The following is a 112,121-nucleotide window of genomic DNA, read 5'->3' as shown; positions in this document are numbered from 1 at the left end:
GACCTCCCCATGCTCGGTGTAACCGACTACGGCGCCTTCGTCATCGCCTTCATCGTCCTGCTGGCGATCCCCGGCCCCGGCAACTTCGCGCTGATCACCGCCACCGGCAAGGGCGGTATCAAGGGCGGGCTGGCGGCAACGCTGGGGGTGATCCTCGGCGACCAGGTGCTGATGTGGCTGGCGGTGGCCGGCGTGGCGACCCTGCTGGCGGCCTACCCGGCGGCCTTCCACGTGGTGCAGTGGGCCGGTGCGGCCTACCTGGCCTGGCTGGGCCTGCGCATGGTGCTGAGCAAGCCAGGCGCTGCGCCGCGCGAAAGCCGCATGGACAGCGGCCACTACCTGCGCCAGACGATGATGATCACCCTGCTCAACCCCAAGGCGATCATGTTCTACATGGCGTTCTTCCCGCTGTTCATCGACCCGGTCAACCACCAGGGCATGGTCACCTTCGCCTTCATGGCCTTCACCGTGGCGGCGCTGACCTTCCTCTATGGCTTGATCGCGGTGCTGCTGACCCACCGCCTGGCCGAGCGCATGCGCGCCAACCCGCGCATCACCAACCTCCTGGAGCGCGTGGCCGGGGCCTGCCTGGTGGGCTTTGGCATCAAGCTGGCGGCGATGCGCTGAGGCTCAGGCGTCGCGCAGCAGGTCGTGGGCATCGAGGAGGCGGAACGCCACCTGCGGGTTGCGCTCCAGCCCACGGCGGATGGCTGCCGGGATCGACTGGCGGGTCTTGCGGCACAGGCCGGTCTGCTGCTCCAGCTCGATGACGATGCCGCGCATGGTGCGCACTTCGTTGTAGCCGGGTGTGATGTGCACGCGGATGCCCAGTTGTTCGTAGAGCCGTGATTGCAAGCGTTGCAGGTCTTCCAGGTCGCGCAGGTTTTCCAGGCGTTCGAGCAGGCGTTTTTCTTCCTGCCGGGTGAGCAGCAGGATGCGCTGGGCGACCGGCGACGCGTCGGCCAGCTGTTCGCGTCCGCAATCGCAGGCGCCCGGGGGGCATGGGTGGCGCTGGGGAGGTGGGCTGCTCATGGGGCCAAGAATAGCGGTTTCCGTGGCGGGTGAAAGACATCTATGGGACCGGTCGCGGGGCAGGCCCGCGCTCACAGGCACCCCGCAGTACTCAAATCATGCGGGGTGCCTGTGGGCGCGGGCCTGCCCCGCGACAGGGCCGGAGCTGGCGAAACATTTCTCTTCGACGCTCGTTGCCACGCCATTTTGACGGTATGGTGTTGTCAAAGAAGGATGTTTTACCCGCACAGGAAAGACTTAGATGCTCCAACGCAATGTCATCGACGCATCCGTCAGCCCCAAGGGCAGCCTCGAAACCCTCTCCCAGCGTGAAGTGCAGCAGCTGAGCGAAGTCGGTACCGGCAGCCTCTACAACCTCTTCCGCCAGTGCGCCCTGGCGATCCTCAATACCGGCGCCCATGTCGACAACGCCAAGACCATCCTCGAGGCCTACCGCGACTTCGAGGTACGCATCCACCAGCAGGACCGTGGCGTGCGCCTGGAACTGCTCAACGCCCCGGCCGACGCCTTCGTCGATGGCGAAATGATCGCCAGCACCCGGGAAATGCTGTTCAGCGCCCTGCGCGACATCGTCTACACCGAAAGCGAGCTGGCCAGCCAGCGCATCGACCTGGAAAGCTCCCAGGGCATCACCGACTACGTCTTCCACCTGCTGCGCAACGCCCGCACCCTGCGCCCTGGCGTGGAGCCGAAGATGGTGGTGTGCTGGGGCGGCCACTCGATCAGCAGCGAGGAATACCAGTACACCAAGAAGGTCGGCCACGAGCTGGGCCTGCGCAAGCTGGATGTGTGCACCGGCTGCGGGCCGGGTGTGATGAAGGGCCCGATGAAGGGCGCCACCATCGCCCATGCCAAGCAGCGCATGCACGGCAGCCGCTACCTGGGCTTGACCGAGCCCGGCATCATCGCCGCCGAGGCACCGAACCCGATCGTCAACGAGCTGGTGATCCTGCCGGACATCGAGAAGCGCCTGGAAGCCTTCGTGCGCGTCGGTCACGGCATCATCATCTTCCCAGGCGGCGCTGGCACCGCCGAGGAATTCCTGTACCTGCTCGGCATCCTCATGCACCCGGACAACCAGGACCTGCCCTTCCCGGTCATCCTCACCGGCCCGCGCAGCGCCGAGCCGTACCTGCAACAATTGCACGCGTTCGTCGGCGCGACCCTGGGCGAGGCGGCACACCGTCACTACCAGATCATCATCGACGACCCGGCCGAAGTGGCACGGCACATGGTCGAGGGGCTCAAGGCGGTCAAGCAGTTCCGCCGCGAGCGTAACGATGCGTTCCACTTCAACTGGCTGCTGAAGATCGAAGAGAGCTTCCAGCGCCCGTTCGACCCCACCCACGAGGCCATGGCCAACCTGGCCCTGCGCCAGACGTTGCCGCCCCACGAGCTGGCCGCCAACCTGCGCAGGGCGTTTTCCGGGATCGTCGCAGGCAACGTCAAGGACAAGGGCATCCGCCTGATCGAGGAGCATGGGCCGTACCAGATTCACGGCGACAGCGCGATCCTCGACCCGCTGGGGCGGTTGCTGCAGGCGTTCGTCGACCAGCACCGCATGAAGTTGCCGGGTGGGGCGGCGTATGTGCCGTGTTATCAGGTGGTGAGTTAACGACACGGGGCCGCTAGGCGGCCTGATCGCGGGGCCAGCCCGCTTCCACAGGCACGGCGCCGCTCTCCAAGGTAGCGCCGTGCCTGCGGGAGCGGGCTGGCCCCGCGATTGCCCCACAGCAACATCTTGCAGACATTTCCTACCCTAGGCAGTGAACCTGCCTACAAAAAAACGGTCTTTCGCTGACGGTCAATCCACCGACCGGCTCACCGGCCCAGTCACCGGGCCTTCAATTGTCCTGTTTCAGCGAAGACGACCATGCCCGATTTCCGCCTACCCGCCCTGTGCGCCGCCCTCCTCTGCACCACCACCGCAGCCCACGCCGAAGAACCGGCCAGCGATGCGCGCTGGGTCAGCGACAGCCTCAGCACCTACGTCCGCAGCGGCCCGACCGACGGGCACCGTATCGTCGGCTCGGTCAAGTCCGGGCAGAAAGTCGCGCTGGTCACCAGCCAAGGGAACTACAGCCAGGTGCGCGGGCAGAACGGCGACCTGGTGTGGATCCTCACCAGCGACCTGCAGAGCGTACCCGGGCAGAACGAGCGCCTGCCGCAGCTCGATGCCCAGGTGGCGGACCTCTCCGGCCAGCTCAAGACCATCGACGACAGTTGGAAGGCCCGCGTGCAGGGCATGCAGGAAACCCTCGACTCACGCAAGGCGCTGGTCGACGACCTGCAAACCCGCAACAAGGCGCTCAACGAACAGCTCGAACAGGCCCAGTCGACCCTGCGCGACACCCAGGCGCGCCTGGGCGACGAGAACAAGCAGGTGATGATGCGCTACATGGTCTACGGCGGCAGCATCGCCGGCGCCGGCCTGCTCGCGGGGCTGATCCTTCCAGCGCTGACCCGCGGGCGCAAACGCAACGACCGCTGGTTCTGAAGGCTAAACGCGCGTCTCAGGCCAGCGGCACGGCCTGGCGGCCCACCAGGAAATCGATGAACACCCGCACCCGCAGCGGCATGTGCCGGGCCTGGGGGTAGATCAGCATGAACGGCCGCGAGGTGCCGCCGAAGTCGGCCAGCACCTCCACCAACTCGCCACTGGCCAGGGCGTCCTGCACGGTGAAGCGGTAGGCCTGCATCAGGCCGGCACCGTGCCGGGCCAAGGTGGCGGTGGCCAGGAAATCGCCCTGGCAGGTCCAATTGCCGTGGGTGTCTATTTCAACGCGCTCTCCGTCGCGGGTGAAGCTCCACGGCGCCCGGCGCCCGCTGCTGGGCACTTCGAACTGGATGCAATCGTGACCGCGCAGGTCTTCGGGCACCTGCGGCGTGCCGGCCCGGGCGAGGTAGCCTGGGGTGGCCACCACGACCAGCTCGGCATCCTCCAGGCGTCGGGCTACCAGCCGCGAGTCAGCCGGTTCACGGCCGCGGATGGCCAGGTCGAAGGGTTCCTCGGCGAAATCGACGTTGCGGTTACTGACATGCACGTCCACCTGCACCTCGGGGTAGCGCTGGCGAAAAGCCGGCAGCAAGGGTAGCAGCCGATAGTGGGCGTAGGGTGTCGGCGCGCTGATGCGCAGGCGCCCGCTGGGCGCAAGCTGCCCGCCAGCCACCTGGCGCTCTGCCTCGACCAACTGCCCGAGGGCTTGGCGACATTGCTGGTAATAGGTCTGGCCCGCTTCGCTCAGGCGCATCTGCCGGGTGGTGCGCACGAACAGGCGCACGCCCAAGCGCTCTTCCAGGCGCGCCACCGAGCGGCTTACGGCAGCGGGCGTCACCCCCGCCTCGGTGGCGGCGGCGGTGAAGCTGCCGGTGTCGGCAGCAAGGCAGAACAGCTCCAGACTGCCCAATTGCAGGTCATCGAAATGGCGGCTCATGGCGGGCCCTATAAATTACATGGCGTATTAATTGAAATGCTATATGCGCCATTTTTCAACCTTAGCGCAAGGCCTAGAGTGGCTTCCACACCGAGCAACCCGCTCGCCCCACTCTGGAGATCAACCCATGAGCAAAACCATCATCATCACCGGCGCTTCCAGCGGTCTGGGCTTCGCCCTGGCCCAGGCCTTCCTCGAGCGCGGCGACAACGTGGTCGGCAACGCCCGCACCCAAGCCCGCCTGGACGAAGCCGCCGCCCGGCTCGGCCACCCTGCCCGCTTCGTCGGCGTGGCCGGCGACATCGCCGAGGCCGGCACCGCCCAGCGCCTGGTCGACACCGCCAAGGAGGTGTTCGGCGGCCTGGACATCCTGGTCAACAACGCCGGGATCTTCATTCCCAAGCCATTCACCGAATACAGCGAAGCCGATGTCGACGCGCTGATCGGCACCAACCTCAAGGGCTTCTTCTACCCCTCCCAGGCGGCGGCGCGGATCATGACCGCCCAGGGTCATGGGCAGATCATCGCCATTACCGCATCGATCGCGCTGCAACCGAACACCCGCGTGCCGGCGCTGCTGCCGGTGCTGGTCAAGGGCGGGTTGAACCAGGCGGTCAAGGGCCTGGCGCTGGAGCTGGCGGGTAGCGGCGTGCAGGTCAATGCCGTGGCGCCGGGGATCATCGATACGCCACTGCACAGCGGTAGCGTCGAGGGGATGGGCTTGCTGTCGCCGAGCGGGCGTACCGGCACGCCGCAGGACGTGGTGGATGCGGTGCTGTATTTGACCGCTGCGCGGTTCGTCAGCGGGGTGGTATTGCCCGTGGACGGCGGCGGCACGGCAGGGACCTGGCACTAATCGCCACGGGGGCTGACGGCCCGCCCGCGATGGAGCCGTCAGCCGCGCAGTTGCTCCAACGCTTCCAACACATAACCGGTAGCCCGCTCAACCTCCCCCTCCCGGCAAGCGATCCCCAGCGCTCGCCACAACCCCGGCCGCAACGGCCGACGGGCGATCCGCGGATCGCGCTCCGGCCCTTCCCCTTCCTGCGGCAACAAGGTCGCGCCATACCCCGCCGCCACCAGGCTCTTGATCGCATCGTTGTAGTTCAGCTCGATGCGCGCCTCGGGGTACAGCCCCGCCGCCGCGAACCACTCGGCGGTCACCCGTGATAACTGGGTACTGTCGTCGTTGAGGATCAGCGCGCGCCGGCCCAGCCACGCCGGGCTCACACGCGCCGGCGGCTGCCAGTCGGCGGGCAGGTAGGCCATGATCGGGTCGCGCCGCCAGGGCGTGACCTTCAGCCCCTTGCCCGCCACCTGCGGCAGCGCCACCAGGCCGATGTCCAGGCTGCCTTCACGCAACCGCGCCAAGGACGCCTGGGAAGTGAGTACTTGGACCTGCACATCGATGCCGGGGTGCGCCACGCGCAAGTGCGCGAGGGCCTTGGGCAACAGGTGGGCGATGGCGCCGGTGGAGGCGCCCAGGCGCACGCGCCCGGTAAGGCCCGCGACCTGGCGACGGACTTCGTCCAGGGCCTGGTCGGCGTCGACGAGCAGGCGCCGGGCACGGGCCAGCAGGGTTTCGCCGATCACCGTGGCGCGCACCTGGCCGCGGGTGCGCGAGAGCAGCGGCGCGCCGACCCTGGCCTCCAGTTCGGCGATGTGCAGGCTGATGGTGGGGGGTGCCAGGTTGAGCTGGCGCGCAGCCTCGGCGAACGAGCCGAGGTCGGCGATCGTCACCAAGGTGCGCAGGCGGTCGAGGCTGATTTCTCGCATAGGAACCCATGGCTGTAGAAGCGGACTCGCCCCACGACAGGGCCGTCAGGTTCATTAAAACTGAACCTCACCATCATGATATTCAAATTTTCTTCAGTCCAGCGACACGGGAACATACCGCCACTCCCCTTCATCGAACGGACACCACCATGCACCAGCCCCTCGTCTTCATCGACGGCGACCAAGGCACCACTGGCCTGCAAATCCACGCCCGCCTGCAAGGCCGCCAAGACCTGCGCCTGCTCACCCTCCCCGACAGCGAGCGCAAGGACCCCAAGCGCCGCGCCGAGGCCATCAACAGCGCCGACATCGCCCTGCTGTGCCTGCCCGACCCCGCCGCCCGAGACGCCGTGGCAACCCTCAGCAACCCAGCGGTGCGGGTCATCGACGCCAGCTCCGCGCACCGCACCACGCCAGGCTGGGTCTATGGCCTGCCCGAACTGGACGAACGACAAGCCGAGCGCATCGCCCAGGCCACACGGGTCAGCAACCCCGGCTGCTACCCGACCGGCGCCATCGCCCTGCTGCGCCCGCTGGTCAAGGCCGGGCTGCTACCGGCGGACTACCCACTGAGCATCCATGCCATATCCGGCTATTCGGGCGGTGGTCGCGCGGCGGTCGAGCGCCATGAGCAGACGGGCGGCGACCGCGCCCCTGCCCTGCAACTGTATGGCCTGGAGCTGGCGCACAAGCACGTGCCGGAAATCCAGGCGCATGCCGGGCTGAGCGCGCGGCCGGTGTTCCTGCCTGGCTATGGCGATTACCGCCAGGGCATCGCCCTGAGCATCCCCCTGCAACTGCGCCTGCTGCCGCAAGGGGTGGACGCCGGGCGTTTGCAGACGTGCCTGGCGCAGCATTACCAAGGCGCCCGTCACGTGCGGTTGATGCCGCTGCACCAGCACGGCCCGGCCACGCCGCTCGACCCCGAGGCGCTGAACGACACCAATGACCTGCGCTTGGCGCTGTACGCCAACCCCGAGCATGGCCAGGTGCTGCTGACCGCGGTGTTCGACAACCTGGGCAAAGGTGCATCGGGCGCTGCGGTGCAGAACCTCGACCTGATGCTCGCGGCGTTGCGCTGACCCCGGCGCAAAACCGGGTAGACTGATTACCCCGCGCCTCGAGGCGCGGGGTGATTTCCTTCAGCCGGAGCCTGCCCCCCGATGTTCATCCTCAGCCGCCCCAATGGCGCGCTACCCGAATCCTTCCAGCACCAGATCCGCCAGCTGGTGATCGAGCATGTCGGCGAGCTCAGCAGCGTCGCCATTGCCCGCGACAACCCGCTGTACCCGCTGTACCAGTACGGTGTCGGCCTGGAGGTGCACCAATACCTGCAAGCGCTGGACGGCACCCGTGGCCTGGCCGTGGACCTGGTCATCGCCCTCGACGCCGAGGCGCCGGAGCAACTGCTCGGTTTCGCCCTGGCCCTGCCCGCCCAGGATGACGTGCAAGCCTGCGCCCTGGCGTTTCTCGCCGTCTCGCCCACCCACCGGCGCCAAGGCATCGCCCGCGCGTTGCTCGACGACCTGCGCAAGCGCTTTGCCTGCATCGAGCTCAATGCCTTCGCCAGCCAGGTGCCGTGGTTCGAGGCGATGGGCTTGCAAGCGGTATCGGCCAGTGGGCCGCAGGTGCTGATGAGCAGCACCGGGAAGGCCAGCGGGGCGCTGGTCGGGCGACTGGATGTCGCGCCGATCTACCAGACGCTGGAGGTGCGGCAGATCCATGCGTACCTGCTCAAGCAGCATGGCGAGGAGGCGATGGTTGCTGCGGAGCAGCAGCGGGATGAGCGGCTGGATGCGCTGGCGGAGGAAGCCCAGGGGTGTGTGACGGTGCGCAAGAGGGTGCATTGAGCCCACCGTCATCGCGGTAAGCCCACAGGTACCCCGCCAAATCCGAACTCAGCGGGGCACCTGTGAGAGCGGGCTTGCCCCGCGATGGCGTCAGTCAGGCATGCACCCAGCGCCGATGCAACCCACGCGCCAGGGCATCGAGCATGAACCCCAGCACCCCGATCAGCAGCACCATGGCCATCAGCTCCGAATACGCCAGCCGATCACGGGTATCGAGGATGAAATACCCAAGCCCGGCACTGACCCCAAGCATCTCGCATGGCACCAGCACGATCCACAGAATGCCGATGGCCAGCCGCACGCCCGTCAGCACATGGCCGATCACCCCAGGGATGATCACCTTGCACAGCGTCTCCCAGCGCGTGGCGCTGAGGCTGCGCGACAGCTGCAGCCAACGCGGATCGAGCTGGCGCACGCCGGCGGCGGTGTTGAGCAGGATCGGCCACAGCGCGGCGAAGGCCAGCAGGAAGTAGATCGGCTGGTCGCCCACGCCCATCAGCATCACCACCACCGGCATCCACGACAGCGGCGAGATCATCCGCAGGAACTGGAACGCCGGGGTGGTCGCCGCCTCCAGGTGCCGGTAGCTGCCCACCAGCAGGCCCAGGGGCACGCCGATCAGCAGCGCCAGCAGCAGACCGATCAGGATGCGCTTGAGGCTCACCCAGATGTGCCCGTAGACCTCGCCATGGCCGAGCAGCTCGACCAGGCTCGCCAGCGTCGCTTCAGGGGCGAAGCGCGCCGACAGGCCGTCGGCCTCGCCGAACAGGCGCACGCCCGCCCACCACACCAGCAACAACGCCGCGAGCCCGGCCAGGCCCAGGGCGCCATGTACGACATGCTTGCGCATCAGACCACGAACTCCTCGCTGCGCTCGAAGTTGTCGGCGATGCCGAACACCGACGGGCCACCCACGGCGGCAATGGCGTTGCGCACGAAGCGGTCGTCAACCAGGTCGCGGGCGGTCTGTGCCGGGTCGAGGCTGGCGAGGAAGCTGCTGTCACCCTCGATCAGGGTGTTCTTCAGGCGCTTGACCAGTTCCTCGGTGTAGCTGGGGAACGGGTAAGGCTGGAAGTCGATGCGCTTCTCATCCCATTGCTGGTGCTGGATGGCACCGCTGGCCAGGTAGCCGGCGCGGTCTTCAGCAGCGGGAGCCAGCACCTTGGCCAGCACCGCCGGCTCGTGCGGGGTGTACTTGTTGGGCCCGGCCTTGGACAACAGCGCGGCGGCTTCGGCGCGGTGCTCGCGGGTCCATTGCTGGGCCTTGACGATGGCGTTGACCACCTTCTGCGACCACTCGGGGCGGTTGTTCAGGTCGTGCTCGTGCATGAACACCACGCAGCAGGCGTGGTTGCGCCACACATCGCCGGTGAAGCGTTGCACGCGGCCAACCTTGAGGTTCTCGGCCAGGGCATTGAACGGCTCGGCGACGATGTACCCGGCGATGCGCTTGCTGGCCAGGGCCGGTGGCATGTCCGACGGCGGCAGCACCAGCAGGTTGACCTCGTTGGCTGCCAGCGGCGCGGTGGCCGGCTTGGAAACCGGCTCCAGGCCTGCGTCGCGGAACAATTGCTGCACCACCACGTTGTGGATCGAGTACCAGAACGGAATGGCCACGGTCTTGCCGGCCAGTTGCTTGATGTCGGTGATGTCCGGGGCGACGGTCAGGCCCGAGCCGCCGACGTGGTTCCAGGCCACGACCTTGGCCGGCACCTTGCTGCCGTAGCGGGCCCACACGGTCATCGGCGACAGCAAGTGAATGACGTTGACCTGCCCTGAGATGAACGCCTCGATCACCTGCGCCCAGCTGCGCAGCAATACCGGGCGCTCGGCCTTGATGCCCTCGGCCTCGAACAGGCCGTTGTTGTGCGCCACCAGCAGCGGCGTGGCGTCGGTGATCGGCAGGTAGCCGATACGCACCGGCGCATCCGGCTCGGCGGCGGCGCGCGCTTGCAGGCTCGACAGCAGCGGCAAGGCGCCGGCGGCGGTGAGCATGGCGCTCAGCTTGATGAAATCGCGGCGGGAAGTAGAAGAACAGCAGTCATCCATGCACATGGGCGGTCTCCGACGGCAGGGGTTGGGAAGTGGGTTCAGGAGCGCGGCTTGCCCGCCGTAGGGTTTTGAGGATCTCGATGCGCAGTGCGCCCAGTTCCTCGACCCGCTGCGTCCTAGGTTGCGGCAGGTCGATGTGCCATTGCCCGAGGACCCGCGCCGGGTGGTTGCCCAGTAGCAGGACACGGTCGGACAGCAGCAAGGCTTCGTCGATGTCGTGGGTGATCAACACCGCAGCGGTGTTGTGGGTGGCGATCAGTTGCAGCAGCAGTTGCTGCATGTCGGCGCGGGTGACTTCGTCCAGCGCACCGAACGGCTCGTCGAGCAGCAGCACCTCGGGCTGGCGCGCCAGGCAGCGGGCCAGCGCGGTGCGCTGGGCCATGCCGCCGGAGAGCTGCGCCGGATACTGGTTGCGGGCATGGGCCAGGCCCACCGCCGCGATGGCGTGGTCGATCCGCGCCCGACGCTCACTGGCGGCGAGCTTGGGTTGGCGGGCGAAATCCAGGCCGAAGGCGACGTTCTTCTCAAGGCTCAGCCAGGGCAGCAGGCTTGAGTCCTGGAAGGCCACGGCCAGGCGCGGGTGCGGGCCCTGCAACGGCTCGCCGTGCAGCGTCACGCCACCGGCGCTGGCCTGTTGCAGCCCGGCCAGCACGCGCAACAGGCTGGATTTACCGACCCCGCTGGGGCCGAGGATGCTCACCACCTCGCCAGGCGCCAGGTCCAGGTCGAACTGCTCCAGCACCGTCTGCCAGCCACCGTCGCGCGGGTAGCCCAGGCCAATGCCCCGGGCTTGCAGTAACACGTCGGTCATATGGCAGCCGCTTGGCGCTGCAGCTCGGCGCGCAATTGCACCAGGCTCGGGGTGACGATCGGCACGAATGCCGACTCGCGCCAGCGACGCGCGAAGCCTTCGCCGTAGGCGGTCAGGTAGGCCTTGCCGCCACTGGCCTGAAGCTCCATCTGCACGGCATCGGCAGCGCTTTCGGCCAAGGTGATGCGCAGTTTGAACAGCGCCGCCGGCTGCTTGAGGAAGCGCCCGTCGAGCAGGCCCTGCTTGAGCTCGCCGACGGTGTTCTGCAAGCGCTCGCGCAGCACCTGTTCGGCTTCCTCGAGGAACGAGCCACGCCCTTGCAGGTGCTCGCGCACCTCGTCCAGGGCACGGCGGGCCAGGCCGATCGACATGCCGCACTGCAACGCCAGGAACGCCGGGCGCACCTTGGGCAGGAATTCGCGGGCGTTGTCGTGCAGCAACCACTCGCGGCCCAGCCCCACCTGGTGGAAGGCCAGGGCCGCGGTGCTGCTCGATTGCAGGCCCATCAGTTGCAGGTCTTCGGAGCGCTCAAGGCCCGCAGCGTCGGACGGGATCGCCACGACGAAGGGCGCCTGGCCCTCCTCGCCTTCGATGGCAGCCGCCACCACGAAGCCACTCTTGCGCAGGTTGGTCACCCAATGCAGGCGGCCCTCGAGGGTCCAGCCCTCGTCCAGGGCACGCGCCTGCACTTGCAGCGACTCGATGCCCGACAGGTACTTCATGGCGTTGGAAAGCCCGGTGGCACCGGCCAGTTCGCCGGTCAGCAAACGCGGCAGCAGGCGCTCGCGCAGTGCCTGGTTGGGGCTTTGCAGCAAGTATTCGATGAACGCGCGCTGGCCCCAGCACACGAAGGCCGAGGCCAGCGAACGGCTGGCGATGGCGGCGATGGCTTCGACCGCGTCGGTGACGTCACCGCCCGCGCCGCCCAGCGTCTTGTCGACACCGAGGCGCAGCAACTGCGATTCGGCGATCTGTGCCAGCACCCGGTGCGGGTCGCACTGGCCCTGGTCGATGGCTTCGGCATTGGCATCCAGCCACTGTCGAAATGCGCTATCAAGCATGTCCCTTCTCCTTTTAAAACGCCGGCTTGGCCGGCAGTACGCGCGGCTTACGCCGAAGGTTGCCAGCGGTACTTGCCGAGCTCTTCGTTGAGCGGCGTCTGGGCGAACACATTAGCAAAGTTGCACAGGGTTGCGAGGCTCACGCCGAGAATCACTTCCAGGGCGTTGCCCTCGCTGAAACCGGCTTCGCGCAAGGCTTGGTAAGTGGCGTCGCTGACGTTGCCACGGGTGGCGATCACTTCTCGGGTGAAGGCGGCCAGGGTTTCGTAGCGGGCGTCCGGCAGTTCGCCACGGGCGCGCAGGGCGTCGACGACCTCCTGGGGCAGCTTGGCCTTGTTCAGGGCCACGGCGGTGTGGCCGGCGACGCAGAAGTCGCAACCATGGTGGGTGGCGGCGATCAATTGCACCACTTCGCGCTCGGCCAGGGTCAGTTCGGCCTTGCCATTGAGGGCCGAGACAGTGACGTAGGTTTCCAGCGCGGCCGGGGCGTTGGCCAGGATACCCAGCAGGTTGGGAATGAAGCCGGAGGCCTTCTGGGCGTTCTCGAGGAAGGGACGCGCGGCTTCCGGGGCGCTCTGCAGAGTGTGTAGAGTAATGCGCGAGGACATGGAGTGGTCTCCTTTGAGGGGTGTCGCTACAGTCTGTTGGTTATAAGAATTACCCTCCATATTCATCAGTCGCCTTTCCTTGCTCCTGAGTCTTTGAATTAGATGATTTCATCCAGCCATCTCGTCGATTGGTTATTAGAGGGCCTCGAGCTCGATGCCAGCCTGTTCCATGTCGGCCGCTACTGCGGCGGCTGGCACGCCAGCACGCAAGGCATGGGCCGGGCCAGCTTCCACCTGGTGGTGCAGGGACATTGCTGGCTGCATATCGACGGCCAGCCGGAGCCGGTGCGCCTGGAAAGCGGCGATGCGGTGTTCCTGCTGCGCGACCTGGCGTATCGCTTGTCCAGCGACGCCGACCCGCAGGGGGCCTGCGCGCAGCCGCGCAAGGCGATGCAGGCGCTGGATTTCGGTGCGGGGGATGGGGTTGGGCTGGTGTGCGGGTTCTTCCACTTCCAGTCAGGGTTGTCGTCGCTGATCGTCGAGGGGCTGGCGGACTGGATCCTGCTGCGCGCCGACGACCCGGCGGGCAGCGCGGCGCGGGCGCTGTTCGAGCTGATCCTGGCCGAGTGCCGGCGGGAACCGGCGCCATCGCAGACCCTGCTCGAACGCCTGACGCACCTGTTGTTCCTCTATGTGCTGCGCCAGCAGGTGCATGCCGACCCGGCGCTGGGCGGGTTGATCGCCCTGGCGCGGCAGCCGGCGTTCGCCGGGTTGCTGGAGCGCTTGATCGAAGACCCCGGGCAACCCTGGCCACTGGAGAGCATGGCGGCGTGCACGGGGCTGTCACGCTCGGCGTTCTTCAAGCGCTTCAACGAACTGGCCGGGCAGTCGCCCGGGCAGGTGCTGCTGGCGCTGCGCATGCGCCATGCCAGCCAGTTGTTGAGGGCGGGCAACACGGTGGAGCAAGTGGGGGCCCAGGTGGGGTATCAGTCGGTGGCGGCGTTCACCCGAGCGTTCGCCAAGGCCATGGGGGTGCAGCCGGGGGCGTATCGCAAACAGCATGAGGGGCGGGTTGGGTGATGGGGTGCCTGGGAGGGCCCTATCGCGGGGCAAGCCCGCGATGAGGCCAACCCATCAAACCTGCGTGACAGCAATATCCCCGCCTCCCCCCTTCCCGTCCCGCCGCCCACTCATCCAGTCATTGACCTTCTGCCCGAACTCAGCCGGCGCCTTGCGCCCGAAGCGACGGCTCAGGTCGAGGATGGTCTGCTGCGCCAGCGCCTCTTCCATGCGCTTCTGCGCCCCGATCATCACCGCATGAATGGCGCAGGTGCCCTCGGTCGCCCACCCCGGCGCGTGGCCTTCGAACAACGAGCAGCGCTCGCGGATCTCGCGGCAGTCGAAGATCTTCTTCGGCCCATCGATGGCCGTGACGATGTCCAGCACGGTGATCTCGTCGGAAGGCCGCGCCAGGCGGAAGCCGCCGCGCACGCCTTCGGTGGCCACCACCAGCCCGGCGCGGGCCAGCTTGGTGAAGACCTTCGCCAGGTACTCCTGGGGCACCCCCTGCAACTCGGCGAGGTCGCGCACGCTGGAGTCGCGGCTGTCGCCACGCTCGTCGACCAGGTACAGCAGGCAGTGGATGCCGTATTCGACGCCAGCGCTGTAGAGGGACATCTCAATCTCCGACCAAATTTGTCGCAAATATTACGCCGATCCGTGGCGAGTGGCAAAGCCAGCCTGCACCGCCCATCGCCTTGCCAACCTCGTATGAACGGCCTGAACCCCAGAAGTAAAGCATTCCAGCGCGGAATCGGAGCGTCCTGGCGGCGTCGCCTCTGAAAAAAACGCTTGCCGAACATAACTACGACAAATAGAGTCGTAGTTATTCGGCGAACACCTGCCACTGCGCCGAAACCTCACATCACCCCTGACCTGAACCCCGCGGAGCCTCCTCATGACCCCACACATCCTGATCATCGGTGCCGGTTTCGCCGGCGTCTGGAGCGCCCTGAGCGCCGCGCGCCTGCTCGACCAGGCACAACGCGGCGACGTCAGCATCAGCGTGCTGGCGCCGCAACCGGAACTGCGCATCCGCCCGCGCTTCTACGAGCCCCAGGTGCAGGGCATGAAGGCGCCGCTGGCTGAGCTGTTCGACGCGGTCGGCGTCAACTTCATCGCAGGCCACGCCGTGCGCATCGATGCCGACGCCCGTACCGTCGACATGACCGATGCCACCGGCCAGCCGCGCACGCTGGGTTACGATCGCCTGGTCCTCGCCGCTGGCAGCCAGGTCGCGCGCCCACCGGTGCCGGGCCTGGCCGAGCACAGCTTCGACGTCGACCAGATGGAGTCCGCCGTGCAACTGGAACGCCACCTGGGCAACCTCGCCACGCAACCGAACACCCCGGCACGCAACACCGTGGTGGTCTGCGGCGGTGGTTTCACCGGTATCGAGACCGCCACCGAAATGCCCGAGCGCCTGCGCGCCGTACTGGGCCGCGAGGCGGCGGTGCGGGTGATCGTCGTCGACCGTGGCGCACGCATCGGCGAAGCGCTGGGTGCCGGCATCACCCCGGCGATCGTCGCGGCTTGTGAGCATGCGGGCGTGGAATGGCTGCCAGGCACCTCGGTGGCAGCGGTGGATGCCGGTGGCGTGACACTGGCCGACGGCGAGTACATCGCCAGCAAGACCGTGATCTGGACCGCTGGCGTGAAGGCCAGCCCGCTGACCGCCCAGGTTGCCGGCGAGCGTGACGCCCAGGGTCGCCTGCGCGTGGACGACCACCTCAAGGTGATCGGCCAGCCGTACATCTACGCCACCGGCGACGTCGCCTGGGCGGCGGTAGACGAGTTGGGCAACCACGCCCTGATGACCTGCCAGCACGCCATCCCCATGGGCCGGCACTCAGGCAACAACGCCATGGCCGACCTGCTGGGCGTGGCCCCGGTGATCTATCGCCAACCCAAGTACGTCACCTGCCTGGACCTCGGCGACTGGGGCGCGGCGTACAGCGAAGGCTGGGAGCGCGAACTGCACCTGCAGGGCCAGGAAGGCAAGAACCTCAAGCGCCAGATCAACTCGGTGTGGATCTATCCGCCGGCGGCCGACCGTGAGAAGGCGCTGGCGGCGGCCGACCCGCTGATCCCGATTGTGTGAGGGTATGAGAACGAGCGCGGCGCATCGCGGTGCAAGCACGCCGTGCGGGTGCCCCCGCTGCGCTCAGGCTGGGTGCGCTGCCTGAGCGGGCTTGCCCCGCGACAGGGCAGTATCTGACCGAACCGTCAATTTTCGACGAAACGGCTTAGACCTGTGGTTGCATTGAACAACTGGTCGACAATAGTGGCCATGTGTCATTATCTGCACCAAAAATGTGCGGTTAGGACAACACACCATTCCTGCGCAGTGTTTCGAGCGCCTGATCTTCCTTGCCGGCCTTGACGCCTGCCAGCCACAACGTCAAGGAGCAGTGCCATGCAACTAAGGAATATGAAGATCGGCGCCCGCGCGGCCAGCGTGTTCGCGCTGCTGGGCGTGCTGATCCTGGCCATGGGCCTGGTTTCCCTCTACGAAACCCGGCGCATGGACAGCGCCACCGATGAGATCCGCGCCAGCTGGATACCGGCGATCATCGCGCTGGGAGATGTCGGCACCAACCTGGGCCGAGCTCGCGCACTGACCCTGCGCAGCATCCTCGAGGACACGCCCGAAGCCCGTCAGCAGACCCTGGCCAGGGTCGTCGAGCTCAACAAGACGCTGGACAAGGCGATCAAGGAATACGAGGCCACCGTCACCGATGCCGACGACCGCGCCCTGTTCACCACCTTCGCCACTGCCGCCGAGCGCTACCACGCCTTGCAGGACAAGGTCCGCGAAGCAGTGGCGCAAGGCCGTATGGACGAGGCCGAAACCCAGGTCACCGGCCCGCTGGCCGATTACGCCGACAGCATGATGAAAGCGCTTGCCGCGTTGATCCAATACAACGTCAACGGTGCGGACAAAGCCTCCGAGCTCAGCAGCGACGCCTCCGACGAGGCGTTGACGCTGATCGTCGCCGCCCTGGTGGTGATCATGCTCGCCCTGGCCGTCATCGCCACCCTGCTGACACGCAGCATCGTCGTGCCATTGGCCGACGCCGTGGCGGTGGCCGAGCGCGTAGCCACCGGCGACCTGACCCACGACATCCGGGTCGTCGGCCGCGACGAACCGGCCCTGTTGCTGGGTGCGCTGGCGCGCATGCAGCAGAGCCTGCGCGAGACCATTCGCAAGATCGCCGGCTCTTCCGACCAGTTGGCCTCGGCCTCCGAGGAGCTGCATACGGTCACCGAGGACACCAGCCGCGGCCTGCACCAGCAAAGCGCCGAGATCGACCAGGCGGCCACGGCGGTCAACCAGATGACCGCCGCGGTCGAGGAAGTGGCCAACAACGCAGTCAGCACCGCCGACGCCTCCAAGGGCGCCGACCAGACCACCCGCGACGGCCGCGACCAGGTGAATCAGGCGCTGGAGTCGATCCAGCAACTGGTTGAAGACGTCACCGGCACCTCCACGCAGATCCAGGAGCTGGCCGACAGCGCCAACCAGATCAGCCGCGTGCTCGACGTGATCGGCGAGATCGCCGGGCAGACCAACCTGCTGGCATTGAACGCCGCGATCGAAGCGGCGCGTGCCGGCGAGGCCGGGCGTGGTTTCGCCGTGGTCGCCGATGAAGTGCGCGCCCTGGCGCACCGTACCCAGCAGTCCACGGCGGAGATCGAGCAGATGATCGGTGGCATCCAGACCGGCACCGAGCGTGCGGTCGGCGCCATGCACAGCAGCCAGGACCGCGCCAGCGGCACCTTGCAGGTGGCCCAGGCGGCGGGCCAGGCGCTGGAGGTGATCGCCGAGGCCATCGCCTCGATCAACCAGCGCAACCTGGTGATCGCCAGCGCCTCGGAACAGCAGGCCCAGGTGGCCCGCGAGGTGGACCGCAACCTGGTGAACATCCGCGACCTGGCCATGCAGACCTCGGCCGGGGCCAACCAGACCAGCGCGGCAGCCCAGGACCTGTCGCGCCTGGCGGTGGAGTTGAACACCATGGTGGCGCAGTTCAAGGTCTGAACAGCATCGCGGGGCAAGCCCGCTCCTGCACAGGAGCGGGCTTGCCCCGCGAGGGGGCCATGACCTGCGCTACAAATCCCTCGCCAACCTGAAGTTCTCGGTGCACCCTATCCTTCTCACGCAACGGATCGGCACAGCACATGGCGAAATGGCTCGAAGGCGGCGGACAGATGGCCGAACGCATCCGCAACCTCGACTGGGCGTCCACTCCACTGGGCCCCTTGGATACCTGGCCAGACGCGCTCAAGACCACCGTGGCCCTGTGCCTGGCCTCGCGCTTTCCACAGGCGATTCTCTGGGGCCGCGAGCTGATCACCCTGCACAACGACGCCTTCACCCCCATTCTCGGCGACAAGCCCTCGGCCCTGGGCCGGCCATTCAGCGAGGTGTGGCAGGAAGCCTGGAGCGACATCCGCCACATGGCCAACCGCGCCCTGGCCGGCGAGGCCGTGTACATCCAGGACTTCCCGCTGATGATCGAGCGCAGCGGCGCCCCGGAGCGGGCCTACTTCACCTTCTGCTACAGCCCCATCCGCGACCAGGACGGTCAGATCGTCGGCATGCTCGACACGGTCACCGAAACCACTGCCACCGTGGTCACCAACCAGCGCCTGGCCTTTCTCGACAACCTCGGCCGCGCCGTGACCGAGGCCATCGAGCCCGAACGGATCATGGCCACCACCACCCGCCTGCTCGGCGAGTACCTGGGCATCTCCAGCTGCGCCTACGCGATAATGGACGACGACCAAGATGGCTTCACCATCTGCGGCGACTGGGTCAGGCCCGGCTTGCCCCGCCTGGTCGGCCAGTACCGCCTAGCCGACTTCGGCCAACTGGCGGTCAAGCGCTTGCGCGCCGGCCTGCCGCTGGTGCTCAACGACAACCTTGCTGAGCTGGCCCCCAAGGAAGCCGCGACCTTCCAGGCCATCGGCATCACTGCGACCATCTGCATGCCGCTGATCAAGCGCGGTCGCTTGACTGCGCTGATGGCCATCCACGACCAATCGCCGCGCACCTGGACCGTCTACGAACAAACCCTGATCGGCGAGGTTACCGAACGCTGCTGGGCGCACATCCAGCGCGTGCAGGCCCACGCCGAAACGCGCGAGGCGATGGCCGCCATGGCCGCGCTCAACGCCACCCTGGAACAGCGTGTGGAGGAACGCACCCGGCAGCTGCAGCACACCGAAGCCGTGCTGCGCCAGACCCAGAAGCTCGAAGCCATCGGCCAGTTGACCGGCGGTGTGGCCCACGACTTCAACAACCTGCTGACCATCCTGCGCGCCTCACTGCACTTTCTCGAACGCCCGGGCCTGGACGACACCCGTCGCCAGCGCTACCTGCGCACCATGGCCGAAACCGTCGACCGCGGCGCCAAGCTGACCGGCCAGTTGCTGGCCTTCGCCCGGCGCCAGGCCCTCAGCCCACAGGTGTTCGACGCGGGGGCACGGCTGCAAGCGATCGCCGAGATGCTCGACACTGCCACCGGCGCGCACATCCAAGTGCACCTGGAGCTGCCCGACACGCCCTGCCACATCCACGCCGACCTCGCCCAGCTGGAAACCGCGGTGATCAACCTGATGATCAACGGCCGCGATGCCATGGCGGGCGGGGGAACCCTGCGCCTGTGCCTGCAACCCGACCAGCACATGGCCCAGCTAAGCGGCGAGTCAGGTCGATCGGGCACCTTCGCGGCGATTTCGGTGGTCGACGCCGGGGTAGGCATACCGGCGCACTTGCTCGAACGCATCTTCGACCCGTTCTTCACCACCAAGGCCCCCGGCCAAGGCACCGGGCTGGGGCTGTCCCAGGTGTTCGGTTTCGCCCAGCAGTCCGGTGGCGACGTGCAAGTCATCAGCACGCCGGGCCAAGGCACTACCTTCACCCTCTACCTGCCGCAGGTGGAGGCCGGCGAGGCACAAGTGCCCGCCGTCCACGCCCCTGCGGCCACCCTCGGCGAGGCGAGCAAACGGCGCATCCTGGTGGTGGAAGACAACCTAGACGTGGGCAGCTTCACCACGCAGATCCTCCAGGAGCACGGCTACCAGACCTGCTGGGCGACCAGCGGCGAGCAGGCCCTGACACGCTTGCAGGGCAACGATGGCGCGTTCGATGCGGTGTTTTCCGATGTGGTGATGCCCGGCATGGGTGGCCTGGCGCTGGCGCGCGAACTGCGCCAGGCGCGCCCCGGGCTGCCGGTGATCCTCACCTCCGGGTACAGCGAGGCGATCGCCGAGGGCGGCTACCAGGGCTTCACCTTCCTGCCCAAGCCCTATTCGGCCGAGCAGTTGTGCCAATTGCTGGGCACGGTGCTGGGGCACGCCTGACGGTCAGCGCCGCCCCTCGGCCAGCATCCGCACCGCCAGCCCCGCCAGCACCGTGCCCATCAACCAGCGCTGCACCTGCTGCCACAATGGCCGCCCCGCCAAAAACACCGCAATCGACCCCGCCATCAACGCGATCAGCGCATTGACCGTGACGCTGATGAGAATCTGCGTGGTCCCCAGCACCAGCGACTGCAGCAACACGCTGCCATGCCCCGGCTCGATGAACTGCGGCATCAACGACAGGTACATGACCGCGATCTTCGGGTTCAGCAGGTTGGTCAGAAAGCCCATGGCGAACAACCGCCGCGGGCTGTCCGCCGGCAAATCGCGCAGTTGGAACGGCGAGCGCCCACCCGGCTTGACCGCCTGCCAGGCCAGGTACAACAGGTACAGCGCACCGCCGATGCGCAGCGCGTCGTAGGCATGCGGCACGGCCATCAGCAAGGCGGTGATGCCCAGGGCCGCGCACAGCATGTAGAACACGAACCCCAGCGCCACCCCGCCCAGCGAGATCAACCCCGCCTTGCGGCCCTGGCAGATCGAGCGGGAGATCAGGTAGATCATGTTCGGGCCGGGGGTCAGGACCATCCCCAGGGCGATCAGGCCGAAGGCCAGCAGGTGAGAGAATTCGGGCATCGGGCACATCCTTGTCGTGCGATAGGAAGGCGAAGTGTATCCGCAGTTGAACGCGCCTTGAAACGCTTCCCTGGGGCCGGTAACCTTGGCGCGCTGCTGTAAGTCCAGCAGTCGGGTTTGGTAGCCCGCGATCAATCAAGGCGCACAAGCGCCGCACTGCGTTTCAGCTGGCGCTTTTTTGTGCCCGGCTGTCTCGTTTCATGGCGGCTGTGCGTAGGGCGCCTCCGTGCGCGCCGGTTTCCTTGATTCCCGGTCTACCAACCTGCGTACAGCCGCCACCCATTCGTTTGGTAGCGATAGGTGACGGCTCCATTGAATCAAGGAGCGAAACAATGACGAAAGGCTTACCGGACCCACCTACCCGCCCCACTACGGCCGCGTCCACCTTCGGCAACTGCGAATGCAGCCACCCTTCCCTGTTCACCGTGCGTGACGGCGTCGACCTCGAAGATGCGCTGGTGCACCTCTCGACCCTGCTCAAGGGCGCCTTCGCCACCAATCTCAAGGCCATGGAACTGGCGACGGGCACCTGCTACGACCTGTTGCTGGCCAATGACCACGGGCTGGATACGGCCAAGGCGGTGGTCGAAGCGGTGCTCGACGGGCTGGAGCGGCGCGCGACCTGAGGCCCGATCGCGGGGCAAGCCCGCTCCCCACTACAACGGCGCATCCTCGGCCAACCCCTGCAACCTGCGGTATTCACGCAGCACATTGGGCACGTACCGCCGGGTCTCGGCGAACGGCGGCACCACCCGCCCCCGGCTGAGCACGGCGTCGGGCCCAGCGTTGTAGGCGGCCACCGCCAGGGTGATGTCGTTGTCGAACAGCTTCAGCATGCGCTTGAGGTAGCGCGCCCCACCCTGCACGTTGTCCTTGGGGTCGAGCACGTCGCGCACACCCATGGCCTTGGCGGTATCCGGCATCAGTTGCATCAACCCCAAGGCGCCCTTGGCTGAGCGCGCCTTGGGGTTGTAGCCGGACTCGGCCTTGATCAGCGCGTGCAGCAACGCCTGCGGCACCTGGTGGGCACGGGCGGCCTCCGCCACCAGCTCGGCGTAGGGCCGACCGGTCAGCATCTGGGCGCCCACCGCCCCCGTCGGGGCGCTCGCCTCGCTGATGACCCGCTCATACTGCCGCCCCGGACGGTGCACGTTGGACAGCACATAGGTGCCGTCGGCGCCGAGGGAGATGTACACGTCGGCCTGGGCCGCGCCCGCCAGCAGCCCGATCACTCCCAGGATGAGTCCACGCATGTCGCTCGCCTCCCCGCCGTGGCCCCCGATGTGGGGGATATGCCCCGGAAAACCCAGGCACTACCTCTTCAACGCAAGCACCGTGCCGCCCGCCAACGCCCATGGCGCAAGGCCCCGGGCCAGACGTGCATGGCTGTTGCATGAGGCCCTGCACACGTACCGGAGGGTCTCCCCATGCCACGCAAAGCCTTGCCCCAACGCGGCTTCACCCTGCTCGAACTCCTTGTGGTGCTGGTGGTGCTGGGCCTGTTGGCCGGCATCGTCGCGCCCAAATACTTCAGCCAGCTCGGCCGTTCCGAGGCCAAGGTGGCGCGGGCGCAGATCGAGGGGCTGAGCAAGGCCCTGGACCTCTATCGCCTGGAGGTCGGCCACTACCCCAGCAGCGAACAGGGCCTGCAAGCCCTGGTGACGGCGCCCAGCGGCGAGGCGCGTTGGTCCGGCCCCTACCTGCAGAAGGCCGTGCCCCAGGACCCGTGGGGCCGCGCCTACCTCTACCGACAGCCCGGCGAGAACGGCGGCGAGTACGACCTGCTGTCGATGGGCAAGGACGGCCAGCCTGGCGGTGATGGGGAGAATGCCGAGATCACCAGTTGGCAGTGAGGAGTACGGCCATGCGCTATCACCTCAAGGCCCTGGGCAGGCAGGGCATCGTGCAAGTGCAACTCGAGGCCGAGGATGCCGAGCACGCGCGGCGCCAGGCCGAAGCCCAGGGCCTGCGGGTGGTCAGCCTGCGCGCCCGGGGCGTGGGTCTGGGCCCGATGGCCTGGCGCCGTGCGCCGGCGTTCGACCTGGTGCTGTTCAGCCAGGAACTGGGCACCCTGCTCGACGCCGGCCTGCCGCTGATCGACGCCTTGGAGAGCCTGGCCGAGAAGGCGCCCAACGCGGCCATGCGCAAGGTCCTGGAACAACTGGTGGCACAACTCTATGAGGGGCGCTCGTTGTCCCAGGCGCTGGGCCAGCAGCCCCGGGTGTTCCCCGCGTTATACGTGGCGCTGGTGCAGTCCAGCGAGCGCACCGGCGCCCTGGGCGAGGCGCTGGGGCGCTACATCAGCTACCGCCAGCGCCTGGAGCTGGTGCGCCAGAAGCTGGTGGGCGCCTCGGTCTACCCCCTGTTGCTGTTGCTGGTGGGCGGCGGCGTGGTGCTGTTCCTGCTGGGCTACGTGGTGCCGCGCTTCAGCCTGGTGTTCGAGGGCATGGGCAGCGAGTTGCCGTGGCTGTCGCGGCTGTTGATGCAGTTGGGACTGTTTCTGCATGCCCAGCAGTGGCCACTGGGTCTGGGGTCACTGGCAGCTACCGTCGCGTTGGCCGTGCTGCGCCGCCAACCGCCCGTGCGGCGCTGGATGGGGCGGCAGGTGCGGCGGTTGCCGGTGTTGCACCAGCGCCTGGTGATGTACGAGCTGGCGCGTTTCTACCGGTCGCTGGGCATCCTGCTGCAAGGGGGGATTCCGATCCTCACGGCGATGGGCATGGCCCGGGGGCTGCTGGGCAGTTCGACCGGCGAGGGCCTGGCGCAGGCCTGCCGGCATGTCGGCGAGGGCCTGGCGCTGTCGGATGCGCTGGAGGCTGGTGGCCTGGTGACGCCGGTGTCGCTGCGGCTGCTGCGCGCTGGCGAACAGTCGGGGAACCTCGGGGAGATGCTGGAGCGCTGTGCGGACTTCCATGACCAGGAGATCGGGCGCTGGGTGGAGTGGTTCGTGAAGCTGTTCGAGCCGTTGCTGATGACCTTCATCGGGCTGCTGATCGGCGGGATCGTGATCTTGATGTACATGCCGATTTTCGATTTGGCGTCGAGTATTCATTGAGGGGTTGGAGCTTGACCCGCGATGGCCGCTGGCGCAGACCTTACGCAAACCCGCCTATGCTGATAGGCATCTCCCCCCAGCGTCTCACCCCGCCATGCTCTACCGCCTCAGCGCCGACACCTTGGTCCTCCTGCACCTGGCCTTCATCCTGCTGGTGCTGTTCGGCGGCCTGCTGGTGCTGCGCTGGCATGGCGCTCTGCTCCTGCACCTGCCCGCCCTGGCCTGGGGCCTGGCGGTGGAATGCCTGCACCTGGAATGCCCGCTGACCGACTGGGAGAACCGCATGCGCCAGGCCGCCGGCCAGGCTGGCTACCAGGGCGGTTTCGTCGAGCACTACATCTGGCCGTTGATCTACCCGGCCGGGTTGACGCCGCAGGTCCAGGTGCTGCTGGGCAGCGTGGCCCTGGCCCTGAACCTCGGCGTCTACGGCTACGTGCTGTGGCGCCTAGCGCGTCGCTACCACGAATAGCCGCGGGAACGGCAACAGCACCTTGCCGTCGCTGGCGGTCGGGTAGTCCTGTTGCATGGCCTGCAGGTACAGCTGCAGGAAGTCCTCGCGCTCCTGCTCATCCAGGCGTGCCAGGTACGGCCGCAACCCCGAGCCCTTGAACCACTCCACCACGGCCTCGGCACCGCCAGCCAATGGGTGGTGGTAGGTGGTACGCCACACGTCCACCCGCGCGCACAGTGGGCTGAGCAGGTCGTAGTAGAACGCGCCGTTGTGCCGCGGCGGCAGGGAGAAACCGGCGAACTTGTCGGCCCATGGGCCTTGGCTGGCGATCTCGCGCATGCGCCGATGGGCGGGCTCGTCGAGGTTGTCCGGGGTCTGCACCGCCAGGCTGCCGCCCTGGGCCAACTGGCGGATCAGGTGCGGGTAGAGAGCACGGTGGTCCGGTACCCACTGCAAGGATGCGTTGGCGAGGATCAGGTCCTGGGGCTGGTCGGCTTCCCAGGTGGAAATGTCGGCGATTTCGCTGCGCACCAGCGGCATCCGCAGCTTGGCTTTTTCGATCATGTCCGGGTCGCTGTCCAGGGCACTGACCAGGGCGTCGGGGAAGCGCTCGATCAGCACTTCGGTGGAGTTGCCCGGGCCGCAGCCCAGGTCGGTGGCGTGGTGCACCGGACGGCTCGGCACGGCGGCGAGCAGGTCGCGCACAGCGCGGGTACGTTCGTGTTCGAAGAGGGAATACTGGGTGGCGGACCAAGCCATGAGAAGGGCTCCGTTGGCGAGTGGAGCCTCTAGCATAAGCGTTTTGTGGTGTTCGTGGCGCTCCGATTGCGGGGCTGGCGCGCGCCTACTGGTACAGCACCGCTTTCATGGACGGCGGGCCAGCTGTGAGCGGGCTCGCCCCGCGAAGGGTCGGAACCGACCACCTATGCTTACGGTCAGTCCACCAACACCCCACACATCAGCACGCCCATGAAACCACTGCCTCTGCGACACCTCGCCCTGCCCTTGGCGATCCTCGCCCTGATCGGCGCCAGCGCCTTGCTCGCCTCGCCCTGGATGGGCCAGGGTTTCGAGCTGGCCGACCTGTCCACCGACAGCCAGAACCGCGTCACCCGGCAGTTGGAGGACGGCAGCCTGCTGACCCTGGACGCCAGCTCCGCCGTGGACCTGACCTTCGACACCGCGCAACGCCACCTGCGACTGCTCAAAGGCCAGGTGCTGCTGGAAGTGGCCCACGGCGACACCCGCCCGTTCCGCATCGAGACGCCCCAGGGCAACCTGCGGCCGCTGGATGCGCAGGTGATCGTCGAGCGCCTGGAAGAGGTCACCGAGGTCAGCGTGCTGCAAGGCCGGGTCGAGCTGGAGGGCGATGGCCGGCATGTCTCGCTCGAACGCGGCCAGCAGTTGCGTTTCAAGGCGCGCTCGCCAGGGACGGTGAGCCGCTTCGACGTCGGCACCCGTCAGGCCGAGTGGTACCTGCAACGGCTGCCCGGCGACGGGCAACCGCTGACCCAAGCCTTGGAGCGCCTGGCACGGCATCGTCAGGGCTTGCTGCTGTTCGATCGCCAGGCCCTGGAGGGGCTGCGGGTCAGCGAGGACCTGCCGCTGGATGACAGCGACCAGGCGTTGGGCCTGTTGCAGGCCGGGCTGCCGATCGAGGTGAGCCATTACACCGGGTGGCTCACCTGGGTGACGCGAAAGTGATACAGGGGCCTGTGGGAGCGGCCTTGTGTCGAGCAAGGGCCGCATAGCAGCCCCCTCCACTCAATGGCGCTTGCTGGTACGCAGTTGGTGCACCACGCCCATCACCACCACGATCGCCGCCGCGATGCCAGTGGAGATGGAGGAAAAACATGGAACGACACGCATACCGCTACGCTGGAAGATTACCAAACACCGGTCGATGTGATCCTGTTCCTCGTACAAGGAGCCGGCATTTCCCACCCACGCCTCGATGGCCTCTACAACCGAAACCAGTGGGTGTTTGTACTGGATAACCACGGTTTGATGAGCCTCGTCAGCGACATGAGTACGCAAGGCCTCATCAAGCAGGAAAACGGTGCGTACGTGAAAGGTCCGAAGTGGTACTCCCCGGCATTCGTCCTCGAAAACAAGTGTGTGTTCGAGTAGGGCCGAGTCCCCTTACGCCTGCTATTGGGTGCACCCTCATGAAGAACCTGGCCATTGGACCCCTCATTCAGCCTTCAGCGCCAGTCGCCTTTCTGCCCAAAGAACGCCGCCGCATTGGCCTCCAAGCTCTCCAGGTGATACCCCCCCTCCTGCACGATCAGGCACGGCAGGCGCAACCCGCGAATCCGCTCGCCCAACTCGGCGAACCCCGCAGTCGTCACCGCCACTTTGCTCTGTGGGTCGAGCTCATAGATATCGAACCCCAGCGACAACACCAGCACCTGCGCGCCGAAATCCTGGATGGCATCCAGCGCGACCTCCAACTGCCCCATGAAGTCAGCCTCGCTGGCCCCGTGCGCCATGGGCAGGTTGAGGTTGTACCCCGCCCCCTCGCCCGCCCCACGCTCATCGGCGAAGCCCGCCACGCCAGGGTAGAAATTGGTCGGGTCGCCATGCACCGACACGTACAGCACATCGCTGCGCTCGTAGAAGATTTCCTGAATCCCCTGACCGTGGTGCATGTCGGTGTCCAGCACCGCCACCCGTGCATAGCGCCCACGCAGGGCCTGGGCGGCGATCGCGGCGTTGTTCAGGTAGCAGAAGCCTCCTGCGGCATCGAAACGCGCATGGTGCCCCGGTGGGCGGCACAACGCGTAGGCCGCCGGCTCGCCATCGACGATCGCTTGGGCGCCGGCCAGCGCGCTCTGCGCCGACCAGTAGGCTGAGCGCCAAGTCTGTTCGCCCACCGGGCAACTGCCGTCAGCCAGGTAGCGCCCGGCCTGGGCCAGGATGCCGCGCAGGGCGTTGGGCTCACGCACGAAGATGTTCGACATCACCTCTTCGCCCCAATCCTCGGGCACCTCCTTCCAGCGCGCATGGGCCTCTGCCAGGAAGGTCAGGTACGCCTCGCCGTGCACGGCCTTGAGCGGCGCCAGGCCGGCATCGCCCGGCTGGCGGATGTCGAAGCCCAGGTCCTTGGCGGCTTGCAACAGGCGCTGGGCGCGCTCGGGCACTTCCTGGGGCGTGCGCATGGCGCCCCGGGAGTAGTAGCTGCGCGGGTGGTGCAACAGTTGCTCGGGGTGGAAATAGCAACGCATCAGGCGTCTCCTTCGACACGGCCGGCGCGGGCCAGCACGGCATTGAGCAGCACATCGGCGCCCTGGCGGGCATCCTCCGGCAGCACGTCTTCGGCTTCGTTGTGGCTCAAGCCGCCGACACAGGGGATGAACACCATCGCCGTCGGGCAGTAGCGCGCCAGCAGGATGGCGTCGTGACCCGCGCCGCTGACGATCCGCTGCTGGCTGTAGCCCAGGCCGTCCACTGCCTGTTGCACGGCGGCGACGCAGTCGGCATCGAACGGCGTGGCCGGGCTGATCCAATGCCGCTCGATGTTCACCTTCAGGCCGCGCTGGGCGGCGATGGCCTGGAACAGGCGACCAAGGTCGCGCTCCATGGCCTCGATGGCTTCGTCGCGGTGGTGGCGCAGGTCGACGGTGAAGCGCAGCAGGCCGGGAATGGTATTGCGCGAAGATTTGGCGATGCTCAGTTCGCCCACCGTGGTCAGCCCCTCGGGGGCGAAGCCGGCGGCCAGTTGCTCGACCGCCTGGATCATCCGCGCGGCGCCGTACAGGGCGTCCTTGCGCAGCGCCATGGGCGTGGTGCCGGCGTGGGCGGCCTGGCCTTCGAGCGTGACGTCGAGCCAGCGGATCGCCTGGCCGCCACTGACCACGCCGATGCATGTGCGGTTGTCTTCGAGGATGGGCCCTTGTTCGATATGCGCCTCGAAATAGGCGTCCACCTCGCCGCCCAGCGGGCGCTGGCCGGCATAGCCGAGGCGTTGCAGTTCGGCGGCGACGCTGATGCCCTCGGCATCGCGAATCGCCAGCGCCTCGTCCAGCGCCAGGGTACCGGTGAACACCGCCGAGCCGAACATCGCCGGGGTGAAGCGGGCGCCTTCCTCGTTGGTCCACACGGCGATCTCCAACGGCTTGCGGGTGTGGATGCCGAGGTCGTTCAGACGGCGCACCACCTCGAGGCCCGCCAACACGCCGTAGACGCCGTCGAAGCGGCCGCCTTCGGGCTGCGTGTCGAGGTGGCTGCCCATCATCACCGGGGCGGCGTCGGGGTCGAGGCCGGCGCGACGGGCGAACAGGTTGCCGATGGCGTCCACCGACAGCGCAAGGCCGGCCTCGCGGCACCACTGGGCGAACAGCTCGCGGCCCGCCTTGTCCTCGTCGCTCAAGGCCAGGCGGCAACTGCCGCCACGGGCGGTGGCACCGACCTCGGCCATGGCCATCAGGCTCGCCCACAGGCGTTCGCCGTTACTTTTCAACATTGCGGGTACTCCAGTCGAATCGGTTGAATCAAGCCAGCTCGAGCTGCTGGCTGCGGGCGTACTGGCGCGCCAGGGCGAGTACGCAGACCAGCGAAATGCTGGCGATCACGCTGTAGAACAGGGCCATCGGCCACCACTGGCCAGTGAATTGGTGGGCCAGCCAGGTGCCGATCAACGGCGTCAGCCCGCCGGCGATGGCGCCGCACACCTGATAGGCCATGGAGATCGCGGTGTAGCGCACGCGGGTGTCGAACAGGCCGCTGACGTAGCCGGCGATCACCGCGTAGAACGACGCCATGCAGATCGCCGCCAGGGCGATGCCAAGCACGATCAGCGGCCCCTGGCCGCTGCCGACCAGCACGAACATCGGGTACGGCGAGGCCATCGCCAGCAGTGCCACCAAGGCCAGGAAGCGCGTGGCGCCGATTTTTTCCGCGAGCCAGGCGGCCAGCGGCTGCACGCAGAACTGGATGATCGCCACGAAGAACAGGCATTCGAGAATCAGCGAGCGCTCCAGATGCAACTGGGTGGTGGTGTAGCTGATCATGAAGGTGTTGGTGAAATAGACCCCGGCGATGCCCAAGGTGTTGGCACCGATGCACAACAGCAGCGGGCGCCAGGCGGTGCGCAACACCTCGAGCACGGGGGCCTGTTCCTTGCGCCGGGTCTTCTCGGCCTGCTCGCGGCTGGCGAGGAACTCCGGCGATTCGTTGACCCCCAGGCGAATCGCCAGGCCCACCACCAGCAGCAAGGCGCTGGCCAGGAACGGCACGCGCCAGCCCCAGCTCATCAGCTCTTCTTCAGGCAGACGGGTGACCAGGCCGAAGGCCAGCAGCGAGAGGATCAGGCCCGCCGGGCTGCCCAGTTGGGCGAACGAGGCAAAGAAGGTGCGCCGCCCCTTGGGCGCATGCTCGCCAGCCATCAGCACCGCGCCGCCCCACTCGCCGCCCACGGCGATGCCTTGGACGATGCGCAGCAGGATCAGCAGCACCGGCGCGGTGGCGCCGATCTGCGCATAGGTCGGCAGCAGGCCGATGCACACGGTGACCACGCCCATCATCACCAGGGTAATGACCAGCGACTTCTTGCGCCCGATGCGGTCACCCACATGACCGAACACCAGCCCGCCCAGGGGGCGGGCGAAGAAGCCCACGGCGAAGGTGCCGAACGCGGCCATGGTGCTGAACAGGCTGTTGTCGGAGGGGAAGAACAAGGCACCGAACACCAGCGCGGCGGCGGTGGCATAGATGTAGAAGTCGTACCACTCGATCATGGTGCCGATGAACGCGGCGGTCGCAGCGCGGCGTGGCTGGGGCGAAGCGGATGGCTTCATGGGGCTGGCTCCTTTGGTTGTTTTTCTGGCAGGAGGTCGTTGGGATCACGGGGGGCGCTCTTCGACGCCTCGGTTGGTGTTGGCGATGAATCCACCGCTGCTGGAACAGATTTATCGACCCGGGGCTATGATTAGTCAATTTTCTATTTATTATTCGAACTATTAGCCCTGGTTATTATTAGAGCCCGCCATGCCCGACCGCCTGCTCAACGACCGCCTCGACTGGAACCTGCTGCGCACCTTCCGGGTGATTGGCCAGGAACTGTCCATCAGCCGCGCCGCCGCGCGTCTGCACCTGACCCAGCCGGCGGTGAGCCAGGCGCTCAAGCGCCTGGAAGAACAACTCGGGCGCCAGCTCATCGCCCGCCGCGGCCCACGCTTCGTACTCACCGAGATGGGCGAGCAACTGTTCCAACTGGCCGGTGAGGTGTATGGGCAGATGTCGCAGATCAGCGGCCTGCTGGAGCACCCGGCCGACGAAGTGGTGGGCAAGGTGCGCCTGCTGACCATCAGCCGCGTGGTCTGCGCGCGCTTCGACGAATTCCTCGCCGGTTTTCACCGCCAGCACCCGCGGGTGGAACTGGAGATCGACGTGATGCGCAGCTCCGACATCGTCGCCGCCCTGCAGGAAAAGACCGCCACGGCCGGCCTGAGCCTCAGCCGTCGGCCGCAGCCGCGCCTGGAGCAACGCCTGTTCCTGCGTCAGCGCTATGCGTTCTTCTGCGGCCGCCACCATGCGCTGTTCGGCCAGTTGGAGGGCGACCTGCAAAAGGAAAATTTCGTCAGTTTCACCAGCGACCAGATCGGCGGGATGCTCTCGCCGTTGACCATCTTCCGTGACCAGCAGGGCTTCTCGGGGCGGATCGTCGCCTCGTCGCCAAGCCTGGAGGAAGTGCGCCGGCTGGTGATCGCCGGGTTCGGCATCGGCTGCCTGCCGGAGCACGTGGTGGCGCCGGACGTGCAGGCCGGGCTGCTGTGGAAACTGCCGCCGCACGAGGGCATCGCCGATGTGGACATCCATCTGCTGTGGAACCGCGAACAGCGGCTCAGCCGGGCGGAGGGGGTGTTCGTCGAGGCGCTGCAGGCGAGCCTGGGCTGAAGGGGGTTCGGTGGTCTGCCCCGCGACAGGGCCGAGCGCCACACCCAAACCTAGCGGAAGTACCGCGTGTCCAACCGCTCCACCAGAAAGTCGATGAACACCCTCACCCGCTGCGGCAACTGCCGCCCCGGCCCGATGAACACCGCATGCAGCACGTCCTCTTCGCCCTCGTCGGCAAACGCATCGAGCAACGGCACCAGCCGCCCTGCGTCGATGTCCGCCCCCACGTGGAAATTCGCCAAGCGCGCCACCCCCGCCCCACCGATGCACAACTGGCGCATGCTCTCGCCATCATGCAGTTGCAGGTTGCCCTGTGGCGCGACTTCCACCCGCTGCCCCTGCTCGTCGCGGTAAACCCACGCCTGCGAATGCCGGTGGAAACCGAAATCCAGGCGGTTATGCGCCAGCAGCTCAGTCGGCGTGCGCGGCGTGCCATGCCGCGCGAGGTAGCCAGGCGCTGCCACCGTGCGCAAGCGGCTGCGCCCCAGGTGGCGCTGCACCAGGCGCGAAGCCTTGAGCGGGCCGGAGCGAATGGCGACGTCGGCGCGCCGTTCGAGCAGGTCGACCACGGTGTCGGTCAGCTCCAGGTTCAGGCTGATCTGCGGGTAAGCGTCGAGAAACGCCGGTACCAGCGGCGCCAGGCAGTGCAGGCCGAACGGCAGGTTGCTGCTGACGTGGATCACCCCGCTGGGGCAGGCGGCGTTGGCCACGTCGCGCTCGGCGTTGTCGATCTGCTCCAGAATACGCAGGCTCTCGGCATGGAAGCGCTCACCCTCGGCGGTCAGTTCCAGGCGTCGCGTGGAGCGGTGCAGCAGGCGTGCGCCCAGGCGCTGCTCCAAGCGCGCGACCAGCTTGCTCACCGCCGAGGGCGTCATGTCCAGGCGCCGTGCTGCCTCGGAAAACGTGCCAGCGGCCACCACTTCGGTGAACACTTCCATCTCGCCAGAGCGGTTGATGTCCTTGATGCGGGTTTGCATGACCTGATTTCACAAATGATTTGAATTGCGCGAGTCTACATCACAGCGCGGCCCTCCCGTAGGCTGGGCGGCATTTCTCGCTATGAGCCTCAGCCATGAATTCCACCTTGCAGAAACTGGTGTCGGGCGGCCTGAGCGTCGGCCTCGAACTGCCCCTGGACAACGACTGGAACAGCGTGCGCGAACAGGCCCGGCAACGCGCCGGCATGCCGTTCGGCGTGCCCGACCTGGCCCAGCACGCACGCCTGGCCACCCTCGCCGACCGCGTCGGCTTTCGCGCCCTGTGGGTGCGTGACGTGCCGCTGTACGACCCACAGTTCGGCGACGCCGCCCAGGTGTTCGAGGTGTTCACCTACCTCGGCTACCTCGCCGGGGTGACCCGCGACATCCTGCTGGGTACCGCCGCCGTGGTGTTGCCGATCCGCGAGCCGCTGCTGACGATGAAAGCCGCCGCCAGCGTCGACCTGCTCAGCGGCGGGCGCCTGCTGCTGGGTGTGGCCAGCGGCGACCGCCCGGTGGAGTACCCGCTGTTCGGCCGTGACTTCGACAGCCGCGGCGAAGCCTTCCGCGCGCAGGTGGCGTTGCTGCGTGAATGGCGCAGCGCCGAGCTGCCGCCGGGCGTGGAGGTGCTGCCCAGGCCCGTGCAGCCGCTGCCGCTGCTGGTCGCGGGCCTGGCGCAGCAGAGCCCGGCGTGGGTCGGTGAGCACCTGGACGGTTGGCTGGCCTACCCTGGCACGCCACAAGAGCATGTGCGCCGCGCCGGGTTGTGGCGCGAGGTGGCGGGCGAAAAGCCCTATGTGTCGTTCATTCACCTGGACCTGGACGAAAACCCCGATGCGCCGCTGGAACGTCATCGGTTTGGCTGCAAGGTCGGGCGCAACGGCCTGATCGCCGAGCTGCAGGCCATGCGTGCGGCGGGGGTAGCGCACATCGGGCTGCACCTGCGGCGCAACCGACGGCCGCTCGATGAGACGCTGGAAGAGCTAGGGGCGTTCGTTTTGCCGACTTTCCACGGCAAGGGTTGAAGGTGCCATCGACACAAGCGCCCATGAAGTGCCTGGATCCGCGTCAGCCGGTGACGCCAGGTCGCCCTATCGCGGGCTTGTCCCGCGATAGGGCCTGCACTGAAAAAATAATTCCCGAATAAAAACAATAAATAGAAAAAAACCCTTAAACACCCGAACTCCTTAGGCAAAAGGGCAAAAACCATCCGCACCACCTGGGTAGCATGACGCCTATGCCCCAGCCCCTTGCACGGACCCGCCCCATGGCCCAACAGCCGCTCTACCTCGACTACGCCGCCACCACCCCGGTCGACGACCGGGTCATCGAAACCATGCTCGCCTGCCTGGGCCGCCAGGCCCACTTCGGCAACCCCGCCTCCCGGGGCCACGCCTTCGGCCAGGCTGCCCGCGACCTGGTGGAACAAGCCCGGCAACAGGTCGCCACCCAGGTCGGCGCACAGCCCCAGGACCTGGTCTGGACCTCCGGCGCCACCGAATCCAACAACCTCGCCCTCAAGGGCATCGCCCAAGGCACGCCCGGCCACTTGCTCACCAGCCAGTTGGAACACAAGGCCGTGCTCGACACCGCCGCCGAACTGGAGCGCCAGGGTTGGGCCGTCACCCGCCTGGCCCCGGACCACAACGGCCTGATCCAACCCGAGGCGGTGCGCGCGGCCCTGCGCCCAGATACCCGCCTGGTCTCGCTGATGGCGGTGAACAACGAACTGGGCACCGTCACCGACTTCGCCCGCATCGGCCTGCTGGTGCGCGAGCACGGCGCACTGCTGCACGTGGACGCCGCCCAGGCCGTGGGCAAGGTGCACATCGACCTGGCCAGCCAGGCGGTCGACCTGATGTCGTTCTCCGCGCACAAGGCCTACGGCCCCAAGGGCATCGGCGCCCTCTATGTCGGCAGCCGCGCCCGCCCTGCCCTGCGCGCGCAGATGCACGGCGGCGGCCATGAAGGCGGCCTGCGCTCGGGCACCCTGGCCACCCACCAGATCGTCGGCATGGGCAGCGCCTTCGCCCTGGCCGGTACGCCGGGCGACAGCGAACACCAGCGCATCGAAGCCCTGGCCCGGCGCCTGCGCGAAGGCCTGCTGGCCCTGCCGGGTGTCAGCCTCAACGGCTGCGCCGAACAACGCGTGCCGCATACCCTGAACCTGTGCATCGACGCCAACGGCTTCAACAGCAACGCCTTGGCCAGCGAACTGGCACTGTCCTCGACCTCGGCGTGCAACTCGGCAAGCAACGCCGCCTCGCACGTGCTGCTGGCGCTGGGCCTGGACGAACGCCGGGCGCGCAACAGCGTGCGCATCAGCCTCGGGCGCTACAGCACCGATACTGAAGTGGACGCCGCCATCGCGGTGTTCGCCCGCACGATCACCGCCGCCTCGACGGCCCTCTGGTAAAACACAACGGCCCCGCACTCGTGGGGCCGATGGCAAGTTGAGCGGTTTACTGGCATGGTGGCGTTTTCCCCCGAGCAGGACCGCTCCATGGCAATGCACCTCTGGCTGACTTTCTCCCTGGCCTACCTCATCACCTCCCTTTCCCCCGGCCCCAATGTCCTGCTCACCGTGCGCAATGCCTTGCGCTATGGGCCGTCCGGCATGGGCGTGACGTTATTCGGCAACCTCAGCGCGCAACTGCTGCTGATCAGTGGCGTGGCGATGGGCGTGGGGGCGTTGCTGATTTCCCTGCCGGCGGCGTTCCTGGCGCTGAAACTGGTGGGCGCGGGGTACTTGATCTACCTGGGCATGCGCCAGCTGTTCAGTCGTGACAAGACCAAGCTTGCGGTCGGCCAAGTGGCCCCTGCCGCACCGCGGGCGAAGTGGCGGATCGGCATGGAGGCGTTCCTGGTGTCGGCCAGCAACCCCAAGACCCTGGTGTTCTTCTGCGCCTTCCTGCCGCAGTTCCTGGAGCCAGGGCGGCCGATCTTCGGGCAATTCGCGGCCATGTTCGTGAGCATGGCCGCGATCGTCTGCCTGGTGCATTCGTTCTACTGCTTCACCGCGTATCGCTTCGGGCAACGGCTGAAGGCGTCGCGCCTGGCAGCCTGGTTCAAGCGGGCCACCGGGGCGCTGTTCATTGGCCTGGGGGTGCGCTTGCTCAATACCCGGGCGGTGTGAGCGGCGGCCCTATCGCGGGGCAAGCCCGCGATGCAGCCAACACCGCCACATCAGTCCTCGTCCCGTCGATGCGCCCACTGGTACAGCGCCGGCAGCACCAGCAGGGTCAATGCGGTAGAGGACAAGATTCCGCCAATCACCACCGTCGCCAGCGGCCGCTGCACCTCGGCGCCGGTGCCGGTGGCCAGGGCCATCGGAATGAACCCCAGCGATGCCACCAGCGCGGTCATCAATACCGGCCGCAAGCGGGTCAAGGCGCCTTCCTCGATTGCCACGCGCAGTGGCCGGCCCTCCTCACGCAGGCTGCGGATGAAGGCGATCATCACCAGGCCGTTGAGCACCGCCACCCCCGACAGGGCGATAAAGCCCACACCCGCGGAAATCGACAGCGGGATATCCCGCAACCACAGCGCCAACACCCCACCGGTCAAGGCGAAGGGAATGCCGGTGAACACCAGCAGGCCATCCTTGAGGTTATTGAACATCATCAGCAGCAAAGCCATCACCAGCAGCAGCGCCACCGGCACCACCACCCGCAAGCGTTCTGCGGCCGACTGCAACTGCTCGAACTGCCCACCCCAGCGGGTCCAGTAACCTGGCGGCACCGGGGCCTTGTCGATGAGGGTCTGCGACGCCTCCTCGACGAACGACCCCAGGTCACGCCCGCGCACGTTGGCACTGACCACCACCACGCGCTTGCCATCCTCGCGGCTGACCTGGTTCGGCCCCAGCTGCAGGTTCAGGCTGGCCACCTGCGACAGCGGGATGAAGCCGATCTGCGCCGCGCCCCCATTGGCCGGTACCGGGATCAGCAGGCCCGACAAGCCCTCGACATCCGTGCGCAAGGCCTCGGACAGGCGCACCACCATGTCGAAGCGCCGGTCGCCCTCATACAGCGTGCCCGCGGTGCGCCCGCCCACGGCGATGGCCACCGCCTCCTGCACCTCGGCCACGTTCAGACCGTGGCGCGCAGCCTTGTCGCGGTCGATGTCGATGGTCAGCACCGGCAGGCCGGTGGTCTGTTCGACCTTCACCTCCGAGGCCCCCGGCACCTGCTGCAGGGTCGCGGCGATCTGCGCGGCGGTGCGGTTGAGCACGTCCATGTCGTCGCCGAACACCTTCACCGCCACGTCGCTGCGCACGCCGGAAATCAGCTCGTTGAAGCGCAACTGAATCGGCTGCGACAGCTCATGGTTGCTGCCCGGCACGCTGGCTGCGGCGCGCTGCACCTCGGCGATCAGTTCATCACGGGGCTTGCCCGGGTCGGCCCATTGCTCGCGCGGCTTGAGCATCACGTAGGCGTCGGAGATGTTCGGCGGCATCGGGTCGGAGGCGATCTCGGCGGTGCCGGTGCGAGCGAACACCCGCTGCACTTCCGGCACCTGGGCGATGATGGCCTTCTCCAGACGCTGCTGCATGTCCACCGACTGGCTCAGGCTGGTGCCGGGCACACGCAGCGATTGCAGGGCGAAGTCGCCCTCGCTGAGGCTGGGGATGAACTCGCTGCCCATGCGGCCGGCCAGCACCCCGGACAGCACCACCAGGGTGGCGGCGCTGGCGAACGCCAGGTTGCGCCGGCCCAGCACCCAGGCCAGCACCGGGGCGTAGCGCAGGCGCGCAGTGCGCATCACCACGCCCTCCTCCTCCTTGACCTTGCCATTGACGAACAGGGCGATGGCCGCCGGCACGAAGGTCACCGACAGGATCATCGCACCCAGCAAGGCCATCACCACGGTGAAGGCCATGGGGTGGAACATCTTGCCCTCGACCCCGGTGAGGGCAAAGATCGGCAGGTACACCACCATGATGATCAGTTGCCCGTAGATCAGCGGCCGACGCGCCTCACGGGCGGCGGCGAACACCTCATGGAAGCGTTCGGCGCGGGTCAGCATGCGGCCATGGCGCTGCTGGGCGTGGGCCAGGCGGCGGATGGCGTTCTCGACGATCACCACCGCGCCGTCGACGATGATGCCGAAGTCCAGCGCCCCGAGGCTCATCAGGTTGGCGCTGACCTTGTTGCTGAACATGCCTGTGAAGGTGAACAGCATCGACAACGGAATGACCATGGCCGTGATCAACGCCGCGCGGATGTTGCCCAGGAACAGGAACAGCACGGCGATCACCAGGATCGCCCCCTCCACCAGGTTCTTCTTCACCGTGGCGATGGCTTTCTCGACCAGGTGGGTGCGGTCGTACACGGTCACCGCCTGCACCCCCTTGGGCAGGCTGCGGTTGATCTCGGCGAGCTTGGTCGCCACCGCCTGGGACACCGCCCGGCTGTTCTCGCCGATCAGCATGAACACCGTGCCCAGCACCACCTCGCGACCGTTCTCGGTGGCCGCGCCGGAACGCAACTCCTCGCCCAGGCCGACCTGGGCCACGTGGCTGACACGGATCGGCGCGCCGTCGGTGCTGGAGATGACGATGTTGGCGATGTCCTCCACCGACGCCACTTGCCCCGGCGCGCGCACCAGCAGTTGCTCGCCGTTGCGCTCGATGTAGCCGGCACCGACGTTGGCGTTGTTGCTCTGCAGGGCGTTGATCAGGTCATTGAGGGTCAACTTGTAGGCCGCCAGGCGCTTGGGGTCCGGGGCGATCAGGTACTGCTTGGCGTGGCCGCCGATGCTGTTGACCTCGGCCACGCCCGGCACATTGCGCAGCTGCGGTTTGATGATCCAGTCCTGGATCACCCGCAGGTCGGTGGCGCTGTAAGGCGTGCCGTCTTCCTTCAACGCGCCGTCCTGGGCCTCGACCGTCCATAGGAAGATCTCGCCCAGCCCCGTGGAGATCGGCCCCAAGGCCGCCTCGATGCCCTCGGGCAGTTGCTCGCGGGCGACTTGCAGGCGCTCGTTGACCAATTGCCGGGCGAAGAAGATATCGGTGGCGTCGTCGAAGATCACCGTCACCTGCGACAACCCCGAACGCGACAGCGAGCGGGTCTGCTTCAGGCCTGGCAGGCCAGCCATGGCGGTTTCGATGGCGAAGGTGATGCGCTGCTCGGTCTCCAGCGGCGAGTAGCCGGGGGCGGCGGTGTTGATCTGCACCTGCACGTTGGTGATGTCGGGCACGGCGTCGATGGGCAGCTTCTGGTAGCTATGGATGCCCACGGCCGCCATCAGCAGCACCGCGAGCATCACGACCAGGCGCTGCTCGATGGCGAATTGAATGATGCGTTCGAACATGACGGGGTTCCCGGATCAGTGGCTGTGCTCGGCCGAGCCCTTGCCCAGCTCGGACTTGAGGACGAAGCTGCCTGCGGCGGCCACCTGGGTGCCGGCGGCCAGACCCTCGGTGATTTCCACGAAGCCGGCGTCGCGTCGGCCGGTCTTCACCGGCAGCGCTTGGAAACCTTCCGCGGTGCGGGCGAACACCACGCTGCGCTCCTCCAGGGTTTGCAAGGCGCTTTGTGGCACCACCACGGCGGCGTCACTGCGCTCGACGGTGACCGCGATGTTGACGAACAACCCCGGGCGCCAGGCGCCGTTGGGGTTGGCCAGGGTGGCGCGGGCGGTGGCGGCGCGGGTCTGCTCGCCGAGCAGGTTGCCGACGTAGTTGACGGTGCCCTCGACCTCGGCGCCCAGGTCTGGGGCGCTGACGGTCACGACGCGGCCGCTGGTGACCTTGTCCAGGTCGCGCGGGGTCACGGCGAAGGTCGCCCACACTCGGTTCAGGTCCGACAGGGTGAAGGCGTTGCTGGCCTCGCCGACCACTTCGCCGACGGTCAGGTGTTTCTCCACCACCACCGCATCGAATGGCGCGCGCAGCTCATAGCGGTTGCCAGCCCCGGCCGGGGCCACGGCAGCGACCTTCTGCCGGGCGTTGGCCAGGGCGATTTCAGCCTCTTGCAGGGCCTGGCGGGCTTGCAGGTAGTCCTGCTCGGCGCTGATGCGCTCCTGCCACAGCTGTTTCTCCCGCTCGAACGTCAGCCGCGCCAGCTCCAGCCGGCGCTGGGCGGCCTGCTGCTCGCTGCGCAGTTCGGAAATCTGCTGGCTGGCGATCACCGCCAGCACCTGGCCGCGCTTGACCGGTTGGCCGAGGTCGGCCTGCACCGACTCGACCACGCCTGGCACACGCGGCACCACGTGCGCGGTGTGGTCCTCGTCGAAGCGGATTTCGCCGGGGAAATTGATGGCCGTACCCAGGGCGCGCGGGGCGGCGGTGGCCAGTTGCACGCCTGCGGCTTCGATCTGCGCGGGCGTCAAGTGCAGCTTGCCTTCTTCGTCGTGGTTCTCGCCGGCCTGTTCGCCGTGGTCGTGGCCTGACTGATCTTCATGGCCGCGGCCCGCCTCGCCATGGTCGTCGTGGGCGGCCTTGCCGGGGGCCAGGCTGGCGGTCCAGGCCAGGCCGCCGACGCCGAGCACGGCGAGGGTAGCGACCAGGATGGCGATCTTGCGTGGTTTGTTCATCATTGCTCCTGCGGGTCGTGCGCAAAAAGGACAATCGGTGGGGCTCAGCGTCCAAGCGCGCCGTAGATTCGCTCGACCTGGGCACGGGCGTCGGTGGCCGAGGCCAGGGCATCGAGGTACTGGCCACGCGCGTCGATCAGCGTGCGCTGGGCATCGAGCACGTCGAGGAAGGCGAACTTGCCGCGCTCGAAGCCACGCGTGGCGGTATCGACCGCCTGGCGCGCCGAGGGCAGGATGGTGCGGTCGTAGGCATCCACCTCGGCCATGGCCATCGCCCATTGGCTGAGCGCACTCCGGGTGTCGCTGCGCAGACGCAGCTCGACCGCGTTGCGCAGGTCACGGGCCTGGTCGGCGCGGCGCGCGGCAGCCAGCACGTTGCCCTGGTTGCGATCGAACAGCGGCAGCGGCATCGACAGGCCGACCACGTTGACCCGCTCACGGTCCTCGCGGCTGTACTGGCTGCCGAAGCTGACGGTGAGATTGGGAATGCGCTGGGCTTTTTCCGAACCCAGGGACGCTTCGCCGCGCTCGATCTGCGCCGCAGCGAGGCGCCACTCGACGGTCTGCTCGACCTTGGCCAGCAGGGCCTCGGCGTCCGGCGCAGGGCCCGGTGACAAGGCGCTGCCATCGAGTTGAGCGAACTCGGCGCGCGGGCTGCCGGTCAGGCGCGCCAGGGCCTGCCAGGCCACGGTGCGCCCGGATTCGGCGCGGCGCAGTTGCGCCTGGGCCTGGGCCAACTGCACCTCGGCGCGCGTGGCTTCGAGCGGCGACGACTGCCCGGCCTCGACCCGCCCGCGCACTATGCGCAGGCCGCGCTCGGTCAGGCTGCGAGACTGCTCGGCCAGCTCCACGGCGGTCTGCGCGCGCAGGGCGGCGTGAAAGGCCTGGGTGACATCGGCCCGCAGGCCGTTGCCCTGGCGTTCCAAGTCCAGCTGGGCGATGGCCTGGCCGGCCTGGGCCACCTCGATGCGCGCACCACGCTTGCCACCCAGTTCCAGGGGCTGGCTGAGCGTCACGGTGGTGGTGCGCGTGGCGCGGCGGGTGTCTTCCATTTCCCACGCAAGCTCGGGGTTGGGCGACAGCCCGGCCTGGCGCCGCTCGCCCTCGGCGATACCGACCTCCTGGCGCACAGCGGCCAGTTCGGGGTTGCTGGCGAAGGCGGCGTCCAGCGCCTGGGCAAGGGTCAAGGCCTGGCTGGCCTGGGCGGCGGGGGTGGCCGACATCAGGCAGAACAGGGCGATGCTAAAGGGGGTGGCACGGTTGAGCGGCACGGTCACGGTCCTCGTCGGCAAGCGGCACAGCGCTAGGCCGGGGACTGTAGGGAGGCGTGGTTATCGTGGGAGTGGCGGGAAAATTACAATTTTGTAATCGAGGGCGATGGCCTGGACGGCCCGGAATTCATGGCCGTGGACCGTTCGATAATCGCCCGCTACCGAAACACAAGAATTGACGAAACTAACCGGGTAGTACATAAAATCAGGCATTCCAACAATCAAGTGACGCTCCGCCATGACACCCCGCATTCTCGTGCTCAACGGCCCCAACCTGAATCTGTTGGGTACCCGTGAACCCGCGCAGTACGGCCACGAAACCCTCGCCGACCTCGCCCAAGCCTGCGCCGACAGCGCCGGCGAGCTGGGCCTTGAGACCGAATTCCGCCAGACCAACCACGAAGGCGAGCTGATCGACTGGATCCACGCCGCCCGTGACCGCTGTGACGGTATCCTGATCAACCCCGCCGCCTGGACCCACACCTCGGTGGCCATCCGCGACGCGCTGGTGGCCGCCGGGCTACCAGTGATCGAAGTGCATTTGTCCAACGTGCACAAGCGTGAACCGTTTCGTCACCTGTCGTTCGTCTCATCGATCGCGGTGGGGGTGATCTGCGGCCTGGGCAGCCATGGCTACCGCCTGGCGCTGGCGCATTTCAAGCAACTGTTCGCCGAGCGTGCGGCATGAGCGGCCCAGGCATTCTCGCCGGCCTGATCGGCCGCGGCATCCAGGCCTCGCGCACCCCTGCCCTGCATGAGCACGAAGGTGACGCCCAGGGCCTGCGCTACCTGTACCGGCTGATCGACGCCGACCCACTGGGCGTGGACGACAGCGCCCTGCCCGGCCTGCTGGACGCCGCCGAACTGACCGGTTTCACCGGGCTGAACATCACCTTCCCGTTCAAGCAGGCGATCCTGCCGTTGCTCGATGAGTTGTCCGAGGAGGCGCGCGGCATTGGCGCGGTGAATACGGTGCTGTTCAAGGATGGCCGGCGCATCGGCCACAACACCGATTGCCTGGGTTTCGCCGAGGGGCTGCGGCGTGGCCTGCCGGGTGTGGCCAAGCGCGGCGTGGTGCAATTGGGCGCGGGGGGTGCCGGTTCGGCGGTGGCCCATGCGCTGTTGGGCGATGGCGTCGAGCAACTGTGGTTGTTCGAAGTGGACGCGGCGCGTGGCCAGGCCCTGGTGGACAACCTCAACGCACGCTTCGGCGCAGGGCGTGCGCGGCTGGGCGGTGACCTGGGGGCGGCACTGGCCGAGGCCGATGGGCTGGTCAATACCACGCCGGTGGGCATGGCCAAGTTGCCGGGCACGCCATTGCCGGTGGCGCTGTTGCACGCGCGGTTGTGGGTGGCGGAGATCATCTACTTCCCGCTGGAGACCGAGCTGTTGCGTCATGCCCGTGCGCTCGGCTGCAAGACCCTCGATGGCGGGACCATGGCGGTGTTCCAGGCGGTGAAGGCATTCGAACTGTTCAGCGGGCGGGCGGCGGATGCGGGGCGGATGCAGGCGCATTTCGCCCGGTTCGGTTAGCTGCCTGTGCCAGCCCTATCGCGGGCTTGCCCCGCGATAGGGCTGGCACTGACACTTCATCAACCCGGCTCCGCCAGCAGTTCACGAATCACCTGCTCCTGCCCGGCGTAATCCCCTTCGCCGAAATGCACATGGCGCACCTGCCCACGGCGGTCGACGAAATAATGCGCCGGCCAGAACTGGTTGCCCCAGGTGTTCCAGATCAGGTAGTCGCTGTCCACCGCCACGGGGTAGGCGATGTCCAGCTTGCGCACCTGCTCGCGCACGTTGCCCAAGTCATGCTCGTAGTCGTACTCCGGGGTGTGCACCCCCACCACCACCAACCCCTGGTCGGCATAGCGCCGCGACCAGTCGTTGACGTAGGGCAGGCTGCGCTTGCAGTTGATGCAGTCGAAGGTCCAGAAGTCCACCAGCACCACCTTGCCCTTGAGCGCCTGGGCATCCAGGGGTGGCGAGTTGAGCCACTGCTGGGCACCGGCCAGCGACGGCATCGGGCCGAGGCTGTCGCGGGCCAGCAGGTGGCCGGCGACGCCCAGGCCGGCCAGCGCCAGGGCCACGCCAGCGACCCGCAACAGGCGCCGACGCGCGGGCGGGTCAATTGTCATAGCATCCCCCAGTGGCGTAGCTGCGGTAGTCCAGGCTGTGCAATTGGCCCTGGGAGTCACGGTAGTCCATGCGCGTGCCGACCACACCGCAGGCGGTCGGGTCATCCTGTTTCACCGACACCACCTTCCTGATATCCAGGCGGTCGCCGTAGTGGTACTGCATTGGCGCGGGCTCGGCGTTGGCCTGGGTGCCGGCCTGGGCGGCGATGGCGCCGAAGCCGAGGACGGCGAACACGGTGGCTTGGGCGAAGGTCTTGAGGCTCATGGCATCTCTCCTGAAGCGGGTTTGCGGTGGGGAGGCCTTGCTCCCCGGTCGAGAGCCATTTGACGCCTGGTCGGTATCCCGGATGTGTCGGCCAACGGGCCGGCGTGCCTCTTCCTGTATCTGTGTCAGGGGCAGATACACTGCAATACAAAGCCCCGCAGGCAAGCGCCGCCGGCGTCGGTACACTGCGCCCATCCACTGCGTACAGGACACCCCCGATGGAACACGTCGATCACATCCTGATCGTCGACGACGACCGCGAAATCCGCGAACTGGTCGGCAATTACCTGAAGAAGAACGGCCTGCGCACGAGCATCGTCGCCGATGGTCGGCAGATGCGTGCCTTTCTGGAGGGCAACACGGTCGACCTGATCGTGCTCGACATCATGATGCCCGGCGACGATGGCCTGTTGCTGTGCCGCGAACTGCGCGCCGGTCGCCACCGCAACACGCCGGTGCTGATGCTCACCGCGCGCAACGACGAGACCGATCGCATCATCGGCCTGGAAATGGGCGCCGACGACTACCTGACCAAACCCTTCTCCGCCCGTGAACTGCTGGCGCGGATCAACGCCGTACTGCGCCGAACGCGCATGCTGCCGCCGAACCTGACCATCAGCGAAAGCAGCCGGTTGATCCGCTTCGGCCAATGGCGCCTGGACACCACCGCGCGCCACCTGCTCGACGACGAAGGCACCCTGGTGGCCCTGAGCGGCGCCGAATATCGCCTGTTGCGGGTATTCCTCGACCACCCGCAACGGGTGCTCAGCCGCGAGCAACTGCTCAACCTCACCCAGGGCCGCGAGGCGGACATCTTCGACCGCTCCATCGACCTGTTGGTCAGCCGCCTGCGCCAGCGCCTGGGCGACGACGCCCGTGAGCCGACCTGCATCAAGACCGTGCGCAGCGAAGGCTACGTGTTCTCGCTGTCGGTGCAACTGATCGAGTCGCCCACATGAAATGGCCCCACACGCTGGCCTCGCGCCTGGCGCTGATCTTCTTCACCGGGCTGGTGCTGGCCTACGGGCTGTCGTTCAGCCTGCAGTTCTACGAGCGCTATATCAGCAGCCGCTCGATGATGCTGAGCAACCTGGAGATGGACGTGGCCACCTCGGTGGCCATCCTCGACCGCTTGCCCGCCGCCGAGCGCGCCGCCTGGTTGCCGCGCCTGGAGCGCCGCACCTACCGCTATCGCCTCGACCAAGGCCTGCCCGGCCACGCAATGCCGATGGCCGACCCGCCCATGGCCGCCGAGTCCATCGTCAAGGCCATCGGTCACGACTACCGCCTGGCCTTCCAGGAGTTGCCAGGGCCGAACCCGCACTTCCAGGCCCACCTGGAACTGGCCGATGGCGCGCCCCTGACCCTCGACGTGACGCCGATGCCGGTGCCCGTGGCCAGTTGGCTGCCCGTGGTGCTGCTGCTGCAGTTGGCCCTGCTCTTGCTGTGCACCTGGCTGGCGGTGCGCCTGGCGATCGGCCCCTTGACCCGCCTGGCGCGTGCGGTGGACCAGCTCGACCCGGACAAACCCGGCCCACAACTGGATGAAGCCGGCCCCCGCGAGGTCAAGTACGCTGCTGTGGCCTTCAACGCCTTGCAGGCGCGCATCGCCGCCTACCTCAAGGAGCGCATGCAACTGCTGGCGGCGATCTCCCATGACCTGCAAACCCCGATCACGCGCATGAAGCTGCGGGTCGAAGTGATGGATGATGGGGTCGAGCGCGACAAGCTATGGAGCGACCTCACCGAGATGGAGCACCTGGTGCGCGAAGGCGTGGCCTATGCCCGCAGCATGGACAGCGGCACCGAGCAGCCGGTGCGGGTCAACCTCGACGCGTTCCTCGACAGCCTGGTATTCGACTACCAGGACAGCGGCGCCCAGGTGGAGCGCTGCGCCAGCACCGACACCGTGCTGCACACCCGCCCCCACGCGCTGCGCCGGGTGCTGGCCAACCTGGTCGACAATGCCCTGAAGTTCGGGGGCAGCGCGCGCCTGGAGGTGGAGCATGTGACGGGTGGCCAGACACGCATTCGGGTGCTCGACGAAGGCCCGGGTATTCCTGAAGCGGAGTTGGGCGATGTGCTCAAGCCGTTCTACCGGGTGGAAGGCTCACGCAACCGCAGCACAGGCGGCACGGGGCTGGGGCTGGCGATCGCCCAGCAACTGACCCAGGCCATGGGCGGGCGGTTGACGTTGAGCAACCGGGCCAGCGGCGGGTTGTGCGCGCAGGTCGAGTTGCCCTAAGGCCCTTTAGCGTGGCGGTGTCAGTGCGGGCCCTATCGTGGGGCCCGCGCCCACAGGGCGACAGGTCCCGGATGTACACAGCGATACACAAGCCCCTCCACTCGACACACTGCAGATACCCCCCTCCCGCACACTCCCAGCCACTCGGCCACGGCATTCCGCCTGGCCCGACAACCTGGGACCCCTTCGATGACAGCCTTCACCCTGATCAATCGCACCTTCACCCAAGTCGACCGCGTCGGCGTCTGGAGCGCCGACCTGCCGCTACGACTGTTCCTGGCCTGGGAGTTCTTCGAATCGGGCCTTGAGAAGCTCAATGGGAGCAACTGGTTCCTCGACCTGCAAGGCAGCTTTCCCTTCCCCTTCAACGCATTGCCAGCAGAGCTGAACTGGCAGCTGTCGCTGTGGGCCGAGCTGATCTGCCCGCTGCTGTTGCTGCTGGGGCTGGGTACGCGCCTGGCGTCGGCGGTATTGATGGTAGTGACCGTGGTGGCGATCGCCGCAGTGCACTGGCCTTCGCACTGGTCGTCGCTGGCGGAGCTGGCGCGGGGGTATTCGATCAGCGACAAGGGATATGGGAATTTCAAGCTGCCGTTGATCTACCTGGTGGCGTTGTTGCCACTGCTGCTCAAGGGGGCTGGGCGGTTGAGCGTGGACCAGTTGCTGCGTCGGCGTAACGCCTGACGTAGCGCCCGACGTCATCGCGGGCAAGCCCCGCTCCTGCAGCGATCTAAGGTCCTCTTGCAGGAGCGGGCTTGCCGCGCGAAAGGGCCATCATCCGCGCAACCGGGTCCCGACGATCACCCCCTGCTCGCGCAACCCCTCCAACATCGCCGACCCTTGCTCCAGCAACGTCTCTCCAGCCAATGCCAACAAGCGCTGGCGCCCCGTCCCGTCCATGCCCAGCAACTGGTACGCCAACAGCGTCAACCGCGCGAAACGCACCTTCAAGCCGGCATCCCTGTACACCAAAAGCAACGTCGGCTCATCAGGTGCCTCTTCCGGCAACTGCCCCGGCCCGATCCGCTCCACCGGCCAGCGATAGGCCAATGTCCGTGCCACGCTCGACAACAGCGGTTCGCCCTCAAGCAAGTCGCCCGTCGGGTCGTGCGCCGGGTCCTCGGCATCACTCAAGTACAACTGCGCCTCTACCCACTCGTAATGGGCCAGCTCCAGCTGCCACGGCGCATCCGGCTCGATGCCCTGCAAGTAGTCGATGAATGCCTCGGCCACCTCGGTGAACAGTGGCGTCTGGCTGCGGTAATTGGCATAGAAGTCACGCACCCGCGCATGCCAGCGCGCCTCGCCGAGGCTCTGGCGCAATACCGGAAAACTGCCCGCCAGCAGGCCCTCGACCGCGCCGTAGAACAACTCGCGGTACACCTTCAAACGCCGCGCCTCGATGCCCGGTGGGGGTGGGTTGGCCGCCGGGTCGCGCAGGTGGCGGGCCAGGGTGTACTGCTGCTCGCGCAAGGTATCAGCCATGATCGATGCTCCCGGCGGCCTGTTGCACCGCGCGAATACGTGCGGTCTCCTGCAACAGCTCGGCCAACGGTGGGTAGTTGAAATCGCGCTCCAGCACCGTGGGCTTGGCACCGAAACGCTGACAGGCAATGGCGAACAACGACCAGACATCCTCCTTCACCGCCGCCCCATGAGTATCGACTTTCAAGTCCGGCGCTTCGTCGTAGTGGCCGGCCACGTGCATGCCCACCACCCGCTTCGCCGGCAGGCCTTCAAGAAAGGCCAAGGCGTCGTAGCGGTGGTTGCAGGCGTTGACGAAGACGTTGTTGACGTCCAGCAGCAGATCGCAGTCGGCCTCTTCGAGCACCGCGTTGACGAACGCCAGCTCGCTCATGGCCTGGTAGGGCGCCGCATAGTAGCTGATGTTCTCCACCGCGATGCGCCGGCCAAGATGCTCCTGGGCCTGGCGGATGCGCGTGGCGACGTGGCGCACCGCCTCGTCGGTGAACGGAATCGGCATCAGGTCGTAGAGGTGGCCGTCGTCACTGCAGTAGCTCAAGTGTTCGCTGTACAGGCGTACCTGGCAGCGGTCGAGCAGGCGCCGGGTGGCGTCGAGCAGGTTGCGATCCAGCGGCGCACTGGCGCCCAGCGACAACGACAGGCCGTGGCAGGCGATGGCGAAACGTTCGGCCAGTTGCGCCAGGCCCTTGCCGTAGGCGCCGCCGACGTTGATCCAGTTCTCCGGGGCGCACTCGAGGAAATCCACCGCGCCGTCGTCCATCGCCAGCAGTTCGGCAAGCAGGCCCCGGCGCAAGCCGAGCCCGGTGAGCAGAGGTTCGTGATGCATGACAGTTCTCCAGAAAGCGGTACGAACGAGCGCGGGGCAAGCCCGCTCCCCACCGGCCGGTTGGGAGAAGGCTTGCCCCGCGCTCAGTTGGCCCGGAAAGGCTCAGGACTTGCCGGTCAGGTGGCTGAACAGCCCATCAGGCATGGCCTTGCCGTTGGCCTTGTAGATCGCCTGCAGGTAGTCATAGGCCTCCTGCTCGGAGATGAAGCCATCGTGGTTGCTGTCGATCTTGTCGAAGTCGGCGGCGCGGTCCTTGGCCACGGCGACGAATTCATCACGCGAAACCTTGCCGTCGTGGTTGCTGTCGGTACGGGCGAACGAGGCATCGCCGCACTTGCCTTCACCGCACTTGCCCTCGGCCTGGGTGGCCTTGGCGCCGCCACCGCACTTGCCTTCGCCGCATTTGCCTTCGCCGGCGGCCTTGGCCGAGGCCAGTTGGTAGCCCTCGGACAAAGGTTCGACCGCGAAGGCACTGTTACCCAGGACCATGCCGCCGATCAACGCGGCCCCCAGCAGGCCGAGAGAGTTGCGTGTGTGTTTCATGGTGACGCTCCACTGTGGTTGGAAAGTGGGGCTATTTCGCCGCAGCGGTGTGTCGTGGGTGTATCGCCTTGCGCAGCGATTTGTATGGGAGTGGGTCTGGACGGGGGGAGGATACAGAGTGATACAGGGCGAGGTGTCGTGAACATTTGATGCCTCATCGCGGGACAAGCCCGCTCCTACAGGGTCAGCAGGGTGCCTGTAGGAACGGGCTTGCCCCGCGATGAGGCGCCGAACCCTTTGGGTCAGTCCTCCAGCGGTTTGGGCGGCGCCGCAGGCTTGGCCGGTTTCGCCGGCTTGCTGTCCTTGGCCTTGGGCTCGGCGGGCGCGGCGGCGGCCACCGGCTCTGGCGCGGTCACCGCCTTCTCGCTGGCGGGCAAGTCATCAACGGCCTTGAAGATTACCTGCGGGTCGAGCTTCTCGCCGCTGTCGTCATCCTTGAGCACATGCCGCTCGCCGTCCTTGCCCACCAGGATCACCTTGGTGCCCTTGCTCGCCCCCAATTTCAGTTCGCGAATCAGCGCCATGGTGGTCTGCTGTTCCAGGTTCTTGTCCTCGCGCTTGCCCATCATGTTGGCCACGCTGAACAACACCAGGTTGCGCTCGGTGAAGCCCGCCTTGGTGGCCGGGTCTTCCAGGGCCTGGTTCAACCCACGCAGGGTCGGGTCGGCGCTGCTGGGCGCGATGACCACCAACGGCCGTGCCTTGCCCAGCTCCTTGGCCAGGGGGGCATCGCTGTCGGCGGCCAGCAGCGGGCCAGCGGCGACGAGCAGGGTGGCGAGGGTCAATGACCGGACGAGCATGTGCATCTCCTTATGTTCTCGATAAACCAAAGACTACGGATCAGGGAGAAAGATCCGATCCGCGAGCCTAAACCACGGGGCGGGAACGCCGCTCAAGTCAAAGGTAACCAGCAATTTCCAGAACAGGCTTATCGCACGTTCGGAAAACCCCGATACCAGAACCTGAGAATAGCCCATGGCAGGAGGGTGAACCGCCGCTCCGCGGCCTGGCGCGTGATGCTCACGATCGCCTCTCGTCAGCCTCCAGCGCCTCAAGGGTCAACAGCCGCATCAGGTCCTGCCGTGCCGCCTGGCGCTGCCTGTTGAGCGCCTCCATGTCGCTCAGGCAACCACCCTCGGGCTGCGTTTGCGCCATTTCAAGCAAGGCCTCCAGGCGTGCATGGAAGGGTTGGTCGAGCAATTCGAACTGGTCGGCATGGCTACGCAGCAAGTGCTCTTGCCAGAACTCGCGCTGCAACAGCGATTGCGCCACCTGCTCCGCCGTCTGCGCGGCCAGCACCTGGGTACGGGCCCGGGCGATGCGCTCAGGGCCGACCCCGGCCACCTCGCCATAGGCCATGTCGCCGGGTTGCGCTGGCAAGTCCAGTGCGTCGCGCAACGCCAGGCGATAGGCCAGGCTCACCTCGATCTCATCAGGGTCGCTGCCTGCAGCACGGCGGGCCTGGACATCAGCCCGGGCAATGCGCTCGACCTCATCCAGGCGCCAAAGCTGACGCCCCAGGTACAGAAGCGCCGACTCCTGCCCGCCGGCTTCGGCATCGGCCTGCGCACGCCAAACCAGCATGCGCAGCTCCAGGCCACTGAAGGCCAGGGCGACGCTGTCCTGGCAGGTCAGCGGCAGTGACGCCTGGGTGAACAACGCCTCGCGCAGGCCGGCATGCTCGCGCATCGCCTGGAGCATGGCGAACACCCGGTCGCCCAAGACCTGAGGGCGCTGCTGGAAATCGACGGTTTCCAGCAGGCGGGCGAGCATGTCGAAGAAGTCCTGCCCGCCCTCCTCGCCTGCCACCTCGTCCCAATGCCGGGCACGCTCGGCGCGCTGGCTGTCCTGCACACCGTTCAGCCAGCGCGACCTGACGTTGGCTGTTGCCGGGAGGTCGGCGAGGCCGTCAGCCAGCTCATTGGCTTCCAGGTAACTGGCGTAGCGGGCGGCACTGCCCACATCCAGCGGGTTACCCTGCAGCAGGACGTTGCGGCTTAGCCAGGTCGGCGCCTGGTAGAAGCGTTCGGGCAGTTGGGTGATCCGGTTATCGCGCAGGTCGGCCGCGATCAGGTTCAACCGGTCGAACAACGCCGGTGGCACCTCGCTAATGCCGGTGGCACGCAGGTGCAGGCGCCGTAGATTGGACAAAAGGTGCAGTGGGAAGGCGCGCCCGAGTGGGTTGAACGAGAGGTTGACGTGCTCCAGCGAGACACAGGAGGCCAGTTGGCTGGCCTGCTCGACATCGAGACGGATCTCGTTGTCGTACAAGTCCAGCTCACGCAAGTCGGGCAACGCGCTCAAGCCGGTCGGCAGGCAGGTAAAGCGGTTGTTGGCCAGCGTCAACACACGCAACCTGGGAAAGCGGCTCAGGAAGTTCGAGGGCATCGTATCGACGCCCATGCTCAGTAGCGACAGCTCATGGACATGCGCAAAGCTGACCGTTTCGGGCAACTCGGGCAAACTGCTCAACGTGGTGCCCCACACCGCCAACCGGTAACCCATGCCCTGGCCCGGCTGTTCGTTGACGCGATTGGTACGGCGTTGCCAGCAACTGCGCAAGGCTTCGGCGAAACCGCGCCGCTCCAGGCGCTGCATGAGGTTGGCCGGACGCTCGCTCCATTCATGCAGGTGCTGGACCAACACCTCGCGTTGCCGCTCCAGGCGCGCCAACTGGGCGGCCGCCCCATCACCCGCCTCGCGCATCCAGGCATCGACCTGCTCGTCGTTGTAGGTGGGGTAAAGCTCACGCAACCTGACCAGCAACGAACGGGCCAGGCGTCGGCGCCAGCCTCGCCCGCTGAGCGGGTAGCCCACCCGCCCATCGGCCAGGCGTTGCGGCGGGCGGAACCAGCCGATCGGCGGAGCGTGGTCGAACAACGCATGCGCCTCGGCGCGCAGCGCCAATGCCTGCTCACCCAGTTCGGCGCGCAGGTGGTCGGCGAAAGGTTCGAAACCCAGCATGGCGCGTCGCTGGGCTGGATCGTAGGCTGCCGCCAACGTCTCGAACAACTCGCCTGGCCCGCTGAGCGTATGGCCTTGCGCATTGCGCAGGGTGAAACGGCCATCGCGATGGATCAGGTCAAAACGCCCCGCGCCCTGCTCCCCCAACGCCAACAGCAGTGGCCCTTGCTCGGAACCTTCGTACAGGCGCCAGCCGATGCCGGTCGGCGCACCAGGCAGGCGTGCGCTCAACCCCAGGCAGAGCCGGGCCAAGTCGGCGCCTTGCGCGGTAACCAAGTACAACCCCTCGATGGCACGGCTGACGCGGATGCGTCCGCTAGCCTCGCGTGCCGCCTGGGCCAGGCGCAGCGGAACACGGCCCGTGTCACGCAGTGCCTGTTGGTCGACCACCCGCGCCGTGCTCAGCAATTCAGCCGCCGCGCCGCTGTGCAGGGTCGGGAACTGCCGGCGCAGAGCCGCCACCTCGGCCCCATCCTCAGCGTGCTGCGCGGCGTACAGGTGTTCGAACAGTTCCGCGCGCCTGGCCCGGCCTTCGGCCGCCAAGGCCGCGTCCGGCAACGCCTCGCCCAGCAGCGTCCGGGCTTGGGCCAGCAGCCCCTGGTCGTCCACCTGAGCACTGCCGGCCAGCGCCCAGAGCATGTCACGCAGGCGCTGGTCGAGAAGCTGGCGCTCGACCGCATCGAGCAGGTGCGCATCGACCGCCACGCCGTTGGCATGCACCGCGCGCAGGTGCGCGGCGTCCAGGTTCTGGGCAGTCATGATCTGCGCCACTGCGCGGCTATCGAGTTGCTCGAAAGGCATCCCCAGGCGGCGGAACAGCTGGTCGGGGTCGTCCCATTCCAGGGGCTGCTCGGACCACAACCGCCAAGCCCCTGCACCGTTGTGCCGCAAGGGCGGCGCCAAGCCGGCGCGGGCCTGCAAGCGCCAGGTGCCATCGCGGGCCGGCGAAACCGGGTAGGCATGGCCCTCCATCTTTATCCAGGCCTGGCTACCCAGGCGGTACACGCCCTGGGCGTCGCAACTGGCCTCGACGGGCAGTGATGCGCTGCGGTAAGGCGCCAGGTCCTGGTTCCACAGGCGCGTCGCACCGCTCTCCAGGGTTGCCGGCACCAAGGCATCGACCGCAGAGGCACGCGCCCAGGCCGCGCGGGCAACGCTGACGCCGGCGACGGTGGCCGCGATGGCGGCGATATCCCCGGCCACGTTGAACAGATGATCGAGCGCTTCGCTGGTGTCACCTTCATGCCAAGCCTCGATGCCGTGGTACACCTCGCCGAGCAGCTCCCAGGCGCTCAGCGCGAGCAAGGCCACGCCAACGGCGGGAATGAAGAACCCTGCCAGGTTGAGCAGTGCCCAGCCTTCGGCCCGCAGGCGTTGGTCGTGTTCGCGCTGCAGCTGCAGGTCCAGGGCGGCCACCGGTACCGCGATCATCGCCGCGTCGTCCTTGACCTGCGCGATGCGCGCCGCAGCCAGGCTGTCGAACAGCGGCCCCGGCCATGGCAACAGGTGTTCGCCGAGGTCGATGTTGGCCAGGTCCGTCTCCCCGGCATAACCACTGATGACCTGGGCGAAGAAACCCTGGCCGTCGCGTCGACGCACGAAACGGCTGAAGAACCGCTGGTACTCGGCGGTGCGTAACGCGTGGCCCAACGTATTGGCGAACTGGCGAAGGCTCGTGCAGGCTCGCCAGGGCGCGATCGGGTCGCCCGGCACGTGCACCAGCACCCGATGGGTGCTGCTGTACAGCGGCGCCAGGCTGTCGTCGCGGATGTCCAGCACGACAATCTGCTCCAACTCGCAACCCAGCAGCTTCAAGCGCTTGGGTTGCACTGCACGCCCCTCGAAGGTCAGTGACGTGCGCAAGCCACACACTCCCACCAGCAACTGCAGCTCGGCTTCGCTCAGCCCGCCCTTGAGCCGCGCCACATGGGCATCGGCCAACATGGCGTAGCGGCGCGCCCTGGCCAGTAACGAGTGGACGGTGCGCCGTGCCTCGGTATCGGCGGGCAACAGTACGCTGTCCAGGTGCTGCTGGTAGCGCGCGCCGAGGTCCAGTTCCCTGCAACAGGCGGCGAACTGCACGGCCGTTATCCCGCACACCTGCTGTCCATCACCGTCCAGCAGGCGGTTGCCGGGGAACTGCCCGTCCTGGCTCGCCTGCTCCCGGCTGAAGTTGCGCAGCGCCGCCTCGAGCAACGGCGTCTGCTCGTAGACCAGCTCCGTGACCGGCACACCGATCGGCTGCGACGTCACCACCGGCTCGTGGCGGCCCTGGCGAAAGCGTGTAGCGCGCACATCCATCCTCACCGCAGTGCGCGCGAACAGCGCCTCGTGCAGCAGCGGCTCGGTGAACGCGTCGATCCCCCTGAGCCTGGCCAGCACCTCGCTGACCCGCTGCTGGAAATAGAGGCTGAGCGACATCGCTTCGCCCAGAGCGGCCAGTCGCTCGGGGCTGGCCCCGCGTAGCCAGCCGGGCAACAGCGTGCCGATGATGTGATCCTGATGTGACTGTGCCGCTGCCAGCGTAGCGTGCTGGTCGGACGATGGTTGATGCGCCTGCATGAGCGAACCCTCTTCGGTAGGAAGGGGCTCAGCCTAGGGCCAGGCGAGTGCGGGCCAGCGTTAACCGGTTGCCACCCGCTCGCCTCAGAACAGCAGCAACTGACGGTCGGTCAGGGCACCGAAGTCATCGCCGACGAAGGGCAGGATGGCATCGGCCACCGGTTGCAATTGACGACTGAGGTAATGCTCGTAGTCGACCGGCGATTGCAGGTTTTCCAGCGGTTCGGGCCCATGGGTGGTGATCAGGTAGCTGATCCAGCCGCCATTCTGGTACTGGCGCGGGCGCCCGAGGCGGTCGTTGTGCTCATCGGCCAGGCGCGCGGCGCGCACGTGGGGCGGCACGTTGCGCTGGTAGTCGGCCAGCGGGCGGCGCAGGCGCTTGCGGTACACCAGCAGCGCGTCCTGTTCACCGGCCAGGGTGCTGCGCACATAGTCGCGCACGTAGTCCCGGTATGGCTGGCCACGGAAGATGCGCCCGTACAACGCCTGCTGGAACTGCCGGGCCAGCGGCGACCAGTCGGTGCGCACCGACTCCAGCCCCTTGTACACCACCTCGTCACTGCCATCGGCGCGCTGCACCAGGCCGGCGTAACGCTTCTTGCTGCCTTCGTCGGTGCCGCGAATGGTCGGCATCAGGAAGCGCCGGTAGTGCGTCTCGAATTGCAGCTCCAGGGCGCAGTCCAGGCCTGACGTCTGGCGCAGATGCTCGCGCCACCATTGGTTGACTTCAGCCACCAGCGACTGGCCGATGCGCGCGGCAGCCTCCTCGCCATGGGCGCCCTTGAGCCAGACGAACGTCGAGTCGGTGTCGCCGTAGATCACGTCGAAGCCGCGCGCTTCGATCAGTGCGCGGGTCTGGCGCATGATCTGGTGCCCGCGCATCGTGATCGACGAAGCCAGGCGAGGATCGAAGAAGCGGCAGCCGCTGGAGCCGAGCACACCGTAGAAGGCGTTCATGATGATTTTCAGCGCCTGCGACAGCGGCGCGTTGCCGGCCTGCTTGGCCGCCTCGCGGCCCTGCCAAACCCGCTCGACGATCGCCGGCAGGCAGTGCCGGGTACGTGAGAAGCGCCCGCCGCGAAAACCCTCGACGGCGTGCTCGTCGTCTGGCTGGCGCAGGCCCTCGACCAACCCCACCGGGTCGATGAGAAAGGTGCGGATGATCGACGGGTACAGGCTCTTGTAGTCCAGCACCAACACCGACTCGTACAGCCCGGGGCGCGAATCCATGACGAAGCCGCCGGGGCTGGCCTCGCCCTGCACGCTGCCCAGGTTGGGCGCGACGAAGCCCAGGCGGTGCATGGGCGGGATGTACAAGTGGCAAAACGCAGCCACCGAGCCGCCGCTGCGGTCCACCGACAAGCCGGTGACGGTGGCGCGTTCGAGGAGGAAGTCGAGCAGCCGGGTGTGCGCGAAGATCCGCGTGACCAGCTCGCAGTCCTTGAGGTTGTAGCGGGCCAGGGCCGGCTTGTCCTCGGCGAACATGCGGTTGATCGCGTCCATGCGCTGATAGGGCGTATCGATCGCCTTGCCCTCGCCGAGCAACGTCTGGGCGACGTTTTCCAGGCTGAAGGAGGGGAAGCTCCAGGTCGCCGAGCGCAGCGCCTCGATGCCATCGATCAACAGACGCCCCGGGGCGTCGGCGAAGAAGTGGCTGCGGCTGCCGTGCTCGCGCAGGCTCATCGGCGCGCCGTCGCGGCCCAGGCACAGCGGCACTTGCAAGGCCTTGGCGTGCTCGTGCAGCACGCGCAGGTCGAACTGCACCAGGTTCCAGCCAATGATGGCGTCGGGGTCGTGGCGCGCCAGCCATTGGTTGAGGCAGTCGAGCAGTTGCGCCCGGTCGCTGCAGTAGTGCAGGTCGAAGTCCACGGCGGGGTCGTCGGCGGGGGGCTCGCCCAGCATGTACACCTGGCGCTGGCCGCAACCTTCCAGGGCGATGCTGTAGAGTTCGCCGCGCTCGCTGGTCTCGATATCCAGCGACACCAGGCGCAGGCTCGGGCGGTAGTCCGGCTGGGGCTTGAGCTGGGCATCACTGAGGCTGCCATCGGCTTCTTCACGGCCACCGAACGACACCGGGGCGGTGATGAAGCGCTCCATCAAGTAGCGTTCAGGTGGACGGATATCGGCTTCGTAGACGTCGATACCCGCGCTGCGCAGACGTTTGTCCAGGGCGATCAGCTGGCGGTGCTGGCGACAATACAGGCCCGTCACCGGGCGCTGCTGGAAGTCGCGCAGGCCCAGGGGGCGCAGCTCGGTGCCGGGTTCGTCGGCGAACAGCGTACGGGCCTGCTCGGCCTGTTGCGAGGGGATGAAGGCGACCGACGGTTGCGCTGCCAGGCGCAGGCGGCGCGGGCCGCGGTCGGTGGCCAGCCAGAACTCCACGCAAGTGCCTTCGGGCGTGTCATGCCAATGACGGGTCAGGACAAAGCCCTGCTGCAACTCCACGGGGGGACCTCGAATCGTTGATCAAGGGGCCGATTCTACCCGTTTTGCGTGCGGGCCGTGACGCCGTGCTCAGCGCACGCCCGCCACGAACCCGGCCCGCCGGCCACCCCAGGCCAGCAGCCCGGCCACTGCCACCAGCGCCAGCACCACGCCGCCGAACGCATCCACCCCCTGGCCGCTCAGCAGCAGGCCCCCGACCACGCCACCGAGGGCAATGGCGCTGTTCCACACCGTCACCAGCATCGACTGCGCGACATCGCCTCCCGCCCCTGCCGCGTCGGCACAGGCCGTCTGCAACAAGGTCGGCGCACCGCCGTAGGTCAGCCCCCAGAGCACCACGCTGGCGTACACCGCCCACTCCGGCGCGCCGTCATGACCGAGCGCCAGGCTCGCCACGGCAAAGCCGCCCAGGCTCAGCAACACCAGGCCGCGCAGGTGGCGGTCGACCCACAGCCCGGTCACCGCGATACCGGCCAGGGCGGCGAGGCCGAAGGTCAGCAGCGCCAGCCCGGTGTCGGCGGCCATGCCTGCCGCCGCCAGCATCGGCACGATGTAGGTGTAGAGAATGTTATGACCCAGGATCCAGGCCAGGATCACCAGCAGCACCCGCGCCACCCCCGGCGTGCGCATTACTTGCCAGGCGCCCGCGCGCTGGCCCGCGCCCTGACCGGGGAAGTCCGGCACCGCACGCAGCACCCAGGCGGCCAACAGCAGCGACGCCAGCGCCACCAGCGCGAAGGTCGCGCGCCACCCCAGCCAGGCACCGAGCCAAGTGCCAGCTGGCACGCCGAGCGACAGGGCGATCGGTGCGCCGATCATGGCCACGGCCATGGCCTTGCCTTGCTGCGCCACGGGCACCATGCGCCGGGCATGCCCGGCGATCAAGCCCCAGGCCAGGCCTGCGGCAGTGCCCGTGAGAAAGCGCAGGGCCAGGGTCAGGCCATTGTCGTTGGACAGCGCGGTCAGGCCGTTGAACACGACGAACCCGGCGATCGCCAGGAGCAAGGCGCGGCGCCGCCACCAGCCCTGGGTCAGGGTCACCAGCGGGATCGCGGTCAGCAGCGAGCCCAAGGCATAGGCGGTGACCCATTGCCCGGCCATGGCCTGGCTGACGTGCATGCCATCGGCGATCTGGTCGAGCAGCCCGGCCGGCAGGGTTTCGCTGAGAATGGCGATGAAGCCGGTCATCGCCAAGGCCAGCAACCCGCTCATGGGCAGGCGCTGGGCGTGAGCGGGGGTATCGGCGGCCAGGGCCGCGCTGGAGGTCTGGGTCATGGGTGAAACCTTCTGAAGGAAACCGAGGCGCCCATGGTGCCGCGCGACCTATTGCGGAAAAAGACGGGTAGAATTCCGCTCACACTGGACATAAACGTCCGCAATGGGAGCGCGACATGGACAGCCTCAGCGGCTTCGTGGTCTTCAACCGGGTGGCCGAGACCCGCAGTTTCGTCACCGCCGGGCAGTCGCTGGGCCTCAGCGCCTCGGCCGTCGGCAAGCGCGTGGCGCGCCTGGAAGCCCGCCTGGGGGTGCGCCTGTTCCACCGCAGCACCCGCAGCATCACCCTCACAGCCGAGGGCTCGCTGTTCCTCGAGCGCAGTCGGCGCATCCTCGCCGAAATCGAGGCCGCCGAGCAGGAGCTGTCGCAGGCCAGCGGCGAACCGCGCGGGCGTTTGCGCATCAGCCTGCCCCAGGTGACGGGGCTGGTGATGCCGGCGCTGGCCGACTTCATGGCGCTGTACCCGCAGGTCGAACTGGACCTGGACTTCAGCGACCGCCTGGTGGATATCGTCGGCGAAGGTTTCGATGTGGTGATGCGCGGCGGCCAGCCCGCCGACTCCCGCCTGAACGCGCGCTTTCTCGGGCACTTCCGCCATTGCCTGGTGGCCTCGCCCGCGTACCTGGCACAACGCGGCACCCCGCAGCACCCCCGCGACCTGGCGCAGCACACCTGCCTGCACTACCGCTTTCCCAGTACCGGCAAGATGGAAGCCTGGCCACTACGCCGCGAACACCCCGATCAGGCCTACGACATTCCGGTGTCGATGGTCTGCAACCATGTCGAGACGCGTGTCTGTTTCGCCTTGAACCACCGAGGCATCACCTGCCTGCCGGATTTCACCGTGCACCGTGAACTGGCCAATGGCAGCCTGGTGCGGGTGCTCGATGGGTTCATCGAGCAGCGCGGCAGCTTCTACCTGCTGTGGCCTTCCGGTCACCAGCCGGCACCAAAACTGCGGGTGTTCATCGACTTCATGCAGCAGCGGGTATTCGGTACGCAGCCCGCTCAGCCGTAGAGGTAGTTGATGTCCTTGTACGACAGCGGCGGCACCTGCCCCAGCAGGTAGTCGCGCAGCCGGTTCATCTGCCGTGCCTTGGGGCTGGCCTTGAGCCAGGTCATGTAGTAGCCGTCACCGGTGGCCACCGCCTGCTTGAACGGCGTGACCAACCGCCCTGCCGCCAGATCGGCGCTGGCCAGCACCAGGTCGACCACCGAGATGCCCATGCCCTGCTGGGCTGCCGAGATGCCCTGGTCAAGGGTATCGAACACCTGGCCCTGGTCGATGCTGACGTCCAGCGCATCCACCCGCGCCAACCAGCGCCGCCAGTCACGGCGGTCCGGCGAGGGGTGGAGAAATTCGCAGCCACGCAGCACCGAGAGCTCAGGCTCCGGGTCTGGCAGGTAATCGGGGTGGCACACCGGGATCAGCCATTCATCGAACAGCTTGAGGCTCTCGACATCGGCCGGGAAGCGACCGTTGCTCAGCAGGATCGCGCAGTCGTAGGGCTCGGAGTAGAAATCCACCGAATCGATGTCCATCCACACGCTCGACAGCTGCACGCTGCAGCTGTCGTCGACCTTCTTGAAACCGTCGAGCGCGCGCAGCAGCCAACGCACGGTCAGGGTCGAGGCGGCCTTCAGGCGCACCGCATAGCGGTCCTGGCGCAGCAGCGCGCAGGCGTTCTCGATGATCTTGAAACCGACCTTCAACTCCTGGGCCAGCAGCCGGCCATGTTCGGTCAGGCGCAGCTTGGGGCCTCGGCGCTCGAACAGGTCGCAACCGAACAGGGCCTCCAGGGTCTTGATGTGATGGCTGACCGCTCCTTGGGTCAGGGCCAGCTCTTCCGCCGCGCGGGTGAAGGAGCCGTAGCGCGATGCCACTTCGAAGGCACGCAGGGCGTGCAGTGCTTGAATCCGTTCAGACATCGGCCTCTTCCAGAGCATGAGCGAAACTAATAGTAGGTCATAGTTCCAGGCGTTTTACAATAGTAAGTCATTCTCAGAAAATGCCGGTAAATAACAATTATATATAGCTAAAACGCCGGTATCTGGCGAAAAAGTTATGACACGAAAAGGTACCGGAAGACCCTTTATCTGCGAACTCCTGGGGAAATCATGTTTACGGGTTATGGAAATTGCTATCGCCTGGATGCGCTAGAGCTGTCCGATGAACATGTCCAGAACAAACACCACTGGACGTACAAGACCATAGAACACTTCAAGGCCATCCTCGGCCACCCCGAATTCCCCTGCCTGTTCGGACGCAAGGCGGTGGCCGCCGCCACCTGCCACATCGTCTTCGCCCGTGCCGAACAGCCGGCCAACGACATCGCCCGGGGGCTTGCCGACTACGTGCGGACCATCGGCCCGGTGCCGCTCAAGCAACGCATCGGCACGCCGTTGCTGGTGTTCCTCGAAGGCAGCGGCAACGGCACCCTGGCCGAGCAGCAGGGCCTGGCCTGGAAGGTACTCCAGCAGGTTCACGCGCGCGACCCGCAGCCCTGGCCGCAGGATGTGCCCCGCGACCCTCACGACACCCAGTGGTCGTTCTGCTTCGCCGGCATGCCGCTGTTCATCAACATGAGTTTCCCGGCGCACCGGCAGATGCGCAGTCGCAACCTGGGCAACAGCATCGCCTTCGTCATCAACCCCCGGGAAAGCTTCGACGAAGTGGCCAGTGCCCGCACCGAAAGCGGCCAACGCATCCGCGCCCGAATCCGCGAGCGGGTGGCGCGCTACAACGACGGCGTGGTGCCCGACAGCCTAGGCTTCTTCGGCCAGGACGACAACTTCGAATGGAAGCAATACCAACTTCAGGAAGCCGGCTCGCTGCAACCGTCGCGTTGCCCCTTCCATGCCCATGCAACGCCTGAAAACCTGATCGAGAACTGAACGTGAATACCGCACTGACTGCCACTTACGCCCTCACCGTCCTGCTGCTGATCGCCACGCCTGGCCCAGTGGTGGCCTTGATCGTCAACACCGCCGCCGCGTCCGGCTCGCGCAAGGCGCTGTTCACCGCCGTCGGCACCAACTGGGCATCGCTGGTGCTGATCGGCGCCGCGGCCTGGATCATCATGACCAGCGCGGCCATCGACAAGAACTGGCTCAGCGGCATGAGCCTGCTGGGCTGCCTGTTCATCGGCTACATCGCCGTGGGCACCTTGCGCGAGGCCCTGCAGCAGGCGCCGGCAGCCAGCGAAGACACGGCGACGCCGGCCAAGCCTGGGCGTGGCGGCCTATGGCAGGGGTTCATGGTCGGCATCTCCAACCCCAAGGACATCATTTTCTTCATTTCCTTCTTCCCACAGTTCATCCAGATCACCGAGTCATTCGAAAAGAGCATGGTGGTGCTGTCGCTGCTGTGGATCTTCATCGATTTCGCCGTGCTCAGCCTGTACATCTTCGCCATCGGCAAGATCGCCTCGCAGCGCAGCAACCGCCTGATCAGCCTGGCCTCGGGTATCGCTCTGCTGCTGATCGCGGCCGGTGGCCTCATCTACAACCTGCGGGAACTGGCCGCCTGAGCCACGCCCCGAGCCGAAAGGAGCGCCCATGAAAACGATCGACACTGCTACCGTGGGCCGTCCCTTCGCACTGCAGCGGGACTACCAGCGCTTCCTGCTGCTGGGCGGTCGGCGCGCGCCACAAACCCTGTACGTACACGAGCGGGGCTACCGTTCCGGCACCATCAACACCGACGCCCTGGGCCTGCGCTACAGCCACTGCGCGGGTAAGCGCTTCTCGGTGGCCGAGCGCGGTGGCACGGCGCAGGTCAACCTGCTGGTGGGAGGCTCCACGGCGCTGGGCATCGGTGCAAGCTCCGACGAGCATACGGTCGCATCCTACCTGTCGATGCTCACCGGCGAAGTGTGGCTGAGCCTGGCAGGCTGCGGTCTGAATGCCACCCAGGAGTTGCTGATGTTCCTCACCCACCAGCACCGCCTCGGCCAGGTCGGCCATGTGGTGCTGCTCAGCGGCCTGAACACCCTGGCGCACGAGGCGCTGGGCGAAGTGCTCGGCGCCGAGCACGAACAACCGCAGGCCAAGCCCTACCAAGACTACCTCAACAGTTTCAATGAAGGCGTGCAGCGCCACGAGCCTCCAGGTCGCGAATCACTCTGGCAGCGCCTGGGGCAGGCCCTGGCGCCACGTCGTGACGAACGCCCCGCGCCCCTGGCTGCGCTGTCGGCACCGGACAAGCGGATGATTCGCGCCGCCGACACCATCGGTCGCACCCTGCGTCAGTGGGAGCGCCTGCTGGCAGACAGCCACACCACCCTCACCTTCATCCTCCAACCGCTGTTGCCCTGGTGCCGCGAGCAGGCGCCTGCCGGTGAACAGGCGATGCTCGCGGCTCTAGAGCGTCAGCCGGCGAACTTCGACGCGCTGCTGGCCGGGGTGTTCGACAGCCAGCTGCACGGTGCCTTCTTCCGTCGCATCAAGAGCCAGGCCGAACCTGTGCCCTGCTACGACATGAACTGCATGCTCAGCAGTTCGCCGGTGTTCGCTGAGAACCTGTTCGTCGACCGCCTGCATTTCAACGACCTGGGCAACAATGCCCTGGCCAAGGTGATCACCGCCAAACTAGGACTGGCCCAGGAAAAGTACAGCCCACGCAAGCTCACCCCGATCAAGCTCGTCTGACAGCCGAGCAATGGTCTTTCGGCCAATGCCCAGGGATGGCTAGAATAGCGCCTCATCGCTTCCGATCCGCCTGAGGCATCGCATACCCGTCATGAACACCCCAGCCGCCCAAACGTCCTTGGCCGCCGTCCGCGCCCGGCCAACCCGCGAGGCCCGCCTGTGACTCGTGGTGCCCTGCTGCTCATCGCCCTGGCGCCGTTGACGGCGCAGGCGCTCGACGTGCGCATCGACCCCCATGCCGACCTGCTCTACCGCCAGGCCCTGCCGCTGCTGGAACAGGCCGACAGCGAAGACGACAGTGAAAGCCCGCTGCGCACCGCCGCCGACAACGACCCTGAGCTGAGTCGCCAAGGCCAGGCCATGGCCCGTACCCTGCCGACGGCCGTGGCGCTGCTGAAGAAGTCGGTCGCCCTCGGCCACCCGGTGGCCCAGTATCGCTTGGCCTTGTACTACATGACCTATCTGCCCGTGGCGCAGATCTCCGACGCCGCCTGCCCGTTGCTCGAGGCCAGCCTCAAGCAAGGCTTCGCCCCGCCAGCGACCGCCATCGCCAACTGGTGCCCGGCCTATAACGCCAGCCCGGCGTACCGCGAGGCGATGGAGGCGATCCCCAGCATGGCCACCCTGTACGCGCCCTACTACCCGCAGCCGGCCACGCGCCTGGCCTGCAACCGCACCCAGCCGCAAGGCCTGGAGATGCAGTGGGGTCGCCAACGCGACTACCAGGCCGAGGTGTACCGCCTGCTCGGCGACCTCGACCCACAACGTCGCCAGGTGTTGTTGCAAAAGGCTGTGGAGATCAACGGTTGCGTGGCGGCGCAGCAGCGGTTGACCAGCAACCGCTGATTCCCCAGCCCTGTCGCGGGGCAAGCACCCACAGGTGACGCCACGGGCCAAGCCCTGCAGGAGCGGGTTCGCCCCGCGATAGGGCCCTTGAACTGAGCAAGATCGTTCAAGCCATCCCCTGTCCCACCCAGGCATGCTGTCTTTCCCTGTCGACCCGTCATAGCCATCATGTCCAGCAGTCCCCCCCTCGCCCGCCAGGCGTTCCTCCAAGGCGCCATTGCCATCCTGCCGCTGTCCATCGCCGTCGCGCCCTGGGGGCTGCTGGCTGGCTCCATGGCCATAGAAGCCAACCTGAGCCCCTGGGAAGGCCAGGGTCTGTCGACGATCGTCTTCGCTGGCGCCGCGCAGTTGGTGGCGATCGGCATGCTCAAGGGCGGCGCCAGCCTGTTCTCGATCCTCCTGACCACCTTGCTGCTGACTTCCCAGCATTTGCTCTACGGGCTCTCCATGCGCCCCGTGCTGTCAGGCCTGCCGACCCGTTGGCGCCTGGGCCTGGGCTTTCTGCTGACCGACGAACTGTTCGCCCTGACCAGCCATCACGACCAGCAGCAGTTCAACCGTTGGTACGCCCTGGGCGTGGGCCTGACCTTCTACGTGGCGTGGAACCTGTTCACCCTGGCTGGCATCGTCCTCGGCCAGAATATTCCGCACCTGGACCAGTTGGGCCTGGACTTTTCCATCGTCGCCACCTTCGTCGCCCTGATCGCCCCGCTGGTGCGCAACCTGCCCACCATGGCGTGCGTGGCGGTGTCACTGTTCTGTTCGGTGCTGTTCAGCTACTGGCACTGGGAAACCGCACTGGTGGTCGCCGGCCTGCTGGGCATGGCCGCCGGGTTCGTCTGTCAGAAATGCTGGGGAGGCCGCTCATGATCTGGCTGGTGATCGTCGCCATGGGTGTGGTGGTTTTTCTCAACCGCTATGCCTTCATCGAACCACGCCTGCCCCTGCGGCTGAGCTCCAATGCCCGGCAGTTCCTCGGCTTCGCGGTCCCCGGCATGCTCACGGCGATCTGCGGGCCGATCATCTTCCTGCCAGGGCACGAACTGAACCTCGACCCGCTCAACCCCTACCTGCTCGGCGCGCTGGTGGCCATCGCCCTGGTGCTGTTGACCCGCAGCGTATTGCTGAGCATGCTGGCGAGCATGCTGATTTTCTTCCTTCTGCGCAGCTGGCTATGAGCACGCCCCTGCGCGAACAGATCCACCTCTGGCAGGCACCGGCTTTGGGCGATGTGGAGATGCTCCACGCCCGTTACATTCAGCAGCGTTTCGCCCCGCACGTGCATGAAGGCTATGTGTTCACGGTGATCGAGTCCGGCGCCCAGCGCTTCTGGCACCGCGGCAGCGAGCACCTGGCGCCGGTGGGCAGCATGGTGATGATCAACCCCGACGAACTGCACACCGGCGCCACCGCCCACGTGGCTGGCTGGCGCTACCGTGCGGTCTACCCCGACTGCGAGCGGGTCACCGGAGTGCTGGACGAGCTGGAGCTGGGCGGCGGCATGCCCTATTTCAGCCAGAGCGTGATTCAGGACCCGTTCCTGGCCGCGACCTTCAGCCAACTGCACCAACTGTCCGAAAACGCTGCCAGCGCCCTGGAGCAGCAAACGGCCTGGCGCCATGCCATCCTCGCCCTGGTGCAGCGCCATGGCCGCGGCGGCGAGGTCCGGCCGGCCGGCAACGAACCGCTTGCCGTAGCCCGCGCCCGCGAGCTGCTGGAAAGCCGACTGGCCGACCCGCCTTCGCTGGAAGCCCTGGCCAGCGCGGTGAACCTTTCGCCCTTCCACTTCGCTCGGGTGTTCCGCCAGGCCACCGGCCTGCCGCCGCATGCCTGGCTCAAGCAACGCCGCCTGGTGCGTGCGCGGGAACTGCTGAAAAGCGGCGTGCCGGCACTGGAGGTGGCCTTTGCCCTGGGCTTCTCCGACCAGAGCCACCTCAACCGCCAATTCAAGCAGGCCTATGGGGTGACACCTGGCACGTATCGCCAGGCCTGCCTGCTGAGCGCCTGACTTCGCCCCTAGCCCTCTGGAGGCGACGCCTCCAGCTTGCCCCTGAAATGCCAACGCAGAGGGGCGGCGAACAGCATAAAGGTCATCCAGACGAAGGTCGCCGGCCCCACCAGCAGGTACACCAGACTGGCCACCAAACCGGACATGGCGTCACCCAGCACTGCGGTGAAGTAGTAGAGGGAAAAGTTGCGCCCCACCTCATGATCGGCCGACAGGCATTGGATATTGGTCACGATGGCGATGTCGACGAAGGCCCCGACAAAGCCGACAGCGAAAAGGATCATCAGGAACAACCAGGCCTGGTACTCCAAGGCAAGCGCAGCGGCGAGGAACAGGGCGCCATATAGCGCCCAATAGCGCACGACCAGCCGCGCGGTGGTGCGTTTATTGAAGCGGGTATAGAGCATGCCGCCCAGCACCGTGCCCGCCGCCAGCAAGGCGAACACGTAGCCGACCGCAGCTTCGGAGCCGAACCGTTCGAGCACCGAGGCAGGCAGGATGAAGCGAATGACGGAAGTGGCGAACATCGCGCACAAGGTGGTGCAACCGATGACTGCGAACAACGGTGCGTTACCGCCTCGCAACTGCCCGACACTACGCGCCGCGTCACGCACCAGCGCCAGGCCGTCGAACGCTACCCTTGGTTGACGCGCGCCTACCGCCAATGTGGCGATGCACGCCACCGACAACAACAGGCACAGGCCGAAGAACAGAAAGGTCGCGGTGCTGGACCAGCCCAGCGCCAACGCCGAGAACACCAGCGGGCCGATGATCGAGGCAGCGTCCTCGATCACCTGCACGGCGCTGTTCACCGCTGGCAGTTCATCCTTGTCGACCAGTTCGGGGAAGTAGGCGCGGAAGGTTGGCACGTACAGGCAGTCCAGCGCGGTCATCAGCATCGCCAGGATGATCACCACGGCCAGGTTCGGCGTGTACAGTGCAAATACCCCGAAGAACACCAAGGCCAGTACGCTCTTGGCCAACTCCACGCTCAGCAGGGTGCGCTTTTTCTGGCCGTTGTCCGCCAGCCAGCCGCCCACCGGCGAACACAGTGCACTCGGCAGATAGCGCAGGCAGTAGACGATACCGATCTGCAGCAGGTCGGCGTCGGTCATCGCCACCACGGCGACCGCGAAGGCCGCCTCGAAGGCGAACTCGCCGCATTTGGAAAAGCAGTAGCCAACCGCCAGGCGCCGGGTCTGGGGGTTGAGGTTCAACGCGTGCATGTCCTTGCACCTCGTTCGGGAGGCCGTGTCGATGCCCGGGGCGGGCAATCCGAGGGAGTGAGAATAGGGGGAAACGCGCCCGGTGACGGGGGCCAAGCTGTTTCAAATTGTCTGAATGCCCGCCGCCATGGGGCGCGGCCGGGCAGGTCTGGCCAGCACTGCTACACTGACAGGGCTGAACGGAGGATCCCGCCATGTCCGAACGAGAGCTCACCACCCTCATCACGCTGATGAACCAGCGCCAGGCGTGCCTTAGCAGCGCCTGCAAGGAAATCGCCGACTGGATCGACCGGCAGGGCGATGTGCCCGCCGCCGGCAAGATCCGCGCCAGCCTCAAGGCGCTCGAAGCCGATGAAGCCCAGGTCCGCAAGACCCTGACCTCGCTCACCATCGACCGGCCGTTGCCGCGGTTTCGTAGCTGATCGAGCACCAAAATACAAAGGGACCGCTGCGCGCCCTTCCCGGGGCAAACCCGCGAGGGAGTGCGCAGCGGTCCCTTGCCTCAACTCAACCGACGATCAATGCATGTGCGCGTGGTCGTGCTCGCCCATCTCGGCGTTCAGCGCCTTGACCTGCGCCTTGACCTCGACGGTCTGCTTCTGCCCTTTGCCATCCTCAATGGTCAGGGTCAATGGCACCTGCTCACCTTCCTTGACCTGCCCGTTCAACCCCATGAGCATCACGTGGTAGCCATTCGGGTCGAGGGTCACCGCCTTGCCGGCAGGCAATTCGACGGCCTTCACCTCACGCATGCCCATCACGTCGCCGCTCATGGTCATTTCGTGGACCTGCACGGTCTTGGCCACCGGCGAGGCCACGCCTACCAGTTGGCTGTCGCTGCTGGCGGTCAGGGTCAGGAAGGCACCGGTGGACTGCTGGTGCGGCACACTGGCGCGCACCCAGGCGTCGCTTACGGTGGTTTCGGCCAGTGCCGGCAGCGCCAGGCCCAGCAGTGCCAGGGCGGCCAGGCCGCGCTTGATCGGTTGCAGCGAAATTGCCATTAGCAAATCTCCATCAAAGTGCGCAGGTCTTCGGTGCATTCCTTGGCGTTCAGCGAATGCCCCAGGCTCAGGCGCAGGGTGCCACGGGTGTCGTAGACGTAGCTGGTGGACGAATGAGAGATGGTGTAGGTGTCGCCGGCCGGGACCTTCTCGTAGAACACCTTGAATTCGCGGGCCACCTCGTCGATTTCCGCGGGGGTGCCGGTCAGGGCGACGAACGACGGGTCGAAGGCCTTGACGTAGGCGTCCAGCACTTCGGGGGTGTCGCGCTCCGGGTCCAGAGTGATGAACACCACCTGGAACAGGTCGCGATCACGACCGGTCAGCATCTTCCTGATCTGCGCCGCACGCGCCAAGGCGGTTGGGCAGACCGCCGGGCACTGGGTGAAACCGAAGAAGATCATCGGCATCGAGCCGTAGAAACTCGACAGGGTGCGCACGTTGCCTTGCGGGTCCTTGAGGCGGAAGGAGCGCCCGAGGATCTCGTTGCTCATGTTCTTGCCGTACTTGAAGTCCAGCCCCCGGGCGGGGTTGCACCCGGCCAGCAGGCCGAGGCCCAGCACGCCCATCCCGGCGACGACCGCGCGCCGGGTCAGTAGATCAGTCATGGAACCATCCTTTACAGGGAAGGTGCCGGCCCCTGGGCAGGGCCGGACGAAAAACCGGCGCATTCTGGCATGACACCCTCAGGCCATCCACCCGACCAAGGCGGGATGGGCCGCAAGCCCTTGATTTACGGGCTGCGGCCTGTTGTCGCAGGGGTTGAATCGGTAACAGATTGTTGCTAGGTGCAGCGTCAGTTTTGTCGCGTGTCCATACGCCTGGCGAGGGCGGCAACCGTAGAGGTCGGCTGGGAATAGGCAGGGTGCCAGGGCGGACGCAATCGCGGGGCAAGCCCGCTCCTACAGGTGCGGCGTCGCACCTCTAGGAGCGGGCTTGCCCCGCGAGAGGGTGTATCAGTAGTAGGCGTTTTCTTTCTGGGTGTGATCGGTCACGTCACGCACACCCTTGAGCTCCGGAATGCGCTCGAGCAGGGTGCGCTCGATGCCATCCTTCAGGGTCACGTCAGCCTGGCCGCAGCCCTGGCAACCACCGCCGAACTGCAGCACGGCGATGCCATCGTCGACCACGTCGACCAGGCTCACCTGGCCACCGTGGCTGGCCAGCCCCGGGTTGATCTCGGTTTGCAGGTAGTAGTTGATGCGCTCGTTGATCGGGCTGTCTTCGTTGACCATCGGCACCTTGGCGTTCGGCGCCTTGATGGTCAGCTGGCCGCCCATGCGGTCGGTCGCATAGTCGACCAGTGCGTCCTCGAGGAACGGCACACTGACGGCGTCCAGATAGGCGGTGAAGCTCTTCAGGCCCACCGGCTCGTCGTCGGGTTTTTCCTCGCCCGGCTTGCAGTAGGCGATGCAGGTCTCGGCGTACTGGGTGCCCGGCTGGGTGATGAAAATGCGGATGCCAATCCCAGGCGTGTTCTGCTTGGAGAGCAGATCGGCCAGGTAGTCATGGGCGGCATCGGTAATGGTTATAGCGCTCATGGAAGTTCCTCACAGACTTGCCGGCCAGTGTACGCCAAGCCGGCCTTCGAACAAAGTCCTAGCATTTGACTCGGGAAAGCGCCAACGCCTGGCCCTGCCCCCTTCGCGCCTGCAGCCAGGCGTGCATGCGCCGATAAAGGCCCCGTTCCAGCCAGTGGTAGCTGAACCACGACAATAGTCCGATTGACGGCACGCAGAAGGCGAACACCAGGTAGGGGTTCAAGGCCAGGCGCTGGCTGGCGAACCAGCCGCCATAGAGCACCAGCACGTGAATCAGGTACACCGAGTAGGAGCAGTCGCCCAGCGCCTTGAGCACCCGGTTACCCCGGAAATACGGCTCCAGGGCGACGAACGCCAACACCACCAGTGCGCTGGGCAGCCCCCAGTGCAGCAGGCGCTGGGAGGCATCCAGGTGATACAGCGCGTAGCCCGCCATGGCCAACACCGCCAGCGGCAGCCACAGCCCCTCGCGGATCATGCCTCGGCGGTACAGCACGCCCAGGGCAATGCCCAGCAGGAACTCGTAGATGATGCCGTTGTTGTAGAAGCGGCTGAGCACACCCAACCGACCCAACACCTCGCTGACCAGCAGCAGTGCGGCGGTGACCAACACCAGGTGATGACGCTGGCGCACCAGGAACGCCAACCCGAACAGCAGGTAGAAGAACATCTCGAAGTTCAGCGTCCAGCCCACGTTGAGTGTCGGGTAAAGGCCATAGCCGCCGGGGTTCTCCGCCGGCACGAACAGCAGCGACAGCAGCAGGTGCTGCCATTCGAACACCTGGTGCGGCATCCAACGGCTGGCGACCAGCAACAGCAGGGCCATGAGCAGGGTGTAGAACCAGTACGCGGGCACGATGCGCAGGGCGCGGTTGAGCAGGAACTGACGCGGGGCGATGTCCTTGTCGCGGGTCGAGAGGTAGATCACCAGCCCACTGATCACGAAGAAGATGTCGACGCCCACGGCGCCTCTTTCGGAGAGTAGGCGGCCAACGGGGCCTTTGGCGTTGAAGTCGAAGAAGATCTGCATGAAGTGGTGGCAGACCACCAGCCAGGCAGCGAAGGCACGGAGAGCCTGAAGCGAATACAGCATGGGTTGTCCTGCGGTTTTCGGTGCATTCAGGTTCCGGTGGTACGCCCGGGACGAGCGCCGCGCGCTCGATCGCGGGGCAAGCCCGCTCCGACAGGGATTGCCGGGCTGCAACCGGAACCACTCGACAGTCCGACCGCAGGATGCCGGGAAAGGTCAGGCGCCTTTCCCGGCAATCGATCAGAGGTTCTCGTAGCGGTTCATGTCCAGCACCCCCGCCTCCACTGGCTGGGTTTGCTTGATGAAGGTGTTCAGGTCATGGAAGTAGCGCCAGAACTCGGGGTGGCTGCGGCGCACGCCCCAGCGCTGGACGACGCGCTCGAACTTGGCCGAGTCGTCGCGCGCAGCCTCCATGTCCTCGACGAACTCCGGCACATCGCCTGCCGGAATGTTGAACATGAAGTTCGGGTAGCTGCTGAGCACACCCGGCACCAGGGTCAGGGTGTCCAACCCCGGCTGGTAGCGGTACGCCTCGCCGAGCAGAAACGCCACGTTGCTGTGGGCACGGTTGCGCAGCAGGCTGTAGACCTGGCGCTGACCGCCCTGCCCTTCGATGCGCAGCATGGTCGCCTCAGGCAGCTGACCGATCACTTTCAGCCCTGCCGCCGGGCGCGATACCAGACGGCTCAGGCTCTGCTCGACGTCGCGGAACTCCGGGGTCATCTGCGGCCGCGAGCAGTAGGCGCCGGTGCAGCGGTTGATCGGGTCGGGCGTGGCGTTGAGGCTGCCGACACGCTGCAACAGCTTAAGGCCGAAGTCGCGGCGCGGGTTGTGCTCACTCAGCGCCAGGCCACTCGGCGTGCGGGTGTCGATGTCGGTGTAGTCGAGCCACATCTTCACCTTGCCGCTGTTCTGGTACCAGTCGCTGAGGATCGCGCCGCGCTTGTCGGCCGGCATCAGGCGCAGGAAGTTGACCTCGGCGCCATTGCGGATCAGGTCGAAGTACAGGCGCGTCTGCAACTGGTGCGAGACGTTGCCGAACACGTCGAAGTTCACCGCCAGCTGGTAGTAGGTGCGCTCGAACAGTGGGTAGTCGAACAGCCAAGTGGTCAGCGGCACGTCACCGATCAGGCCCTTGGTCACCGAGGCGCTGTCGAAGTGACGGAAGATCGTCAGCAGCGCGTTGTCATTGCCCGCCCACAGGGTCGACCAACTCGGTGGCGGGAGCTCGGCGTAGGCTTCCCGGCGCAGCTTCTCGTATTCGTTGCGCTTGTCGCGGTAGGCGTGCCACAGGCTCAGGACGCTGCCCACGTCGTCGATCTGCCCCGGCATGGCCAGCAGCGGCGTGGCCTCGCCACGGTAGGTGGCATCGGTGACGTAGCGGTCGTGGGCCGGTTCCTGGAACAGTGCCCAGAAATTGTCGCGAATCACGTCGGTGGCGATCTGCCCACGGCAGACCGGGCCACGGATGAACGTGCGCACGAAGTATTCGGCGTTGTCCAACATGAACTGGTAGCGCGCCACCGCCGGGATCGCCTCGAAGGTCTCGAACGGGTTGGCCCGGTGCCGTGGGCCATAGCCGGGCAGCGATGTGGCGTGCCAGTCACCGCTGTAGAACAGCTGCTTGACCCGCTTGAGCTTCTGCGGGCCCATCGGGTAGGTGATATGGGTCTTGTGCACGATCACGCCCGCGACCGGTACCAGGCGATAGTAGAAATCGGTGCCTGGCGGGTCGTTCGGCCGGCGCGTGGCGATCAGGTCCACCGGCTGGCCGCTTGGCGTGCGCGAACGCACCCACTGGAAGAAGTGGCCAGGCTCGCCGCCGACGAAGTGGATGTGCGCGAGGAACAGGTGCTCGTACAGCCAGCGACCCACCAGCGCCTCGGTGGCGCCTGGGCGGTTGAGCAGCTCCTCCCAGTCGGCGATCTGCCGGGCTTCGCTCGGGCTCGGCAGAATCGCCTGCGACTCCACCGGCGCGCCCGCCGCCAGCCAACGCTGCAGGGTCTGGTACTCCTGGTCGGTCAAGCCGGTCACCGCCAGCGGCATGCCCTCCTTGGGGTGGGCGCCGGCATAGGCGTCGAACTCGTGGGGCAAGGGGCACATGTTGTTGCGGTTCAGCCCCAGGACGATCTCCTCGGGCAGCTTGGCGTTGGGCGTGAGCGGGGTCCTGTGGCCCAGTTCGAGCATGCGTGCCATCAGCGCCGCCTGGCTGCCTTGGGCATCGAGCACCGAATAGAAGCCCTTCTTGCGCCAGGCCTCTTCCCCCTGGGCGTCATAGAACAGTCGCGTGGTGGGCACCGCCTGGCTGCGTTCGCCCTGGTACACCGGCACCTTGGAGGCGCCGCGCTCGGCACCCTCGGCGCTGCCCAGGTTGAGTTGGCAGGCGGCGTCGTTGCACGCGTGGCAAGCCACGCATTTCTCGGTGAAGATGGGTTGGATGTCCCGGGCATAGGAGATTGCCGGGCTGGATTGCGGGGCTTGCCCGACCGCCACGCCGCTGATGAGCAGGGCGAAGGCGCCGGCAAGAAAACGATGCACCATGTGCCGAATGTCCTGATTCTTGATAGCTGTCACGATTTGCCTACCTGTCCTTGGGCGGCCCTGGGTTGCCGGGCCTGTGTGCGCGGCAACATGAATCAAATTCATGAGTTTTGCCGAAACGCCTAAAATCCGTGCAGCTTTGTTATTATTCCGCACCTTCTGATATTTGCCCGACCAGGTAGTTCCTATGTCCGACCGCAGCGCTCGTCTCCAAGCACTCCAGCATGCCCTCAAGGAGCGCATACTGATCCTCGACGGCGGCATGGGTACTATGATCCAGAGCTACCGCCTGGAGGAACCCGACTATCGTGGCACGCGCTTCGCCGATTGGCCAAGCGACGTGAAAGGCAACAACGACCTGCTGCTGCTGACCCAGCCCGACGTCATCGCCGCCATCGAGAAAGCCTACCTGGACGCCGGCGCCGATATCCTCGAGACCAACACCTTCAACGCCACGCAGATTTCCCAGGCCGACTATGGCATGGAGTCGCTGGTGTACGAGCTCAACGTCGAAGGCGCGCGCATCGCCCGCCAGGTGGCCGACGCCAAGACCCTGGAAACCCCGGACAAGCCACGTTTCGTCGCTGGCGTGCTCGGCCCCACCAGCCGAACCTGCTCGATTTCCCCCGACGTCAACGACCCCGGCTACCGTAACGTCACCTTCGACGAGTTGGTGGAAAACTACATCGAGGCCACCCGTGGCCTGATCGAAGGCGGCGCCGACCTGATCCTGATCGAGACCATCTTCGACACCCTGAACGCCAAGGCAGCGATCTTCGCCGTGCAGCAGGTGTTCGAGGAAGACGGCCTGGAACTGCCGATCATGATCTCCGGCACCATCACCGATGCCTCCGGCCGTACCCTGTCGGGTCAAACCACCGAGGCGTTCTGGAACTCGGTGCGCCATGCCAAGCCGATCTCCGTGGGCCTAAACTGCGCCCTTGGCGCCAAGGACCTGCGCCCGTACCTGGAAGAACTCTCGACCAAGGCCGACACCCATGTGTCCGCGCACCCCAACGCCGGCCTGCCCAACGCCTTCGGCGAATACGACGAGACCCCGGCGGAAATGGCCGCCGTGGTCGAGGAGTTCGCCGCCAGCGGCTTCCTCAACATCATCGGCGGCTGCTGCGGCACCACCCCGCCGCACATCCAGGCGATCGCCGAGGCCGTGGCCAAGTACAAGCCACGGGCCATTCCAGACATCCCCAAGGCCTGCCGCCTGTCCGGTCTGGAGCCGTTCACCATCGATCGCCAGTCGCTGTTCGTCAACGTCGGCGAGCGCACCAACATCACCGGTTCCGCCAAGTTCGCCCGACTGATCCGCGAGGAGAACTACACCGAGGCCCTGGAAGTCGCCCTGCAACAGGTCGAGGCCGGCGCCCAGGTGATCGACATCAACATGGACGAAGGGATGCTCGACTCCCAGGCCGCCATGGTCCGCTTCCTCAACCTGATCGCCGGTGAACCGGACATCTCCCGGGTGCCGATCATGATCGACTCCTCCAAGTGGGAGGTGATCGAAGCGGGCCTCAAATGCATCCAGGGCAAGGGCATCGTCAACTCGATCTCCATGAAGGAAGGCGTCGAGCAGTTCAAGCACCACGCCCGCCTGTGCAAGCGCTACGGCGCCGCCGTGGTGGTGATGGCCTTCGACGAGGCCGGCCAGGCCGACACCGCCGCGCGCAAGAAGGAAATCTGCCAGCGCAGCTACGACATCCTGGTCAACGAAGTGGGCTTCCCGCCGGAAGACATCATCTTCGACCCGAACATCTTCGCCGTGGCCACCGGCATCGAGGAACACAACAACTACGCCGTGGACTTCATCGAAGCCTGCGCCTATATCCGTGACCACCTGCCCCATGCCCTTAGCTCGGGTGGCGTGTCCAACGTGTCGTTCTCCTTCCGTGGCAACAACCCGGTCCGCGAGGCGATCCACTCGGTGTTCCTGTTCCACGCCATTCGCAATGGCCTGACCATGGGCATCGTCAACGCCGGCCAGTTGGAGATCTACGACGAGATCCCCGCCGCCCTGCGCGACAAGGTCGAGGACGTGGTGCTCAACCGCACCCCCGAAGGCACCGACGCCCTGCTGGCGATCGCCGACGACTACAAGGGTGGCGGCGCCACCAAGGAAGTCGAGGACGAAGCCTGGCGCGCCATGCCCGTGGCCAAGCGCCTGGAGCATGCCCTGGTCAAGGGCATCACCGCGCACATCGTCGAGGACACCGAGGAATGCCGCCAGCAGTGCGCGCGCCCCATCGAGGTCATCGAAGGCCCGCTGATGAGTGGCATGAACGTGGTCGGCGACCTGTTCGGCGCCGGCAAGATGTTCCTGCCCCAGGTGGTGAAATCGGCCCGCGTGATGAAGCAGGCGGTGGCCCACCTGATCCCGTTCATCGAAGCCGAAAAAGGCGACAAGCCCGAGGCCAAGGGCAAGATTCTCATGGCCACGGTCAAAGGCGACGTGCACGACATCGGCAAGAACATCGTCGGCGTGGTGCTCGGCTGCAACGGTTACGACATCGTCGACATGGGCGTGATGGTGCCGGCCGAGAAGATCCTGCAGACCGCGCGCGACGAGAAGTGCGACATCATCGGCCTGTCCGGCCTGATCACCCCGTCGCTGGACGAGATGGTCCACGTCGCCCGCGAGATGCAGCGCCAAGGCTTCGAGCTGCCGCTGATGATCGGTGGCGCCACCACCTCCAAGGCGCACACTGCGGTGAAGATCGAACCCAAGTACTCCAACGACGCGGTGGTCTACGTCACCGACGCCTCGCGCGCCGTGGGCGTGGCCACCCAGCTGCTGTCCAAGGAACTCAAGCCCGGCTTCGTCGAGAAAACCCGCCAGGAATACGTCGAGGTGCGCGAACGCACCGCCAACCGCAGTGCCCGCACCGAACGCCTGAGCTACAACCAGGCCATCGCTGCCAAGCCACAGTACGACTGGGCCAGCTACACCCCGGCGCTACCCTCCTTCACCGGCGTCAAGGTGCTCGACGACATCGACCTGCGGGTATTGGCCGAGTACATCGACTGGACGCCGTTCTTCATCTCCTGGGACCTAGCCGGCAAGTTCCCGCGCATCCTCACCGACGAAGTGGTCGGCGAGGCCGCCACGGCGCTGTACAAGGACGCCCGCGAGATGCTCGACAAGCTGATCGACGAGAAACTCATCAGCGCCCGCGCGGTGTTCGGCTTCTGGCCGGCCAACCAGGTCGCCCATGACGACATCGAGGTCTACGGCGATGACGGCCAGCCGTTGGCCACCCTGCACCACCTGCGCCAGCAGACCATCAAGCCCGACGGCAAGCCGAACTGGTCGCTGGCCGACTTCGTCGCACCGAAGGACAGCGGCGTCACCGACTACGTCGGTGGCTTCATCACCACCGCCGGCATCGGCGCCGAAGAAGTGGCCAAGGCCTACCAGGACAAGGGCGACGACTACAGTTCGATCATGGTCAAAGCCCTGGCCGACCGGCTGGCCGAGGCCTGCGCCGAATGGCTGCATGAGCGGGTGCGCAAGGAGTACTGGGGTTATGCCCGCGACGAACAGTTGGACAACGAGGCGCTGATCAAGGAGCAGTACAGCGGCATCCGCCCTGCCCCTGGCTACCCGGCCTGCCCGGACCACACCGAGAAAGAGACCCTGTTCCGCCTGCTCGACGGCAGCGCCATCGGCGAGACCGGCCCGAGCGGGGTGTTCCTCACCGAGCACTTCGCCATGTTCCCGGCGGCGGCGGTCAGCGGCTGGTACTTCGCCCACCCGCAAGCCCAGTATTTCGCCGTCGGCAAGGTGGACAAGGACCAGGTCGAGCGCTACAGCGCGCGTAAAGGCCAGGACCTGGCGGTGACCGAGCGTTGGCTGGCGCCTAACCTTGGGTACGAAGGCTGAGGTCGAGACGGCCTCATCGCGCGGCAAGCCCACTCCTGCAGGAGCGGGCTTGCCGCCACTGTCTACACTGTCCCTGATCGCTTCCGAAACCTTCAGGAGCCCCTCATGGACGACTCCACCCAAGGCAAACCGCCCACCTTCTGGCAGATGCTGCACAGCATCCTCGCCGCCGCCTTCGGCGTGCAGAGCGGCAAGAACCGCGCCCGCGACTTCACCCACGGCAAGGCCAGCCATTTCATCGTGCTCGGCACGCTGTTCACCCTGGTGTTCATTCTGGTGCTGATCGGCCTGGTGCAGTTGGCGATGCACCTCACGGCCCGTTAGCGTCAATAGCGTCCCTGTCGCGGGCTTGCCCCGCGATAGGAACGGTACCGACACCACAAATCCGCCCACGCAAAACGCAACCCGCCCGCGGAAATCCCTTCCACGGGCGGCTCAGGTTTCACTTCACGGTCTAGAGCATCGCGTTACTGGTGGCTGACCCAATACACAGCCGTCACGACGACAAGGACGATCAGGCACAGGATCGCCCAGGCGTCGACACTGCTGTCAGGCTTGCGGAGCTTGGTCGGGTTTCCCATTGCATTGCCTCTTGTAGTGGTTATGGGAATGCACTTCACACGCAGCAGTTAAGCCCAGCAATGCCCTTCTCTCAAGAAAGGTCTTTCAATAATCGACGGGCGACGCGAGGAACGGGTAGCGGTAATCGGCCGGGCGCCCTTCGGCGCTGAAACGCTGGAAATCGATGCCATAGCCGTCCTGATCCATCAGTTTGAGCCAGCGCCGCGCTTTGGTCGGATCGATCAGTTGCAACACCGGCAAGCGATGCACACGCTGGCCATCACGGTCGGCGGGCAGGCCATGCGCGTCGTCGTGCAACACCACCATGGCCCAGCCGCCCAGCGTGAAGTGCCCGCCCATCAGAACGCCCAGGCGCCCATCGATCCGCGCGCGCAGCGCCTCGGGCGAGCTGTTGACGGCACTGAACAACACCTCGCGCCCAGGCACACGGCCTGCCGCCTCGAAGGCCTGCATGGCGCCGAAGGCCATCTCGTCATTGGCCGACCACACCAAGCGCACATTCGGGTAGCGACGAACCAGCAGTTGCGCCTGCTCGAACGCCCGCTGGCGGTTCCAACCGCCGTACACCACTTGGCGCAGGCGCACCTGCGGCAACTCCGCCAGGGCGCGGCGCATGCCCTGTTCGCGCAACCGAGAGGCTGGGGTGGTGTTGATACCGGCGAAGGCCACGAGCTCCACCGGTTCGCGGGAGGCCGGCAACCGCGCGGCCAGCTCGCGCAGCATCTGGTAGCCGGCCTGTTCGTCATTTCCAACGAAGGTGCCCAGTAGCGAATCGTAGTTGTCCGGGTGCGCCTGGACGGTCTGCGCCTGGCTGTCGGTCAGGCCGTTATTGACCGCGAACAGCTTCACCCCGCTGCCACGGGACAGGCGCATGATCTCCGGCGCCACATACTGCTCGTTCACCAGCACCAGGTAATCGGGGCGCGCGGGCCCTTGCAATGTCTCACGGGCTTGCTCCAACAGGCGCTGCGGGTCACGTTCGGCATAGTGCACGCGCAATTCCATGCCCAAGTCGTCGGCGGCGGCCTGCATGAAGCGTGAGTAACTGACCCAGAACGTTTCGTTGGCAAGGCCCGGGTTGAGAAACACCACCGAAGCGGCCTGTGCGCTGGCTGCCAAGGGCAGGCTCAAGCACAGGCTCCAGAAGGCCTTGAACATGCGGATCATCCTTGCAAAGCAAAACAACCCGATTATAGCCGCGCAGGCCTGCCAACCGGGCAAATGGCAGTCAGTCTCACTTAGTCCAAATGGTTCTTTTCATATGCAAAAACATCACTTTAGCGCATAAATGCAACCTGCTATCGTTCCCCGGCTCCGCCCCGGAGTGCGCGGCCGTGCGCGCGATTAGCTGCATGCAGCCTGAGACAGGACTTTTATGTACGTATACGACGAGTACGATCAGCGGATCATCGAGGACCGCGTCAAGCAGTTCCGTGATCAGACCCGCCGCTACCTGGCCGGTGAGCTGAGCGAAGAAGAATTCCGCCCTCTGCGCCTGCAGAACGGCCTCTACATCCAACGGTTCGCCCCGATGCTGCGCGTCGCCGTGCCGTACGGCCAGCTGAGCGCGACCCAGGTGCGCATGTTGGCGAAAATCGCCCGCGACTACGACAAGGGCTACGCCCACATCAGTACCCGCCAGAACGTGCAGTACAACTGGCCGGCACTGGAAGACGTGCCGGAAATCCTCGCCGAGCTCGCCACCGTGCAGATGCACGCGATCCAGACCAGCGGCAACTGCCTGCGCAACGTCACCACCGACCAGTTCGCCGGAGTCGCCGCCGATGAGCTGGTCGACCCGCGCCCGTGGTGCGAGATCGTCCGCCAGTGGACCACCTTCCACCCGGAATTCGCCTACCTGCCACGCAAGTTCAAGATCGCCGTCAACGGCTCGAAGGACGACCGCGCCGCCATCGAAGTGCACGACATCGGCCTGGAGCCGGTGCGCAACGAGGCCGGCGAGCTGGGCTTCCGCGTTCTGGTCGGTGGTGGCCTGGGCCGTACCCCGGTGATCGGCGCGTTCATCAACGAATTCCTGCCGTGGCGCGACCTGCTCAGCTACCTGGACGCCATCCTGCGCGTGTACAACCGTTACGGCCGCCGTGACAACAAGTACAAGGCGCGGATCAAGATCCTGGTCAAGGCCCTCACCCCGGAAGTGTTCGCCGAGAAGGTCGAGGCCGAGATGGCCCACCTGCGCGGCGGCAACACCACCCTGACCGAAGCGGAAGTCGAGCGTGTGGCCCGCCACTTCGTCGACCCCGAGTACCAGGCGCTGGACAACGTCGACTACACCGCACTGGACCAGGAGCACCCAGGTTTCGCCCGCTGGCGTTCGCGCAACGTCCGTGCGCACAAGCGACCGGGCTACGTGGCCGTGACCCTATCGCTCAAGCCGACCGGCGTCGCCCCCGGCGACCTGACCGACAAGCAGCTCGATGCCGTCGCCGACCTCGCCGACCGCTACAGCTTCGGTTTCCTGCGCACCTCGCACGAGCAGAACATCATCCTCGCCGACGTCGAGCAACGCCAGTTGCACGCGCTCTGGCTGGAGCTGCGCGAGCAGGGCTTCGCCACCCCGAACATCGGCCTGCTGACCGACATCATCTGCTGCCCGGGCGGCGACTTCTGCTCCCTGGCCAACGCCAAGTCGATCCCGATCGCCGAATCCATCCAGCGCCGCTTCGACGACCTGGACTACCTGTTCGACATCGGCGAGCTCGACCTGAACATCTCTGGCTGCATGAATGCCTGCGGCCATCACCACGTCGGCCACATCGGCATCCTCGGCGTGGACAAGAAGGGTGAGGAGTTCTACCAGGTGTCCCTGGGCGGCAACGCCGCGCGTGACGCGAGCCTGGGCAAGATCCTCGGCCCCTCCTTCGCCCAGGACGACATGGCCGACGTGATCGAGAAGCTGATCAACGTGTACATCGAGCGGCGCACCGAAGAAGAGCGCTTCATCGACACCTACCAGCGTATCGGCATCGACCCATTCAAGGAACGCGTCTATGCAGCGAATCATTAAGAACAACCAGTTGGTCGACGAGACCTGGCACCTGCTGCCCAAGGAAACCTCCCTGGACGAGCTGACCAACTGCGACGACTACATCGTTCCCCTGCACCTGTGGCGTGACCATGCGCATGTGCTCAAGGCCCGCGACGGCGGCCTGGGCGTGTGGCTGGACAGCGACGAGGAAGCCGAGGAGATCGGTGAGGACGTCGCGCACTTCCAGGTCATCGCCTTGAACTTCCCAGCCTTCACCGACGGGCGCAATTACTCCAACGCGCGCCTGCTGCGTGACCGCTACCAGTTCAAGGGCGAGCTGCGCGCCATTGGCGATGTCTTGCGCGACCAGCTGTTCTACATGGCCCGTTGCGGCTTCGATGCCTTCGCCATCCGTGCCGACAAGGACCCGGAAGACGCGTTGCAGAGCCTGAAGGACTTCTCGGTGACCTACCAGGCCGCCACCGACGAGCCGTTGCCGCTGTTCCGCCGCCGCTGATCGTCATCGCTGCACCGAACGGCCCGCCTAACTGGCGGGCCGTTGTGTTTCCAGGCCCAGGACGCACGGATAGAACCGCCCCACAGGCTCGGCGTCGTGCCTGTAGGCTGGGCCGCACCGCGATGGACCTCGCCTCGACCTAAACTTTCCCGGTGGCATGCCGATATCACGTGTACTGCTATCTGCATGGACGCCTCATGATGACCGTGATCAACCCAGTCCTACGTTTCGCCCCGACCTACACGCCGTCGCCCCCTCTCCAAGTCAGGAGCGCCGCGCAGCCTGCCCCCAGCCAGCCGAGCACACGCGTCATCCTCGGCCAGGACACCCGCATCGCCGACGCCGACACCTACAATGCCCGCGGTGTCGTGGCTACGCCCGGCCGCTATGCCTGGGAACAGGACAGCACCGACAAGCTCAGCATCGCCCTGCTCGGCGGTATCCAGGCCAAGACCAACGGCGCACGCTTCCAGGGACTGGGCGCGGCCCTGTTGGGTCAACTGGCCAGCAACGGCGGCCAGAACATCTCGCAATCGGTATTCACTGTCTCCGACACCCTGCAACCCGGCACCGAAGCGCTCAAGTTGCAACAGGCCCGTTTGCGCGAGGACCCGGACAACGGCATCAGCTTCAAGCTGACCACCGCCTCGGGCGCCACCGTCAACCTGGTGCTGGCCAGCAATGAAAAGGGCCTGGCAGTCAGCGCCGACGTTCAGGACGGCCAACTCAACGAAGCTGAGCTCCAGGGTTTGGCGGACCTGGCCGATGCATTCCAGGGCGCCATCAATGGCCTGACCGAACAACCACCGCGCCTGCAACTGGGCAGCCTGGTCAACCTTGACCCAACGCTGTTCAGCTCGCTGCGGATGAGCGCCAAGTTCGATGTGCAGGGGGAGAAACAGACCTTCGACCTGAACCTCAACGACCAGGCCCGTAGCGTCAGCCTGCAAGGCCCGTCCGGGAACCTGCAGTTGAACCTCGACACCCGCAACAGCGCCCTGCTGGGCAGCACCGCGCAACGCCAGGCGGCCATCGACAACTACCTGACGCAGTTCGATGCCGCTCAGAGCCGTGGCAAGGGCGATGAAGGCCTGATGAACCTGTTCAAGGACGCCTTCACCCAGCTCAACAGCGTCGATGCCAAACGCAAGCCCACCATCGAACTGGCCTCGAGCCTGAGCGACGGTGACCGCGCACTGCTCAGCGGCCTCTCCGACTTCAGCGCCTCGATCAGCAAGGCCGGCAACCAGATCAACCCGATGCGCCCGAGCGAAACCGACCGCCGCTTCGACTACAACGTCTCGCAGACCACCAACGTCAGTGGTGGCGGCCCATTGAACCGCTCGGTGCAGCAAGACACCCAGGCCAGCCTCAAGGCGAGCTTCCACGAAGGCCTCAACCCATTGGTGGACCTCAGGCTCGGCCTGGACCGCCAGTCGCAGAACTACCGCTACCACGAGATCAGCGACCAGGCCAGCAGCTCCACGCGCCTGGCCTACAACCAGGGTAAGCTGGTCGAAGCCAGCGCTACCCAGCAGGCCACCCGCAACGAACGTGTGCGCACCTACATCGATGGCGTACTCAAGGACGATATCAGCACACCGACGTCGGTGAACCGGTCGCGCAACCTGCGCATCCTGCTCAACGAGGTGTTCCAACAGGAGCGCGCGGCGCAGCGCGAGAACCGCGCCTCGGTCCTCGACGAGGCGCTGAAGGCCCAGCGCAGCAACTGGCTGCTGCAGACCGACCCCTCGAAGATCACCGCCTGAGACTAACGCGTGAGTCAATGGCGGCTCCATCGCGGGGCAGCCATTGACGCTTCTACGGCTATCGCCGCATCACCACGCCAGCGCCTAGCGCACCTCGAACAACGTCACCGCCCGCGCATCCACCGCCTTGGGCAACAGCCCCTCCCGGTAGAACGCATCGGCGATCTTCTGCTGCTCGCCCAGGTCTTCCTGCCTGACCGGCTGCACGTCATAACTGCGCCGCCCATTGGCTTCCTGCACCGTGTTGGCATCCAGGTTACCCCACAGCGGCCCGAGCACCCGCGCCGCCGCCACCGGGTTGGCCTTGGTCCACGCGCCCACCTCGCGCAACGCCTGGTACACCGCCTCGAGCACCTGTGGGTGCGCCTTGGCGTAGTCGCTGCCGGCCAGGTAGTAACGCTGGTAGCTGGCCAACCCCGTGCCATCGACCAACACCCGCGCCTTCTGCTGGCGCTGGGCGCTGGCGACGTACGGGTCCCACGTCACCCAGGCATCGACCTTGCCATTCTCGAACGCGGCACGGCCATCGGCGGGAATCAGGTACGCGGGGTTGATGTCCTTGAAACTCAGGCCCGCCTTGGCCAGTGCCTGGATCAACAGGTAGTGGCTGCCGGCAGCCTTGGTCACCGCCACGCGCTTGCCCTTGAGGTCGCCCAGGGTGTGGAGTGGTGAATCGGCCGGTACCAGAATCGCCTGGGCCGTGGGCGACGGCGTCTCACGGGCGAAGTAAGTGAGCTGCGCGCCAGCGGCTTGGGTAAACACAGGCACGGTGTCGGCGACGTCCGCCGAGAGGTCGACGTTCCCTAGGTTGAGCGCTTCCAGCAGCGGCAGGCCGCTGGGAAATTCATGCCAGGTCACACGAATGCCTTGGGCCTGCAGGCGCTGCTCGAGGGTGCCCCGCGCCTTGAGCAAGGTCAGCAAGGTCGAAGACTTCTGGTAACCAATGCGCAAGGTCTGCTCGGCACTGGCCGTCGCCGGCAGCGCGCCGCCGAGCAGCAGCGCCAGGGCGGCCAGGCGCAGATGTTTGAATCCGATCATGGGACGCGTTCTCCAGGTCAGGGCTTGGCGGCCAGGGCGGCCGACGGCACGCTGAAGCCGGCGGCGAAGGTCGGGGTCACGTCCAGGCGTTGATTCATCAGGCCATGGGCGTGGTAGAAGTCGGCGGTTTCCTGCTGCTCGGCCACGGTCTTGTCATCGATGCCCTGCCAGCGCAGCTTGCGCCGCTCGAACTGCAAGCGCGCGGCATCCTCGGGAAAGCCGATGATCGCCGCCAGGGTTTTCGAGTAACTGTCCAGGTGCTGGTTGGCCCACACCTGCGCCTCGGCCAGGCGCTTGAGGTAGTCCTGCAAGGCCGCGCGACGCGCCGGGTCTTCCAGGGCCTTGTCGGTGGCGGCAAGGAAGCTGTTGCCGCTGGAGAGGTTACGGCCATTGACCAGTACCCTGCCTTGCCCGCTGGTTTCGGCCAGCGCGGTGTAAGGCTCCCAGGTCGACCAGGCGTCTACCGAGCCATTGGCCAAGGCGATCTTGGCGTCTACCGGGCCGAGGAAACGAAACTCCACGTCCTTCTCCGAAAGCCCGGCCTGATCAAGGGCCTTGAGTGCCAGGTGATGACCGATCGAACCACGGCCGGTGGCGATGCGCTTGCCCTTGAGGTCTGCGGCGCTGTGCAGCGCGGCATCCGGGCGCACCAGCAAGGCGGTGCCGTAGGGGTCGGACTTGTCCACGGCGATCGCCTTGACCGGCGCGCCGGAGGCCAGTACGAACAGCAGCGGCGCATCGCCGATGATGCCCGCATCGATCGCGCCGGCGTTGAGCGCCTCGGCCAGCGGCGCGGCGGCAGGGAACTCGGCCCAGTGAATGTCGTAGGGCAAGTCGCGCAGGGCATCGGCGGCTTCCAGTTGCGCGCGCATGTTGCCCTTCTGGTCGCCGATGCGCAGGGTCAGGCGGTCGGCGGCGAACGCTTGGGTGACCAGCAACAGGCTGGCGGCGGCCAGCAGGAGACGGGAACGGATCGGCATGGGGCTCCTCAGGGGTCGGTGTGCGGATTGACAGAGGAGAATGTAACGGGGACCAATAAATAAATTAAATTAATTTTAGGAATAACCTAATATGCATTTAACATCTTGGCCATACGCAATGCCACGCGACTGCGCCGGTACCGGCAACCACCCCGTCTCAGATCGCCTGTACCGCCAGCAACTCGGTCAACACTTCGGCCAGCGCCTTGACCATCACATCGGCCGTAGGCCGGTGCACGATGACAATCTCATAGCTGTCGACCTCCGGCAGCCCTTGATCGGCGCCGAGTACCCGGTGCTCGGCGGTGGCCGCGCGCGGGGGTAGCAGGCTCACGCCCATGCCGTCGGCCACCGCGGCCTGGATGCCAGACAGGCTGGAGCTGGTGAAACTGATGCGCCAGCGCCGGCCCATGCCTTCGATCGCGCTGATCATGTCGTCGCGGTACAACCCGCGCGGAGGGAAGGTCACCAGCGGCACCGGGTCCAGCTCGAAGGACGGCATTCGCGCACTGTCGATCCATTGCAGGCGCTCCGGCCAGCAGGCCACGCCCTCACGGCTGTTACGTCGCTGCTTGAGCAACACCAGGTCAAGCTCGCCGTTGTCGTAGGCCTGGCTGAGGTCGCGGCACAACCCGCTGGTGACCTCCAGCTTGACCTGAGGCTGGCGTCGGCTGAAGGCCGACAGCGCATTGGTGGTGCGCCCGCCGACGAAATCCTCGGGCACGCCAAGGCGTACGGTCATGCCGACCCTGGCGCCGGCCAGGGCTTCGAGCATCTGGTCATTCAGCGCCAGCATGTGCCGGGCGTAGCCCAGCAAGGTCTGCCCGGCGTCGGTCGGCAGGACGTCGCGGTGGCCGCGCACCAGCAGGCGGTGGCCGACCATCTCCTCGAGGCGGCGGACCTTCTGGCTGATGGTCGACTGGGTCGAGTGCAGGCGCGCCGCCGCCGTGGTGAAGCTGCCACAGTCGGCGACCACGACGATCGCGCGCAACAGGTCGAGGTCGAACAGGGCCCTATTCGATTTCACGCTGATGGACATCTGGGTATTCAACTTTCAAATAACGAACCTGACTTCTAGCACGCCCTGCCCTAGTCGCCAAGCGCTACCCCCTCGCGCCGCGGGTCGGCGCCGGCGCTCCAACCCTGGCCTGTGCGCAGGATGATCTGCGTGCCGCTGGTCATCTCGATCGGCGTAACGTCGTGCCCACGTTCGACCAGGGCCCGCACCAGCGCCGGGCTGACCAACCCCGCCTCGACCTCGGTGCTGGCATTGCGGCTGCCGAAGTTAGGCAGGCCGATCGCGGCCTGAGGGTCGAGCTTCCAGTCCAGCAGGCCGACCAGCGCCTTGTTCACGTAGCCGATGATCTGCGAGCCGCCGGGCGAGCCGAGGCTGGCCAGCAGTGAGCCGTCGTTGCGGGCGAACACCAGGGTCGGGGCCATGGCCGACAGCGGTCGCTTACCCGGCGCTACACGGTTGGCCACGGGCAGCTCGCCCTCGCGCGGCACGAACGAGAAGTCGGTGAGCTGGTTGTTGAGCAAAAAGCCCTTGACCATGATGTGCGCGCCGAAGGCGGCCTCCACCGAGGTGGTCATGGCGATTGCCCCGCCCTGCTCGTCGACGGCCGACACGTGCGAGGTGGAGATGCGCAGCGGCGAGCGGTCCGGCGCCAGGGCCAGGTCGGCGCCGGGCGGGGTACCGGCGCGGGCGCGCTTGAGGCTGTGCTCGCCGATCAGTGTGGCGCGCTGGGCCAGGTAGGCCGGGTCGATCAAGCCCTTGACGTTGACCCCCACCTGGTCGCTGTCGCCCAGGTATTGCGCGCGGTCGGCGAAGGCCAGGCGCTCGGCCTCAGCGACCAGGTGCACCGCCAGTGGCGCGGGCTCCAGGCCTGCGATGCGGGTGGTCGGCATCGGTGGCAGGCGGGCGAGGTCCAGCCGTGCATCCTTGCGCTGCAACGCCTCCAGGATGCCCAAGGTCTGCAGCACCGCTACCCCACCGGACGACGGCGGTGGCATGCCACAGACCGTCCAGGCCTTGTAGGGCCCGCACACGGGCTCGCGCTCGCGCGCCTGGTACTGGCGCAGGTCGTCCAGCGACAGGTGCCCGGGGTTGGCGTGAGCGCGCACGCCGGCCACCATCGCCTCGGCGATTTCACCGCTGTAGAACGCCTGCGCGCCCTGCTCGGCGATGCGTTCGAGGGTGCTGGCCAGCTCCGAGTTGCGCAGGCGCGCACCCACCGGCCAGGGTTGGCCGTCGGCGTCGAGGAAGTAGCGCGCCATGGCCGGCGCCTCGACGATGTAGGGGTCTGCGACCAGCAGGCCACGCAGGCGCGCGGACATCGGGAAACCCTCTCGCGCCAGGGCGATCGCCGGGGTGAACAGCGCCTCCCAGGGCAGCTTGCCGTGCTGCGCGTGCGCCATCTCCAGGGCCCGCAGCACACCGGGCACACCGACCGAGCGCCCGCCGATCTGCGCCTGGCGAAAGCCCATGGGCGTGCCGTCGGGTCGCAGGAACAGGCGCTCGTCGACGCTGGCCGGGGCGGTTTCGCGGCCATCGAAGGCCTGCACACGCTGGCCGTCCCAATAGAGGATGAACGCCCCGCCACCAATGCCGCTGGATTGTGGCTCCACCAAGGTCAGCACAGCCTGCATGGCGATCGCGGCGTCGATGGCGCTGCCGCCAGCGCGCAGGATCTCGCGCCCCGCGGCGCTGGCCAGCGGGTTGGCCGACGCGGCCATGTGGCGGCTGGCCTGGGCGGGCACCAGGCCGGTGCGGTAGCCCGAGGCCAGTTCGGGGGGTGGAGGGAGCGTTGCCGAGGTGTCCGCGCCGCTCCAGGGGCTGGCGGTTGCCAAGCAGCACAGCGCCAGGGTGCGCAACAGTCGGTGTGAATACCCTTTCAAACGTCTTCCTGCCTTTGGCCAAGGTAAGGTGAGCGCTTCAGGATACAGGTTATGCGGCCGACTTGCCCCGCGATGAAGCCCCCATCAATCCCCTACTCCACCACCTCGAACGGCAACCCCACGTAGTTCTCGGCGATGGTCGCCAACCCCGCCGGCGACGACAGGTAGTACTCGCGGTCGGCCTCTTGCATCTTCTGGTCCCAGGCGTCCTTGTGCGGGCCGAAGTCATGCAGCAGCTGGGTCATGAACCAGCTGAAGCGCTCACCCTTCCACACCCGACGCAAGGCCAGCTCGGAGTAGCGCTCCAGCAGCTCGGTGCGCCCTTCGCGGTAGACCTTGACCAGTATCCGGTACAGGTAATTGACGTCCGACGCCGCGAGGTTCAGCCCCTTGGCCCCGGTCGGCGGCACGATGTGCGCGGCATCGCCGACCAGGAACAGGCGCCCGTACTGCATGGGCTCGACCACCAGGCTGCGCAGCGGCGCAACGCTCTTTTCCAGCGATGGGCCGGTGACCAGGCGTGCACCCACGTCCTCGGGCAGGCGCGCCTTGAGTTCATCCCAGAAGCGCGCGTCAGGCCAGTTCTCCACCCGCTCGTCCAGCGGTACCTGCAAGTAGTAGCGGCTGCGCGTGTTGGAACGCTGGCTGCACAGCACGAAGCCGCGCTCATGGTGGGCATAGATCAGTTCGTGGCTGACCGGAGGGGTATCGGCCAGCAGGCCCAGCCAGCCGAACGGGTAGACCCGCTCGTAGTGCTTGAGCACGCCTTCGGGAATGCTCTGGCGCGACACGCCGTGGAAGCCATCGCAGCCGGCGATGTAGTCGCAGTCCAGGCGCAGCGTCTGGCCCTCCTGCTCGAACGTCACGTAAGGCTGCTCGCCTTTGACGTCATGGGGCTGAACGTTGCTCACGCTGTAGAAGGTCGGTGCGCCGCTGGCCTGGCGGGCCTGCATGAGGTCGCGGGTGACCTCGGTCTGGCCGTAGACCATGACCGTCTTGCCGCCGCTCAGGGCCTTGAGGTCCAGGCGCTGGCGACGGCCACCGACCAGCAGCTCGACGCCTTCGTGGACCAGCCCTTCGCGGTCCATGCGTGCGGCGACGCCGGCCTCGCGCAGCAGGTCGACGGTGCCCTGTTCGAGCACCCCGGCGCGGATGCGCCCGAGCACGTAGTCAGGGGTTTGGCGTTCGAGGATCACGTTGGTGATGCCGGCCTGCTGCAGCAGTTGGCCGAGCAGCAGACCGGAGGGGCCGGCGCCGATGATTGCAACCTGAGTCTTCATTGTTGTTGTCTCGTCTTGTCGATGCCAGGCTGGCGGTGGCCGGGCATTCGTTGCTAGGGTTCGCCCCTGCATTTTTACTGGCAACAACAGGCCTAAAAGTGTGCTATCCCATGGATAACCTGCACTTTTGAAAATTTCGTTCGATCAGCGAACAGGTGCTTTCATGAAATCCAGCCTTCCTGGCGTGCCGCTGTTCCAACTGTATGGTGAAAACCACGCCTGGCCTGGCACCGATCTGCTGCACTGTGAGTCGATCCCGGCACGCAGCCGCCTGCACCATTGGGAGATCAAGCCACACCGGCACGCCGAATTGTTCCAGTTGCTGTATGTGCAACGCGGCCAGGCGCAGGTGGAAATCGAGGGCCGGCGCAGCGAGATTCGCGAGGCGGCGATCCAGGTGGTGCCACCGCTGACCGTGCATGGCTTTCGGTTCAGCGCCGATATCCAGGGCCATGTGCTGACCTTCGGCGCGGCGCTGGTGGCTGACTTGGAGCAACGCCTGGGCGCCCCCTTGGGTGTGCTCACCGCACCGGCTTGCTACCCCTTGGGCAAGGAGCGTCGACACCTGCACGGGCTGGTCGAGACCTTGCAGCAGGAATACCAGGGCAATGCGCCGGGACGCGCGGCCATGTTGCAGGCGCTGGTCACCGCGTTGATGGTGTGGATCAGCCGCCGCCAGCAACTGGGCCAGGCCCCACGCAACCGTGACGAACGCGACCGGCAACTGCTCGGCCGTTACCTGCGGTTGGTCGAGGCCCACTACCGCCAACACCTGTCGGTGGAAGACTTTGCCGCGCGCCTGGGCATCACCAGCCTGCAACTCAACCAGCTATGCCGCGAACTGACCGGGCAGACCGCGTTGCAAGTGGTGCACCAGCGCCTGCTACTGGAGGCGCGCCGTAGTCTGGTGTATACGCGTATGAGCATCGGCCAGTTGTCGGACAGCCTGGGGTTCAGCGACCCGACCTATTTCGCGCGGTTCTTCAAGCGGTTGAGTGGGGTGACGCCCAATGGGTATCGGCGGCTGGCGCATGAGCAGTGAGGTGGGTGGGCACCGCGATAGGGCCAACACAAACCCACTTGACGTATACGTCAACCTGCCTTTAGGTTAGCCCCACCACCTCCCCGCGAGCCCCAGCATGAGCAGCCAGACCTACAGCATCTCCGACTTGTCCCGCGAGTTGGACATCACCACCCGCGCCATCCGCTTCTACGAGGAACAGGGCTTGCTGTGCCCCGAACGCCGAGGCCTGGAACGCATCTATTCGGCGCGCGACAAGGTCACCCTCAAGCTCATCCTGCGTGGCAAGCGCATCGGCTTTTCCCTGGCCGAATGCCGCGAACTGATCGAACTGTACGACCCCAGCGGCGGCAACCTCAAGCAGCTCAACAGCATGCTCGCCAAGATCGCCGAGCGCCGCGCCCAGCTGGAGCAGCAGATGCTCGACATCCAACAGATGCACCTGGAGCTGGACACCGCCCAGGAGCGCTGCGAGCAGGCCCTGGCCGCCACGCTGAACAACAAACCGCACGACCACCGTTGATTCGCCACAGGAACCCCGCCATGTCATTGCCCGAGAAAGTCCGCCTGGTCGAAGTCGGCCCGCGCGACGGCCTGCAGAACGAAGCCCAGCCCATCAGCGTCGCCGACAAGGTGCGCCTGGTCGACGACCTCACCGAAGCGGGCGTGTCCTACATCGAGGTGGGCAGCTTCGTCTCGCCCAAGTGGGTGCCGCAGATGGGCGGCTCGGCCGAGGTGTTCGCCGGCATCCAGCAGAGCCCCGATGTCACCTATGCGGCCCTGGCCCCCAACCTGCGCGGTTTCGAGGATGCCCTGGCGGCGGGCGTGAAGGAGGTGGCGGTGTTCGCCGCAGCCTCCGAGGCGTTCTCCCAGCGCAACATCAACTGCTCGATCAGCGACAGCCTCAAGCGCTTCGAGCCGATCATGGACGCGGCGCGCAGCCACGGCGTGCGGGTGCGCGGGTACGTGTCGTGCGTGCTGGGCTGCCCCTACGAGGGCAAGGTCAGCGCCGAACAGGTGGCGCCCGTGGCACGCGCCCTTCACGAGATGGGCTGCTATGAGGTGTCCCTGGGCGACACCATCGGCACCGGTACCGCGGGCGAGGCCCGGCGCCTTTTCGAGGTGGTGTCGGCCCAGGTGCCGCGCGAACAGTTGGCCGGGCACTTCCACGACACCTATGGGCAGGCGCTGGCCAATGTGTATGCCAGCCTGCTCGAAGGCATCGCCGTATTCGACAGTTCGGTCGCGGGCCTGGGCGGCTGCCCCTATGCCAAGGGCGCCACCGGCAACGTCGCCACCGAAGACCTGGTGTACCTGATGCAGGGCCTGGGCATCGCCACCGGCATCGACCTGGACCGGCTGATCGCCGCCGGTCAGCGCATCAGCGCCGCGCTCGGCCGGGCCAATGGCTCACGCGTGGCACGGGCGCGTAGCACACAGTGAGTCATACGGATGTCACATCAGTGTGGGTGGAGTGTTACCCCTGCCCTGGAAGTCAGGAAAAAATCGGGTAACACGGAAACAATTCGACAGATTTTCAGGCCGTCCGTTTTCGACAAAAAATGACAAGCCGTTGATTTTAAAGGAATTTAAAAAGTTGGCACGGCTTCTGCTATCTCTCTGGCACAACAAAAATAAAAAAACGCGACACCCCAATAAAAACAACATGCACCGGCTCTGACATAACAAGAACAACACGGCAGAGGCGCAGCAAGCAGATTTTTTTGGAGTAGACGTGCGTTTCAGGGGAATGCCCCGCGATCTGACACAAAACAATAAAACTACCTTCAGGTAGCGACAGTCAGCATCGGACCCGCCAGGGTGAATGTAGGTCAGCGCTCAAAAAAATACGTTTGCTCTTGGCCCCGCATGGGGGCCTCGCTACACCGAAACAGGCTCACAAAAACAACAAGAGGCCGGTTTCCAATAATAAAAAAAGAGCAGGCAACAACGCTTTGAGGGGAGCTTCGGCTCCCCTCAGTGCTTCCCGTCTCCCTCCTCCCGCGCCTTTTCCTCATTCTCACCTTCGACCTTGTCTACCAGCACTGGCATGCTCGCCAGCACCAGCAGCGCCAGCACCGTGCTGATCAATGCCGTGGCTTCGCGGCCCATGCCGGCGGCAATGCCGATGGCGGCGGTCATCCAGAGCCCTGCAGCGGTGGTCAGCCCCTTGACGTGGCTAGTGTCGCGGCCATTGCCCTTGAGGATGGTGCCCGCACCGAGAAAGCCGATACCAGCGACGATGCCCTGGATCACCCGGCTCAAGGCCTGCTCGTCGGCGCCCGCCATGCCCGGGGCCAGGACGAACAGCGCGGCCCCCATGGACACCAGCATGTGCGTGCGCACCCCGGCGGCCTTGCCCTTGTGCTCGCGTTCGAAACCCAGCACCGCGCCGAGAAGCGCGGCCATCAGCAGGCGCACCAGCACTTGGGTGACCTCGCGTTCGTCAGTGATGTCGGTGAATTCGGCTTGTATGGCCTGCCAGATGTTTTGCCACCAAGGTTGCATGGGCGAGGTCTCCTGGGTGTAGAGCGTGTCGTGCCCATCGCGCGGCGAGCCCGCCACAGTTACCGAACTGGCGCTGTGGGAGCGGGCGTGCCCCGCGATTGCGGCGGGCCTGCAAACGGTGGACATTGCCCCCGCGGCACAGTGCCCGGGCACCCGCCGAGCGGCCCGATGCAGCAACCGCCCACCCTGCGCGGTCACACCTGTAACCCCAACCGGAGGACCGCACCATGCCCGTTGAAATCGACGAAAGCACCCGCCGCTGCACCGTCACCGGCCAGGACCTGCTCGTGGAAGCCGATGGCCCGGACATCGAAATCGTCACCGATGAGCAACTGCGCATGTCGGTGGCGCTGGTCCAGGGCGCCCGTGTACCGATTACCGAAACCGAGGCCGACGCACTCACCGTCGCAGGTGCGGTGGATAGTCGCAGGCATCTGAAGGCCAGCACGCCAGGCTCGGTGATCTGAGGGCCGCAGCGTTTCCCAAGGTCATCTGATACGGTTTTTATAGCGCTACCTGAGCCTGTGCTGCAAACAGCGTGGGGGCCATAGTGCCCGGGCCTGATCCAGGCCTGATGAACGAGCCCCCATGAGCGAGAGAATCCCTTTTCGAATCGTCGAGATCGGCGCACCTGCGGCCCAGCACGCCCGGCGCCCCCACGATGGGCGCATCCACACCCGCAGTTTCACCGGCCTCTACCGCAACCTGCGGATCGGCTTCGCCGGCGTGTTGTTCGTGCTGTTCTTCGGCACCGTCTGGCTGAGCTGGGATGGCCGCCAGGCCGTGCTCTGGGACTTGGCCAACAGCAAGTTCCATATCTTCGGCGCGACTTTCTGGCCGCAGGACTTCATCCTGCTCTCGGCACTGCTGATCATCTGCGCCTTCGGCCTGTTCGCCATCACCGTGTTCGCCGGCCGTGTGTGGTGCGGCTATAGCTGCCCGCAGAGCGTGTGGACCTGGCTGTTCATGTGGTGCGAGAAAGTCAGCGAAGGCGAGCGCAACCAACGCATCAGGCTGGCCGCGGCTCCCTGGTCGCTGAACAAGCTCGCCCGACGCACGCTCAAGCACGGCCTGTGGCTGACCATCGGCGGGCTCACCGGGCTTACCTTCGTCGGCTATTTCACGCCGATCCGCCCGCTGGCCGGCGAATTGCTCAGCCTGCAACTGGGCGGCGTGGCGCTGTTCTGGGTGCTGTTCTTCACCGCCGCCACCTACCTCAACGCCGGCTGGCTGCGCGAGGCGGTGTGCATGCACATGTGCCCCTATGCGCGCTTCCAGAGCGTGATGTTCGACCAGGACACGCTCGCCGTTGCCTACGACCCACGCCGTGGCGAGTCGCGCGGCCCGCGCAAGAAAGGCAGCGACCCGCAGGCCCAGGGCCTGGGCGACTGCATCGACTGCACCCTGTGCGTGCAGGTGTGCCCCACCGGCATCGACATCCGCGATGGCCTGCAAATGGCCTGCATCGGTTGCGCCGCGTGCATCGATGCGTGCGACGGGGTGATGGACAAGATGAATTACCCGCGTGGCCTGATCGGCTACACGTCCGAACGCACCTTGCAAGGCGCTGCCACGCACTGGCTGCGTCCACGCCTGCTGGGCTACGTCGCGGCCCTGCTGGTGATGATCGGCGCGCTGTTCACCGCCCTGCAATTGCGCCCGATGGTGTCGCTGGACGTGATCAAGGACCGCGGCCTGTTCCGCGAGAATGCGCAAGGCCAGGTCGAGAACATCTACCTGCTCAAGGTCATCAACAAGACCGGCCAGCCCCGGCGCTACCAACTGCGCCTGCTGGACGCCGACGGCTTCGCGCTGCACGGCAAGACCACCTTCGACATTGCCGCCGGCGAGATCAGCGAGCTGCCGGTGTCGGTGGCAATGCTCGCCGAGCGCCCCGCCAGCAGCTCGGTGGAACTGACCTTCGAGGTGCGCGACAGCGACGAGCCGGCGATCCACAGCCTCGCGCGCAGCCGCTTCGTTGCGCCGCTGAACCGCTGATCCCTTACACTGCCCCTACCTTGCCTGCCAGACACCACGATGAAACGTTACGAACGATTCGCCGACGACATTGCCGAACTGATCCGCTCCGGGGTGCTCGGCCCCGGCCAGCGCGTGCCGTCGGTGCGCTACGCCAGCCAGACCCACGGGGTCAGCCCGTCCACGGTGTTCCAGGCCTACTACCTGCTGGAACGCCGTGGGCTGATCCGCGCGCGCCCACGCTCAGGCTACTTCGTCAACACCCACGCCCCACGCCCGTTCAGCGAACCGCAGGCGCAGGCCTCGGTGAGCGAGTCCACCGCTGTCGACGTCAGCGCCCTGGTGTTCTCCATCCTCGATTCGATCAAGGACCCGAACACCGTGCCGTTTGGCTCGGCCTTCCCCTGCCCCACGCTGTTTCCCCAGCAGCGCCTGGCTCGCTCTCTGGCCAGCGCCAGCCGGGCAATGGACCCACGCATGGTGGTCACCGACCTGTCGCCGGGCAACCCGCATCTGCGCCGGCAGATCGCCCTGCGCTACATGGTCGGCGGCCTCATGCTGCCGATGGACGAGTTGCTGATCACCAACGGCGCGCTGGAGGCCCTGAACCTCTGCTTGCAGGCCGTCACCGAGCCCGGTGACCTGGTGGCCATCGAAGCGCCAGCCTTCTATGCCTGCCTGCAAATACTCGAGCGCCTCAAGCTCAAGGCCGTGGAGATCCCGGTGCAGCCACGCGAGGGCATGGACCTGGATGTGCTGGCGCAGACCCTGGAGAAACATCCGGTCAAGGCCGTGTGGTGCATGACCAATTTCCAGAACCCGGTGGGCGCGAGCATGCCCGAGGCCAAGAAGCAGGCGCTGGTCGAGTTGCTGCATCGCCACCAGGTGCCGTTGATCGAGGACGATGTCTATGCCGAACTCTACTACGCGCAACAGGCGCCCAAGCCGGCCAAGGCGTTCGACCGAGACGGGCTGGTGATGCACTGCGGTTCGTTCGCCAAGAGCCTGGCCCCAGGCTACCGGGTCGGCTGGGTGGCCGCCGGGCGCTTCGCCCAGAAGATCGAGCGGCTCAAGCTGATGACCTCGCTGTGCGCCTCGATGCCGGCCCAGGCGGCGATCGCCGACTACCTGCAACACGGTGGCTACGACCGCCATCTGCGCAAGCTGCGCTACGCGCTGGAAGGCCAGAAGGCCAACATGCTCGAGGCCATCGCCCGCCATTTCCCGGCGCAGACCCGTGTGAGCCAGCCGGAAGGCGGGTATTTCCTGTGGTTGGAACTGCCCGAGCAGATGGACGCGCTGAAGCTGTTCCACATGGCCCTGGCCCAAGGCATCAGCATCGCCCCGGGGCCGATCTTTTCACCGACCCGGCGCTTCGGCAACTGCATCCGCCTGAACTATGGCAGCCCGTGGGGCGATGGCATGACGGGCGCCATGGAGACGCTCGGGCGAATCATCCGTTCGTTCTGAGGCCAGCCTTCGGTACTGGCCGAGCATCGCAGGCGGCACTATATTTCCTGCACCCCTGCCACCGGATGGATCCAGTTCCATGGTGCCGAACGACCCTTTCGACAACGAAGACCTGCTACTGCGCAACGCTCAGCTCGAACAGCGCATGGGCAAGGCGCAAGCCGACCGCAAGCTGTTTGGCGACCTGCTCGACAGCAGCCTGGCGAATGTCTTCGTCATGGACCGCGACCTGACACTGCGCGCAGTGAACCGTACCGCGCGGGACACCTTCCAGCGCGTGCACGGCTTCGTGCCCCAGGTGGGCGAAACGCTGGAGCAATGCCTGCGTGACCTGCCAAAGATGTGCAACGAGCTACTGCCACTATGGCGCCGGGCCTTGGCCGGCGAGGCCTTGGTGAAGAACTCCAGGACCGACACGGCGCCAGGCACCCGGCATTACGAATTGCGTTTCAACAGCCTGCGCGATGGCGAAGGCCAGATAGTGGGTGCCTACCTGTTCGCCTACGACATCACTGAGCGCATGCTGGAGCATGAGCGGCTGCGTGAAGTGGAACTGGCATTGCGCCAATCACAGAAGATGGAGGCTGTCGGGCAATTGACCGGCGGTATCGCGCATGACTTCAACAACCTGCTGGGGGGCATCCTCGGTGCGCTGGAACTGGCGCAAAGCCGCCTGCGCAGTTCTCGCCTGAGCGATGCCGGCGACCTGCTCGAGGTCGCCCACCAAAACGCATCGCGCGCCGCCTCGTTGGTACAGCGGCTACTGGCGTTCTCACGGCGCCAGACCTTGCTGCCGCAACCGGTCGATATCCACCTTCTGGTGGAAGGCATGCGTGGGTTGCTGCAGAGTTCCATCGACCCACATATCGAAGTACGCGACCAGACCCGCCCCGGGCTGTGGCTCACCTGCATCGACCCGCCGCAACTGGAAACCGCCCTGCTCAACCTGTGCCTCAATGCGCGCGATGCCATGCACGCTGGCGGGGTGCTGTGCATCGACTGCGAGAACCTGGCGCTGGACGAGGCCATGGCCAACGAACTGCAATTGCCTGCCGGCCAGTATCTGCACCTGTGCGTCATGGACAATGGCCTGGGCATGGAGCAGGACGTGGCGCGACGGGCCATCGACCCGTTTTTCACCACCAAACCGCTGGGCCAAGGCACTGGCCTTGGGCTGTCGATGGTCTACGGCTTCGTGCGCCAGTCCGGCGGGCAGTTGCACATCGTCTCGCAGCCCGGCAACGGCACGCAGGTGCACATTTACCTGCCCCGCTATCTCGACAAGCCACGCGTCCCTCCTCTGGAACCCCCAAGCATCGCGCCCCAGAGCAAGGTGCGCAGGCAATGCCGGGTAATGCTGGTCGAGGACCAGCCGACCATGCGCATGGTGGTCCATGAGGTGCTTGGCGAGATGGGCCATGAAGTGCATGCCTTCGAGAACGGCCCCAGTGCCCTCGCCGCCCTGGACTCAGGGCTGCACCCGGACCTGTTGGTCAGCGACATCGGCCTGCCGGGCGGCGTCGACGGCCGCCAGTTGGCCGAAGGCTTCCGGGTACGGCTGCCCGCGCTGCCGGTGCTGTTCATCACCGGTTTCGACGAAAACGCCGCCGTCGCCGAGGGGCAACTGCCCACCCGTACCGAAGTGCTGCTCAAGCCGTTCGAGCTGTCCGCCCTCAGCGAACGGGTGGACAGCTTGCTCGAAGCGCAGGACTGACGCGGGCTGCCAATGCGAGGTTGTTTGGCGCTGGCGAAGCTTGATTAACGACCGCCGCCCAGGTCGAGAAAACTGCCCGTGGTGTAGGACGCCTTGTCCGACAGCAGCCAAAGAATCGCCTCGGCCACCTCCTGCGCCTGTCCGCCCCGGCCCATCGGCAGCCCGGCCTCCAGCTTGGCGACCCGTTGCGCGTCCCCGCTCAGGGCGTGGAAGCCGGTATGGATGTAGCCAGGGCGCACGGCATTGACCCGCACCCCCTCGCCCGCCACTTCCTTGGCCAGGCCCACGGTGAACGTGTCCAGCGCGCCCTTGGAGGCGGCGTAGTCGACGTATTCGTTGGGCGAGCCCAGGCGCGCCGCCACCGACGAGACGTTGACGATCGCCCCGCCCTGCCCGCCATGGCGGCGGGCCATGCGCAGCAGCGCGTGCTTGGAACAAAGCATCGGCCCGACCACGTTGGTCTTCATCATCTTCAGCAAACGGAACTCGGACATTTCCTCGACCCGGCTTTGCGGTGCGATAGTCCCGGCGTTGTTGACCAGCGCGGTGACCGGGCCAAGCTCGTGGTCGACCCGCTGGAACAGCCCCAGCACCTCGTCCTCGACACTGGCATCGGCACGCACGGCGATAGCCTGGGCGCCGAGCTCGCGCACCTGGGCCAGCACGGTCTCGGCAGCCTGGTCGTCGGCGTGGTAGTTGATGCAGATGCGGTAGCCCTCGCGGGCGGCGAGCAGCGCAGTAGCGGCGCCGATGCCGCGGCTGGCACCGGTGATGACGATGACCTTCTCCATGAAACCTGCCATTTGACCTGGGGAACGGGCTTACGAGATTAGGGGAAAATGTCTTACGGGGGCAACGGGCACGTGCCCCGCGATAGGGCCGGCACAGGCACCCCCGAACTCAATGCCCCGCCGACGCCGGCCCCGCCTTCGCGGTAAACGGCGGCTTGGCCAACCACACCAGCAGGATCAACCCGGCGAACACCCACGTCAGTAGGGTGAAGTAGTCCACCGTCGACATCATGTACGCCTGGCTGTTGAGGATCTGCTCCAACTGCGCATAGCTCTGCGTGCTCGCCCCACCCAGTTGCTCCAGCGCATGCCGCGTGGCCGGGTCGTACTGGCTGAGGTGCTCGCTCAGGTAGGCATGGTGCTGGTCGGCCCGGCGGATCCAGATCCAGCTGGTCAGCGACGCCGCGAAGCTGCCGCCGAGGGTGCGCAGGAAGGTGGCCAGGCCCGAGCCATCGGCGATCTGCTGCGGCGGCAGGTCAGACAACAGGATGCTCAAGGTCGGCATGAAGAACAGCGCCACGCCAATGCCCATGAACAGCTGCACCAACGCCACATGGGTGAAGTCCACCTCGTTGGTGAACCCCGCGCGCATGTAGCAGCTGGCGCCGATCGCCAGGAACGCCAGGCCCGCCAGCAGGCGCAGGTCGAAGCGCTGGGCATACTTGCCGACGAAGGGCGACATGATCACCGGCAGCAGGCCGATCGGCGCCACCGCCAGCCCCGCCCAGGTGGCGGTGTAGCCCATCTGTGTCTGTAGCCACTGCGGCAGGATCAGGTTGATGCCGAAGAACCCGGCATAGCCGCCCACCAGTACCATCGTGCCGATGCGAAAATTGCGGTGCACGAACAGGCGCAGGTTGACCACCGGGTGGCGGTCGGTCAGCTCCCAGATCACGAACACGGCCAGGAACACCACCGAGATCAGGCTGCCGGTGACGATGAACGACGACTCGAACCAGTCCAGGTCATTGCCCTTGTCGAGGACCACCTGCAACGCGCCGACGCCGACGATCAAGGTAATCAACCCCACGTAGTCCATGGGCTGGCGGCTGGTGACCACCGGCCGCGCGCGCATTTGCTGGCGTACCACGGCGGTGGCGAACAGGCCGATGGGCACGTTGATGAAGAAGATCCAGGGCCAGCTGTAGCTGTCGGTGATCCAGCCGCCAAGAATCGGCCCGGCGATCGGCGCCACCACCGTGACCATCGCCAGCAACGCCAGCGCCATGCCGCGTTTGGCCGGCGGGTAGACGGCGATCAGCAAGGTCTGGGTCATCGGGTACAACGGCCCGGCGACCACGCCCTGCAACACGCGAAAGCCCACCAGCTCCGGCATCGACTGGGCGATGCCGCACAGGAACGAGGCCAGCACGAACAGCAGCGTGGCCCAGGTGAACAGCTTCACTTCGCCGAAACGCCGGCTCAGCCAGCCGGTCAGCGGCAGGGCGATGGCGTTGCTCACGGCGAACGAGGTGATGACCCAGGTGCCTTGCTCGTAGCTCACCCCAAGGTTGCCGGAGATGGTCGGCAGGGCCACGTTGGCGATGGTGGTGTCGAGCACCTGCATGAAGGTCGCGAGCGACAGGCCGATGGTGGTCAGCAGCAGGCTCGGCGGGGTGAACTGCGCGGGCGCGGCGTTGCTCATCGCTGCGCCGTCTTGCCGTTGCTGGCGCTGTTGTCGTGGATCAGGCGGGTGATCAGGGTGTCCGCCTCGGCCAGTTGGCGGTCATACACCTGGGTGGTGTAGCTGGCCTGCTGCGGTGGCTGCTGGGCCAGCGCCGGGCCGCTCTGGTCGTGCAGATCGACTTCGGCCACGGTGGACAGGCCGATGCGCAGTGGGTGCTCCTTGAGCTGGGCCGGGTCCAGGTGGATGCGCACAGGCACACGCTGGACGATCTTGATCCAGTTACCGGTGGCGTTCTGCGCAGGCAGCAGCGCGAAGGCGCTGCCGGTACCGGCACCGAGGCTGTCGACGGTGCCGTCGAAGCTGACCGCGCTGCCGTACAGGTCTGCGGTGACGTGCACGGGTTGGCCGATGCGCATCTCACGCAGTTGGGTTTCCTTGAAGTTGGCGTCGATCCACACCTGGTCCAGGGGGATCACCGCCATGGTCGCGCTGCCCGGTTGCAGGCGCTGGCCCAGTTGCACGGTGCGCTTGGCCACATAGCCGGTCACGGGCGCCACCAGGGTGGTGCGGGCATTGTCCAGGTAGGCCTGACGCAGGTCGGAGGCGGCGGCCATCACGTTCGGGTGCGAGGACACCACGGTGTCGTCGACCAGCGCGGTGCTGGTGGCCAGTTGCTGGCGGGCGTTGTCCAGGGCGCTTTGCGCGGCGGTCAGGTCGTCGCGCGAATGGGACAGTTCCTCGGCAGCGATGGCGCCGCTGTCCGCCAGCACCTTGCGCCGGTTGTAGTTTTCCTGGGCCTTTTTCAGTTCCGCCTGGCGCGTCTGCACCAAGGCCTTCAGCGCATCGACGTTGCTGTACAACCCGCGCACCTCGCGCACGGTGCGCGCCAGCTTGGCCTGCGCGGCCTGTAGGGCGACCTGGCTGTCGCTGGGGTCGAACTGCAGCAGCACCTGGCCCTCGTGGACCAGGTCACCGTCGTCGGCGCCGATACTGGTGACGGTGCCAGCCACCAGCGGCGTGATCTGCACCACGTTGCCATTGACGTAGGCATCGTCGGTGCTTTCGTGCCAGCGCCCGACCAGGCTGTACCAGGCCCAGGCGCCGGCACCGGCGAGAATCAGAACGAGCAGCAGGGCCAGCAGCCAGGCTTTTCGTTTGCCGTTGGCTTCGGGCACTTCGGCGGTGGTGGGTGCGTCCGAGGGAGTGGCCATGAGGAGTACCTTGAATCAGGAGGTCAGAGTTCTCGATCGCCGAACCGGGCAATCGTCAGGGGGTCGCCAGCGCCCAGCAGGACCTTCGCCAACAGCGCTTCGAGGGTCTTGAGCTCATCGGCTGCGAGCACGCCAACCAGCTCGTTCATCGCCATCGCACCGATTTCCGGCAGGCGGTCGGCCAGGCGCTGACCGTCCTGGGTCAGCGCCAAGCGCACCTGGCGGCGGTCGTCGGGGCAACGGTTACGCAGGATCAAGCCCTTCTGCTCGAGGCGGTCGAGCATCCGGGTCATCGAACCACTGTCCAGACCCAGGTAGCGGCACAGCTCGGCCGGGGTGTCGACCTGGTACTGCGTGACGATGATCAGCACCTTGAACTGCGCGGCGGTCACACCGTCGCCCTCCAGGTGCCAGTCGAGGATGCGGTCCTTGAGCAACGCGGCGCGCCCGAGCAGCATGCCGATGGCGCAGGTTTGGAAGTTTTCCGGTGTGAAATGCGGCATGGACGACTGCTCTGGGTGAATGTTTAAAAATATTACTGCCTAGGCAGTGAATGTCAAAGCCTTTATTAGCAAGCTATTAAATGGGGCCGATGGCATGCAGGTTTCCTGGCCCCTTCCCCAGGGTTCGACTGGGCTCGAAATACGACGAAAAATCCCGCAACTGATAGTCATTCGCCATTATCTCGGTTCTCGCCGACCCCTGCTCGGGGGTAGAATGCGCAAAACCGGGAGCCTCGATGAACCACGACCGCCACATCCCCCACGACGACGATGCAATCACCGATGCCGCCGCGCATTGGTGCATGCGCCTGCACGCCGACGATTGCACGGCGGCCGAGCGCTCGACGTTCGAACGGTGGCTGGCGGCCGACCCTCGGCATGCCGAGGAATACCAGGCCATGGTGGAGATCTGGCAAACCGCCGACCTGCTACCGCGGCAAAGCACCGTGGTCCAGCCGTTGCCCATCGCCATTCGCCCAGGCCGGCAACGCAACTGGCGCCCCCTGGCATCGGCCGCGGCGATCACCCTGCTGGCCCTGCCCCTGGCTGGCTGGGTCGGTTGGGAACAAGGCTGGTTGCCGAGCAGCTACCAGCATGTGCAAGCCACCGACCAACTGCGCCAGGTGCGATTGAGCGACGGCAGCGACGTCCAGCTCAACCTGCACACCGAGTTGCGCTACCTCAACTACAAGGACCGCCGCCAGGTCACGCTGCTCGACGGCGAGGCGTTCTTCAAGGTCAGCCACGACAGCGAACACCCGTTCATCGTGCGCGCCGGCCACGGCCAGACGCGGGTCACCGGCACCCAGTTCAACGTGTGGAAGTATCAGGACCAGGTCAAGGTCACCCTGGTGGAGGGCTCGGTGCTGGTCTCCAGCAACGGCGATGACGGCGGCTATCGCCTCGGCCCGGGGATGCAGGCCAGCTACCGGGTGGGCGACTTCGAACCACAACTGGCACAAAGCGATGACTACGCCAACAGCCTGGCTTGGCGCAGTGGCCGCCTGGTGCTGGACAACCTGAGCCTGGCCCAGGCGCTGCCAGTGATCAACCGCTACCTGGAAAAACCGCTGCTGCTGGCCGACGGCAGCGTCGGCAGCATCCGCATCAGCGGCATCTACAATACCCGCGAGGTCAGCCGCCTGGTGGACAGCCTGCCCAAGGTGCTGCCGATCTACCTGACCCGCAGCAAGGACGGCAGCACCGTCCTCAACCGCATCCTGCCCTCGCCGGAGCGGGGCTGAACGCCCTTCCCGCCCTACAGCACCATCGCCGCCAGCCAGCCGAACGCCAGCAGCGGCAGGTTGTAGTGGAGGAAGGTCGGCACCACGGTGTCCCAGATATGGTGGTGCTGGCCGTCCACGTTCAACCCTGAGGTCGGCCCCAAGGTCGAGTCCGACGCTGGCGACCCGGCATCCCCCAGCGCCCCCGCCGTGCCGACGATGCACACGGTAGCCACGGGGTCGAAGCCCAACTGCACGCACAACGGCACGAAGATCGCCGCCAGGATCGGCACCGTGGAGAACGACGAGCCGATGCCCATGGTCACCAACAACCCCACCAGCAGCATGAGCAAGGCGCCGATGCCCTTGCTGTGGTCGATCCACCGCGCGGCAGTCTCCACCAGGGTCTTGACCTCGCCGGTGGCCTTCATCACTTCGGCGAAGCCTGAGGCGGCGATCATGATGAAACCGATCATGGCCATCATCTTCATGCCTTCGGTGAACAGGTCGTCGGTATCCTTCCAGCGCACGATCCCCGACAGCGAGAAGATCAGGAAGCCGACCATGGCGCCAATGATCATCGAGTCCAGCCACAACTGGATGATGAACGCAGCGGCGATGGCCGCGCCGGCCACCAGCAGGGTCAGCGGGTTGTATTGCACGCTGACCTGCTCGACCTGCTCAATGCGCGCCAGGTCGTAGTCGCGCTTTTTGCGATAACTGAACAACACCGCCAGCAACAGCCCCGCGAGCATGCCCGCCGCCGGGATCGCCATGGCGTGGGTGACGTTGACGCCGCTGACGTCGACCCCGGCGCGGCTGACGTTGGCCAACAGGATCTCGTTGAGGAAGATGTTGCCGAAACCCACCGGCAGAAACATGTACGGGGTGATCAGGCCGAAGGTGATCACGCAAGCGATCAGCCGACGATCGATGCGCAGCCGGGTCAGCACGTACAACAGCGGCGGCACCAGCAACGGGATGAAGGCGATGTGGATCGGCAGGATGTTCTGCGAGGACACCGCCACCACCAGCATCAGGCCGATCAGCAGCCACTTGACCTGGCCACCGTCGTGGCCCTGGCGGTCGATCATCGCCAGGGCGCGGTCGGCCAAGGCATGCGCCAGGCCTGACTTGGCGATGGCCACGGCGAAGGCGCCGAGCAGCGCATAGGACAGTGCGACCGTGGCGCCCCCCCCTAAACCGCCATTGAAGGCCTTGAGCGTGCCTTCGATACCCAGGCCACCCACCAGGCCACCGGCCAGGGCGCCGATGATCAGGGCGATGACCACGTGCACGCGGGAAAGGCTCAGTACCAGCATGATACCGACCGCGGCAATCACTGCATTCATGGGGTGCAATACCTCGTTGCGACAGACAGAAAGCGAGCGCTCCGGCGACAGGCTGCGGGTAGGCAGAGGCCGGACCAGGGGATGTTGTTATGGAGGGCGCGTACTCTGAAGCACGGAGGAGCGGATGTCAAAAGCGCCGGTGCTACGGCGCATTCGCGGTATCGGCGGCCTGTGTTCTATCCGTGTCGGCCTCTCGCGGGTGCAAGCCCGCTCAGATTAGGACGGCGCGGTTCCCGGAGCGGGCTTGCCCCGTGATGAGGCACGCAGGAACACCGCCGTTGACACATCGCACCTTATTTAATTGAACGTTTAAATAAAGAAAATCCCAGCCCCGCCGACACCCTCGACAGCCCCGGCTTTAATTACAAGGGATTTGCCTCATGCCTTCGCGACAACTGTCCATCCAATGGAAGATCACCCTGCTGGCCGGCCTGTGCCTGGCAAGCATCGTCACCTTGCTCGTCGGCCTCTCGCTATACCGCATGGACCACAGCTCCGACCTGGTCAAGGCCAGTAGCATGCACATGCTCACAGAGGCCGCCCAGGCGCGTATCGAGTCCCAGGGCGAGGTGCAGGCGCTGAGCATCCGCCGCCAGTTCATGGACGCCTACCAGTACGGCGCAGGCTTCGCCCGCCAGGTATTGTTCCTGCGCGAGCAGGCCGAAAAGCGCTTCCTCGATGCCTACGACCTGCGCCAGGACATGACCGCCCAGGTGCGCGCCGCCCTGCAGGCCAACCCCAGCCTGCTCGGCCTGTCGCTGGTGTTCGAGCCCGGCGCCCTGGACGGCAAGGACAGCCTGTTCGCCGGCCAGGCCGAGTTGGGCAGCAACGAGACCGGGCGCTTCGCCCTGTACTGGTCGCAGCCACACGCCGGCCAGTTGACCGCCATGGCCCTGCCCGAGCACGACATGCGCAACACCGAAATCGGCCCCAGCGGTGAGCCGGCCAACACGTGGTGGGCCTGCCCGCACAGCACACGCAAGGTGTGCGTGACAGAACCGTACTTCTACGATATCGACGGCAAGCGGGTGTTGATGACCAGCATCGTGTTTCCGTTGATGGCCGCCGACAAGGTCATCGCCACGCTGTCGATCGACATCAACCTCAACAGCTTGCAGGCCCTGAGCCAGGACGCCAGCCGCAGCCTCTACGAAGGCCGCACCACGGTGGGCATCCTCAGCCCCGTGGGCCTGCTGGCGGGCTACAGCGCCGATGCCGGCAAGCTCGCCCAGCGCTTCGACCAAATCGACCGCTCCCAAGGCGCCGAGCTGGTGCGCCGCCTGGCCGAGGGCAAGTTGCAGGTGGTGCATGGCGACACGCGACTGAAAGTGCTCACCGCGTTCGAGCCGATCCCCGGCGGCAAGCCCTGGGGCGTGTTACTGGACGTGCCGGAAAGCGCCCTGACCGGCCCGGCCGAGCAGCTCAAGCAGGAGCTGGACGCCCTCAACACCAGCGGCACCCTGCTCGAACTGGGGCTGGGCCTGGCTGCGGCGATCGCCGGGTTGTTGCTGGTATGGCTGATGGCCCGCGGCGTGACCCGACCGATCCTCGGCGTGGCCGCCATGCTCAAGGACATCGCCAGCGGCGAAGGCGACCTGACCCGCCGCCTGCACTACGACAAGCGCGACGAGTTGGGTGAACTGGCCGGCTGGTTCAACCGCTTCCTCGACAAGCTGCAACCGACCATTGCCGAGGTGAAACGCTCGGTGCAGGCCGCACGCGGCACCGCCGACCAGTCGGCGGCCATCGCCAGCGAAACCAGCGCGGGCATGGAGCAGCAGTACCGCCAGGTCGACCAGGTGGCCACCGCCTCCCACGAGATGAGCGCGACCGCCCAGGACGTCGCCCGCAGCGCCGCTCAAGCCGCGCAGGCCGCACGCGAAGCCGACCAGGCGACCCGTGAGGGCCTGGCGGTGATCGACCACACCACCACACGCATCGACGCCCTGGCCGCCGACATGAGCACCGCCATGACGCAAGTGCAAGGCCTGGCACAGGACAGCGAGAAGATCGGTTCGGTACTCGAAGTGATCCGCTCGATCGCCGAACAGACCAACCTGCTGGCCCTCAACGCGGCCATCGAGGCCGCCCGGGCCGGCGAGGCAGGCCGCGGTTTTGCCGTGGTCGCCGACGAGGTGCGCAACCTCGCGCGGCGCACCCAGGAGTCGGTGGAAGAAACCCGCCAGGTCATCGAGGCCCTGCAATGCGGCACCCGTGAGGTGGTCGGGGCCATGGACAGCAGCCACCAGCAAGCCCAGGGCGGCGTGCAGCAGGTCAGCCAGGCGGTCACCGCGCTGCAGCGTATCGGCCAGGCGGTCACGGTGATCACCGACATGAATCTGCAGATCGCCAGCGCCGCCGAGGAACAAAGCGCCGTGGCCGAAGAGATCAACCACAACGTCGCCACCATCCGCGACGTCACCGAGTCGCTCTCCGGCCAGGCCAATGAATCGGCGCGGGTCAGCCAGTCGCTCAACAGCCTGGCCAACCAGCAGCAGGGCTTGATGGACCAGTTCCGCGTCTGAGCCCGTGCGTCCAGCCTCTCGCCGGGGCTGGACGCAAGCCGGGAAAGCCCGTCGTCTACACTTGCCGGACCCACGTACTGGCAACCGACGAGTCCCCGATGAAGAAGATTCCAACGCTGCTGGCCGGCCTGCTGCTCACCCTGGGCCTGGCCAGCACCGACACCGCCGCGGCCGCCGAGGCGCGTGCGCCCATCCACTTCGGCGCCATCGGCTGGGAAAGCGGCGCACTGACCACCGAGATCCTGCGGCTGATCGTCGAGCGCGGCTACGGCTACGGCACCGACACCCTTCCTGGCAGCACCGTCAGCATGGAAGTGGCCCTGGCGCGCAACGACCTGCAGGTGATCGCCGAGGAATGGGCTGGGCGCAGCCCCGCCTGGGTCAAGGCCGAACAAGCCGGGCAGGTGTTCGCCCTGGGCGACACGGTGAAAAACGCGGTGGAGGGCTGGTGGGTGCCGGCCTACGTGGTCAAGGGCGACCCTGAGCGCGGCATCAAGCCCCTGGCCCCGGAGCTGCGCAGCGTCGGCGACCTCAAGCGCTACCCGCAGGTGTTCCGCGACCCCGAGGCGCCGGGCAAGGGGCGCTTCCTCAACAGCCCCAGCGGCTGGACCTCCGAGACGGTCAACAGCCAGAAGCTCAAGGCCTATGGGTTGGACGGGCTGTACAACAACTTTCGCAGCGGCTCCGGCGCGGCGCTGGATGCCGAGGTCAGCTCGGCGATCCGTCGTGGCCAGCCGGTGCTGTTCTACTACTGGAGCCCTACGCCGTTGATGGGCCGTTTCGAGTTGATCCGCCTGCAGGAACCGCCGTTCGACGAGCAGGCCTGGGCGACGCTCACCGACCCGGCCAACCCCAACCCGAAAGGCAGCGGGTCGTTGGCGGCGAAGCTGTCGATTGGCGTGTCGGCGGCGTTTCACAAGGACTATCCGGACTTGGTGGCATTGTTCGAGAAGGTCGACCTGCCCATCGACACGTTGAACAAGGCCCTCGCGCAGATGAGCGAAAAGCGCCAGGACCCGCGCGACGCGGCGTTGGCGTTCCTGCGCGAGCACCCGCAGGTATGGAAGGCCTGGGTGTCGGACGAGGTGGCGGCGAAGGTGGCGCAGTCGCTGTGAGCTCCTGGCGGCCCTACCGGATACCTGAGCGGACTTGCCCCGCGATAGGGCCGCCACCGCCAACACCCCCTCCCCGCCTTGCCCCACCCCGCCCACAGCGGTTACCGTGCCGCCCATACCCGCCCCGGAGCCCGCCCGCGTGTCCCTCAAAGCCCTGCGCACCCTGGTGACCATCGCCCGCCACGGCACCTTCGCCCGCGCCGCCGACCTGCTCAGTCTCACCCCCTCGGCCGTCAGCCTGCACATCAAGACCCTGGAAGACGAGCTACAGGTGCCGCTGTTCGACCGCAGCCGCCGCCAGGTGGTGCTGACCGAAGCCGGGCAACTGGCCGTGGCCCGCGCCGAAAGCATCCTCGCCGCCTATGACGAACTGGCCGACACCCTGGCCAGCGGCCCGAGCCTGCGCGGGCGCCTGCGCATCGGCGTGATCCACACGGTGCTGGCCCGGCGGCTGCCCAAGGCGCTGCTGTGGATCAAGACCCACCATCCGCAACTGCACATCAGTGTCGCCTCGGGCATGTCGGCGGAGTTGGCGCGACGGGTCGAGGATGGCGAATTGGATGCGGCGATCACCACCGAGCCGGTCAGCCCCTACCCCCAGAGCCTGCAATACACGCCGCTGTTCGAGGACCGCTTCTGGGCCATCGCCAGCCCGGAACTGGCGGGCCAGAGCCTGCCGCAGTTGTTGGCCAGCCAGCCGTTCCTGCGCTTCGACAAACGCGCCTGGGCCGGGCGGCAGATCGAACAGGAGCTGCGCCGCCAGCGCTTGCAGGTCAGCGAGCAGATGGAGCTGGACAGCCAGGAGGCCCTGGCGCGCATGGCGGCCATGGGGCTGGGGGTGGCGATCATTCCCATGGCCGACGACGACCTGGCGCGCCTGCCGCCGGCCACCTGCCTGCCCTTTGGCGAGCCGCAACTGACTCGGCGGGTGGTGCTGCTGGAGCATGAGAAAAGCCAGCGGCGGCATTTGAGCGCAGTGTTGAAGACCGCGTTGGATGCCTGACAACGGGCCGCCGGGCGGCCCCGCGATGGACGGCGCCACAGCCCTGCAACCATGCACTTTTCCTCAACAGTCACTGCAGAAAACACCGTTTTTATTAACCATTCAACCCCATTAACCTGTGCCGGTACCCGACCACGGACCGCCCGCCATGCTCCACCTGCTGCTGACCACCCTGCTCCCTATCATTCTGCTGATCGCCCTCGGCACCTTGCTGCGGATTCGCAGCTTCCTGCCCGAGACTTTCTGGCCCGGCGCCGAACGCCTGAGCTACTACGTGCTGCTGCCCTCGCTGTTCCTCCACGGCCTGGCCACCGCCAACCTCGATGGCGTGCCAGTGTTCGGCATGGTCGGCGTGCTGATGCTCTCGACCCTGGCCGGCGCCCTGCTGCTGGTGCTCTACCAAGGCGCGGCGAGCCACGACGGCGCCGACTTCACCTCGGTGTTCCAAGGTGGCGTGCGCTTCAACAACTACATCGGCGCCACCCTGGCCTCGGGCCTCTACGGCAGTGCCGGGATCGCCCTGGCCGCGGTGGCCAACGCCGCCATCGTGCCGTTGGTGAACCTGCTCTGCGTGCTGGTGTTCGCCCGTTTCAGCGCCCGCCACAGCTCGCCGCTGGCCATCGCCCGGGCGATCTTCGCCAACCCGCTGATCGTCGGCTGCCTCGGCGGCCTGCTGCTACGGGTCAGTGGCCTGGGCCTGCCGGCGGGCCTCGAGCCGACCCTCAAGGCCCTCGGCCAGGCCGCCCTGCCGCTGGGGTTGCTGTGCGTCGGCGCCGCGCTCGGGGGTGCGCGGCTGGGGCAGCAGGTCAAGCCGCTGCTGGCCGCGTCGCTGTTCAAGTTTTTGGTCATGCCCCTGACCACCTGGGGCCTGTGCCGGCTGCTCGGCCTCGGTGGCCAGGCCGCGGTGGTGGCGGTGTTGTTCCAGGCCCTGCCGACGGCGTCGTCGTCCTACGTGATGGCCCGCCAGATGGGCGGCAACGCGCCGCTGATGGCAACCATCATCGCCCTGCAGACCCTCGCCGCCGCCCTCACCTTGCCATTGGTGCTGGCCCTCGCGCTGACCTGACCAGCTGCAGCTAGACTGACACACAGCCCACACTTCGGACACTCGACCATGCGCAGCCCGTGGATGGTATTCGGCCTCACCCTGACCCTGCTCGCAGGCCCCCTCCACGCCGCCGACCCGGCCAAGGCCGCGGTCGCCGAAGACAAGGCCCAGGTCCTCGAGGAAAAGGTCGTCGAGGAGGCGCCGCCACCGAAGAAAAGCGAAACCCTCACCCCCACCGAGGTCCAGGCCGTCGACCCCGCCGGGCAATCGCCCATGGACGACAGCATCACCTGCCTGGCCCGCACCCTCTACTGGGAGGCCAAGGGCGCCGATTCCGAGGACATGAGCGCGGTGGCCAGCGTGGTGCTTAATCGCCTGGGCCACGAAGGCTTCCCCGACACCATTTGCGGGGTGGTCAAGCAAGGCGTGGAGAGCAAGAGCTGTCAGTTCTCCTGGTGGTGCGACGGGCGTCCTGACCAGGTCGAGGAAGAAGGCCGTTACGGGATTGCCAAGGAGATTGCGCGCAAGGCGTTGAACCAGCAACTCAAGGACCCCACCGGCGGGGCGTTGTACTTCCATGACCGCACCGTGCACCCGGATTGGGCCAAGGCCTACCGCAAGACCGCCGAGACACGGCATTTTCTGTTCTACCGGCCGAACCAGGCATTGGCGCGCTGACCGAGCAGGTCAGCCGGGGAGAGACCACCGCCCTAGCACAATCCGCCGAATGACTTGCCTGATTCTCTGAACATCGCCCCGGCGCATGGGCAACACCCCCCCTGCGGTCTAGAGTTCTTGCCAAAAAGGGCCACGGCGCCAAGCGCCCTGCTGCACGGCCCGCCAGAACGAAACAGCCAACCGATGATCAGCGGGTGACCCCATGGAACTACGCATCAATCAGAAAACCTACCAGGTCGACGCCGATGCCGACACGCCCCTGCTGTGGGTGATCCGCGACGACCTGGGCCTGACCGGCACCAAGTACGGTTGCGGCCTGGCGCAGTGCGGCGCCTGCTCGGTGCTGGTGGACGGCAACGTGGTGCGCGCCTGCGTGACCCCGGTGGCCGGCGTCGTCGGTCGCGAGGTGACCACCATCGAGGCGATCGAGGCCGACGCCGTGGGCCAGCGCGTGGTGGCGGCCTGGGTCGAGCATCAGGTGGCCCAGTGCGGCTACTGCCAGTCCGGCCAGGTGATGGCCGCCACGGCGCTGCTCAAGCACACCCCCAAGCCCAGCGACGAACAGATCAGCGCGGCGATGGTCAACCTGTGCCGCTGCGGCACCTACAACGCCATCCATGCCGCCGTGCACGACCTGGCCGCCCAGCAGGAGAACGCCTGATGAACAGCCGCCTCTCCTCGCTCGACGACCTGCTGCAACTGCCCGCCGGGCAAACCGTCAACCTGTCGCGCCGACGCTTCCTCGCCGGCACCGCCGTCGGCGCGCTGGTGCTCGGCTTCGGCCTGCCGCTGGGCAGCACCCGCGTGCAGGCCGCCACCGCCACGGCCGTCGAACGCAGCACCCAGGTGCCGGCGTTCCTGGAGATTCGCCCAGACAGCAGCGTGCGCCTGCTCTGCCCCTTCATCGAGGGCGGCCAGGGCACCTACACCGCCATGGCGCAGATCATCGGCGAAGAACTGGACGCCGACCCGGCGACCTTCCTGGTCGAGTGCGCGCCGCCCGGCGAGGCGTACTACGTGATGGAAAATGGTATGCGCATCACCGGCGGCAGCATGTCGGTGCGCATGAGCTACCCGACCATGCGCCGCCTTGGCGCACTGGCCCGGGCCATGCTGCTGCAGGCCGGCGCCGAGGCCCTGAAGGTGCCGGTCGGTGAACTGAGCACCGAGCCTGGCAAGGTGGTGCACGCCGCCTCGGGCCGCTCGCTGGCCTACGGCGAATTGGCCGAGCGCGCCCTCGACCTGCCCGTGCCCGACCCGGCCAGCGTGCAACTGCGCGACCCCAGCCAGTTCCGCTGGATCGGCAAGCCGGTCAAGCGCGTGGACGCCTATGACAAGTCGACCGGCAAGGCCGTCTACAGCATCGACCTGAAGGTCGACGACATGCTCCATGCCGCCGTGCAGCACGCGCCGCGCCTGGGCATGAGCGTCGGCAGCCTGCGCAACGAAGAGCAGGTCAAGGCCATGAAGGGCGTGCACTCGGTGCACCGCCTGCCCGGCGCCGTGGCCGTGGTGGCCGAACGTTGGTGGCACGCCAAGCGCGCGGTCGAGGCGATCCAGGTCGACTGGCTGGAGCCCGCCAGCGACAGCCCGCTGCGGGTGATGCCCGCCGACTTCTCCAGCGCTGCCTGGCGCGACTACCTGGCCACCCAACCCGGCAGCGCCCGCGACGACGAAAACGAAGGCGACGTGGCCGCCGCCCTGGCCAGCGCCACGACCCAGGTCGAGGCCACCTACCACAACCAGTACCTCAACCACGCCCAACTGGAGCCGCCCTCCGCGCTGGCACGCTTCAACCCCGACGGTTCGCTGGAGGTGTGGCTGCCCAACCAGGCGCCGGACATGTTCCGCGACGACATCGCCAAGCGCACGGGCCTGGCAGCGCAGCGCATCACCCTGCACTCGCCGCTGCTCGGTGGTTTCTTCGGCCGGCACTTCCTGTACGACTCGGCCAACCCCTACCCGCAGGCTATCGCCCTGGCCAAGGCGGTCGG

General features: G+C 66.5%; 101 protein-coding genes and 1 pseudogene (1 of these 102 cut by a window edge). 55 read left to right on the top strand and 47 right to left on the bottom strand.

The window, feature by feature from the left end; translation table 11 throughout:
• Positions 1-9: 9 nt before the first annotated feature.
• On the top strand, positions 10-627 hold the full coding sequence (locus tag P0Y43_RS02895; protein ID WP_275635792.1) for a LysE family transporter: 618 nt from the start codon (positions 10-12) through the stop codon (positions 625-627).
• A 3-nt stretch (positions 628-630) separates the two neighbouring features.
• Here P0Y43_RS02895 and P0Y43_RS02890 read toward each other — a convergent pair whose 3' ends face one another.
• Positions 631-1,032 (bottom strand): hypothetical protein, encoded by a 402-nt coding sequence (locus P0Y43_RS02890; RefSeq protein ID WP_275635791.1) that lies wholly within the window; start codon positions 1,030-1,032, stop codon positions 631-633.
• Between the two features lie 241 nt (positions 1,033-1,273).
• Between P0Y43_RS02890 and ppnN the strand changes: the two genes are divergently transcribed.
• A complete protein-coding gene (gene ppnN, locus P0Y43_RS02885; RefSeq protein WP_275635790.1) occupies positions 1,274-2,647 on the top strand; it encodes a nucleotide 5'-monophosphate nucleosidase PpnN in 1,374 nt (457 codons plus the stop codon).
• Positions 2,648-2,905: 258 nt separating this feature from the next.
• On the top strand, positions 2,906-3,529 hold the full coding sequence (locus P0Y43_RS02880) for a TIGR04211 family SH3 domain-containing protein (RefSeq protein WP_275635789.1): 624 nt from the start codon (positions 2,906-2,908) through the stop codon (positions 3,527-3,529).
• Positions 3,530-3,545: 16 nt separating this feature from the next.
• Here the strand turns inward: P0Y43_RS02880 and P0Y43_RS02875 are convergent, their stop codons facing one another.
• Positions 3,546-4,466: a LysR family transcriptional regulator gene (locus tag P0Y43_RS02875; RefSeq protein WP_275635788.1), complete on the bottom strand. Its 921-nt coding sequence runs from the start codon at positions 4,464-4,466 to the stop codon at positions 3,546-3,548.
• 127 nt (positions 4,467-4,593) lie between these two features.
• On the opposite strand from P0Y43_RS02875, the gene P0Y43_RS02870 reads away from it, so the two are divergent.
• Positions 4,594-5,322: an SDR family NAD(P)-dependent oxidoreductase gene (locus P0Y43_RS02870; protein ID WP_275635787.1), complete on the top strand. Its 729-nt coding sequence runs from the start codon at positions 4,594-4,596 to the stop codon at positions 5,320-5,322.
• 38 nt (positions 5,323-5,360) lie between these two features.
• On the opposite strand, the gene P0Y43_RS02865 is transcribed toward P0Y43_RS02870, so the two are convergent.
• Positions 5,361-6,242: a LysR family transcriptional regulator gene (locus P0Y43_RS02865; RefSeq protein ID WP_275635786.1), complete on the bottom strand. Its 882-nt coding sequence runs from the start codon at positions 6,240-6,242 to the stop codon at positions 5,361-5,363.
• Between the two features lie 149 nt (positions 6,243-6,391).
• Between P0Y43_RS02865 and argC the strand changes: the two genes are divergently transcribed.
• Positions 6,392-7,324, top strand: a complete 933-nt coding sequence (argC, locus tag P0Y43_RS02860; protein ID WP_275635785.1) for an N-acetyl-gamma-glutamyl-phosphate reductase — start codon at positions 6,392-6,394, stop codon at positions 7,322-7,324.
• Positions 7,325-7,405: 81 nt separating this feature from the next.
• A complete protein-coding gene (locus P0Y43_RS02855) occupies positions 7,406-8,092 on the top strand; it encodes a GNAT family N-acetyltransferase (RefSeq protein WP_275635784.1) in 687 nt (228 codons plus the stop codon).
• Positions 8,093-8,186: 94 nt separating this feature from the next.
• Here P0Y43_RS02855 and P0Y43_RS02850 read toward each other — a convergent pair whose 3' ends face one another.
• The 5 genes from P0Y43_RS02850 to P0Y43_RS02830 are packed head-to-tail and all read right to left on the bottom strand — an operon-like array spanning position 8,187 to position 12,624.
• Positions 8,187-8,942, bottom strand: a complete 756-nt coding sequence (locus P0Y43_RS02850; protein ID WP_275635783.1) for an ABC transporter permease — start codon at positions 8,940-8,942, stop codon at positions 8,187-8,189.
• Positions 8,942-10,147, bottom strand: a complete 1,206-nt coding sequence (locus P0Y43_RS02845) for an ABC transporter substrate-binding protein (protein ID WP_275635782.1) — start codon at positions 10,145-10,147, stop codon at positions 8,942-8,944. Before P0Y43_RS02845 ends, P0Y43_RS02850 begins: the two co-directional genes overlap by 1 nt.
• The gene (locus P0Y43_RS02840) at positions 10,134-10,955 is read right to left on the bottom strand and encodes an ABC transporter ATP-binding protein (RefSeq protein ID WP_275635781.1); all 822 of its coding nucleotides are present in this window, start codon (positions 10,953-10,955) and stop codon (positions 10,134-10,136) included. The genes P0Y43_RS02845 and P0Y43_RS02840 overlap by 14 nt, the downstream gene beginning before the upstream one ends.
• Entirely contained in the window at positions 10,952-12,016 is a 1,065-nt protein-coding gene (locus P0Y43_RS02835; RefSeq protein ID WP_275635780.1) for an acyl-CoA dehydrogenase family protein, read from the bottom strand. Before P0Y43_RS02835 ends, P0Y43_RS02840 begins: the two co-directional genes overlap by 4 nt.
• A gap of 47 nt (positions 12,017-12,063) precedes the next feature.
• Positions 12,064-12,624 carry a carboxymuconolactone decarboxylase family protein gene (locus P0Y43_RS02830; RefSeq protein WP_275635779.1) on the bottom strand — a complete coding sequence of 187 codons (561 nt, stop codon included), beginning with the start codon at positions 12,622-12,624 and terminating at the stop codon, positions 12,064-12,066.
• 102 nt (positions 12,625-12,726) lie between these two features.
• Between P0Y43_RS02830 and P0Y43_RS02825 the strand changes: the two genes are divergently transcribed.
• Positions 12,727-13,644, top strand: a complete 918-nt coding sequence (locus P0Y43_RS02825; protein WP_275635778.1) for an AraC family transcriptional regulator — start codon at positions 12,727-12,729, stop codon at positions 13,642-13,644.
• Between the two features lie 54 nt (positions 13,645-13,698).
• Here P0Y43_RS02825 and P0Y43_RS02820 read toward each other — a convergent pair whose 3' ends face one another.
• On the bottom strand, positions 13,699-14,241 hold the full coding sequence (locus P0Y43_RS02820; RefSeq protein WP_275635777.1) for an RrF2 family transcriptional regulator: 543 nt from the start codon (positions 14,239-14,241) through the stop codon (positions 13,699-13,701).
• A gap of 280 nt (positions 14,242-14,521) precedes the next feature.
• On the opposite strand from P0Y43_RS02820, the gene P0Y43_RS02815 reads away from it, so the two are divergent.
• From P0Y43_RS02815 to P0Y43_RS02805, 3 genes are all read left to right on the top strand, one after another.
• A complete protein-coding gene (locus tag P0Y43_RS02815) occupies positions 14,522-15,724 on the top strand; it encodes an NAD(P)/FAD-dependent oxidoreductase (RefSeq protein WP_275635776.1) in 1,203 nt (400 codons plus the stop codon).
• A 315-nt stretch (positions 15,725-16,039) separates the two neighbouring features.
• Entirely contained in the window at positions 16,040-17,665 is a 1,626-nt protein-coding gene (locus P0Y43_RS02810; RefSeq protein WP_275635775.1) for a methyl-accepting chemotaxis protein, read from the top strand.
• Positions 17,666-17,805: 140 nt separating this feature from the next.
• On the top strand, positions 17,806-19,992 hold the full coding sequence (locus tag P0Y43_RS02805) for a GAF domain-containing hybrid sensor histidine kinase/response regulator (RefSeq protein WP_275635774.1): 2,187 nt from the start codon (positions 17,806-17,808) through the stop codon (positions 19,990-19,992).
• 3 nt (positions 19,993-19,995) lie between these two features.
• On the opposite strand, the gene P0Y43_RS02800 is transcribed toward P0Y43_RS02805, so the two are convergent.
• The gene (locus P0Y43_RS02800) at positions 19,996-20,628 is read right to left on the bottom strand and encodes a LysE family translocator (protein WP_275635773.1); all 633 of its coding nucleotides are present in this window, start codon (positions 20,626-20,628) and stop codon (positions 19,996-19,998) included.
• A 416-nt stretch (positions 20,629-21,044) separates the two neighbouring features.
• On the opposite strand from P0Y43_RS02800, the gene P0Y43_RS02795 reads away from it, so the two are divergent.
• Positions 21,045-21,254: a hypothetical protein gene (locus P0Y43_RS02795; RefSeq protein ID WP_345774554.1), complete on the top strand. Its 210-nt coding sequence runs from the start codon at positions 21,045-21,047 to the stop codon at positions 21,252-21,254.
• Between the two features lie 30 nt (positions 21,255-21,284).
• Here the strand turns inward: P0Y43_RS02795 and P0Y43_RS02790 are convergent, their stop codons facing one another.
• Positions 21,285-21,881, bottom strand: a complete 597-nt coding sequence (locus P0Y43_RS02790; RefSeq protein WP_275635771.1) for a lytic transglycosylase domain-containing protein — start codon at positions 21,879-21,881, stop codon at positions 21,285-21,287.
• A 174-nt stretch (positions 21,882-22,055) separates the two neighbouring features.
• Between P0Y43_RS02790 and gspG the strand changes: the two genes are divergently transcribed.
• The 3 genes from gspG (at position 22,056) to P0Y43_RS02775 (ending at position 24,152) form a co-directional block, all read left to right on the top strand.
• Positions 22,056-22,481, top strand: a complete 426-nt coding sequence (gspG, locus tag P0Y43_RS02785; RefSeq protein WP_275635770.1) for a type II secretion system major pseudopilin GspG — start codon at positions 22,056-22,058, stop codon at positions 22,479-22,481.
• A gap of 11 nt (positions 22,482-22,492) precedes the next feature.
• Entirely contained in the window at positions 22,493-23,683 is a 1,191-nt protein-coding gene (locus tag P0Y43_RS02780; RefSeq protein ID WP_275635769.1) for a type II secretion system F family protein, read from the top strand.
• A 94-nt stretch (positions 23,684-23,777) separates the two neighbouring features.
• Positions 23,778-24,152, top strand: a complete 375-nt coding sequence (locus tag P0Y43_RS02775; protein ID WP_275635768.1) for a DUF2784 domain-containing protein — start codon at positions 23,778-23,780, stop codon at positions 24,150-24,152.
• Here P0Y43_RS02775 and tam read toward each other — a convergent pair.
• Positions 24,129-24,893, bottom strand: coding sequence for a trans-aconitate 2-methyltransferase (gene tam, locus P0Y43_RS02770; RefSeq protein ID WP_275635767.1), 765 nt, complete (start codon positions 24,891-24,893; stop codon positions 24,129-24,131). The two genes, P0Y43_RS02775 and tam, sit on opposite strands and share 24 nt — an antisense overlap.
• Before the next feature lie 210 nt (positions 24,894-25,103).
• On the opposite strand from tam, the gene P0Y43_RS02765 reads away from it, so the two are divergent.
• Positions 25,104-25,838, top strand: a complete 735-nt coding sequence (locus P0Y43_RS02765) for a FecR family protein (RefSeq protein ID WP_275635766.1) — start codon at positions 25,104-25,106, stop codon at positions 25,836-25,838.
• Positions 25,839-25,925: 87 nt separating this feature from the next.
• Complete coding sequence (locus P0Y43_RS02760; RefSeq protein WP_275635765.1) at positions 25,926-26,264, top strand: hypothetical protein; 339 nt, start codon at positions 25,926-25,928, stop codon at positions 26,262-26,264.
• A 74-nt stretch (positions 26,265-26,338) separates the two neighbouring features.
• On the opposite strand, the gene P0Y43_RS02755 is transcribed toward P0Y43_RS02760, so the two are convergent.
• Genes P0Y43_RS02755 through P0Y43_RS02745 form a run of 3 tightly spaced genes read right to left on the bottom strand, consistent with a single transcriptional unit; the run spans position 26,339 to position 29,932 of the window.
• Complete coding sequence (locus P0Y43_RS02755) at positions 26,339-27,361, bottom strand: histone deacetylase family protein (protein ID WP_275635764.1); 1,023 nt, start codon at positions 27,359-27,361, stop codon at positions 26,339-26,341.
• Entirely contained in the window at positions 27,361-28,599 is a 1,239-nt protein-coding gene (locus tag P0Y43_RS02750; protein WP_275635763.1) for a Zn-dependent hydrolase, read from the bottom strand. Before P0Y43_RS02750 ends, P0Y43_RS02755 begins: the two co-directional genes overlap by 1 nt.
• Before the next feature lie 28 nt (positions 28,600-28,627).
• The gene (locus tag P0Y43_RS02745; protein WP_275635762.1) at positions 28,628-29,932 is read right to left on the bottom strand and encodes an MFS transporter; all 1,305 of its coding nucleotides are present in this window, start codon (positions 29,930-29,932) and stop codon (positions 28,628-28,630) included.
• Positions 29,933-30,122: 190 nt separating this feature from the next.
• On the opposite strand from P0Y43_RS02745, the gene P0Y43_RS02740 reads away from it, so the two are divergent.
• Positions 30,123-31,031: a LysR family transcriptional regulator gene (locus P0Y43_RS02740; RefSeq protein WP_275635761.1), complete on the top strand. Its 909-nt coding sequence runs from the start codon at positions 30,123-30,125 to the stop codon at positions 31,029-31,031.
• 50 nt (positions 31,032-31,081) lie between these two features.
• Here the strand turns inward: P0Y43_RS02740 and P0Y43_RS02735 are convergent, their stop codons facing one another.
• The gene (locus tag P0Y43_RS02735) at positions 31,082-32,008 is read right to left on the bottom strand and encodes a LysR family transcriptional regulator (RefSeq protein ID WP_275635760.1); all 927 of its coding nucleotides are present in this window, start codon (positions 32,006-32,008) and stop codon (positions 31,082-31,084) included.
• Positions 32,009-32,103: 95 nt separating this feature from the next.
• Between P0Y43_RS02735 and P0Y43_RS02730 the strand changes: the two genes are divergently transcribed.
• From P0Y43_RS02730 to P0Y43_RS02720, 3 genes are all read left to right on the top strand, one after another.
• A complete protein-coding gene (locus P0Y43_RS02730; RefSeq protein WP_275635759.1) occupies positions 32,104-33,033 on the top strand; it encodes a TIGR03571 family LLM class oxidoreductase in 930 nt (309 codons plus the stop codon).
• Positions 33,034-33,275: 242 nt separating this feature from the next.
• Complete coding sequence (locus tag P0Y43_RS02725; RefSeq protein ID WP_275635758.1) at positions 33,276-34,424, top strand: cysteine desulfurase family protein; 1,149 nt, start codon at positions 33,276-33,278, stop codon at positions 34,422-34,424.
• A gap of 87 nt (positions 34,425-34,511) precedes the next feature.
• The gene (locus P0Y43_RS02720; RefSeq protein ID WP_275635757.1) at positions 34,512-35,144 is read left to right on the top strand and encodes a LysE family translocator; all 633 of its coding nucleotides are present in this window, start codon (positions 34,512-34,514) and stop codon (positions 35,142-35,144) included.
• A gap of 50 nt (positions 35,145-35,194) precedes the next feature.
• Here the strand turns inward: P0Y43_RS02720 and P0Y43_RS02715 are convergent, their stop codons facing one another.
• Genes P0Y43_RS02715 through P0Y43_RS02705 form a run of 3 tightly spaced genes read right to left on the bottom strand, consistent with a single transcriptional unit; the run spans position 35,195 to position 40,773 of the window.
• Entirely contained in the window at positions 35,195-38,326 is a 3,132-nt protein-coding gene (locus tag P0Y43_RS02715; protein ID WP_275635756.1) for an efflux RND transporter permease subunit, read from the bottom strand.
• Between the two features lie 15 nt (positions 38,327-38,341).
• A complete protein-coding gene (locus P0Y43_RS02710; RefSeq protein ID WP_275635755.1) occupies positions 38,342-39,550 on the bottom strand; it encodes an efflux RND transporter periplasmic adaptor subunit in 1,209 nt (402 codons plus the stop codon).
• A 44-nt stretch (positions 39,551-39,594) separates the two neighbouring features.
• A complete protein-coding gene (locus P0Y43_RS02705; protein WP_275635813.1) occupies positions 39,595-40,773 on the bottom strand; it encodes a TolC family protein in 1,179 nt (392 codons plus the stop codon).
• A 286-nt stretch (positions 40,774-41,059) separates the two neighbouring features.
• Here P0Y43_RS02705 and aroQ point away from each other — a divergent pair, with 286 nt between their 5' ends.
• Positions 41,060-41,509 (top strand): type II 3-dehydroquinate dehydratase, encoded by a 450-nt coding sequence (gene aroQ, locus P0Y43_RS02700; protein ID WP_275635754.1) that lies wholly within the window; start codon positions 41,060-41,062, stop codon positions 41,507-41,509.
• Entirely contained in the window at positions 41,506-42,354 is an 849-nt protein-coding gene (locus P0Y43_RS02695; protein ID WP_275635753.1) for a shikimate dehydrogenase, read from the top strand. The genes aroQ and P0Y43_RS02695 overlap by 4 nt, the downstream gene beginning before the upstream one ends.
• Positions 42,355-42,413: 59 nt before the next feature.
• On the opposite strand, the gene P0Y43_RS02690 is transcribed toward P0Y43_RS02695, so the two are convergent.
• Together P0Y43_RS02690 and P0Y43_RS02685 are read right to left on the bottom strand one after the other, a co-directional pair.
• Entirely contained in the window at positions 42,414-42,959 is a 546-nt protein-coding gene (locus P0Y43_RS02690) for a thioredoxin family protein (protein ID WP_275635752.1), read from the bottom strand.
• A complete protein-coding gene (locus P0Y43_RS02685) occupies positions 42,949-43,224 on the bottom strand; it encodes a DUF2790 domain-containing protein (RefSeq protein ID WP_275635751.1) in 276 nt (91 codons plus the stop codon). Before P0Y43_RS02685 ends, P0Y43_RS02690 begins: the two co-directional genes overlap by 11 nt.
• A 218-nt stretch (positions 43,225-43,442) precedes the next feature.
• Between P0Y43_RS02685 and P0Y43_RS02680 the strand changes: the two genes are divergently transcribed.
• The 3 genes from P0Y43_RS02680 to P0Y43_RS02670 all read left to right on the top strand — a co-directional run bounded on the left by P0Y43_RS02680 (position 43,443) and on the right by P0Y43_RS02670 (position 46,153).
• Positions 43,443-44,183: a response regulator gene (locus P0Y43_RS02680; RefSeq protein ID WP_275635750.1), complete on the top strand. Its 741-nt coding sequence runs from the start codon at positions 43,443-43,445 to the stop codon at positions 44,181-44,183.
• Complete coding sequence (locus P0Y43_RS02675; protein ID WP_275635749.1) at positions 44,180-45,469, top strand: sensor histidine kinase; 1,290 nt, start codon at positions 44,180-44,182, stop codon at positions 45,467-45,469. The genes P0Y43_RS02680 and P0Y43_RS02675 overlap by 4 nt, the downstream gene beginning before the upstream one ends.
• A 189-nt stretch (positions 45,470-45,658) precedes the next feature.
• On the top strand, positions 45,659-46,153 hold the full coding sequence (locus P0Y43_RS02670; protein WP_275635748.1) for an HvfX family Cu-binding RiPP maturation protein: 495 nt from the start codon (positions 45,659-45,661) through the stop codon (positions 46,151-46,153).
• A 90-nt stretch (positions 46,154-46,243) separates the two neighbouring features.
• On the opposite strand, the gene P0Y43_RS02665 is transcribed toward P0Y43_RS02670, so the two are convergent.
• The 7 genes from P0Y43_RS02665 to P0Y43_RS02635 all read right to left on the bottom strand — a co-directional run bounded on the left by P0Y43_RS02665 (position 46,244) and on the right by P0Y43_RS02635 (position 57,569).
• The gene (locus P0Y43_RS02665; protein ID WP_275635747.1) at positions 46,244-46,954 is read right to left on the bottom strand and encodes an HvfC family RiPP maturation protein; all 711 of its coding nucleotides are present in this window, start codon (positions 46,952-46,954) and stop codon (positions 46,244-46,246) included.
• Entirely contained in the window at positions 46,947-47,780 is an 834-nt protein-coding gene (locus tag P0Y43_RS02660) for an HvfB family MNIO-type RiPP peptide maturase (protein ID WP_275635746.1), read from the bottom strand. The genes P0Y43_RS02665 and P0Y43_RS02660 overlap by 8 nt, the downstream gene beginning before the upstream one ends.
• A gap of 102 nt (positions 47,781-47,882) precedes the next feature.
• Entirely contained in the window at positions 47,883-48,323 is a 441-nt protein-coding gene (locus P0Y43_RS02655) for an HvfA family oxazolone/thioamide-modified RiPP metallophore (RefSeq protein WP_275635745.1), read from the bottom strand.
• A 242-nt stretch (positions 48,324-48,565) separates the two neighbouring features.
• Positions 48,566-49,123 (bottom strand): DUF4174 domain-containing protein, encoded by a 558-nt coding sequence (locus P0Y43_RS02650; protein ID WP_275635744.1) that lies wholly within the window; start codon positions 49,121-49,123, stop codon positions 48,566-48,568.
• Positions 49,124-49,343: 220 nt separating this feature from the next.
• Entirely contained in the window at positions 49,344-53,849 is a 4,506-nt protein-coding gene (locus tag P0Y43_RS02645) for an NEL-type E3 ubiquitin ligase domain-containing protein (protein WP_275635743.1), read from the bottom strand.
• Positions 53,850-53,933: 84 nt separating this feature from the next.
• On the bottom strand, positions 53,934-56,294 hold the full coding sequence (locus P0Y43_RS02640) for a DNA polymerase II (RefSeq protein WP_275635742.1): 2,361 nt from the start codon (positions 56,292-56,294) through the stop codon (positions 53,934-53,936).
• Positions 56,295-56,363: 69 nt separating this feature from the next.
• Positions 56,364-57,569 (bottom strand): MFS transporter, encoded by a 1,206-nt coding sequence (locus P0Y43_RS02635; protein ID WP_275635741.1) that lies wholly within the window; start codon positions 57,567-57,569, stop codon positions 56,364-56,366.
• Positions 57,570-57,685: 116 nt separating this feature from the next.
• On the opposite strand from P0Y43_RS02635, the gene P0Y43_RS02630 reads away from it, so the two are divergent.
• The gene (locus tag P0Y43_RS02630) at positions 57,686-58,588 is read left to right on the top strand and encodes a LysR family transcriptional regulator (protein WP_275635740.1); all 903 of its coding nucleotides are present in this window, start codon (positions 57,686-57,688) and stop codon (positions 58,586-58,588) included.
• On the opposite strand, the gene P0Y43_RS02625 is transcribed toward P0Y43_RS02630, so the two are convergent.
• Positions 58,579-59,499, bottom strand: a complete 921-nt coding sequence (locus tag P0Y43_RS02625; protein WP_275635739.1) for a LysR substrate-binding domain-containing protein — start codon at positions 59,497-59,499, stop codon at positions 58,579-58,581. The two genes, P0Y43_RS02630 and P0Y43_RS02625, sit on opposite strands and share 10 nt — an antisense overlap.
• A gap of 189 nt (positions 59,500-59,688) precedes the next feature.
• On the opposite strand from P0Y43_RS02625, the gene P0Y43_RS02620 reads away from it, so the two are divergent.
• The 7 genes from P0Y43_RS02620 (at position 59,689) to P0Y43_RS02590 (ending at position 65,074) form a co-directional block, all read left to right on the top strand.
• Complete coding sequence (locus tag P0Y43_RS02620) at positions 59,689-60,465, top strand: YqcI/YcgG family protein (RefSeq protein WP_275635738.1); 777 nt, start codon at positions 59,689-59,691, stop codon at positions 60,463-60,465.
• Between the two features lie 2 nt (positions 60,466-60,467).
• Positions 60,468-61,100, top strand: a complete 633-nt coding sequence (locus P0Y43_RS02615; RefSeq protein WP_275635737.1) for a LysE family translocator — start codon at positions 60,468-60,470, stop codon at positions 61,098-61,100.
• Between the two features lie 28 nt (positions 61,101-61,128).
• On the top strand, positions 61,129-62,220 hold the full coding sequence (locus P0Y43_RS02610; protein ID WP_275635736.1) for a hypothetical protein: 1,092 nt from the start codon (positions 61,129-61,131) through the stop codon (positions 62,218-62,220).
• 159 nt (positions 62,221-62,379) lie between these two features.
• Entirely contained in the window at positions 62,380-63,066 is a 687-nt protein-coding gene (locus P0Y43_RS02605; protein WP_275635735.1) for a sel1 repeat family protein, read from the top strand.
• A gap of 168 nt (positions 63,067-63,234) precedes the next feature.
• Positions 63,235-63,936, top strand: a complete 702-nt coding sequence (locus P0Y43_RS02600) for an AzlC family ABC transporter permease (RefSeq protein ID WP_275635734.1) — start codon at positions 63,235-63,237, stop codon at positions 63,934-63,936.
• A complete protein-coding gene (locus P0Y43_RS02595) occupies positions 63,933-64,244 on the top strand; it encodes an AzlD domain-containing protein (protein ID WP_275635733.1) in 312 nt (103 codons plus the stop codon). The genes P0Y43_RS02600 and P0Y43_RS02595 overlap by 4 nt, the downstream gene beginning before the upstream one ends.
• Positions 64,241-65,074, top strand: coding sequence for an AraC family transcriptional regulator (locus tag P0Y43_RS02590; protein ID WP_275635732.1), 834 nt, complete (start codon positions 64,241-64,243; stop codon positions 65,072-65,074). Before P0Y43_RS02595 ends, P0Y43_RS02590 begins: the two co-directional genes overlap by 4 nt.
• Before the next feature lie 8 nt (positions 65,075-65,082).
• Here the strand turns inward: P0Y43_RS02590 and P0Y43_RS02585 are convergent, their stop codons facing one another.
• A complete protein-coding gene (locus tag P0Y43_RS02585; protein ID WP_275635731.1) occupies positions 65,083-66,300 on the bottom strand; it encodes an MFS transporter in 1,218 nt (405 codons plus the stop codon).
• Positions 66,301-66,494: 194 nt separating this feature from the next.
• Between P0Y43_RS02585 and P0Y43_RS02580 the strand changes: the two genes are divergently transcribed.
• A complete protein-coding gene (locus tag P0Y43_RS02580; RefSeq protein ID WP_275635730.1) occupies positions 66,495-66,722 on the top strand; it encodes a hypothetical protein in 228 nt (75 codons plus the stop codon).
• 96 nt (positions 66,723-66,818) lie between these two features.
• Here the strand turns inward: P0Y43_RS02580 and P0Y43_RS02575 are convergent, their stop codons facing one another.
• The 5 genes from P0Y43_RS02575 to P0Y43_RS02555 form a co-directional block, all read right to left on the bottom strand.
• Positions 66,819-67,295, bottom strand: coding sequence for a copper chaperone PCu(A)C (locus tag P0Y43_RS02575; RefSeq protein WP_275635812.1), 477 nt, complete (start codon positions 67,293-67,295; stop codon positions 66,819-66,821).
• Positions 67,296-67,300: 5 nt separating this feature from the next.
• Entirely contained in the window at positions 67,301-67,909 is a 609-nt protein-coding gene (locus tag P0Y43_RS02570) for an SCO family protein (RefSeq protein ID WP_275635729.1), read from the bottom strand.
• A 348-nt stretch (positions 67,910-68,257) separates the two neighbouring features.
• Positions 68,258-68,842 (bottom strand): Fe-S biogenesis protein NfuA, encoded by a 585-nt coding sequence (gene nfuA, locus P0Y43_RS02565; protein WP_138217419.1) that lies wholly within the window; start codon positions 68,840-68,842, stop codon positions 68,258-68,260.
• A 58-nt stretch (positions 68,843-68,900) separates the two neighbouring features.
• Positions 68,901-69,935, bottom strand: a complete 1,035-nt coding sequence (locus P0Y43_RS02560; protein WP_275635728.1) for an acyltransferase family protein — start codon at positions 69,933-69,935, stop codon at positions 68,901-68,903.
• 177 nt (positions 69,936-70,112) lie between these two features.
• A complete protein-coding gene (locus tag P0Y43_RS02555) occupies positions 70,113-72,413 on the bottom strand; it encodes a fatty acid cis/trans isomerase (RefSeq protein WP_275635727.1) in 2,301 nt (766 codons plus the stop codon).
• A 187-nt stretch (positions 72,414-72,600) separates the two neighbouring features.
• Between P0Y43_RS02555 and metH the strand changes: the two genes are divergently transcribed.
• On the top strand, positions 72,601-76,308 hold the full coding sequence (metH, locus tag P0Y43_RS02550; RefSeq protein WP_275635726.1) for a methionine synthase: 3,708 nt from the start codon (positions 72,601-72,603) through the stop codon (positions 76,306-76,308).
• 105 nt (positions 76,309-76,413) lie between these two features.
• Positions 76,414-76,632 (top strand): DUF2970 domain-containing protein, encoded by a 219-nt coding sequence (locus P0Y43_RS02545; protein ID WP_275635725.1) that lies wholly within the window; start codon positions 76,414-76,416, stop codon positions 76,630-76,632.
• Positions 76,633-76,974: 342 nt separating this feature from the next.
• On the opposite strand, the gene P0Y43_RS02540 is transcribed toward P0Y43_RS02545, so the two are convergent.
• Positions 76,975-78,048, bottom strand: a complete 1,074-nt coding sequence (locus P0Y43_RS02540) for an ABC transporter substrate-binding protein (protein WP_275635724.1) — start codon at positions 78,046-78,048, stop codon at positions 76,975-76,977.
• A gap of 217 nt (positions 78,049-78,265) precedes the next feature.
• Between P0Y43_RS02540 and P0Y43_RS02535 the strand changes: the two genes are divergently transcribed.
• From P0Y43_RS02535 to P0Y43_RS02525, 3 genes are all read left to right on the top strand, one after another.
• Positions 78,266-79,918, top strand: coding sequence for a nitrite/sulfite reductase (locus P0Y43_RS02535; protein WP_275635723.1), 1,653 nt, complete (start codon positions 78,266-78,268; stop codon positions 79,916-79,918).
• Positions 79,902-80,396, top strand: a complete 495-nt coding sequence (locus P0Y43_RS02530) for a DUF934 domain-containing protein (protein WP_275635722.1) — start codon at positions 79,902-79,904, stop codon at positions 80,394-80,396. Before P0Y43_RS02535 ends, P0Y43_RS02530 begins: the two co-directional genes overlap by 17 nt.
• A 197-nt stretch (positions 80,397-80,593) precedes the next feature.
• Positions 80,594-82,165: a hypothetical protein gene (locus P0Y43_RS02525; RefSeq protein ID WP_275635721.1), complete on the top strand. Its 1,572-nt coding sequence runs from the start codon at positions 80,594-80,596 to the stop codon at positions 82,163-82,165.
• Positions 82,166-82,249: 84 nt separating this feature from the next.
• Here the strand turns inward: P0Y43_RS02525 and P0Y43_RS02520 are convergent, their stop codons facing one another.
• From P0Y43_RS02520 to pobA, 5 genes are all read right to left on the bottom strand, one after another.
• Positions 82,250-83,203, bottom strand: a complete 954-nt coding sequence (locus P0Y43_RS02520; protein WP_275635720.1) for an aliphatic sulfonate ABC transporter substrate-binding protein — start codon at positions 83,201-83,203, stop codon at positions 82,250-82,252.
• A 17-nt stretch (positions 83,204-83,220) separates the two neighbouring features.
• On the bottom strand, positions 83,221-84,183 hold the full coding sequence (locus P0Y43_RS02515) for an ABC transporter substrate-binding protein (RefSeq protein ID WP_275635719.1): 963 nt from the start codon (positions 84,181-84,183) through the stop codon (positions 83,221-83,223).
• Between the two features lie 157 nt (positions 84,184-84,340).
• Positions 84,341-85,222, bottom strand: a complete 882-nt coding sequence (locus P0Y43_RS02510; RefSeq protein WP_275635718.1) for a LysR substrate-binding domain-containing protein — start codon at positions 85,220-85,222, stop codon at positions 84,341-84,343.
• Positions 85,223-85,272: 50 nt separating this feature from the next.
• Complete coding sequence (locus P0Y43_RS02505; protein ID WP_430540215.1) at positions 85,273-87,060, bottom strand: gamma-glutamyltransferase family protein; 1,788 nt, start codon at positions 87,058-87,060, stop codon at positions 85,273-85,275.
• Between the two features lie 113 nt (positions 87,061-87,173).
• A complete protein-coding gene (pobA, locus tag P0Y43_RS02500; protein ID WP_275635717.1) occupies positions 87,174-88,361 on the bottom strand; it encodes a 4-hydroxybenzoate 3-monooxygenase in 1,188 nt (395 codons plus the stop codon).
• 163 nt (positions 88,362-88,524) lie between these two features.
• Here pobA and P0Y43_RS02495 point away from each other — a divergent pair, with 163 nt between their 5' ends.
• The 3 genes from P0Y43_RS02495 to P0Y43_RS02485 all read left to right on the top strand — a co-directional run bounded on the left by P0Y43_RS02495 (position 88,525) and on the right by P0Y43_RS02485 (position 90,825).
• Positions 88,525-89,403 carry a helix-turn-helix domain-containing protein gene (locus tag P0Y43_RS02495; protein WP_275635716.1) on the top strand — a complete coding sequence of 293 codons (879 nt, stop codon included), beginning with the start codon at positions 88,525-88,527 and terminating at the stop codon, positions 89,401-89,403.
• A 97-nt stretch (positions 89,404-89,500) separates the two neighbouring features.
• The gene (locus P0Y43_RS02490; RefSeq protein ID WP_275635715.1) at positions 89,501-89,905 is read left to right on the top strand and encodes a MerR family transcriptional regulator; all 405 of its coding nucleotides are present in this window, start codon (positions 89,501-89,503) and stop codon (positions 89,903-89,905) included.
• 20 nt (positions 89,906-89,925) lie between these two features.
• Positions 89,926-90,825: a hydroxymethylglutaryl-CoA lyase gene (locus P0Y43_RS02485; RefSeq protein ID WP_275635714.1), complete on the top strand. Its 900-nt coding sequence runs from the start codon at positions 89,926-89,928 to the stop codon at positions 90,823-90,825.
• Between the two features lie 534 nt (positions 90,826-91,359).
• Here P0Y43_RS02485 and P0Y43_RS02480 read toward each other — a convergent pair.
• Entirely contained in the window at positions 91,360-91,890 is a 531-nt protein-coding gene (locus P0Y43_RS02480) for an MgtC/SapB family protein (protein WP_275635713.1), read from the bottom strand.
• 227 nt (positions 91,891-92,117) lie between these two features.
• Between P0Y43_RS02480 and P0Y43_RS02475 the strand changes: the two genes are divergently transcribed.
• The 4 genes from P0Y43_RS02475 (at position 92,118) to P0Y43_RS02460 (ending at position 97,051) form a co-directional block, all read left to right on the top strand.
• Positions 92,118-92,357 (top strand): DUF3203 family protein, encoded by a 240-nt coding sequence (locus P0Y43_RS02475; RefSeq protein WP_275635712.1) that lies wholly within the window; start codon positions 92,118-92,120, stop codon positions 92,355-92,357.
• A gap of 121 nt (positions 92,358-92,478) precedes the next feature.
• A complete protein-coding gene (gene ccoG, locus P0Y43_RS02470) occupies positions 92,479-93,888 on the top strand; it encodes a cytochrome c oxidase accessory protein CcoG (protein WP_275635711.1) in 1,410 nt (469 codons plus the stop codon).
• Positions 93,889-93,927: 39 nt separating this feature from the next.
• On the top strand, positions 93,928-95,337 hold the full coding sequence (mapR, locus tag P0Y43_RS02465; protein WP_275635710.1) for a GntR family transcriptional regulator MpaR: 1,410 nt from the start codon (positions 93,928-93,930) through the stop codon (positions 95,335-95,337).
• 79 nt (positions 95,338-95,416) lie between these two features.
• Complete coding sequence (locus P0Y43_RS02460) at positions 95,417-97,051, top strand: PAS domain-containing sensor histidine kinase (RefSeq protein ID WP_275635709.1); 1,635 nt, start codon at positions 95,417-95,419, stop codon at positions 97,049-97,051.
• A 44-nt stretch (positions 97,052-97,095) separates the two neighbouring features.
• Here P0Y43_RS02460 and P0Y43_RS02455 read toward each other — a convergent pair whose 3' ends face one another.
• The 4 genes from P0Y43_RS02455 to P0Y43_RS02440 form a co-directional block, all read right to left on the bottom strand.
• Positions 97,096-97,842, bottom strand: coding sequence for an SDR family oxidoreductase (locus P0Y43_RS02455; protein ID WP_275635708.1), 747 nt, complete (start codon positions 97,840-97,842; stop codon positions 97,096-97,098).
• Positions 97,843-97,951: 109 nt separating this feature from the next.
• On the bottom strand, positions 97,952-99,487 hold the full coding sequence (locus P0Y43_RS02450) for a DHA2 family efflux MFS transporter permease subunit (protein WP_275635707.1): 1,536 nt from the start codon (positions 99,485-99,487) through the stop codon (positions 97,952-97,954).
• Complete coding sequence (locus P0Y43_RS02445) at positions 99,484-100,680, bottom strand: efflux RND transporter periplasmic adaptor subunit (protein WP_275635706.1); 1,197 nt, start codon at positions 100,678-100,680, stop codon at positions 99,484-99,486. The genes P0Y43_RS02450 and P0Y43_RS02445 overlap by 4 nt, the downstream gene beginning before the upstream one ends.
• A gap of 23 nt (positions 100,681-100,703) precedes the next feature.
• On the bottom strand, positions 100,704-101,183 hold the full coding sequence (locus P0Y43_RS02440; protein ID WP_275635705.1) for a MarR family winged helix-turn-helix transcriptional regulator: 480 nt from the start codon (positions 101,181-101,183) through the stop codon (positions 100,704-100,706).
• Positions 101,184-101,419: 236 nt separating this feature from the next.
• Here P0Y43_RS02440 and P0Y43_RS02435 point away from each other — a divergent pair, with 236 nt between their 5' ends.
• A complete protein-coding gene (locus P0Y43_RS02435; RefSeq protein WP_275635704.1) occupies positions 101,420-102,427 on the top strand; it encodes a FecR family protein in 1,008 nt (335 codons plus the stop codon).
• 14 nt (positions 102,428-102,441) lie between these two features.
• Here P0Y43_RS02435 and P0Y43_RS02430 read toward each other — a convergent pair whose 3' ends face one another.
• Positions 102,442-103,758: a Na+/H+ antiporter family protein gene (locus tag P0Y43_RS02430; RefSeq protein ID WP_275635703.1), complete on the bottom strand. Its 1,317-nt coding sequence runs from the start codon at positions 103,756-103,758 to the stop codon at positions 102,442-102,444.
• Positions 103,759-104,138: 380 nt separating this feature from the next.
• On the opposite strand from P0Y43_RS02430, the pseudogene P0Y43_RS26990 reads away from it, so the two are divergent.
• The 8 genes and pseudogenes from P0Y43_RS26990 to P0Y43_RS02395 all read left to right on the top strand — a co-directional run.
• Positions 104,139-105,425, top strand: a pseudogene (locus P0Y43_RS26990) (HAMP domain-containing protein); the annotation flags it as partial.
• A 102-nt stretch (positions 105,426-105,527) separates the two neighbouring features.
• Positions 105,528-106,283, top strand: a complete 756-nt coding sequence (locus P0Y43_RS26985; protein ID WP_430540214.1) for a methyl-accepting chemotaxis protein — start codon at positions 105,528-105,530, stop codon at positions 106,281-106,283.
• A 98-nt stretch (positions 106,284-106,381) separates the two neighbouring features.
• Positions 106,382-107,398: an ABC transporter substrate-binding protein gene (locus P0Y43_RS02420; RefSeq protein ID WP_275635701.1), complete on the top strand. Its 1,017-nt coding sequence runs from the start codon at positions 106,382-106,384 to the stop codon at positions 107,396-107,398.
• A 139-nt stretch (positions 107,399-107,537) separates the two neighbouring features.
• The gene (locus tag P0Y43_RS02415) at positions 107,538-108,401 is read left to right on the top strand and encodes a LysR family transcriptional regulator (protein WP_275635700.1); all 864 of its coding nucleotides are present in this window, start codon (positions 107,538-107,540) and stop codon (positions 108,399-108,401) included.
• A gap of 148 nt (positions 108,402-108,549) precedes the next feature.
• Entirely contained in the window at positions 108,550-109,467 is a 918-nt protein-coding gene (locus P0Y43_RS02410) for an AEC family transporter (RefSeq protein WP_275635699.1), read from the top strand.
• Positions 109,468-109,515: 48 nt separating this feature from the next.
• The gene (locus tag P0Y43_RS02405) at positions 109,516-110,127 is read left to right on the top strand and encodes a cell wall hydrolase (RefSeq protein WP_275635698.1); all 612 of its coding nucleotides are present in this window, start codon (positions 109,516-109,518) and stop codon (positions 110,125-110,127) included.
• 202 nt (positions 110,128-110,329) lie between these two features.
• On the top strand, positions 110,330-110,788 hold the full coding sequence (locus P0Y43_RS02400; protein ID WP_275635697.1) for a (2Fe-2S)-binding protein: 459 nt from the start codon (positions 110,330-110,332) through the stop codon (positions 110,786-110,788).
• Positions 110,788-112,121: the 5' portion of a xanthine dehydrogenase family protein molybdopterin-binding subunit gene (locus tag P0Y43_RS02395; protein WP_275635696.1), read on the top strand. The gene runs 916 nt beyond the window's last position; only the first 1,334 of its 2,250 coding nucleotides appear in the window; the start codon lies at positions 110,788-110,790; its stop codon lies off the right edge, out of view. The genes P0Y43_RS02400 and P0Y43_RS02395 overlap by 1 nt, the downstream gene beginning before the upstream one ends.

The organism is Pseudomonas entomophila, assembly GCF_029193575.1.
Taxonomy (GTDB): domain Bacteria; phylum Pseudomonadota; class Gammaproteobacteria; order Pseudomonadales; family Pseudomonadaceae; genus Aquipseudomonas; species Aquipseudomonas entomophila_G.
Note: the sequence above shows the minus strand (reverse complement) of the source record. Positions and strands in the feature narration are given on the sequence as shown.

Coding starts and splice junctions, on each gene's coding strand:
- P0Y43_RS02625 (WP_275635739.1), bottom strand. CDS start 59,499: ATGTCTGAACGGATTCAAGCACTGCACGCCCTGCGTGCCTTCGAAGTG.
- P0Y43_RS02820 (WP_275635777.1), bottom strand. CDS start 14,241: ATGTCCCTCTACAGCGCTGGCGTCGAATACGGCATCCACTGCCTGCTG.
- metH (WP_275635726.1), top strand. CDS start 72,601: ATGTCCGACCGCAGCGCTCGTCTCCAAGCACTCCAGCATGCCCTCAAG.
- P0Y43_RS02690 (WP_275635752.1), bottom strand. CDS start 42,959: ATGACAATTGACCCGCCCGCGCGTCGGCGCCTGTTGCGGGTCGCTGGC.
- P0Y43_RS02855 (WP_275635784.1), top strand. CDS start 7,406: ATGTTCATCCTCAGCCGCCCCAATGGCGCGCTACCCGAATCCTTCCAG.
- P0Y43_RS02560 (WP_275635728.1), bottom strand. CDS start 69,935: ATGCTGTATTCGCTTCAGGCTCTCCGTGCCTTCGCTGCCTGGCTGGTG.
- P0Y43_RS02720 (WP_275635757.1), top strand. CDS start 34,512: ATGGCAATGCACCTCTGGCTGACTTTCTCCCTGGCCTACCTCATCACC.
- P0Y43_RS02890 (WP_275635791.1), bottom strand. CDS start 1,032: ATGAGCAGCCCACCTCCCCAGCGCCACCCATGCCCCCCGGGCGCCTGC.
- P0Y43_RS02450 (WP_275635707.1), bottom strand. CDS start 99,487: ATGAGCAACGCCGCGCCCGCGCAGTTCACCCCGCCGAGCCTGCTGCTG.
- P0Y43_RS02445 (WP_275635706.1), bottom strand. CDS start 100,680: ATGGCCACTCCCTCGGACGCACCCACCACCGCCGAAGTGCCCGAAGCC.
- P0Y43_RS02530 (WP_275635722.1), top strand. CDS start 79,902: ATGCAGCGAATCATTAAGAACAACCAGTTGGTCGACGAGACCTGGCAC.
- P0Y43_RS02875 (WP_275635788.1), bottom strand. CDS start 4,466: ATGAGCCGCCATTTCGATGACCTGCAATTGGGCAGTCTGGAGCTGTTC.
- P0Y43_RS02490 (WP_275635715.1), top strand. CDS start 89,501: ATGAGCAGCCAGACCTACAGCATCTCCGACTTGTCCCGCGAGTTGGAC.
- P0Y43_RS02485 (WP_275635714.1), top strand. CDS start 89,926: ATGTCATTGCCCGAGAAAGTCCGCCTGGTCGAAGTCGGCCCGCGCGAC.
- aroQ (WP_275635754.1), top strand. CDS start 41,060: ATGACACCCCGCATTCTCGTGCTCAACGGCCCCAACCTGAATCTGTTG.
- P0Y43_RS02420 (WP_275635701.1), top strand. CDS start 106,382: ATGAAGAAGATTCCAACGCTGCTGGCCGGCCTGCTGCTCACCCTGGGC.
- P0Y43_RS02570 (WP_275635729.1), bottom strand. CDS start 67,909: ATGACTGATCTACTGACCCGGCGCGCGGTCGTCGCCGGGATGGGCGTG.
- gspG (WP_275635770.1), top strand. CDS start 22,056: ATGCCACGCAAAGCCTTGCCCCAACGCGGCTTCACCCTGCTCGAACTC.
- P0Y43_RS02435 (WP_275635704.1), top strand. CDS start 101,420: ATGAACCACGACCGCCACATCCCCCACGACGACGATGCAATCACCGAT.
- pobA (WP_275635717.1), bottom strand. CDS start 88,361: ATGAAGACTCAGGTTGCAATCATCGGCGCCGGCCCCTCCGGTCTGCTG.
- P0Y43_RS26985 (WP_430540214.1), top strand. CDS start 105,528: ATGGAGCAGCAGTACCGCCAGGTCGACCAGGTGGCCACCGCCTCCCAC.
- P0Y43_RS02540 (WP_275635724.1), bottom strand. CDS start 78,048: ATGTTCAAGGCCTTCTGGAGCCTGTGCTTGAGCCTGCCCTTGGCAGCC.
- P0Y43_RS02865 (WP_275635786.1), bottom strand. CDS start 6,242: ATGCGAGAAATCAGCCTCGACCGCCTGCGCACCTTGGTGACGATCGCC.
- P0Y43_RS02630 (WP_275635740.1), top strand. CDS start 57,686: ATGGACAGCCTCAGCGGCTTCGTGGTCTTCAACCGGGTGGCCGAGACC.
- P0Y43_RS02705 (WP_275635813.1), bottom strand. CDS start 40,773: ATGTCGGCCACCCCCGCCGCCCAGGCCAGCCAGGCCTTGACCCTTGCC.
- P0Y43_RS02735 (WP_275635760.1), bottom strand. CDS start 32,008: ATGCAAACCCGCATCAAGGACATCAACCGCTCTGGCGAGATGGAAGTG.
- P0Y43_RS02620 (WP_275635738.1), top strand. CDS start 59,689: ATGTTTACGGGTTATGGAAATTGCTATCGCCTGGATGCGCTAGAGCTG.
- P0Y43_RS02730 (WP_275635759.1), top strand. CDS start 32,104: ATGAATTCCACCTTGCAGAAACTGGTGTCGGGCGGCCTGAGCGTCGGC.
- P0Y43_RS02810 (WP_275635775.1), top strand. CDS start 16,040: ATGCAACTAAGGAATATGAAGATCGGCGCCCGCGCGGCCAGCGTGTTC.
- P0Y43_RS02520 (WP_275635720.1), bottom strand. CDS start 83,203: ATGATCGGATTCAAACATCTGCGCCTGGCCGCCCTGGCGCTGCTGCTC.
- P0Y43_RS02635 (WP_275635741.1), bottom strand. CDS start 57,569: ATGACCCAGACCTCCAGCGCGGCCCTGGCCGCCGATACCCCCGCTCAC.
- P0Y43_RS02710 (WP_275635755.1), bottom strand. CDS start 39,550: ATGAACAAACCACGCAAGATCGCCATCCTGGTCGCTACCCTCGCCGTG.
- P0Y43_RS02675 (WP_275635749.1), top strand. CDS start 44,180: ATGAAATGGCCCCACACGCTGGCCTCGCGCCTGGCGCTGATCTTCTTC.
- P0Y43_RS02845 (WP_275635782.1), bottom strand. CDS start 10,147: ATGTGCATGGATGACTGCTGTTCTTCTACTTCCCGCCGCGATTTCATC.
- nfuA (WP_138217419.1), bottom strand. CDS start 68,842: ATGAGCGCTATAACCATTACCGATGCCGCCCATGACTACCTGGCCGAT.
- P0Y43_RS02400 (WP_275635697.1), top strand. CDS start 110,330: ATGGAACTACGCATCAATCAGAAAACCTACCAGGTCGACGCCGATGCC.
- P0Y43_RS02780 (WP_275635769.1), top strand. CDS start 22,493: ATGCGCTATCACCTCAAGGCCCTGGGCAGGCAGGGCATCGTGCAAGTG.
- P0Y43_RS02680 (WP_275635750.1), top strand. CDS start 43,443: ATGGAACACGTCGATCACATCCTGATCGTCGACGACGACCGCGAAATC.
- P0Y43_RS02405 (WP_275635698.1), top strand. CDS start 109,516: ATGCGCAGCCCGTGGATGGTATTCGGCCTCACCCTGACCCTGCTCGCA.
- P0Y43_RS02440 (WP_275635705.1), bottom strand. CDS start 101,183: ATGCCGCATTTCACACCGGAAAACTTCCAAACCTGCGCCATCGGCATG.
- P0Y43_RS02830 (WP_275635779.1), bottom strand. CDS start 12,624: ATGTCCTCGCGCATTACTCTACACACTCTGCAGAGCGCCCCGGAAGCC.
- P0Y43_RS02495 (WP_275635716.1), top strand. CDS start 88,525: ATGAAATCCAGCCTTCCTGGCGTGCCGCTGTTCCAACTGTATGGTGAA.
- P0Y43_RS02745 (WP_275635762.1), bottom strand. CDS start 29,932: ATGAAGCCATCCGCTTCGCCCCAGCCACGCCGCGCTGCGACCGCCGCG.
- P0Y43_RS02645 (WP_275635743.1), bottom strand. CDS start 53,849: ATGCAGGCGCATCAACCATCGTCCGACCAGCACGCTACGCTGGCAGCG.
- P0Y43_RS02475 (WP_275635712.1), top strand. CDS start 92,118: ATGCCCGTTGAAATCGACGAAAGCACCCGCCGCTGCACCGTCACCGGC.
- P0Y43_RS02655 (WP_275635745.1), bottom strand. CDS start 48,323: ATGAAACACACACGCAACTCTCTCGGCCTGCTGGGGGCCGCGTTGATC.
- P0Y43_RS02660 (WP_275635746.1), bottom strand. CDS start 47,780: ATGCATCACGAACCTCTGCTCACCGGGCTCGGCTTGCGCCGGGGCCTG.
- P0Y43_RS02480 (WP_275635713.1), bottom strand. CDS start 91,890: ATGCAACCTTGGTGGCAAAACATCTGGCAGGCCATACAAGCCGAATTC.
- ppnN (WP_275635790.1), top strand. CDS start 1,274: ATGCTCCAACGCAATGTCATCGACGCATCCGTCAGCCCCAAGGGCAGC.
- P0Y43_RS02740 (WP_275635761.1), top strand. CDS start 30,123: ATGCCCGACCGCCTGCTCAACGACCGCCTCGACTGGAACCTGCTGCGC.
- P0Y43_RS02685 (WP_275635751.1), bottom strand. CDS start 43,224: ATGAGCCTCAAGACCTTCGCCCAAGCCACCGTGTTCGCCGTCCTCGGC.
- P0Y43_RS02755 (WP_275635764.1), bottom strand. CDS start 27,361: ATGCGTTGCTATTTCCACCCCGAGCAACTGTTGCACCACCCGCGCAGC.
- P0Y43_RS02525 (WP_275635721.1), top strand. CDS start 80,594: ATGATGACCGTGATCAACCCAGTCCTACGTTTCGCCCCGACCTACACG.
- P0Y43_RS02455 (WP_275635708.1), bottom strand. CDS start 97,842: ATGGAGAAGGTCATCGTCATCACCGGTGCCAGCCGCGGCATCGGCGCC.
- mapR (WP_275635710.1), top strand. CDS start 93,928: ATGAAACGTTACGAACGATTCGCCGACGACATTGCCGAACTGATCCGC.
- P0Y43_RS02535 (WP_275635723.1), top strand. CDS start 78,266: ATGTACGTATACGACGAGTACGATCAGCGGATCATCGAGGACCGCGTC.
- P0Y43_RS02825 (WP_275635778.1), top strand. CDS start 12,727: ATGATTTCATCCAGCCATCTCGTCGATTGGTTATTAGAGGGCCTCGAG.
- P0Y43_RS02725 (WP_275635758.1), top strand. CDS start 33,276: ATGGCCCAACAGCCGCTCTACCTCGACTACGCCGCCACCACCCCGGTC.
- P0Y43_RS02515 (WP_275635719.1), bottom strand. CDS start 84,183: ATGCCGATCCGTTCCCGTCTCCTGCTGGCCGCCGCCAGCCTGTTGCTG.
- P0Y43_RS02895 (WP_275635792.1), top strand. CDS start 10: ATGCTCGGTGTAACCGACTACGGCGCCTTCGTCATCGCCTTCATCGTC.
- P0Y43_RS02850 (WP_275635783.1), bottom strand. CDS start 8,942: ATGCGCAAGCATGTCGTACATGGCGCCCTGGGCCTGGCCGGGCTCGCG.
- P0Y43_RS02545 (WP_275635725.1), top strand. CDS start 76,414: ATGGACGACTCCACCCAAGGCAAACCGCCCACCTTCTGGCAGATGCTG.
- P0Y43_RS02775 (WP_275635768.1), top strand. CDS start 23,778: ATGCTCTACCGCCTCAGCGCCGACACCTTGGTCCTCCTGCACCTGGCC.
- P0Y43_RS02460 (WP_275635709.1), top strand. CDS start 95,417: ATGGTGCCGAACGACCCTTTCGACAACGAAGACCTGCTACTGCGCAAC.
- P0Y43_RS02765 (WP_275635766.1), top strand. CDS start 25,104: ATGAAACCACTGCCTCTGCGACACCTCGCCCTGCCCTTGGCGATCCTC.
- P0Y43_RS02650 (WP_275635744.1), bottom strand. CDS start 49,123: ATGCTCGTCCGGTCATTGACCCTCGCCACCCTGCTCGTCGCCGCTGGC.
- P0Y43_RS02750 (WP_275635763.1), bottom strand. CDS start 28,599: ATGTTGAAAAGTAACGGCGAACGCCTGTGGGCGAGCCTGATGGCCATG.
- P0Y43_RS02715 (WP_275635756.1), bottom strand. CDS start 38,326: ATGTTCGAACGCATCATTCAATTCGCCATCGAGCAGCGCCTGGTCGTG.
- P0Y43_RS02555 (WP_275635727.1), bottom strand. CDS start 72,413: ATGGTGCATCGTTTTCTTGCCGGCGCCTTCGCCCTGCTCATCAGCGGC.
- P0Y43_RS02595 (WP_275635733.1), top strand. CDS start 63,933: ATGATCTGGCTGGTGATCGTCGCCATGGGTGTGGTGGTTTTTCTCAAC.
- P0Y43_RS02610 (WP_275635736.1), top strand. CDS start 61,129: ATGAAAACGATCGACACTGCTACCGTGGGCCGTCCCTTCGCACTGCAG.
- ccoG (WP_275635711.1), top strand. CDS start 92,479: ATGAGCGAGAGAATCCCTTTTCGAATCGTCGAGATCGGCGCACCTGCG.
- P0Y43_RS02580 (WP_275635730.1), top strand. CDS start 66,495: ATGTCCGAACGAGAGCTCACCACCCTCATCACGCTGATGAACCAGCGC.
- P0Y43_RS02805 (WP_275635774.1), top strand. CDS start 17,806: ATGGCGAAATGGCTCGAAGGCGGCGGACAGATGGCCGAACGCATCCGC.
- P0Y43_RS02815 (WP_275635776.1), top strand. CDS start 14,522: ATGACCCCACACATCCTGATCATCGGTGCCGGTTTCGCCGGCGTCTGG.
- P0Y43_RS02800 (WP_275635773.1), bottom strand. CDS start 20,628: ATGCCCGAATTCTCTCACCTGCTGGCCTTCGGCCTGATCGCCCTGGGG.
- argC (WP_275635785.1), top strand. CDS start 6,392: ATGCACCAGCCCCTCGTCTTCATCGACGGCGACCAAGGCACCACTGGC.
- tam (WP_275635767.1), bottom strand. CDS start 24,893: ATGGCTTGGTCCGCCACCCAGTATTCCCTCTTCGAACACGAACGTACC.
- P0Y43_RS02585 (WP_275635731.1), bottom strand. CDS start 66,300: ATGCACGCGTTGAACCTCAACCCCCAGACCCGGCGCCTGGCGGTTGGC.
- P0Y43_RS02600 (WP_275635734.1), top strand. CDS start 63,235: ATGTCCAGCAGTCCCCCCCTCGCCCGCCAGGCGTTCCTCCAAGGCGCC.
- P0Y43_RS02430 (WP_275635703.1), bottom strand. CDS start 103,758: ATGAATGCAGTGATTGCCGCGGTCGGTATCATGCTGGTACTGAGCCTT.
- P0Y43_RS02670 (WP_275635748.1), top strand. CDS start 45,659: ATGACAGCCTTCACCCTGATCAATCGCACCTTCACCCAAGTCGACCGC.
- P0Y43_RS02835 (WP_275635780.1), bottom strand. CDS start 12,016: ATGCTTGATAGCGCATTTCGACAGTGGCTGGATGCCAATGCCGAAGCC.
- P0Y43_RS02790 (WP_275635771.1), bottom strand. CDS start 21,881: ATGCGTGGACTCATCCTGGGAGTGATCGGGCTGCTGGCGGGCGCGGCC.
- P0Y43_RS02880 (WP_275635789.1), top strand. CDS start 2,906: ATGCCCGATTTCCGCCTACCCGCCCTGTGCGCCGCCCTCCTCTGCACC.
- P0Y43_RS02870 (WP_275635787.1), top strand. CDS start 4,594: ATGAGCAAAACCATCATCATCACCGGCGCTTCCAGCGGTCTGGGCTTC.
- P0Y43_RS02410 (WP_275635699.1), top strand. CDS start 108,550: ATGCTCCACCTGCTGCTGACCACCCTGCTCCCTATCATTCTGCTGATC.
- P0Y43_RS02665 (WP_275635747.1), bottom strand. CDS start 46,954: ATGGCTGATACCTTGCGCGAGCAGCAGTACACCCTGGCCCGCCACCTG.
- P0Y43_RS02840 (WP_275635781.1), bottom strand. CDS start 10,955: ATGACCGACGTGTTACTGCAAGCCCGGGGCATTGGCCTGGGCTACCCG.
- P0Y43_RS02695 (WP_275635753.1), top strand. CDS start 41,506: ATGAGCGGCCCAGGCATTCTCGCCGGCCTGATCGGCCGCGGCATCCAG.
- P0Y43_RS02510 (WP_275635718.1), bottom strand. CDS start 85,222: ATGTCCATCAGCGTGAAATCGAATAGGGCCCTGTTCGACCTCGACCTG.
- P0Y43_RS02590 (WP_275635732.1), top strand. CDS start 64,241: ATGAGCACGCCCCTGCGCGAACAGATCCACCTCTGGCAGGCACCGGCT.